This window comes from Sphingomonas silueang (genome assembly GCF_040049155.1).
Lineage (GTDB): Bacteria > Pseudomonadota > Alphaproteobacteria > Sphingomonadales > Sphingomonadaceae > Sphingomonas > Sphingomonas silueang.
Genome location: NZ_JBDZDK010000012.1, coordinates 1 through 109928, shown reverse-complemented (window position 1 = coordinate 109928; position 109928 = coordinate 1). Strand labels below are relative to the sequence as shown.

Genomic DNA, 109928 nt, shown 5'->3' with positions numbered 1-109928 from the left:
CCGGCGGAGGCCGGGGTCCAGTCGCGATGCGTTGCCGATCGTTCGCGACCGTTCTCCAACTGGACCCCGGCCCTCGCCGGGGTACGGCTGTACAATAGATCTTGAAAACTACAGTAAAGTCTAACACCGTTCGTGCTGAGTAGGGACTGAGCGTGGCGAAGGCCCGTATCGAAGCACCCTGCACGGTCCTTCGATACGCCATTTCGACAAGCTCAATGGCTACTCAGGACGAACGGGAGGGCGTACGCAGCGTCTCAGCGAACCGGGTTCGGCCCGTCGCTCGTCTGCTCCCCGGTCGCCGCCCACGCCAGCCGGAGCGCCCCGGCCCCCTCGCCCGCCCGCGCCTGCCCGCCGCGGGCGACGATCGCCCCGGCCAGCGCGTCCCGCTGCGCCGCCAGCCCGCCGGTGACGGCCACGACCCGCCCGGTGCGCGCCGACAGCCACGCCACGTCGTCGATCGCCCGCGCGTCGGCGATCCCCGCCACGAACGGGATCGCAGGCGGCGCGTCGCCGGTGGCGGGGGGCACCACCTCGACCCGCCAGCCCGGCGCCGCCGCGCGCGCCCGCGCCTCGATCACGCGGTAGCCCGCAGGGGGCAGTCCCGGCAGTTCGGCGGCGGCGACGCGGACGATCCGCTGCGGTTCGTCCACCGTCACGCTCTCCGGCGCGGCGCCCGTGACCAGTGCGATCTGTCCGACGATCCGGTCGCGCGCGGGCGCGATGCCCGACGATGCCTTGGCGATCTGCGCCGCCTCGGTCGCCTGCGGGTCGATCGAACTGCGGATCTGGTCGACGTGCAGGTCGATCCGCCGGTCGAGCCGCTCGGTCAGCCGCGCCGCGATCGCCGCATCGGCCCCGCTGTCCAGCGTCGGCGTCAGCAGCACCGCGCGCACCCGCACCGCCTGTCGATCATAATCGATCTCGAGCTGGCTCAGCCGCGCATCGTCGGGAAAGCGCGACAGGATGGCGCTGCGCACCTGCCGCTGCGCCACCGCCTCGAACGCGATCTGGCGCAGCGCCGCGACCAGCGGCACCGACAGCGCCAGCATCGCGCCCGCGAACAGCACGATCTGGAAGGTGGTGTTGCCCGGCGTCAGGTGCCGCCCGAAGCCGTAGAGCCGCGCCATGAACGCCGCGGTCAGCGCGATGGTGACGAGGTTGGTAAGGAACAGCAGCAGCGCGCCGCCCGCGACCGTCGCATTGCCGGTGGCGATGCCGAAGCCGACGACGCACAAGGGCGGCATCAGCGCGATGGCGATCGCCACGCCGACCACCGTATTCCCCCGCCCCCGGATCAGCGCATAGGCGCCCGCCAATGCCGAGAAGAACGCGACGAGCAGGTCGAACAGCGTCGGGCGCGTCCGCCCGGCGATCTCCGACGTGATCGTCTGGATCGGCGACAATGCCACCAGCAGCGCCGACAGCCCCACCGCCAGCCCTGCGCCCACGGCCAGCGCGAACAGCGACTTGCGGATATCGGGCACGTCGAGCACCGCGATGCCGAAGCCGAGGCCGATGATCGGCATCATCAGCGGCGACACCAGCATCGCCCCGATCAGCACCGCGACCGACGGCATCAGCAGCCCCAGCAACGACAGCGCCATCGACACCACGATCATGAAGCCGTAGCGCCACGACCAGCCCGCCTCCTCCGCGACCTGCCGCAGCACCGCGTCGTGATCGACGCTGCCGATCACCCGCATCCGCCACCACCGCCCGAACCGCCCGCGCCGCGCCGCCATCAGCGCTTGCGTCCGTTGTGGCGGATGTTGGCCGGGCGACCGCGCCGTTTCAGCGTCCGGGGCGCGCCCTTGTGGCGGATGGTGCGGCTGTCGCCGCCGCCCGCCGATCCCTTGCCGTCGGGCAGCTCGAAGCGCAGCGCGCCCGACACCGGATTCGCCTCCGCGAGGCGCAGTTGCAGCCGCATGCCGGAAGCGAACGTCTCGCCGCTATGGTCGCCGATCAGCGCCTGCGCGCCTTCGTCGAAGCGGAAATATTCCTGCCCCAGGTCGCGCGCGGGGACGAGGCCGTCGCCGCCCACCCCCTCGACCGTCGCGAAGAAGCCGAAGGCGGCGACGCCGGTGATCCGCGCCTCCATCACCTGCCCGACATGTTCCGCCAGATAGGCGGCGACGTACCGGTCCACGGTTTCGCGCTCCGCCTCCATCGCCCGGCGTTCGAGGCCGCTGATCGCCTCGCCCACCCGCTCCATGTTCGCCGCGTCGCTCTCCGCCAGCGCGCCTTCGCCAAGGCCATAGGCCCCGACCAGCGAACGGTGCACGATCAGGTCGGCATAGCGCCGGATCGGCGAGGTGAAATGCGCATAGCTGCCGAGCGACAGGCCGAAATGCCCGTGGTTCTGCGGGCCGTAATAGGCCTGGGTCTGGGTCCGCAGCACCTGTTCCATCACCTGCGGACGGAAATCGGCCTCGCCGATGCGTGCGAGCACTTGGTTGAAGGTGGCGGGGCGGATCACCTGTCCGAGGGCGAAGGGCACGTCGAAGGTCTCGAGATAGTCCTTCAACGCCACCAGCTTTTCGCGCGTCGGCGGTTCGTGGACGCGGTACATGACCGGCGCCTTCTTCGCCTCCAGCGCCTTGGCGGCGGCGACGTTGGCGGCGATCATGTAATCCTCGATCAGCCGCATCGAATCGAGCCGTTCGCGTGGGCTCACCGAGAGGATGCGCCCCTTCTCGTCCAGCACGATCCGCCGTTCGGGCAGGTCGAGGTCGAGTGGCTCGCGCGCGGCCCGCGCCTTCGCCAGCGCCGCCCAGCAGCCCCACAGGGGTTTCAGCGCGCCTTCGACCAGTTCGGGCGGCACCGGCGCATCGGCCACGCCGTCGATCGCCGCTTGCGCATGCTCATAGGCGATGTTCGCCGCGACCCGGATCACCGCGCGGGTGAAGCGCCAGTCGCGGAGCTTGCCGTCCCTGCCGATCGTCAGGTGGCAGACCAGCGCCGCCCGGTCCTGCCCCGCCTTCAGCGAACAGACGTCGGCGGAGAGGATCTCGGGCAGCATCGGCACCACCCGGTCGGGGAAATACACGCTGTTGCCGCGCGACCTTGCGGACTTGTCGAGTTCGGAACCGGGCCGGACGTAGAAGGACACGTCGGCGATCGCGACGATCGCCTTCCAGCCGCCGTCGTTGCCCGGATCGTCGTCCGGCGCGGCCCAGACCGCATCGTCATGGTCGCGCGCATCGATCGGATCGATCGCGACGATGGGGAGATGGCGTAAATCCTCCCTCCCCGATCCTCCCCGGGACGGGGAGGGGGACCGTCCGGAGGACGGTGGAGGGGGGCTTCCACCGGCGGAACGTTCGTGGCCATCCCCCTCCGCCACCGCTTCGCGGCGGTCCCCCTCCCCGCGGAGCGGGAAGGATCGGACAGGATACCCCGCGACCTTGCGCGCCTCGGCCAGCACTTCTTCCGAGAACACGTCCGGAATGCCGTGCTTGTGGATCGCGATCAGCGAGAAGCTGCGCGCCGCGAACGGGTCGCCCAGCCGTTCGACCACCTTGGCGGTGATCCGCGGCGGGCGTCCGGCCATGTGCGCCAGCACGAGATCGCCCGGCCCCGCGCCGCCTGCGTCCGACACCGGCACCTCGCGCCGTTCCTTCTTGTCGACGCCCTGCAGCCACAGCCGGTCGCCGTCCTGCCGCAGCACGCCCAGCACCGCCTCGCTCACCCGGTCGAGCTTCTTCATCGGATAGGCGATCCAGCCGCTACCGGCCTCCTCGGTGCGCGCCAGCACCCGGTCGCCCACCCCCAGCGCGCTGCGCCCGCGTTCGCGCAGCCGCACCTTGGGCGGCGGCGTCTCCGCCTCCCAGCGCTCCGGCACCGCCCAGACATTGCCGCCGTCGTCCACGTCGGCGACGCGCAGCACCGTCACCTTGGGCAGCCCGCCCATCTTGTGGAACGCGCGGCCCGGCGCGCTGTCGATCAGCCCCTCGTCGGCCATGTCCTTCAGCAATGCCTTGAGCGAAATCTTCTGCTGCGCCGAAAGGCCGAAGGCGCGGGCGATCTCGCGCTTGCCCGCGGGCGTGTCGGACTGCTGGATGAAGTCGAGGATCTGCTCGCGGGTGGGCAGGCCGGGCGGCGATTTGGAACGTACCATCGCCCGAGACATAGGGCGACTTGAGCGGAACACCAAGCAAGCGGGAGCCGATCGCCCGCCCGTCCGTTACCCGCCCCGACCGATAACCAGTTGGGAAAGGCTGACCATGGGCATTTTCGAGCGCATCAAGACGCAGATCTTCGGCAAGGACGGCGGGCCGTTCGGCGACAATTACTTCGGCCGGAAGAAGGATGCGCCCGCACCCGCGCCTACCCCGGCCCCCGCGCCGGTGCAGCAGCACGCGCCCGCCGCCCCCGCCGCCCCGGCACAGGCCCCCGCCGCCCCGGCGACCGCGCCCGCGCAGCCGGTCGACGCCCGCGCCGCGATCGCCCGCATCGCCGAGGCGAAGGGCAATCCCCCGCTCAACTGGCAGACCTCGATCGTCGACCTGATGAAGCTGCTCGACCTCGATTCGAGCCTTGAGAACCGCAAGGAACTGGCGACCGAACTCGGCTACAGCGGCCCCAAGGACGGCAGCGCCGAGATGAACACCTGGCTCCACGCCGCGGTGCTGCGCGAACTCGGCAAGGCGGGCGGGCAGGTGCCGGAGAAGCTGAAGGACTGACGCCCCTTGTCGTACCCCCGCGCAGGCGGGGGTCCAGGGCGGCAGGCGATACGTCCGGCATCCCTGGATCCCCGCCTCCACGGGGATACGCCTACAAGTTCAGTACGCCCGCCCGATCAGCACCCGCTCCACCGCCGGTTCGCCGGTGAACACGCACGGCCCCTCGTCGCAGCCGGTCTGCCCCAGCGGGGCGTTGCGGATCGTCAGCTTCAGCGCCTTCAGCCGCTGCACCACCGACTCCAGCGCGTCACCGGTCGGCTTCGACCAGCGGACATCGACCCAGCCGGGGTTCTTCACCCCGTCGGCGAAATGCGCCTCGACGCCTGCCCAGTCGTCCATCGGCACGATCTGCGCCCGCAGCTTCTCGGTCGATTGCGCCAGCAGCACCGCCTGCACGTCCGCCAGCACCTGCCCGACGCCGCCTACGAAATCGTCCTTCGCGACGATCTGCGAATCGAGCTTGCCGCCGTCCTTGTACAGCCGGTCGCGCCGCACCACCGACACATTGCCCCCGGCCATGTCGCGCCCGCCGACCTCGACGATCAGCGGCGCGCCCTTCTTGACCCAGCCCCAGCGCTTGTTCGCCGCCTTGGCGGGCTTCAGGTCGAGCAGCGCGCGCACCGGCTCGCCCAGCGCGGTCTGTTTCGCCAGCGCCGCCTGCAATTCGCGGCAATAGGCGATCAGCGGTTCGTCCTCCGGCGCGTCGCGCAGCATCGGCACGATCACCACCTGCCACGGCGCGATCGCGGGCGGCACGCGCAGCCCGTCGTCGTCGCCGTGGACCATGATGACCCCGCCGATCATCCGCGTCGACACGCCCCAGCTGGTCGTATTCGCCAGCTCGAACTGGCCCTCGCCGTTCTGGAAGCGGATGTTCTGCGCCTGCGCGAAATTGGTGCCGAGGAAGTGCGAGGTGCCCGCCTGGAGCGCCTTGCCGTCCTGCATCATCGCCTCGATCGAATAGGTCGCGACCGCACCGGGGAAGCGTTCGTTCTCGGGCTTCTCCCCCGCGATGACATGCAGGCCGAGGCAGGTCTCGGCGAACTCGCGGTACACCTCGAGCATCCTGAGCGTCTCCTCGCGCGCCTCGTCGGCGGTGGCGTGCGCGGTATGCCCCTCCTGCCACAGGAACTCGGCGGTGCGCAGGAACATGCGGGTGCGCATTTCCCACCGGACCACGTTCGCCCACTGGTTGATGAGCACCGGCAGGTCGCGCCACGACTGGACCCAGCGGGCGAAGGCGGTGCCGATCACCGTCTCGCTGGTCGGCCGCACGACCAGCGGCTCCTCCAGCTTCGCCTCGGGGTCGGGGGTCAGCCCGCCCTTGCCGTCCGACACCAGCCGGTGATGGGTGACGACCGCCATTTCCTTGGCGAAGCCGTCGACATGCTCGGCCTCCTTCTCGAAATAGGAGAGCGGAATGAACAGCGGGAAATAGCAGTTCTCATGCCCCGTCGCCTTGATCCGGTCGTCCAGCAACCGCTGGATGCGTTCCCAGATGCCATATCCCCACGGGCGGATGACCATGCATCCGCGCACCCCGGATTCCTCGGCCAGATCGGCCTCGGTGATGACGGCTTGATACCAGGCGGCGAAATCCTGTTCGCGCGTGACGTTGAGAGCGTGCTTCATGGGGCCGCGCGATAGCCGAAGCGAACAGGGAAAGTATAGCGGGGGCGCGCGTGTTTGCCGCACCGGCCCGATCGAGGCCCAGTTCGCCGAAGCAGGAAAACTGCGCCATTCTTCTTCGTCACTCCCGCGCAGGCGGGAGCCCATATGCGCCGGCGTCGCGAATCCGGTCGAGCCGTCGGCGGCTATGGATTCCCGCCTGCGCGGGAATGACGAAGATTCATGGGTAGGATGCGCGTCTCACGCCGCCCATGCCGCCACATCCGCCTGCGCCCCGATCAGCGCGAGGCCGTGCGCGACCGAGGTCAGTTCCCCGCCCGACGCCAGCCGCCCCGCGCCGAAGCGCGCGGCGAAGGCGCGGCGGATCGCGGGCGTGAGCGAGGTGCCGCCGGTCAGGAACACCCGGTCGATCGCGCCCGCTTCGACGCCCGATCGTGCCAGCGCGGTCTCGACGGTCGCCATGATCCGCGCCACGTCGTCGGCGATCCAGTCCTCGAACTGGGCGCGGGTGACGGGCGCGCGGATCGCGATGCCGCCGCCCTCGAACGCGAACTCGGCCTCCTCGCCCACCGACAGCGCGCGCTTCACCCGCCCGACCGCATCGTAGAGCGGATAGCCCTGCTCCTCCTCGATCACCGCGATCATCCGCGCGATCGCCTGCCCGTCGGTCGCGGCACGGCGCAGCGTCTCCAGCTCGGCCAGCGTCTTGCGGTTGCGCATCAGCGCAAGCCGCGACCAGTCGGAAAAATCGCTGAAATGCCCCGCCGGTATCTCCAGCACCTTGCCGAACGAGCGATAGGTGCCGCCCTTGCCGAGCAGCGGCAGCACCAGCCGGTCGAGGATGCGCCGGTCGAACTGGTCGCCCGCGATGCCGATGCCCGCCGATCCCAGCGGCGTCGCGCGGCGCTCCGCCCCCGGCGCCTCCAGCCGCACGACCGAGAAGTCGCTGGTGCCGCCCCCGAAATCGGCGACGAGGATCGTCGCGGCGGCATCCAGCGTCGCGGCATGGCTGAACGCCGCGCCCAGCGGTTCATGGACATAGACGATCTCCGCCCCCAGCCCGGCGAACATCGCGTCGTACCGGCTGCGCGCCAGCGCCTCGTCGGGGCGATATCCGGCGAAGGTGACGGGGCGTCCGACGACGATCCGCTTCGGCGCCGTCAGCGCGCCCCGCGCCCGCGCCGCCAGCCGGTCGAGGAACGCGCGCCCCAGATCCTCGAAGCGATAGCGTCTCGTGAAGATCGGCGCGCTGTCGAAGCTGGAACTGGCGGCGACCGACTTGAACGATTGCAGGAAGCGGCAGCCTTCGGGAAATTGCAGATATTCGTCGATCGCCCATGGCCCTGCCTCGTACGCGATGCCGCCGGGCACGTCGTCCTGCCAGAAGCACAGCGCCGAGCGGAACACCGCGTCCGCGCCCTCGGGTCCGTCGAGCGGCACCAGCGCCGCGCCGTCCGCGCCCGCACGGGCGAGCACCGAATTGGTGGTGCCGAAATCGAGGCCGAGGACGGGGGACATGCGGGTTGCTCCGACAGGGGGGCGGGACGCCGTACAGCGGATCGGCGTCACCGTCATCCCCGGCATCCGGCATCCTGCCGCACCCGGCCCCCGCCGGGGTAGGAATACGACATATCCGACAACATGCGCGCCCCTTCCCCATTGACGAATCGGCCCTCCCCGGCCACAGAATCCGCGCATCACAGGCTTCCAGCCGACGCCAAGCGCGGGAGAGTGCGGACCAGGTCCGCCGCCGAAGGAGCAACCGCCCCGGAATCTCTCAGGCAACAGGGACCGCGCGATGGCATCAAGATACTCTGGAAAGCGTCACGGCGTACAAGCGCCGGACCACCGAAGGGGTAAGCATCGGGTTTCCGGTGCGAAAGCTCTCAGGTTCCGTGACAGAGGGGGCGATGGCTGTCGGCACCACCATGCCGCCCGTCGTCGTTTGACCCATCACGAAGGACGTGGCCATGAGTGACCTGCCCCCCGAACCCGCCCATGAACTGCGCGCCGACGGCACCGATCCGGTCGAGGACCTGCCGCCGCAGCTGCTGCCGCTCGACGGCTGGCACCGGGCGAAGGGCGGGCGGATGGTGCCCTTCGCGGGCTATCTGATGCCGGTGCAGTATGACGGCATCATGGCCGAGCATCTGTGGACGCGGGACAGCGCCGGGCTGTTCGATGTCAGCCACATGGGTCAGCTGCTGATCCACGGGCAAGGCGCGACCGAGGCACTGGAGGCGCTGCTGCCGGGCGATCTGCGCATCCTGAAGCCCGCGAAGATGCGCTATTCGCTGCTGCTCGCCGACAACGGCGGCATCCTCGACGACCTGATGGTCACCCGGCTCGGGCCGGAAGTGCCCTTCCCGCTGGACGCGGCGGCGGGCGATGCCTTCTACATGGTCGTCAACGGCGCGACCAAATACGACGACATCGCCCATCTTCGGGAACACCTGCCTGACGACATCACCCTCAACCACCTCGACGACCGCGCGCTGCTGGCGGTGCAGGGGCCGAAGGCGGTCGATGCGCTCGCCCGCCTCGTCCCCGGCGTCGCCGACCTGACCTTCATGACCGCGGGCAGCTTCGACTGGCAGGGCCATGCGCTGTGGGTCAGCCGCTCGGGCTATACCGGCGAGGACGGCTATGAGGTGTCGCTGCCCGAGGACGTCGCGACCGCCTTCGCCGATGCGATAACCGCGCAGCCGGAAGTGAAGCCGATCGGCCTCGGCGCGCGCGATTCGCTGCGTCTCGAGGCAGGACTGCCGCTCTACGGCCACGACCTCGATCCCCAGACGACGCCGATCGCCGCCGATCTGGGCTTTGCCCTGTCGAAGCGCCGTCGCGAGGAAGGCGGCTTCCCCGGTGCCGAGCGCATCCTCGCCGAGCGGGCCGCGAGTCCGGCGCTCAAGCGCATCGGGCTGATGATCGACGGTCGCCAGCCGGTGCGCGAGGGTGCCGAGGTGATCGACACGCAAGGCAACGTCGTCGGCCGCGTCACCTCGGGCGGCTTCGCGCCCAGCGTCCAGGCGCCGATCGCCATGGCCTATTGTCCGCCCGCGCTGGCGGCAAGCGGGGTCGTCACCCTGCGCCAGCGCGGCAAGCAGCATCCGGCGCGCGTCGTGCCGATGCCGTTCGTCCCCCACCGTTACGTCCGCTGAAGGGAAATCCCATGAGCCGCTATTTCACCCAGGAACATGAATGGATCGAGGTCGACGGTGAAGTCGCGACCGTCGGCATCACCGAATATGCCGCCGGGCAGCTGGGCGACATCGTGTTCGTCGACGTGCCCGAGGAAGGCCGTCAGCTGACCAAGGGCGACGACGCCGCCGTGGTCGAATCGGTCAAGGCCGCGTCCGACGTCTACACCCCCGCATCGGGCACGGTGATCGAGGCGAACGCGCAGCTCGCCGACAATCCGGCGCTGGTGAACGAGGATCCCGAGGGCGAAGGCTGGTTCTTCAAGCTGACGCTGCGCGACGACAGCGAACTGGGCGAGCTGATGGACGAGGACAAATACGCCGCCTACGTCGCGCGGCTGTAAATCTCGGGTACCGCGCCACCGGCCTTCGTCATCCCGGCGAAGGCCGGGATCCATGGACACGGGACGGCGCGCTTCCATCGATGACGCCCGTATCCGTGGATTCCGGCCTGCGCCGGAATGACGAACGAGGCCGCTGTTTCGCAGCGGACCAACAAGGACCAACATGCGCTATCTCCCCCTCACCCCCGCCGATCGCAGCGCGATGCTGGCCACGATCGGTGCCGACGGCATCGACGACCTGTTCGTCGACGTACCCGAATCCGCCCGGCTCGACGGCCCCGTCCCCGGCCTGCCCGACCATGCCAGCGAACTCGCGGTCGAACGGCACCTGTCGAAACTCGCGGCGAAGAACGTCGCGGCGGGGTCGGTGCCGTTCTTCCTCGGCTGCGGCGCGTATCGCCACCATGTGCCCGCCAGCGTCGATCACCTGATCCAGCGCGGCGAGTATCTGACCGCCTACACCCCCTATCAGCCGGAAATCGCGCAGGGCACGCTCCAGATGCTCTTCGAGTTCCAGAGCCAGGTGGCGCGCCTGCTGGGCTGCGACGTGGCCAATGCGTCGATGTACGACGGCTCGACCGCCTGCTGGGAAGCAGTGACGATGGCGCGGCGGGTGACGCGGCGGGCGAAGGCGGTGTTCTCGGGCGGGGTGCATCCGCATTACGTCTCGGTCGCGAAGACGATGGCGAAGTTCACCGGCGACGTGCTCGACACGACCCGTCCGTGGCTGGTCGCCGGAACCGACGACGATCGCCTGATCGAGAAGATCGACGGCGACACCTCGTGCGTCGTCGTACAATATCCCGACATCCTCGGCCGCATTCCCGACCTCAAGCGCATCGCCGATGCGGCGCATGCGGTAAAGGCGCTGCTGATCGCGGTCGTCACCGAACCGGTGGCGCTGGGTGCGATCGAGGCGCCGGGCAACCTCGGCGCGGACATCGTGGTCGGCGAAGGCCAGAGCCTCGGCGTCGGCCTCCAGTTCGGCGGGCCGTATGTCGGCCTGTTCGCCTGCTCGGAAAAGCTGGTGCGCCAGATGCCGGGCCGGCTGTGCGGCGAGACGGTGGACGCGGAGGGCAAGCGCGGCTTCGTGCTGACGCTGTCCACCCGCGAACAGCATATCCGCCGCGAAAAGGCGACGTCGAACATCTGCACCAACTCGGGGCTGTGCGCGCTCGCCTTCTCGATCCACCTGACGCTGCTCGGCGAAAAGGGGCTGCGGCAGCTCGCCGCCGTGAACCATGCCAAGGCCTGCGCCGCCGCCGACCGGCTGGCACGGGTGCCGGGCGTCGAGCTGGTCAACGACAGCTTCTTCAACGAATTCACGCTGAAGCTGTCGAAGGAAGCGCGCCCGATCGTGCGCGACCTCGCGGACCGCGGCGTGCTGGCGGGCGTGTCGCTCGGGCGGCTCTACCCGACCGACGAGGGCCTTGCGAACGGGCTGGTCGTCGCCGTCACCGAAACCGTGACCGACGAGGATATCGAGGCGCTGGCAACGGCGCTTGAGGAGGCATTGGCATGAGCGTGAACCAGAGCGGCTGGCGCCCCGAGATGGGCGAGGCTTCGGCGCAGACGCAGGCGACCTTCACCGGCAACCGCGCGCTGATGCTGGAAGAGGCGCTGATCTTCGAGATCGGGTCGAGCGACACCACCGGCGTCGATATCGACGAAGCGCCCGAAGCGCCCTCGCGCCTCGGCAACCATGCCCGCAAGAGCGCGATCGGCCTGCCCGGCCTGTCCGAGCCGGAGGCGGTGCGCCACTACACCCGCCTCAGCCGTCAGAACTACGCCATCGACCTCGGCCTGTTCCCGCTGGGGTCGTGCACGATGAAGCACAATCCGCGCCTGAACGAGCGGATGGCGCGCCTCCCCGGCTTCGCCGATCTCCACCCGCTGGGGCCGATCGACACGGTGCAGGGCGCGCTGGAGCTGATCCATCAGCTGGCGCACTGGCTGGTGACGCTGACCAACATGGATTCGGTCGCGATGTCGCCCAAGGCGGGCGCGCACGGCGAGCTGTGCGGCATCCTCGCGATCAAGGCGGCGCTGGAGAAGCGCGGCGAGGGCCATCGCAAGATCATCCTCGTGCCCGAGAGCGCGCACGGCACCAATCCCGCCACCGCCGCCTTCGCCGGGTTTACCGTGAAGGACATTCCCGCCACCGCCGACGGCCGCGTCGATACCCAGGCGCTGAAGGACCGGCTCGGCCCCGACGTGGCGGGGGTGATGATCACCAACCCCAACACCTGCGGCCTGTTCGAGCGGGATCTCAAGGAAATCTCCGACGCGGTGCATGCGGCGGGCGGATACGTCTATTGCGACGGCGCGAACTTCAACGCGATCGTCGGGCGGGTGCGCCCCGGCGACCTCGGCGTCGATGCGATGCACATCAACCTGCACAAGACCTTCTCGACCCCGCACGGCGGCGGCGGGCCGGGGTCGGGGCCGGTGGTGTTCTCCAAGGCGCTGACCCCTTTCGCCCCCCTACCCTTCGTCGAACGCCAAGGCGACCGCTTCGTCCTCGTGGAGGAGGAAACGGCGGGCGAGCATCACGCCGACAGCTTCGGCCGCATGGTCGCCTTCCACGGGCAGATGGGCATGTTCACCCGCGCCTTGAGCTACATCCTCAGCCACGGCGCGGACGGGCTGAAGCAGGTGTCCGAGGATGCCGTGCTCAACGCCAACTACATCCTGCGCAGCCTCGACGACACGCTCGACGCGCCGTTCGGTGCCAGCGGGCCGTGCATGCACGAGGCGCTGTTCAGCGACGCGAACCTCGCGGACGGCTTCTCGACGCTGGACGTGGCCAAGGGGCTGATCGACGAGGGCTATCACCCGATGACGGTGTATTTCCCGCTGGTCGTCCACGGTGCGATGCTGGTCGAGCCGACCGAGACCGAATCGAAGGCGGCGCTCGACCAGTTCATCGGCGCGCTGAAGTCGGTCGGCGAACGGGCCAAGGCGGGCGACAAGGCGCTGAAGTCCGCGCCGCACTTCGCCCCCCGCCGCCGCCTCGACGAGACGCTGGCCGCGCGCAAGCCGGTGCTGGCGTACAAGGACGTTGCGCCGACCGCGCAAGCTGCGGAATAATCCGCCCGAGGCTCCGCCCGATCGCCGGGCGGGGCCAGGGGGATCGAATCGATGCACGGGCAAGAGGGCTATACGCCGACGCTGATTTCGTTCGGCGTCATCGCCGGGATCGTCGCGCTGCGCTCGTGGCGCGGGCAGAAGCTCAGGCGGCTGCGGCTCCAGACGCTGTGGATCATGCCGGTCCTCTTCACCGGCGTCGCGGCGATGCTCTACGCCTCGCTCCCGCCTGCGGGCTGGGGCTGGGCGCTGTGCCTCGTCGCGGGCGCGGTCGGGCTGGCGCTCGGCTGGCAGCGCGGGCGGCTGATGCGGATCGAGGTCGATCCCATCACCCATGCGCTCAACCACCGCCCCTCGCCCGCCGCGCTGTTCTTCATCGTCGGCCTCGTCGTGGTGCGCGCGCTGCTCAAGCAGGCGATGGCGCACGGCGGGGCGACGATGCTGCACCTGAACGCCGCGACGGTGACGGACGCCTTCGTGGCGCTGGGCTGGGGCGTGATCGTCGCGCAGCGGGCGGAGATGTTCCTGCGGGCGCGGCGGCTGCTGCGCGCGGCGCGGGCGGTGTGATCCGTCACTCCCCTCCCTGACAAGGGAGGGGAGCGCGATCACTTCGGCTCGGTCATCGCGGGCGGATCGCTCGCCGGAAAGCTGTCCTCCAAGGCCGCGTCCAGCGCGTCGCCCTCGTCGTCGCGGTTGCGCGCCACGCTCGCCTGCATCCGCGCAATCTGTTCGGGCGACGCGGGCTGCTGGTGCTCCGCCTTCCACTGCGCATAGGGCATGCCGTACACCGCCTCGCGCCCCTCGTCCTTGGCCACGCCCGCCGCCTCTGCCAGCCAGTCGCCCAGGCAGTTGCGGCAGAACCCGGCCAGCCCCATCAGATCGACGTTCTGCGCATCGCTGCGATGCCGGAGATGCCGCACCAGCCGCCGGAACGCCGCCGCCTGCGCTTTTTCGCCGATTGAATCGATTGTTGCCATGACTCGGCCCTCCAAGGTTGATCGCGCCGCAATAACCCTTAGAGGCTGGCACGCAAACGCCCGGAGAGTGATATGACCAAGGCCTTCAGCCCCCGTTCGCGCAAGGTGCGCATCCTCGCTACGCTCGGCCCCGCCAGCAATACGCCCGAGATGATCGCCACCCTGTTCGAGGCAGGCGCGGACGCCTTTCGCGTGAACATGAGCCATGGCGACCAGCAATCGAAGGTCGCCGTGATCCGCGCGATCCGCGATCTCGAGCGGCAATATCATCGCCCGACCACCATCCTCGCCGATCTTCAGGGACCGAAGCTGCGCGTCGGCCGCTTCGCCGAAGGGCGGGTGATGCTGGAGGCCGGGCAGCGCTTCGTGCTCGACCGGTCGAGCGAACCGGGCGACGCCACCCGCGTCGAACTGCCCCACCGCGAGATTTTCGCCGCGATCGCGCGCGACGCGCGGCTGCTGCTCGACGACGGCAAGCTGGTGCTGCGCGTGCTCGAGCATGACGACGACCGGATCGTGACCGAGGTGGTCGTCGGCGGCGCGCTGTCGAACTCCAAGGGGCTGAACGTGCCCGACGTCGTGCTGCCGATGGCGGCGCTGACGCCCAAGGACATCTCCGACCTCCACTTCGCGGTCGAGCAGGGCGTCGACTGGATCGCGCTGTCGTTCGTGCAGCGCCCGGAAGACCTTGCCGAGGCGCGCAAGCTGATCGGCGGCAAGGCGGCGCTGCTCGCCAAGATCGAGAAGCCCTCGGCGGTCGCGCGGCTGGAGGAGATCGTCGAACAGTGCGACGGCGTGATGGTCGCGCGCGGCGACCTCGGCGTCGAGCTGCCGCCGCAGTCGGTGCCGCCGCTCCAGAAGCGCATCGTCGAGACCGCGCGACGGCTGGGCCGCCCGGTGGTGGTCGCGACGCAGATGCTCGAATCGATGATCACCTCGCCCTCGCCGACCCGGGCCGAAGTGTCCGACGTGGCGACCGCGGTCTATGACGGCGCGGACGCGATCATGCTGTCGGCGGAGAGTGCCGCGGGCAGCTGGCCGGTCGAATCGGTCACGATGATGAACGACATCGCCCATGCGGTGGAGCGCGACCCCGCGCACGGCGACCGGGTGCACTTCACCGTGCTCCAGCCCGATCCCACCACCGCCGACGCGCTGGCCGAAGCCGCCAAGAACATCGCCGCCACGGTCGATGCTAAGGCGATCCTGTGCTTCACCAAGTCCGGATCGACCGCACGCCGCATCGCGCGCGAACGCCCGGCGGTGCCGATCATGGTGCTCACCCCGCAGATCGAGACGGCGCGGCGTTCGGGCCTGATGTGGGGCGTCCACGCCGTCCACACCCGCGACGTCGAATCGTTCGAGGAAATGGTCGCCAAGGCCAAGCGCATGGTGCTGCGCCACAAGCTGGCGGCAGCGGGCGACCGGGTGGTGGTCTGTGCAGGCGTGCCGTTCGGGACGCCGGGGTCGACCAACGTGCTGCACGTGGTGCAGCTGACCGGCGACGAGCTGAAGAACTATACGGCGTACGAGGGGTAAAAGCTCCTCCCCGGCACGGGGAGGGGGACCAGCGGCAGGCTGGTGGAGGGGGTTGTCGGCAGACGCAACCGCTGCGTACGTGGCGGCCCCCTCCACCACCGCTTCGCGGCGGTCCCCCTCCCCGTACCGGGGAGGATCGGGAGCGGCCTACGCCTCCCCGCTACCCTCCATCCGCACGTCCACGTCGAGCGCCTCGTCGCCCGCCCCCATCCGCACGCCCGCGATCGGCGCGGCCCCGGCGGCGTCCAGCGCCACCGCGACGCGGACATGGTCCAGCCCCGATCGTCCGCCGACCGCCGGGTCGAACGCATACCATCCGCCCGCGACATAGGCCTCGGCCCAGGCATGCGGCGCGGCGGTGCGGCGCTCGTCGTCGCCAGACAGGCTGTAGCCCGAGACATAGCGCGCGGGCAGCCCCCGCGCCCGCGCCGCCGCGACGAAGATCTGCGCCATGTCGCGCGGCGACAGGCGGTCGTCCGCCGCCGCGTCGATCGCGGACCGGATCGCGGGCGTGGGCCGCCGGTCGAGCGGCCAGCGTGCATGGATCGTCCCCGCCAACGCGGTCATCGCCGCCAGATCGTCGCCGTCCGCCAGTCCGGCGATCGTCTCGTCGGCGCGGGTCAGCGGCGTGACGCGACGGAACAGCGCTTGCGGGAAGGGCTCGCTCGCCCCCTCGATCGGGCCGTCGTCCTCGCTCAGCAGCACCTCGCCCGTAATCGTCAGGAGCAAGCCGTCGACCGGCCCCTCGGCATAGAGCATCCGGGTGTGGTTGCCGTAACCGTCGACGCCCTCGCGCAGCCGCGCGTCGCAATCGACGTCGATCCGCCAGTGGATCACCGTCTGGTGCGTCGTGTCGCCGGGGAACAGCCGCAGCAGCTGGACGATGCGCGCCTGCGGTTCGCTGAAGCGGTACCGCGTCTCGTGATGGACCGACAGCCGCATCAGATGAACCGGAACTGGCGGGCGATCGCCGCGTCGAGCATCGCATTCTCCCGGATGAAGGCGGTCAGATATTCGTGCAGCCCGCTCACGATCACCTCATGCGCCCGCGTCTTCTGCATCCGCGCCAGCCGCGCCCGCGCCATGCGGTCGGCCTCGCCCTGGAATCCGGTGCGCTTGCCCAGCAGGTTCAGCATCTCGACCGTCTCGTCGACGCACGCCGACAGGCTGCGCGGCACCTCGCCCCGGCACAGCAGCAGCTCGATGACATGGGCGGGTTTCAGCCCCTCGCTGTAGAGCCAGCGATAGGCGGTGACGGCGGAGACGGTCTGGAGGATCGTGGTCCACTGATCGCGGTCGATCGCGCCGCCGACGCGCTCGCCCTCGGGCAGCAGCAGGTGGTATTTCACGTCGATCAGCCGCGCGGTATTGTCCGCCCGCTCGATCGCGGCGCCGAGCTGGATGAACCACGTCGCCTCGTTCTTCATCATCCGCTGCACCGCGCCCTCGAACCCGCGCGCCTCGGCCTTGATCGCCTCGACCAGGTTCAGGATGTCGGCGTCGCCGTCGTCTGCGGGTCCGTTGAAGACGATCCACGCGCGGTTGATCGCGGTCCATGCGTCGCGGGTCAGCGCGGTGCGCACCGCCTTGGCATTGTTGCGCGCGGCGTCGAGGCACCACAGGATCGAGCCCGTATGGCTGCGGTCGCAGGTCAGGAAGCGCGCGACCGATTCCTGCCCGACGCGGTGCCCGGTGGCGGCGAAGCTGTCCTCGGTATAGCTGACCGCCAGCGCGCTGGCCCATGCCGCGTCGCCCGCCGGGCGCGACGACAGCGCGTCGAGCCGCACCGTCGCCTCGACCAGCCGCGCGAGGAAATCGGCCCGCTCGACATAGCGGCCCAGCCAGTAGAGCGACGCCGCGGTGCGTGACAGCATCGCCATCAGCGGCCTCCCTGCGTCTGGGTCATGCCGCCCATCGTCTGGGACTGGCCGGGGCCGTCCTCCAGCAGCACGAAACTGTCCTTGGTCCCGCCGCCCTGGCTGGAATTGACGACCAGCGATCCCTCCTTGAGCGCGACGCGGGTCAGCCCGCCGGGCACCACCTGCACCTCCTTCGCGCCGGTCAGCACGAACGGGCGGAAATCGACGTGGCGCGGGGCGAGGCCCGCCTCGGTCAGCGTCGGCACCGTGGACAACGCCAGCGTCGGCTGCGCGATATAGCGCTGCGGCTCGGCGATCAGCGCGCGGCGGAAATCCTCGATCTCGGCCCTGGACGCGGTCGGCCCGACCAGCATGCCGTATCCGCCCGACCCGTCGACCAGCTTCACCACCACCTCGTCCAGATGGTCGAGCACATATTTGAGCGCCTCGGGCTCGCGGCAGCGCCATGTCTCGACATTGGGGAGCAGCGGCTCGCTCTCCGCATAGAAGCGCACGATCTCGGGCATGTAGCTGTAGATCGCCTTGTCGTCGGCGATGCCGTTGCCCGGCGCGTTGACCAGCGCGACATTGCCCGCGCGGTACGCGGCGATCAGGCCGGGCACGCCCAGCATCGAATCGGGGCGGAACACGACGGGATCGATGAAGTCGTCGTCGATCCGGCGATAGATCACGTCGACCCGCACCCGCCCGGCGATCGTCTGCATATAGACGGTATCGTCATCGACCAGCAGGTCGGCAGGCTCGACCAGTTCGACGCCCATCGAATCGGCGAGGAAGCTGTGTTCGTAATAGGCCGAATTGAAATGCCCCGGCGTCAGCACGACGCAATTGGGCTGCGCCCCCGCGCCCGCGGGGGCGACCGAGCGCATCGTCTCCAGCAACTTGTCGGGATAGCTGTCCACCGCCGCCACGCGGAAATTGCGGAACAGTTCGGGGCACAGCCGAATCATCGCCTCGCGATTCTCCAGCATGTACGACACACCCGACGGCGTGCGGGCATTGTCCTCCAGCACGAAGAACTGGTCCGGCCCGGTGCGCACCAGATCGATGCCGCAGATATGCGCCCATACGCCGTGCGGCGGGCGTATCCCGGCGATCTCCGGGCGGAACTGCGCGTTGCCGAAGATCAGGTCGGGCGGCAACACCCCGGCTTTCAGGATGCGGCGCTCGCCATAGATATCGTCGAGGAAGGCGTTGATCGCCTGCGTCCGCTGGACCAACCCCTTGGAAAGCCTCGCCCACTCATCGGCCATGAACACGCGGGGCACGATATCGAACGGGATGATCCGCTCCGCCGCCTCGCTGTCGCCATAGACGGCGAAGGTGATGCCCAGCTGGCGGAAGGTCGCCTCCGCCGCCTGCAACCGGCGCTTCAGCTCGCGCGGGGGAACGCCCCGCATCCACTGCGCCAATGCCGCCAATTCCATGCGCGGTGCATCCGGCCCGCCATGCCCCCAGATTTCGTCGAACGCCTGCCCCATCCGTCCTCCAAGCAACGAACGCCGCTTTGGTTGCATGGTGCAGCGCGGCAGGGGCGGCGGCAAGGACTATTGCGGCACCAGCGCGGTCAGCGTGCCTGGGGTCAGCACCTGCGGCAGCACCTGCGGTTCCTTCGCACCCGGCGCATACCACAGGTACAGCGGCACCCCGGCGCGGTTGTGCGCCTCGATGAACCGCCCGAGCGCCGGGTCGCCGTCGGTCCAGTCGCCGACCAGCGTGGCGACCTTGCCCCGGCCGAAAGCATCGGCGACCGCGCGCGTCTCGATCGCCGCCCTCTCGTTCACCTTGCACGTCAGGCACCAGTCGGCGGTGAAATAGGCGAAGACCGGCCGCCCTTCGGCCCGGAGCGCGGCCAGCCGCGCCTCGCTGAACGCTTCCGTGCCCGCGATCGTCGCGCGCGCCGCCGGTGCCGCGCGCGTGACCAGCGCCGCGCCGCCGCACGCCACGGCCAGCGCGGCCAGCGCGGGCCACCACGCCCGGTCGCGCCCCCGCGCCTGCCGCCGCCCGGTCCACCACAGCCCCAGCGCCGCGAGCAGCAGCGCCGCCAGCCCGATCGCCATCCCGTCGACCCCCGCCTGCCGCCCGAGCAGCCACGCCAGCGCCAGCGCGGTCAGGAACATCGGCACCGACAGGCCCTTGCGGAACGCATCCATCCACGCGCCGGGCTTGGGCAGGCGTCGCCGGAGCGCGGGCACGAACCCCAGCAGCAGGAACGGCAGCGCCAGCCCCAGTCCGAGTCCCGCGAACACCGCCATCGCCGCGAGCGGCGGCAACACCAGCGCCGACCCCAGCGCCGCGCCCATGAACGGCCCGGTGCACGGCGTCGCGACGAACGCCGCCAGCGCGCCGGTGGCGAATGCCCCGCCGCGCCCGCCGCGCGCGCCCAGCTGCGGCGTCGGCAGCTCGAACAGCCCCGCCAGATTGAGCGCGATCGCCCCGGTCAGCAGCAGCAGCAGCAGCACGACGCGCGGATCGGTCAGCTGGAACGCCCAGCCCGCGCTGACCCCCGCCGCCCGGATCGCCAGCAACACGCCGCCCAGCGCCATGCAGGTCGCGACCGCACCCGCGGTATAGGCCACCCCCTCGCCCCGCGCCTTCGCATCGGACTCGCCCGACCGCGCGAGGCTCAGCGCCTTCAGGCTCAGGATCGGGAACACGCACGGCATCACGTTCAGCAGCAACCCGCCGAGCAGCGCGCCGCCGAACGCCAGCAGCGCCAGCCGCCAGTCGAACGCCACCGGCGGCAGCGGCATCGCCACAGCACCCGGCACCGCCCGGATCGCGAAGCCCTGCCCCTCGCCCGTAGCCAGCACCCCCTCGACCGTCGCGGGCTTCCCCGCGCCCTTCGTCGCCACGACGATCGCGTCGCCGTCGCGCACGATCGTCTGCGGTGCGGCATAATCGATCGCGCCCTCGGTCCCGGCGAAGAAATATGCGTCCCCAAGCGGCGCATCGGCGGGAAACGGCACCCGCAGCCGGAACGCCTCGCCGCCCTCGAACACCGCCTGCGCCCCCATCGGTCGCGGCAGTGCCCGCCGCCAGCCGTCGAACGCCGCGCGCCGCCCGGGCGTCACCGCGCCGTCGCCGACGGTCAGCTCGGTCGCCAGCTCGGCGCGCTCGGGCACACAGATTTCACGGGTGCACACCAGATACTGGATCGACAGCCGCACCGGCAGCGCCGTGCCCTTCGCCAGCCCGGCGGGCACGGCCAGCTCGGTCAGCAGCGCCCACGGCCGTTCGTAGACATAGTTCATCAGCCCCGCGACCAGCAGTCGCTCGGGCACCGGATAGCGGATCTCGCCGAGCGTCACGCCCGCGGGCAGGCGCCATGCGAGGCGCGGCTGGGTGCCCACCGCCCCCGGATTGCGCCAATATCCGTGCCACCCGGCATCGGGTTCGGACACGATCGCCAGCGCAACCCGGCTGCCCGGCGCGGGCGTGTCGCTCTCCGCGACCAGCCGCATCGCGACATGCCGCTCGCCCGCAGCCTGCGCGGCGGCGGGCAGCGCCCACAGCAGCAGGAGCATCGGGAGGATTCGTCGCCAGACCATTCTTGCCGCTGTCATGCCGGGGGAGTAGCGGAGTTCGCGAACGGATGCACCGTCCCCGGAGTACAAGATGCGCCTCGTCCCCCTCGCCGCACTGTTGCTGGCGACCGCCGCGCCCGCGCTGGCCCAATCGACCCCCACCCCGACCGCGCCGGTCGCCGCGCCGACGAAGGGCGACGTGCCGCCGACCCCGCCGGTCCCGGTGCCGCCAGGCTATCCCGCCAGCGCACCGAAGCTGATCGTCGCCATCTCGGTCGATCAATTCTCCGCCGACCTGTTCGCCGAATATCGCAGCCGCTTCACCGGCGGCTTCGCCCGGCTGATGCAGGGCGCGGTGTTCCCGGCGGGCTATCAGAGCCATGCCGCGACCGAGACCTGCCCCGGCCATTCGACCATCCTCACCGGATCGCGTCCGGCGCGCACCGGCATCATCGCCAACGACTGGATCGACCAGCGTTCGGGCCGCCCCGACGGCAAGGTCTATTGCGCCGAGGACGAGCGCGTGCCCGGCTCGACCTTCGACGCCTACACCGTGTCCGACGTGCATCTGAAGGTGCCGACGCTCGGCGAGCGGATGAAGGCCGCCGACCCGCGCACCCGCGTCGTCTCGGTCGCTGGCAAGGATCGCGCGGCGGTGATGATGGGCGGGCACCGGGTCGATGAACTCTGGTGGTTCGGCAAGACCGGCTTCGTCAGCTATGCCGGGCGCGCGATGCCGCCGGTAGTCGCGCGCGCCAACGCCGCCGTGGCGAAGCGGATCGCGACGCCGACCCCGGCGATGGACCTGCCCGATTTCTGCCGCCCGCTCGCCCGTGCGGTCCGCATCGGCGACAAGACGGTCGGCACCGGGCGCTTCGCGCGCGCTGCGGGCGATGTCGCCAACTTCCGCCGCTCGCCCGAATATGACGCCGCCGTCCTCGCGCTCGCCGCCGGTTTCATCCAGGACATGAAACTGGGGCAGGGTCCGCAGACCGACATCATCTCGATCGGCGCATCGGCGACCGATTACGTCGGCCACGGCTATGGCACCGAGGGTACCGAGATGTGCCTGCAACTCGCCTCGCTCGACCAGAGCCTCGGCGCCTTCTTCCAGATCCTCGACGCGACCGGCGTGGACTATCAGGTGATGCTCACCGCCGACCACGGCGGCAGCGACGCCAGCGAGCGGCTGGCGGCGCATGCCGTGCCCGACGCGGTGCGGCTGGACGGCGAACTGACCGTCGGCGGCATCGGCAAGGCGATCGGCGCGAAGCTCGGCATCGCCGGGCCGGTGCTGTTCGGCGGAGTCAACGGCGACCTGTGGTACGACGTGAAGCTGACCGCGGCGCAGAAGGCGGCGGTCGAGCGCGAGGCGATCGCGCGGCTTTCCGCCCACCCGCAGACGCAGGCGGTGTTCACCCGCGCGCAGATCCTCGCCACGGCGATGCCGCAGCATACCCCGCCGGAGACATGGAGCCTGCTGGAGCGCGCCCGTGCCTCCTACGACCCCGAGCGTTCCGGCGACCTGCTCGTCGCGATGAAGCCCCGCGTGCTCACCCTGCCGCACCCGGTAGTGGGGTCGTCGGTCGCGACGCACGGCAGCTTCTGGGACTATGACCGCCGCGTGCCGATCCTGTTCTGGCGCAAGGGCATGGGCGGTTTCGAGGAGCCGTTCGGCGTCGAGACGGTCGACATCCTCCCCACCCTCGCCGCGACGATCGGGCTGAAGGTGCCGGCGGGCGAGATCGACGGCCGCTGCCTCGACCTCGACGCGAGCGACGCCTCGACCTGCCGCTGACGATGCGGGGCGGGGTCTACTCCCGCCCCATGTCATGCGCGTGCGGCTTGGCATGGCCGTCGATGCGGAGGTAGCGCCGGTCGATCGCGTCGATGAACGCCTGGTCATGCCCCGCCTGCCGCAGCAGCGCGTCGATCTTCGCCTCCATCCGGTCGTCATTCTCCTTGGACGCGGGCGATCCGGCATAGAGGAAATAGGCGAGGCCGACGACCTGCCACAGCAGTTGCAGGAACTCCGACTGCCAATTCTCGAACGTGTCGCGCCCCATCACGACCAGATAGGCATTCAGCTCGGGCAGCTGCCCCTGCGCACGCGCCTCGTCGGCGAACGCATACCAGCCGAAGATCCAGTGCCCGATGATCGACACCAGAAAGAACGCGACGGTGATCCAGCCATAGGCGTATTTGCGCATGTTCCGACTCCCTCAACCTGTTGAGAGAGAAGAACAAACTACGCCCGTGCGATCAAGCCGCCCCGACCAGCCGGGGATTGGCGACGGCAATCCCGCTGCCCAGCACGATCGCATCCTCGACGAAGCCGGTCGCGGTCTGGCCGTAGCGCCGCATCGCCCACATCCGCAGCCGCCACCCGACATAGGACGAGGCGAGCGCCGCACCGACCGCGACGGCGGCACCCATCGCCCGTTCGCCCTTGGGCGCCAGCGCCGCCCCGGCATAGGCGGCGGTGACGCTGCGTACGGCAAGCCCGGCGGGCACGATCCGGTCGGGCGCGGTCTTCATCTTGTCGCCTGCCATCTCGGCGGCGGCGAAGGCGGCGGTCCCGGCGGCGATCACGGGATGCAGCAGCAGCTTCTGGAACGGCAGGTCCGCCGCCACCTCGCCGCGCCGGGTGGCGGTGGCGATCGCGGCCAGCGGCGTGATCCCGCGCTGGCCCGCGACCAGTCCGATGAGCAGCGAACGAAGCATAAGGTCTTCCTTTCCAACGAAATGCCCTGCCTCAATCCGCCGGCGCCGATTCCGCTCCCCGCCCCTGTCCTACAGCCGGGCGCCCTGCTATGCTCGCACGGCCTACCGGCAACCGCGCGTGCCTGGCCGATAGCGGACCGCGCGAAACGACGCCACGAGTGTAAACTTTGTAAACTTCGGGCCGCGCCGCTACCGCTTCTCGAACCTGCGCAGCCCCGGCCCCAGCCGGTTGGCGCCCACCACCACCCCCTCGCCGCTATAGTCGGCGACGAACGCCGGGCTCTTGTCCATGCCGGGGGCGAGGCGCGCGTCGTTACCCTCGATCCGCAGGCCCGCCGCCGGGAAGGTCCGCTTCTCCGCGCCGACGACGATCAGCCCGGTCCAGTTCTCCTTGCCCCGCCCCTGCACGAAGGTATTGCGCGCGATGACGCCCGTGCCCCCTTCGGCGAGGTCGATCATATAGTTGGTCTTGCTCCCCCGGCTGTCGTCGAAGCTGTTGTCGGTGATCTCGACGCGCGGGCTGCGGATCTTGACGTAATGCCCGCCGGTGCCCCGCTCGAAGCGCGACCGGGTGATGGTGATCGACCCGTTGTTGCCCATATAGACCGAGTGCGAGCAGTCGGCCGTCTCGTCGCACTGGCCCAGCCCCGCGAAGGTCGAACGGTCAATCACGATCCGCTGCTGCCCGTTGGGATCGCCGCCGAGGATGCCTTCCTGACTGTCGAGGAAGCTCGAGTTGGTCACGGTCAGATTGCCCAGTTCGGTGCGGATGCCCGCGCCGTTGCCGTCGGGCACGCGGATGCGGCGGAAGGTGATGCCGTCGACCGTCGACTGCTCTCCACGCAGCACGAACGTCGCCTTGCCCTCGCATGCCGCACCGTCGAAGATCACGCTGCCGGGCGTCCGCGCGCGAAAGGTGATCCTGCCGCCGGTCTGCACGGTGCATTCGCGATAGACGCCCGGCGCGATCAGGATCGTCAGCGGCTCCCCGGTCTGCGCCGCCGTCACCGCCGCATCGAGCGTCGGATAGGCGACGCCGGTCTGCTCTATGACGAACGGCCCGGCATTCTGCGCCGGGAGCGGCGCGGCAGCGGCAAGCAGGGCGATTGGGAGGAAGCGGCGCATGACGGGTGCCTTCGTTACGGGATCGGACGACAGGATGGCGCGCGAACGGGCCATCCAACAAGCCGGTTCCCTGCGACGATCGACATCCGGCAGAAGCTTAGCGGCGTTGCTCCCCTCCCTTCCAGGGAGGGGAGATCGATCCGGCTATTGCATGCGGATCCAACCTACCGCAGCGTCTGGATGATCCCCGAAAAGTCGGTCGCCCCCTGCCCGTCCTCGACGAAGCGTCCGTAGAGTTCCGCCGCGCGCGCGCCCATCGGCGTGTCCGCGCCCGCCCCCGCCGCCGCCTGCATCGCGAGGCGCAGGTCCTTCAGCATCAGCGCGGCGGCGAACCCGCCCTGATAGCCGCGATCGGCGGGCGTCTCCGGTCCCACCCCCGCGACCGGGCAATAGCTCGTCATCGACCAGCACTGCCCCGAACTGACCGAGGAGATGTCGTAGAAGGTCTGCGGGTCCAGCCCCAGCTTCTCGGCCAGCGCGAACGCTTCGCACGTCGCGATCATCGATGCGCCGAGCAGCATGTTGTTGCACATCTTGGCCGCCTGTCCCGCGCCGTTCGCCCCGGCGTGGATCACCGCCTTGCCCATGTCGGACAGGAACGGCTCGGCCCTGGCGAAGGCGGTATCGCTGCCGCCGACCATGAAGGTCAGCGCGCCCGCGTTCGCCGCCGCGATCCCGCCCGATACCGGCGCATCGACCGCATGCAGCCCCTTCGCCCGTGCCGCCTCCGCCACCGCCTTCGCGGTATCGACGTCGATCGTCGAACAGTCGATCAGCACCGCCCCGGTATCCACCGCATCCAGCAGCCCGCCGCGATAGACCTCCGCGACATGGGTTCCGGCGGGCAGCATCGTCACCACCGCCTGCGCGCCCTTCGCCGCGCCATTGGCGTCGGTGCAGGGCAGGCACCCCGCCGCCTTCGCCCGCGCCAGCGCATCCGCCGACAGGTCGAAGGCGCGCACGTCGTGCCCCGCCTTCGCCAGATTGGCGGCCATGCCCCCGCCCATGTTGCCGAGCCCGATAAAGGCGATGCGTGCCATTAGCCTGTCCTGTCCCGTCGTATCCGTCGCTGTCGCAACAACCATCCTGCAAATCCGCCGAGCATCCCCGGCACCGCCGCGACCAGCGCGGCGACGATACCGACCGGTACCGCCGCCTCGCTCATCGCCGCGCCCGCCACGATCAGCGCCAGCGCCCCGACCGGCAGCGCCGCCACCGCGCCCGCCAGCAGCGGATGCAGCCGCGTCCACCGCGCCAGCACCAGCGCGCCCGCGAACGGCAGCACCGGCACCGCAAGGAGGATCGCGTCGCTCACCGCCCGGTCCAGTTCCCCGGCCGCTTCTCGACGAAGGCGGTCATGCCTTCCTTCTGGTCGGCGGTGCCGAACAGCCCGTGGAACAGCCGCCGCTCGAACTGCACGCCTGCGCTGAGCGTCGTGTCGAACGCGGCGTTGACCATTTCCTTGTTGGCCTTGACCGCCAGCGGGGCCATGGCGGCGATGGTCGCGGCGGTCCTGAGCGCGTCCGCCACCAGATCGTCGGCGGGCACGATCCGCGCGACGAGGCCGCAGCGCTCCGCCTCTTCCGCACCGATCATCCGGCCGGTCAGGCACATCTCCATCGCCTTGGCCTTGCCGACCGCGCGGGCCAGCCGCTGCGACCCACCCATGCCCGGCGTCACGCCCAGCCTGATCTCGGGCTGGCCGAACTTCGCGGTATCGGCCGCCAGGATGAAGTCGCACATCATCGCCAGCTCGCACCCGCCGCCCAGCGCGAAACCGGCGACCGCGGCGATGATCGGCTTGCGGGTGCGGGTGAAGGCGTCCCAGCCACTGAAATGGTCGCCGCCGTACATCGCGGCGAAGTCCATTTCCTGCATCTCCTTGATATCGGCCCCGGCGGCGAACGCCTTGGCCGATCCGGTGACGACCGCGCAGCCCTGCGACGGATCGGCGTCATAGGCGCGCATCGCGTCGAGCAGTTCGGCCAGCAGCTGCGCGTTCAGCGCGTTGAGCGCCTGCGGGCGGTTGAGCGTGACCAGCGTCACCGCATCGTGGCGCTCGACGGTGATGGTTTCATAGTCGGACATGCGTGCTCCAGCAGGGTTCGTCATTCCGGCGCAGGCCGGAATCCATGGACGGGGGACGACCGCGATAGAAGCGCAACCGCCCGACACAATGGATTCCGGCCTGCCCGGAATGACGGAGGGGTTTCATCGCGGCTGCCATTCCTCGCCTGCATCCAGCGGGGCGAAGATGCGGTCGATCATATGGTCGCTGACCGCATCCGGCGTCGCCGGGTTCCAGCGCGGGGCATGATCCTTGTCGACGATCACCGCGCGCACCCCCTCGACGATGTCGGGGCGCTGCACGATGCGGGTGGCGACGGCATATTCCTGCCGCATCTCGTCCTCGAAGGTCGGCATGGTCGCCCCGTCGAGCAGCAGTTTCAGCGACACCTTGCACGACAGCGGCGACCGCTGGCGCAGCAGCGCCAGCTGCTCGCCCGCCCAGTCGCCCCCGTCCGCCGCCAGCGCGGCGAGCACCGCCTCGAAATCGTCGCTGGCGAACAGCCGGTCGATATCCTCGCGCCGCGACAGGATCGCCGCTTCACCCGGATCGCCCGCCAGTTCGGCAAGGATCGCGTCCGCCGCCAGCGGATCGGCGACGATGCGCGCCTTGGCCTCCTCCACCCGGTCGCTCGCAACGAAATGGGTGGCCAGGCCCAGCGCGAGCATCTCCGCCCCGTCCAGCCGCGCGCCGGTCAGCGCCAGATACTGGCCGATCCGGCCGGGCAGGCGCGAGAGATACCAGCCGCCGCCGACATCGGGGAACAGCCCGATCGCGGTTTCCGGCATGGCGAACCGGCTGCGTTCGGTCGCGATGCGGATGCGGCACGGCTGCGAAATGCCGACCCCGCCGCCCATGACGATCCCGTCCATCACCGCAATGGTCGGCTTGGCATAGGTGAACAGCCGGTGGTTCAGCCGGTATTCGGTGGCGAAGAAGGCGCGGGCCGCCGCGCCGTCGGCAGCGCTGCTCTGGGCGATCATGCGGATGTCGCCGCCTGCGCAGAACCCGCGGCCCTCGGCATGGTCGATCAGCACCGCATGGACGGACGTATCGTCGCGCCAGTCCTCCAGCGCCGTCAGCATCGCATCGCACATCGCATGGGTCAGCGCATGGATCGCCTGCGGCCGGTTGAGGCGGATGCGGCCGGTGTGGTGATCGACGAACGTTTCGATCACAACCATCCTCCCCGGCACGGGGAGGGGGACCATGCGCAGCATGGTGGAGGGGGGTATCCCCAAACGCAACCGTGGTGGAGCAGGACATCCCCCTCCACCACCGCTTCGCGGCGGTCCCCCTCCCCGTGCCGGGGAGGATCGATCAGCATCCTCACTTCACCAGCTCCCGTCCGACGATCATCCGCATCACCTGGTTCGTCCCCTCGAGGATCGAATGCACGCGCAGGTCGCGCCAGAAGCGTTCGATCGGATAGTCCATCAGATAGCCGTAGCCGCCATGGAGCTGCAGCGCCTGATCGACCACCTTCGATCCGGTGTCGGTGGCGAAGCGTTTCGCCATCGCGGCGAACTGCGTCTTGTCGGGCGCGCCCGCCGTCACCTTGGCGGCGGCGGTGTAGAGCAGCGCGCGCGCCGCCTCCAGTTCGGTCGCCATGTCGGCCAGCGTGAACTGCGTGTTCTGGAAATCGGCGATCGGTCGGCCGAACTGCTGCCGCGCCTTGGTATAGGCCACCGCCTCGTCGAGGCAACGCTGCGCCCCGCCCAGCGAACACGCGCCGATGTTGAGCCGCCCGCCGTCCAGCCCCTGCATCGCGATCCGGAACCCCTCGCCCTCGCTCCCCACGAGGTTGGCGGCAGGCACGCGCACCTGGTCGAGGATCACCGCCCGCGTCGGCTGCGAATGCCAGCCGAGCTTGCGCTCGTTCGCACCGAACGACACGCCGGGCATGTCCCGTTCGATCAACAGGCAGGAAATGCCCTTCGGCCCCTCCGCCCCGGTGCGCGCCATCACCAGATAGACGTCGTTCTCGCCAGCACCGGAGATGAACTGCTTGGTGCCGGTCACGATGTAATCGTCGCCGTCGCGCACCGCCTTCGTCTTCAGCGCCGCCGCGTCGGACCCCGACGACGGTTCGGTCAGGCAATAGCTGGCGAGCTTGTCCATCGTCACCAGGTCGGGGAGGAATCGCCCCTTCAACTCTGCCGATCCGAAGGCGTCGAGCATCCACGCGGCCATGTTGTGGATCGAGATGAACGCGCTGGTCGAGGGACAGCCATAGGCCATCGCCTCCATGATGAGCGCCGATTCCATCCGGCCAAGCCCGATCCCGCCCGACTCTTCGGACACATAGATCGCCGCGAAGCCCAGCTCCGCCGCCTGACGGATCGTGTCGCGCGGGAAGATGTGCCGCTCGTCCCATTCCGCCGCATGCGGGGTGATGGCGTCGGCGGTGAAGCGGCGCGCCAGCTCCTGGATCTCGCGCTGGTCGTCGGTAAGGTCGAACTGGGTCACTCGGTACGCTCCACTATCGCTTCGGCCTCGATCTCCACCCGCCATTCGGGGCGGAGGAGTGCGGCCACCACCAGCATCGTCGCGGCAGGCCGCGCGACGCCCATCACCTGCCCGTGCACCCGCCCGACCCCATCCGCATCGGCGGGATCGGTCAGGTACATGCGGGTGCGGACCACATCGTCGATGCGCCCGCCCAGTTGCTCGATCGCCTGTGCGATGATCGCGAAGCAGCGCGCGGCCTGCGCGCCTGCGTCGCCCGGCGTGCTGCTGCCGTCCGGCTCGACCGGCGCGGTGCCCGACACGAGGATGCGGTCGCCCACCCGCACCGCGCGGGCAAAGCCGATCTGCGCCTCATAGGGCGAGGCGGAGGCCGTTCGCGCCCTCACCGATGCAGCACCTGCGCGTCGAACGCCGCCTGCGCGGCCTTCGCGTCGGCGAAGGCGGGCGCGGTCAGCCCGCCGATCCCGCGTGCCTGCGCGATCTGTCCGGTCAGCGTGCCGGTGGCGTTGGCCGGATCGGGGATCGTCCGCCCGAGCGGATCGGCATAGGCGGCGTCCGCCGTCACGATCGTCCAGCCCCCGGCCTTGAGCGCCTTCACGAAATCCTCGACGAACAGCGCGGCGATATCGGTCTCGTGCATCAGCATCACATGGATCGGCTGCTTCGTGCCGAACACCTTCAGCGCATTGGCATAATGCGCCTCGACGCCCTGCATCATCTGCTCGACATAGAAACGGCGCAGCGCGGCCATGTCGATCCGGTGCCCGGCCTGTTTCGCGGCCACCGTCATCGCCTCCAGCTGCCAGTCGGCCCCGTCCAACGTCACATAGCCGTTGCGCAGTCCCCGCGCCTCGAGGCCCGCACGCACCGCGTCCCGCTTCGCCCTGTCGGTACCGCCCTCGTCGAGGAAGGGATAGCGGAACCACGGGCGGAACCCCTCGCGCCCCTTCAGCCAGCGCTCGGCGCGGTCGATGTCGGCCAGATAGGCGGCGGCGGTCAGCTTCGACAGCGCGGGATGGCTGTAGCTGTGATCGGCCAGCACATGCCCCGCCGCGACGTAACCGGTCAGCCGGTCAATGCCGTCCACCCCGTCCGCATCGTCGGTCAGGCTGCCGGGATTGACGAAGAACGCCGCCTGTTTCACGCCCGCGCGGTGCAGCGCCGCGATCAGCTTCACCGTACGCCGGTCGAGCGTCAGAAACGCTCCGGCCGAACGCGGCGCGTCGTCGAACGTCAGCGCGATCCGCTTCTGCGCGGCGGCGGGCACCACCGCGAGACATGCCAGCAACACCGCCAGCAACCACCGCTGCATCGCCCTACCCCATGGTCGGAATGACGAACGCATCCTGCGTCCGGGCCGCGGCACCATCCTCGGCCTGGCCACCCATGGCCGATCCGTCGGGCCAGCGCTGCGTGATCGTCTTGACCTTCGTCCAGAAACGCACGCCTTCCTCGCCATGCTGGTTCACGTCGCCGAACGCGCTGCGCTTCCACCCGCCGAAGCTGTGATAGGCGACCGGCACCGGGATCGGCACGTTGATGCCGACCATGCCGACATTGACCCGTGCGGCGAACTCGCGCGCGGCATGGCCGTTGCGGGTGAAGATCGCGACGCCGTTGCCGTACTGATGCTCGGAGGGCAGCCGCACCGCGCGCTCGAAATCGGGCGCGCGCACCATTTGCAGGACCGGCCCGAAAATCTCCTCGCGATAGGATTCCATCTGCGGCGTCACCCGGTCGAACAGCGTCGGCCCGATGAAGAAGCCGCGCTCATGCCCCTGGAGCGAGAAGCCGCGCCCGTCGATCACCAGTTCGGCGCCCTCTGCGACGCCCCTGGCGATCCAGCCCTCGACCCGCGCCTTGTGCGCCGCGTTCACCACCGGGCCGTAATGCGCCTCCGCATCGGTCGAGATGCCGACGCGCAGCGCCTCGATCGCCGGGATCAGCTTTTCCCGCAGCGCATCGGCGGTCTTGTCGCCTACCGGCACGACGACCGGCAGCGCCATGCACCGCTCGCCCGCCGAGCCGAACGCCGCGCCCGCCAGATCGGCGACGACCTGGTCGAGATCGGCGTCGGGCATGACGATGCCGTGGTTCTTGGCCCCGCCCATCGCCTGCACCCGCTTGCCCGCCGCGACACCGCGCCGGTAGACGTAATGCGCGATATCGGACGAGCCGACGAAGCTGACCGCGCCGATCGCCGGATGGTCGAGGATCGCGTCGACCACCGTCTTGTCGCCCTGCACGACCTGAAGGATGCCTTCGGGCGCGCCCGCCTCCTGCATCAGTTCGGCCAGCCGCACCGGCACCGACGGGTCACGCTCGCTGGGCTTCAGGATGAAGGCGTTGCCGCAGGCGACGGCGACGCCGAACATCCACATCGGGATCATCGCCGGGAAGTTGAACGGGGTGATCCCAGCACCGATGCCGACCGGCAGCCGCATCGAATAGACGTCGATCCCCGGCCCCGCGCCATGGGTATAGTCGCCCTTCAGCAGGTGCGGCACGCCGCAGGCGAATTCGATCACGTCCAGCCCGCGCTGGATGTCGCCCTTCGCATCGGCGATCACCTTGCCGTGCTCGCTCGACAGCATATGGGCGAGTGCGTCCATGTTCGCCTCGACCAGTTCCTTGAAGCGGAACATCACCCGCGCGCGGCGTTGCGGGTTGGTCGCGGCCCATGCCGGTTGCGCAGCCTGTGCCGCAGCGACCGCCCGGTCGAGATCGGCGGCGGTGCCGAGGCGGACATGCGCCTGCACCTCGCCGCGATTGGGATCGAACACCGCGCCGAACGGCCCGCCGTCGTTCGATCCACCGGTCGAACCGCCCGCGATCACATGATCGATGACCCGCATACACTCTCCTGCAACGGCGGTCCGGACGGTCTGCTGCCGACTCAAGTCCCGCGTAATATTATTGCTTGTGGCATAGCGGGCGGCGGCTGTCAGCCGGGGAAATGACGGAACCCCGTGCCACCGTCGACCGCTGTGCCGCGCGATGCCCGACGACACCCCGGACGACCGCGCACAGGACGTGGTCCAGACCCGCTCCCGGTTCCGCTACCGCCTGTTGTCGTCCGCGATCAACGCGGCGATCCTGTCGTCGCTGATCGGTGCGGTCGGCGCCCTCGTCCGCGTCGGACCGGACGGGTTCTGGAGCGCCTTTGCACAGGGCGCGCCGGTCGGCTTCGCCACCGCGCTGCCCGCGTCGCTGCTGGTCGTGCCGGTGGTGCAGCGGCTGGTCGACCGGCTGTTCGGTATCGACGCCCCGCAATAGCAAACCCCGCCGGACACGGGGTCCGACGGGGCTCGAAATGGTGGGCGCGGCAAGGATTGAACTTGCGACCCCTGCGATGTCAACACAGTGCTCTACCACTGAGCTACGCGCCCGGCGCTGTCCCCCGTTTCCGGGGGGAGCGAAACCGGAGACGCGCTGTTAGCGGCGGCGTTTCCGGCTGGCAATAGGCTAATTGCCCACCGGCAATTTTTCTCCCTCGAACAGGCGATCGACCTCCGCCACCAGTTCGCGCAGATGGAACGGCTTGGACAGGATGCGCGCCTGCGGCACCGTCCGCCCCGCCTTCAGCGTGACCGCGGCAAAGCCGGTGATGAACATCACGCGCAGGTCGGGCGCGATCTCGCCCGCGCGCTGCGCCAGTTCGATGCCGTCCATCTCGGGCATCACGATGTCGGTGAGCAGCAGGTCGAACGGCTGCGTTTCCAGCAGCGGTACCGCCGCCGTGCCGCGGTCCACCGCGACCACGCCATAGCCCGCGCGCTCCAGCGCCCGCGCGAGATATTCGCGCATCACCTGATCGTCCTCGGCAAGCAAAATCCTGAACATGCACATTCCCTGGGCGGTCGGCCGTCGGACATATGCCGGGCGGGGTTAAGATTTTCCAGCATCGGCGCTCGACAGCGCGGCGGACCCATGGTCCTGTACGCCATGGACCCTGCCCCGTTCCTGACCATCGGCCCGGCCGATCCGGTATCGCCGGTGATCGTGTCGGTGCCCCATGCCGGACGATATTATCCGCCCGCGCTGGCGGCGCTCGTGTCGGTCCCGCCGGACCGGCTGGTCGCGCTGGAGGATCGCCATGTCGATGCGGTGGCGCAGGCCGCGGTTCGGGACGAAACGATGCTGGTCGCGACCCATGCCCGTGCATGGATCGACCTCAACCGCTCGCCTGCGGACGACCGCGATCCCGCGATCGACGCGGGCGCCCCGCCCCCGTTCGGCAGCCGGTCGGACAAGGTGCGCAGCGGGATCGGCCTGATCCCCCGGCGTGCAGGCGGCGCGGAGAATATGTGGCGGCGGAAACTCACCGACGCAGAGGTGCGCGACCGGATCGATCAAGTCCATGCGCCCTATCACGCCGCGCTCGCCGCGCTGCTGGCGGCGGCGCATGCCCGGTTCGGGGTGGCGGTGCTGCTCGACCTGCATTCGATGCCGCCGCTGACCGGCTTCGATCCGGCGGCGGTGGTGCTGGGCGATCGCTTCGGGCGAAGCTGCCCCGGTCATCTGACCGCGCGGGCGGCGGCGGCGGTGCAGCGTCATGGCCTGTCGCTCGCGATCGACCGGCCCTATGCGGGCGGACACATCCTCGACGCGCATGCCGCGCCGCGGGCGGGCATCCACGCACTGCAACTGGAGATCGACCGCAGCCTCTATCTCGATCCCGCACTCGATCGTCCGGGCGAAGGATTGGCGCGCACCGCCGCCATGGTGCGCAGCGTCATCGACACGCTCGCCGCCGCGGTGACGCACACGGCGGCGGCGGCCGAATAGCGCATAAAAAAACCACCCCGTGCACGGAGCACGGAGTGGCCAAGGTTCAGGGAGGAGGCGCGTGAAACGCGCCGCACGGCCCGACGAAAGGGGGGACATCGAACCGTGTACCGTCAATCTAGGTAGGGCGTCGGCGGGCTTCAAGAGCGAAATTGTATCCGTTTGTAACGAAACTTCGCTGATTCTGGACGGTACCGGCCCGCTACCGCGCTCGCGGCCATCCACAGCGTATCCATGCCGGGTGCGGAAGCGGGCCGGTGCCGCATCCGCGAACGCGAATCGAACGCTACCGCGCCCCCGGCAGCATCCGCGCCAGCACCCCGTCGCGCAGCATGAAATGGTGCCGCAGCGCGGCGGCGACGTGCAGCGCGACCAGCACCGCCATCGTGATGCCGACGACCTCGTGCACCTCGTGCCCCGCCCCGGCCGCGGCGGGCGGGATCGGCAGATAGGGGACCGGGAACAGCCCGAACCATTCCAGCGGCCGCCGCGTCGCGCCCGATGCCATCGCCCAGCCGCTCATCGGCAGGGCGACCAGCATCAGGTAGAACAGCCGGTGGGTCCAGCGCGCCACCCCCCGCTCCCAGCCCGCGACATGGGCGGGGAGCGGCGGCGGCGGGTTGGCGATGCGCCATGCGATCCGCCCGATCGTCAGCACCAGCACGGTGATGCCGATCGACTTGTGCAGCGACATCGACCCGCCGACGAGGCCGATCCACAGGTTCACGATCACCAGCAACGCGATCGTCCAATGAAAGACGATCGCGCCCAGCGAATAGCGTGATCCCGGGACCGGCAGCCGGGCCATCAGAAGGTCGGCACGCCGACCGGCTGCGCCTGCACCTTGCCCTGCCGCATCTGGCGGGCGAAGATGTCGCGCATCAGCGACAGCGAGAACAGGTGCGCGAACACCAGCGGCAGCATGCCCGACTGCTGCATCTTGCGCAGCTGGTCGCCGCGCAGGTCCATCAGCTTTTCCTCGGACACCATCTGGAAGCCGCGATAGACGAAGGGCTGGTCGTTGCCTTCCTGCTGGATCGACACTTCGCCGTCCATCAGCAGGCCAAGCTCCTTGAGCTCCTTCATGAACATGCCGGTCTTCTGGCCCGCCTGCTCGAACTGTTCGTTGAACGCGAGGATCTGGCGGGTCACTTCGCTCGGCTGGTCGCCGTCGAACAGCGGCTCGCCGTCCTCGAACTTGCCGATCACTTCCGACGTCGGGTCGAAGCACAGCGACAGCTCCTCCGATTCGGGGCGCAGCCGGGCGAGCAGATAGGGGTAGCGGCGGATATAGGCCGGGACATAGGTTTCCGGATCGGTCAGCCGCCCGTCGTCGTCGAGGAAGGTGTTGACCCCTTCGTTCAGCCCCATCAGCGCCAGCGGCACGGGATCGTCGCCGACCGAGAACACGATCGGCATCCGCCGCTGCACCAACGGGAACTCCTCGACCGTCACCGGCACCGCATGCTGGCCGACGAGGAACGGCGCGCGATCGGTGCTGCGGACCTTCCAGTCGGCATGGGTCTGGCTCGAAAGCGGTTCGAGCTGGTTGTAGAAGAGCGGAAGCGACTGGTTCTGCGGCGCGCTGGCCATTTCAGGGTCTCCAAAAACACATATTCGGTCCCGGCGTCGCATGCGCCGGAGTCCGCCCCCCGGCGAACATCCCCGTTCGTCTATGGACTGTCGAACGCCGGCGCAAGCGGCACGAGCTTGCCCGGATTGAACAGGCCGAGCGGGTCCAGCCCTGCCTTCACCCCCCGCAGCATCGCCAGCCGGGCGGGGGTTGCGGTGCGCGCCAGCTCGCCGAGCTTCATCTGGCCGATGCCGTGTTCCGCCGAGATCGATCCCCCCGCCGCCATCACCGCATCATGGACGAAGCGGGTGACGACCGGCGCGTCCTCCGCATACCAGCGCGCCGGATCGGCCCCCGCCGGAGCACGGACGTGGAAATGGACGTTGCCGTCGCCCAGATGGCCGAAGGCGGTGGCGTGGGTGCCGGGAAAGCGTGCCTCGGCGGCGGCAGCGGCCTCCACCATGAAGCGCGGCATCGCCTCCACGGGCACCGAGATGTCGTGCTGCACCGCCGGTCCCGCGGCCTTCTCCGCCGCCGACAGACCGTCCCGCAACGCCCAGAACGCTTCCGCCTGCGCCTCCGACGCCGCGATCGTCGCGTCGGCGATCGTCCCGCACGCCAGTCCGTCGGCCAGCAGCGTTTCGAGCAATGCCGCCGGATCGGCCTCGCCCGGCCCCGCGACCGCCTCGATCAGCAGATGCCATGGATGATGCCCGGCCAGCGGCGGTCGCGCACCCGGCAGATGCGCGACCGCCAGCGCCAGCGAATCGGCCGGGATGATCTCGAAACTCTCGACCGCGTCGGTCGCCGCCTGCATGTGCCGCAGCAGGTCGAGCCCGGCCTGCGGATCGGCGATCCCCGCCCAGCCGACGCAGCGCGCCGCGATCGCCGGGGCCAGCCGCAGCGTGGCGGCGGTGACGATGCCGAGCGTCCCCTCCGCGCCGACCAGCAGCTGCGTCAGGTCATAGCCGCGATTGTCCTTGGGCAGCACCGCCAGCCCGTCATGCACCGACCCGTCGGGCAGCACCGCCTCCACGCCGAGTACCAGCCGCCGCATATTGCCCCAGCGCAGCACCTGCGTGCCGCCCGCGTTGGTCGACACCAGCCCGCCGATGGTGGCGCTGCCCCGCGCGCCGAGCGTCAGGGGAAAGCGCTGCCCGGCGTCCGCCGCCGCATCGTGCAGCTGCTGGAGGATGACGCCGGCCTCCGCGACCGCCCGTCCGGGCCCGATCGCACGGATGCGCGCCAGCCGCCGCAGCGACAAGATCGCGGCGCTGCCGTCGCCGGGCGGCGTCGCGCCGCCGACCATCGACGTATTGCCCCCCTGCGGCACGATCGGCACGCGGTGGCGGCTGGCGGCGCGCACCATCGCCGCCACCTGCGCGGTATCGGCAGGCTCCAGCATCGCGCCCGCATGGCCCCGGAACCGCCCGCGCCAGTCGGTCAGCCACGGCGCGATGCGCGCCGGATCGGTCGTCACCGCGCGCTCGCCCAGTTCGGCGCGGAGATCGGCGGCGAGTGCTGCGACATGGTGCGGGAACGTCATCATCCTTTGCTACCAGCGCCGCCCCCTTGCCGCCAGTTCATCGCAGGTTAAATTGGCGTCGAGGATGTGTATCGCGTGACTGCCCTGCCGTTCCCTGCCGCAGCGATGGCATTGCTGCTGCTCGCCCTGCCCGGCGCGGCGCAGCGGCGCGTGTCGAACCCACAGCAAGCCGCGCCGCAGGGCGCGGTGACGGTCCGCACCGAGGTCCGCATCCAGCGGATGGTCGTCCGTGTGCCGCGCGCCCCGATCTCCCCCGCGTCGTTCAGCGCGCCGCGCCCATTGCCGCCGATCCAGTGGGTCGAGAAACACGCCGACCGCTGCGTGCCGATCCAGGATCTGGCGGCGGTCACGGTCAGTCGCCCCGACAGCGTCGACCTGCTGCTGAACGGCGGCAAGCGGTTGCGCGCGCGGCTGGCCGACGATTGCGCGGCAGTGGACTTCTATGCCGGGCTGTATTTCAAGCCGACCGGCGACGGGCGGATGTGCGCCTCGCGCGACGTGATCCGTTCGCGTTCGGGCGGGCAGTGCCGCATCGCCCAGTTCCGGGCGCTGGTGCCCGCGCGCTGAGGTACCCGCGCGCGGGGCAGGATACTTCGGATTATATTGCCGATCGTTGCCGGGATTGTGTACACTGCGTACCGAGCGATGTTCGCCCGGTATTGCAGGAGCAGGCGATGCGGCACCTTTCCCTGTGGCGCAAGCTGAACGCGACCAGCCATCTGGCGGAGGAGGATGCGGCATGCCTTGCCGGGCTGTGCGCCGACATCACCTCGACCCGGCGTCATGCCGACATCATCGCACAGGGCGACCGGCCGCAGGCGATCCACCTGCTGATCCACGGCTGGGCCGCGCGGTACCGCCTGCTGCCCGACGGCAGTCGGCAGATCACCGCCTTCCTGATCCCCGGCGACTTCTGCGACCTGCATGTCACGGTGCTCGACCGGATGGACCACGGCATCGTCGCGCTGACCGACTGCGACTATGCCTGCATCCCGTCCGACGCGCTCGACGCCTGTGCCGCGGAACGGCCGTCGCTGGCACGCGCCTTCTGGCGGGCGACGCTGGTGGACGAGGCGATCCTGCGCGAATGGGTCGTCAACGTCGGCCGCCGCGACGCGACCCAGGCGGTGGCGCACCTGCTGTGCGAACTGCACCTGCGCGCGCGGATGGCGGGGCTGGCGCACGGTGACGTGTTCGACCTGCCGGTAACGCAGGACGATCTGGCCGACGCGACCGGCATGACCCCGGTGCACATGAACCGCACGCTCCAGAAGCTGCGCGGCGACGGGCTGATCGAACTGGCGCACCGGCAGTTGACCGTGCTCGACCTCGCCGGGCTGCGCGCGCAGGCCGGATTCGATCCCGCCTATCTCCACCTGCGCGACCGTGCCGATGCCGGGACTACAGGGCGTAGGTCGGAAGGTCGTCTTCCGGCGACGGCGGATAGATGATCGGCTTGTCCCCGAAATAGCTGCGGACGATGCGGGTGCGGCGATCGATCGAGCTTTCTTCCAGATCGATCGCGTCGGCACAGACGTAGCGCAGATCGAACCGTCCATCGCGGATCACCAATTCCATATCCGTCCAGCGCGGATCACCCTCCTGCCCCTCCCAGAAATCGAGCAGGGCATCGCCGAGCACGTCCAGATCGGGGTCGCGGTACAGGATATGATTGCCACGATCCTTGAAAATGCTCGGCGACACCAAACCGTGATCCAGCGTTGCGTGCAGGAGGGTCCCTTCGAGAGGATATTCGGTATCCTCCGCCAGTATCGCGATGATATCCTCCAGCGTCGCGAAACCTCTATCATCGACCACCGCGATACCCCTTTCTCTCGTTCGGAAAGCGTTGACTTTTCGGCTGGCCGTCAACCGTCCACCACACATTGATCCTGCTCGGCCGAACCGATGCTTGCGGAAAAACCGGCGCAATCTTTACCGTCACGACCCGACCCGCTCGCTTGTCCCGCGCCCACTCGTCCTCGAGCATCCGATACCCACTACGATTGAAGTTTGCGTTCTGCGCGAAATGGTTGAACGCCTCGGCAGGACCGTTGAACCGGCTCGCGATGTAATGCCCGCCTTCATCGAAGGGGCGCCGATCGCGACCGCCCGCGGCCAGTTGTTCCCGTCGGGACCGCCGCGCTTTCGCCAGCGTCAGCGCGCCCGAGACATGCCGGGTGCGTCCCTGCATGTCGATCCGGTACAGATAGCCGTTGCGCCTGACCTCGCGGAAGGTTTCCGTTGGCCGAGGGGAAGCCGGTGGCAAAGGCTGCTGCCGTGCCGCCCTGCGAGGCGCAATTTCGCCCGGTCCATACCAGACGCCCGTTGCGGTAGCACCGGCACCTCCGCCCATGCCGCCACCCGGACCGGTAAATCCACCACCCTGCCAACGCACCGGCCTCCGCCGGGGACGCTCATCCATTGCTCCTGACACGTCCGACCCGCCGTCGCCATACCGCACCCCCATGCCCGCAAAGGTGAACCGGCCCGTTTCCGGGTCGTGCCACGGGTTGAACTTGACCTCGATCCCGTCCGGCGATCGCGGCGAGGGCACGAAGCCCGTCCGTAGCCAGCGATCGAATGCCCTGCGGTGCTCCGCATCCCTGCCCTGACCCATTGCCACCCCCACGCATATCAACGGAACATAAGAAGAACATGAAATCCGACTTTGCAAGACCCCGCCACGCCGATCCGCCCCAACCTTGACTTTTCCCCCGTTTTCCTCCAGCGCCCGTCCCATTTACCGGAGCGCTCGTCTCAGCGCCCTAAACGCTGGAAACTGCATGAGCTTCGCCGATCTCGGCCTGTCCGACGAACTGCTGCGGTCGGTTACCGACGCAGGCTATAGCGAGCCGACCCCGATCCAGGCGGCGGCGATCCCGTCGGTGCTGATGATGCGCGATCTGGTCGCCGTCGCGCAGACCGGGACCGGCAAGACCGCGTCGTTCGTGCTGCCGATGATCGACATTCTGGCGCAGGGGCGCAGCCGTGCGCGGATGCCGCGTTCGCTGATCCTCGAACCGACGCGCGAACTGGCGGCGCAGGTCGCCGAGAATTTCGAGAAATACGGCGTCCACCACAAGCTGTCGATGGCGCTGCTGATCGGCGGCGTGTCGATGGGCGACCAGCTGGCCGCGCTCGAAAAGGGCGTCGACGTGCTGATCGCGACGCCGGGGCGGCTGATGGACCTGTTCACCCGCGGCAAGATCCTGCTCACCGGCTGTTCGATGCTGGTGATCGACGAGGCGGACCGGATGCTCGACATGGGGTTCATTCCCGATATCGAGGAAATCTGCACCAAGCTGCCGAAGCAGCGCCAGACCCTGTTGTTCTCGGCCACCATGCCGCCGCCGATCAAGAAGCTGGCAGACAAGTTCCTCGACAATCCCAAGACGATCGAGGTCGCCCGCCCCGCCACCACCAACACCAACATCACCCAGGCGCTGGTGCCGGTCAGCGCGGCGAAGAAGCGCGACGTGCTGCGGCGGCTGCTGTCGGGCGCGGACCTGCGCAACGCGATCATCTTCTGCAACCGCAAGACGACCGTGCGCGAACTGAACAAGAGCCTGCAACGCGCAGGGTTCCGCTCGGCGGAGATCCACGGCGACATGGAACAGTCGGCGCGCATCGCCGAGCTGGAGCGGTTCAAGACGGGCGACGTGACCATCCTCGTCGCCTCCGACGTCGCGGCGCGCGGGCTGGACATCAAGGGGGTCAGCCATGTCGTCAACTTCGACGCGCCGTGGCACCCGGACGATTACGTCCATCGCATCGGTCGCACCGGGCGCGGCGGCGCTACCGGCACCGCCTGGACGCTGGTGACGGACGACGACAGCGACAACATCGCCAACATCCAGAAGCTGACCGGGCAGACGATCCCGGTCATGGACATGGGCAGCGCCCCCGCCGCGCCCGAACCGGCGGCCGAGGAAGCCGAAGCGCCGCGTCGCGAACGCCGCACCCGTCCCGCCGCCCGCGACAATGCCGCCAACCCGCGCCGCCGCGAGCGCGAGGCCGAACCCGCTCCGCGTCCGCAGCGCGCGCCCGAACCGGCGCAGCGGCGCGACGAACGCCCGGCCCGCTATGTCCAGCAGGACGCGGTCGAGGACGGCGGCTGGAACGGCCCGGTTCCCGCCTTCCTGAGCGTCCGCCTGACCAACTGAGCCGTGGACGCCGACGATCCGTTCGAGACGGTCGCCCCCCAGGCGATCGAAAGCCCGTGCGTGCTGGTCTGCTCGATCGATACCGCCACCGGCTGGTGCCTCGGCTGCGGGCGCACGCGCGACGAGATTGCGGCATGGACGGCGATCGATGGCGCTGCGCGGCGGGCGGTGATGGCACAACTGCCTGAAAGAATGGCGTTGCTCGACGCCTGATCCGGACCCAGGCGGGCTTCCGCGCGTTCGCAGCCGGGTCTGAAGTCAGCCGGAGTGCGTATCATGTCCGTGACCCTGAAACCCCTGTCCGAACAGACCATCGTCATCACCGGTGCCTCGTCCGGCATCGGGCTTGCCACCGCGCGCCGCGCCGCGCGCGCCGGTGCCCGCGTCGTGCTGGTCGCCCGCAACGAGGAGGCGCTGGCCGAAGCGGTCGAATCGATCCGCGCCTTCGGGGGCCGCGCCACCCATCTCGCGATCGACGTGACCGCCGCCGATGCGCCGGAACGCATCGGAGAAAAGGCGCGCGAGACGTTCGGCGGGTTCGATTCGTGGGTCAACGACGCGGCGGTGGCAGTCTATGCCCCGCTGCTCGACACCGGCATCGACGAACAGCGGCGCGCGTTCGACGTCGGCTATTTCGCGACGGTCGCCGCCTCGCTCTATGCCGCGCGCGAACTGACCGCACGGGGCGGCGGCGCGATCGTCAACGTCGGCTCGATCCTGTCGGACCGTTCGGTGCCGCTGCAGGGCGCGTACAGCGCGATGAAGCATGCGGTACAGGGCTTTACCGAGGCGCTGCGCATGGAACTGGAGGCCGACGGCCGCCCGGTGTCGGTGACGCTGGTCAAGCCCGCCGCGATCGATACCCCCTATCCCGAACATGCCCGCAACCGGATGGACAAGCCCGCGCGGGTGCCGCCGGTGGTCTATGACCCCGAACTGGTCGCCAAGGCGATCTGCTTCGCGGTCGCCCATCCCAAGCGCGACCTGACGGTCGGCGGCACCGGCATGGTGATGACCAGGATGAGCAACCTGCTGCCGCGCAGCGCCGACCGGTTCATGGAGGCGTTCTTCGGCGAGGCGGCGCAGACGATCGACACGCCTGCCGAACCGGGAGCCAAGGATAACCTCTATCGCCCGCGCAAGGACGGGCGCGAGCGGTCGAACCAGGACATCCATGTCCGCAAGCAGAGCCTCGCGCTCGAGGCGCAGATGCGGCCGTGGACGACGCTGGCGATTCTCGGCGGGATCGGCGCGGCGGCGGGTGCGCTGCTGTCGCTGCGCGGGTCGACGCCCCGCCGGGCGGCTGCGCCCAAGCTGCTGCCGCCGCCCGAGAAGCTCGCGCCGCTGCCGGAATCGCGCGGCGTCGCACCGGTGGACGGGAACAGCATCCCCGAACCGTCAGGAGTCGCCAGCACCGTGCCGGGCGAGCGCTTCTCGGAACGCGCGCCCGACATGCCCGCCGCCCCCAGCGCGGCGGAGATCAAGGTCGCGACCGCCTGAACCAGGCCCTCCCCGCCGCGGCGGGGAGGCTTTCAGGGTGCCGGGTTCATCAGCTTGCGGATGAACCCGATCAGCCCCGTCTGCCGCGACCGGCGGAGACGTTCGGCGGCAAGGATCGTCTGCACCTTGCGGAAACACGCCTCGACATCGTCGTTGACGAGGACATAGTCATAGCCGTCCCAGTGGCTGACCTCGGCAGCGGCGCGGGCCATGCGTCCGTCGATCACTTCCTTCGAGTCGGTATTGCGCGCGACCAGTCGCTGGTGCAGCTCGGCCATCGACGGCGGCAGGATGAAGACGCGCACGACGTCCCCGCCCGCGATCTGGAACAGTTGCTGCGCGCCCTGCCAGTCGATGTCGAACAGCACGTCCTTGCCCGCGCTCAGCATCTCCTCGACGGCGGCGCGCGGCGTACCGTAACGGTTGCCGAACACATGCGCCCATTCGAGAAACTCATGGGCGGTCGCCATGCGGCGGAATTCTTCGAGATCGACGAAATGATAGTCCTTGCCGTCCACCTCGCCGGGGCGAGGGAGGCGCGTCGTCGCGGAAACCGACATGGAGAGATCGTCTTCCGCCGCGAGCAGCTTGCGCGCGATCGTCGATTTTCCGGCACCCGAGGGGGACGAGAGGACGAAGAGCACACCCCGCCGTTTGAAGCCGTGGCGGTCGTGGTCTGGCAAATGGGTCATGGGCGCGCCTGATGGCGCGCCCATGGGGGAATCGTCAAGGGGCGACGGCACCGCCGCCCGGCCAGCGGATGTCAGTAACCGCGTCGCAGGCGATCGAGCTTGCGCCGGTCATAGGCCTTCTTCGCCGCATAGCCGCCGCCCAGAATCATGCCCAGCGGTCCCATGCGCCGCATCAGGCTGCCCGCGGCCCAGCCCATCGCGGCACCTTTCACGCCGCCGCGTCCGTCGCGACGATCGATCTCGCGCCCGACCAGCGCGCCGATAACCCGTCCGATCATGCTGCCTTCTCCTCGAACAATTGCGCCTTCAGTTCGCCCGCGCCGCGCAATACCGCCCAGCCGACGGCATAGGTGATCGCGACGGGGATCACGACCTTCAGAACATTGGCGACGACGGCACCCTTGATCGCACCGTCGACGCTCGAATCGTCACCGCCGTCGAGACTGTCGATGAAGCCGCCGACCAGCGCGCCAATAGTTGTCGCACCCATATGTTCACCTTCACGTCGTTATGATAGTATAGCGCCGAAACGGATCAGTAGTTCCCTGCCGTCCGCAGATCGGATACCGATTCGTGCGCGCTCAGCCGACCATGGTTTCCGGCCGCACCAGCCGGTCGAACGTCGCCTCGTCCACCAGCCCGAGCGCCAGTCCCGCCTCGCGCAGCGTCTGTCCTTCGGCATGGGCATGCTTGGCGATCTTCGCGGCATTGTCATAGCCGATCTCGGGAGCCAGCGCCGTCACCAGCATCAGCGAGCGTTCGACCAGTTCGGCGATCCGCGCGCGATTGGGCTCGATCCCGTCGACGCAGCGCTCGGCAAAGCTGGTCATGCCCACCGACAGCAGGTCGATCGAACGCAGCACCCCCGCCCCGATCAGCGGCTTGAACACGTTGAGTTCCAGATGCCCCTGCATGCCCCCGACCGTCACCGCCATGTGGTTGCCGATCACCTGCGCCGCGACCATCGTCAGCATCTCGCACTGGGTCGGGTTGACCTTGCCCGGCATGATCGAGCTGCCGGGTTCGTTGGCGGGCAGGTCGATCTCGCCCAGCCCCGAGCGCGGGCCGGAGCCGAGCAGACGGACGTCGTTGGCGATCTTGGTCAGCGCCACCGCCAGCGTGTTGAGCGTGCCCGACAGCTGCACCAGCGGGTCGTTCGATGCCAGCGCCTCGAACTTGTTCGGTGCGGTGACGAAGGGATGGCCGGTGATCGCCGCGATCTCTGCCGCGATCGCCTCGGCAAAGCCCGGCGCGGCGTTCAGGCCGGTGCCGACCGCCGTACCGCCCTGTGCGAGGCGCAGCAGGTCATCCTCGGCAGCGCGCAATCGGCGATACGAGTCGCGCAGCTGCGCGGCATAGCCGGAAAACTCCTGCCCCAGCGTCAGCGGGGTCGCGTCCTGCAAATGGGTGCGACCGATCTTGACGAGATCGCGCCACGCCTGCGCCTTCGCTTCCAGCGATCCGGCCAGCCGGTCGAGCGCCGGGATCAGGTCGCGGTTCAGCGCCACCACCGCCGCGACATGCAGCGCGGTCGGGAAGCTGTCGTTCGACGACTGGCCCTGGTTGACGTGATCGTTGGGATGCACCGGCGTCTTGCCGCCGCGCGTGCCGGTCAGCGCCTCGTTGGCGCGGCCCGCGATCACTTCGTTGACGTTCATGTTCGACTGCGTGCCGCTGCCGGTCTGCCAGATGACCAGCGGGAACTGGTCGTCCAGCTTCCCCGCGATCACCTCGCCCGCCGCCGACTCGATCGCATCGGCGATCGCCGGAGCAAGGCCGTGCGCGCGGTTCACCCGCGCCGCCGCCTGCTTCACGATCGCCAGCGCATGGACGATGCCGATCGGCATGCGTTCGCTGGCAGCGAACGGGAAGTTCTCGATCGACCGTTCGGTCTGCGCACCCCAATAGGCGCTGGCGGGGACTTCGATCGCGCCGATCGAGTCGGTTTCGGTGCGGGTGTCGTTCATGCCTGCAACAACCGTTCGCGCGGTCAGTCGATCCGCTTGGTCATGAAGAAGCGCGTCTCGCCGACCGGATAGTCGGGAATCTCGCCGAAGGTCACGAAGCCCAGCTTCTCGTAGAAGCCGCGCGCCTGGAAGCTGTAGGTGTCGAGCCAGATGCCGATGCACCCGGCGTCGCGGGCGATCGTCTCCGCCTGTCCCATCAGCTCGCGGCCCAGCCCCTGCCCCTGCCGCTCGGTCGGGACCGAGATATATTGCACGAACAGCCAGTCATAGGCGATCATGCCCCACAGGCCACCGTTGATCGCCCCGTCATCGCCGCGGGTGACGATCGCGACCTGCTGCCGCTTCGTCGGGCCGACCGCGCGGTCGTTGTGCGCGACCAGCGCGGCCATGATCGCCATCCGCTCGGCCTCGCCGGGCGCCTCGACGATCTCGACCGTCATTTCTTGCGCTTGAAATCGACCGCGACGACGTTCGACCCGTCCTCGCTGGTGGTGATCGGCGCGTCGTTCTCGGGCGGATCATGCGGTTCGGGATCGTTGCCGATGTCGTCGCTCGCCTGGAAACGCAGCTCGAAATTGACCGCCGGATCGTGAAAGCCGGTGATCGCCGAATAGGGGATGACGAGCGTCGAGGGGATGCCGCCGAAGCTCAGCCCCACCGAGAATCGCGTCGCATCGACGACCAGATCCCAGAAGCGGTGCTGGATGACGATCGTCATCTCGTCGGGGAAGCGCTCGACCAACCGCCGGGGGATGTCGACGCCGGGGGCCTGCGTCTTGAAGGTGATGTAGAAATGATGCTCGCCGGGCAGCGCGCCGCTGGCGGAGACCTGCCCCAGCACGCGGCCCACCACCGCGCGCAGGGCTTCCTGGACGATCTCGTCATACGGGATCAGGCTGTCGGCGACGCTCTGGCTCATGGGCTCTTGGGTAGCGGGGATTCGTCCCCGGTCAAGATTCGTTACGTTGCATGGAGGCGCACGCGCGCTATGGGGAGCGCCATGCGCACCGCCACCATCGCCCGCACCACCAGCGAGACATCGATCGAGGTCACGCTGAACCTCGACGGCACCGGCAAGTACGACGTGTCGACCGGGGTCGGCTTCTTCGACCACATGCTCGAACAGCTCAGCCGCCATTCGCTGATCGACCTGACCGTGCGGACGAAGGGCGACCTGCATATCGACGCGCATCACACCGTCGAGGATACCGGCATCGCGATCGGCCAGGCGTTCGCGCAGGCATTGGGCGACAAGCGCGGCATCCGCCGCTATGGCGAGGCGCTGTCGCCGATGGACGAGACGCTGACCCGCGTCGCGCTCGACATCTCGGGGCGGCCGTGGACGGTGTGGAAGGTGGCGTTCAGCCAGCCGGTGCTCGGCACGATGGATACCGAGATGTTCGGGCATTTCTGCCACAGCTTCGCGCAGGCGGCAGGCATCACGCTGCATGTCGAGACGCTGTACGGCACCAACAACCACCATATCGCCGAAAGCGTGTTCAAGGGGCTGGCGCGGTCGCTGCGCATGGCGACCGAGATCGACCCGCGCAAGGCCGATGCCGTCCCGTCCACCAAGGGAGTGTTGTAAGATGGTCGCACGTCCGATGCAGCCGATGTGCCTCGCGATGCTCACCTATGTGAAGCCGCTCGACGAGGTGGACCAGTATCGCGGCGCGCATGTCGCGTGGATCGAGGCCGCGATGCTGCGCGGCGACATGGTGCTCGCCGGACGACGCAACCCGCCGACGGGCGGCGTGCTGCTGTTCCGCGGCGAGGCGGCCGAGGTGGAGGCGCTGGCGCAGCTCGACCCGTTCGTCGTGAACGGCGTCGCGACGGTCGAGGTCGTCGCCTTCACCGCCACGCTCGCCACGCAGGCGGTGGCCGCCGCGCTGTGATCGCGCTGATCGATTACGGCGCGGGCAATCTCCATTCGGTCGCCAATGCGCTGAAGGCGGCGGGGGCGCGCGATCTGTCGATCACCGCCGACCCCGAGGTGGTGGCGAGGGCCGACCGCATCGTCCTGCCCGGCGTAGGCGCGTTCGCCGCGTGCATGGGCGGGCTCAGCGCGATCCCCGGCATGGTCGAGGCGATGGAGACGCGCGCGCTGCACGGCGGCGTGCCGTTCCTCGGCGTGTGCGTCGGCATGCAGCTGCTCGCGACCACCGGCGAGGAATTCGGCACCCATGCCGGGCTGGGCTGGATCGACGGCACCGTCGCGCGCATTCCCGCCGCGCCGGGCATCGCCGTGCCGCACATGGGCTGGAACGACGTGGTGCCCGCCGTGCCGCACCCGCTGCTGCTGCCGGGCGAGGCCTATTTCCTGCACAGCTATGCCTTCGCCGGCAGCGGCGTGCTGGCCACCACCGACCATGGCGGGCCGGTGACGGCGGCGATCGGTCGCGACAATCTGCTGGGCGTGCAGTTCCACCCCGAAAAGAGCCAGCGCTACGGATTGGCGCTGCTGGAGAGGTTCCTCGAATGGCGTCCTTGACCATCTTCCCCGCCATCGATCTGAAGGGGGGACAGATCGTCCGCCTCGCCGAAGGGGATATGGACCGCGCCACCGTCTATGGCGACGATCCCGCCCATCAGGCGACGCTGTTCGCCGATGCGGGCGCGGACCACCTCCATGTCGTCGACCTCGACGGCGCGTTCGCGGGGCAGTCGGTCAACGGCGATGCGGTCGCGGGCATCCTGAAGGCGTTTCCGGGCCGGGTGCAGCTGGGCGGCGGCATCCGCAACCGGGCGAATGTCGATCGCTGGCTCGACCTCGGCGTCGCGCGGGTGGTGATCGGCACCGCCGCGCTCGAAGACCCCGACTTCGTGCGCGAGGCGGCGCGCGCCTGCCCCGGTCAGGTGGTGGTGGCGGTCGATGCGTGGGACGGCATGGTCGCGACGCGCGGCTGGGCCGATGTGTCGGACGTGAGCGTGACCGATCTCGCCCGCCGGTTCGAGGATGCGGGGGTCGCCGCGCTGCTGTTCACCGATGTCGGGCGCGACGGGATGCTCAAGGGCTGCAACGTCGCGGCGACGACCGCGCTGGCCGCCGCCGTGTCGATCCCGGTCATCGCCAGCGGCGGGGTGGCCGACATCGGCGATATCCATGCGCTGAAGGACCAGCCGGGGATCGAGGGCGTCATCACCGGGCGCGCGCTCTACGACGGGCGGCTCGACCTTGCCGAAGCCCTTGCGGTGGCGCGGGCGTGAGCGTCCGGGTCCGCGTCATCCCCTGCCTCGACGTCCATGCCGGGCGGGTGGTCAAGGGGGTCAACTTCGTCGAGCTGCGCGATGCAGGCGATCCGGTCGAACAGGCGCGCGCCTATGACGCGGCGGGGGCGGACGAGCTGACCTTCCTCGACATCGGGGCCAGTCACGAGGGGCGCGACACCATCCTCGACGTGGTGCGGCGCACGGCGGAGGTCTGCTTCATGCCGCTGACCGTCGGCGGCGGGGTACGCACGCCCGAGGACGCGCGCGCGCTGCTGCTGGCGGGCGCGGACAAGGTGGCGGTCAATTCCGCCGCCGTCGCCCGCCCCGAACTGGTGGCGGACATCGCCGCGCGCTTCGGCAGCCAGTGCGTCACCGCCTCGGTCGATGCCCGTCGCGTGGGGACACGCTGGGAGGTGTTCACCCACGGCGGCAGGCGCGCGACCGGCATCGATGCGGTCGAACATGCGCTCAGGCTGGCCGAACTCGGCGCGGGCGAGCTGCTCGTCACCTCGATGGACCGCGACGGGACGCGCGACGGCTACGACCTTGCGCTGATCCGCACCATCGCCGACGCGGTGGCGGTGCCGGTGGTGGCCTCGGGCGGGGTCGGCACGCTCGACCATCTGGTCGAGGGGGTGACGCAGGGGCATGCCAGCGCGGTGCTGGCGGCATCGATCTTCCATTTTGGCGAGGCGTCGGTCGCCGATGCCCATGCCGCGCTGGCGCGGGCGGGCGTGCCGGTCCGGGCGCACTGAAATCCTCCCCGCTCGCGGGGAGGGGGACCGCCGCGAAGCGGTGGTGGAGGGGGCGTTCGGCATACGCAGCGGTAGCGTTCGCGGCGATCCCCCTCCACCATGCTGCGCATGGTCCCCCTCCCCGTTCCGGGGAGGATTTGCAGGTGGCGTAAAACTCCCTAATGCCCTCCGCGATGACTCCCGCCGCCCCTGCCCCCCATAACGGCATCGCCCCGCCGCGCGGCGGTTTCGCGCTGTCCGACGTGGCGACCTTCGTCGCGGTGGCGGTCATGGTCGTGCTGGCCCGCCGGGCGATCCGCAACCGCAAGCGCAAGGACTGATCCATGGACGCGCTCGACCATCTCGAATCGGTGATCGCCGCCCGCCTGCACGGCGATCCGGCGACCTCCTATGTCGCGAAGCTCCATGCGCGCGGCACGGCCAAGATCGCGCAGAAGGTCGGCGAGGAAGCGGTCGAATGCGTCATCGCCGCCTGCCGGGACGAGCGCGACGGACTGATCGGCGAGGCGGCGGACCTGTTGTTCCACCTGCTGGTGCTGCTCGGCGATCGCGGCATCACGCTCGACGAGGTGCGCGCGGAACTCGCGCGCCGCGACGGCCTGTCGGGCATCGCCGAGAAAGCCGCCCGCCCCGAGGAGTGAGTGCCATGCCGATCGACGCGACCCTGCCGTATGACGACGACAATATCTTCGCCCGCATCCTGCGCGGCGAGATTCCCGCGCGGCGGGTGTACGAGGACGACTTCGCCCTCGCCTTCCACGACATCGCCCCGCAGGCGCCGGTCCATATCCTGGTAATCCCGAAGGGCCGTTATGTCTCGTGGGACGATTTCTCGGCGCGCGCCGGCGACGCGGAAATCGCCGGATTCGTCCGCGCGGTCGGCCAGGTCGCGCGCGAACACGGCCTGGTCGAACCGGGCTATCGCCTGCTCGCCAACATCGGTCGCAACGGGGGGCAGGAGGTCGCGCATCTCCACGTCCACCTCTTCGGCGGCAGGCAACTCGGCATCATGCTGGCGCAATAGGACAGCTTTGTTGCACGAAAGGAATTGCACGTCCCGTTTTTGCGGGTAGCATCCGCCCCATTCAATCAAGAGCGCGCCGCCGCGTAGCATGGCGGCGCATCGGGGGATCGCTTCATGATATTCGGGCGCGTCAAACCACTCGACGCCATTCTGGCCACGGCGGAGCGCAAGTCGCTCACCCGCACGCTGGGCGCGTGGCAACTCACCCTGCTGGGCGTCGGCGCCATCATCGGCACCGGCATCTTCGTGCTGACCTCCGAAGCCGCGCAGAAGGCGGGGCCGGGGATGATGATCTCGTTCATCATCGCCGCCGTCGTCTGCGGCGTGGCGGCACTATGCTATTCCGAGTTCGCGTCGATGGTGCCGGTGTCGGGATCGGCCTATACCTATACCTATGCCGTCATGGGCGAACTGCTCGCGTGGATGGTGGGCTGGGCGCTGGTCCTCGAATATGCCGTCGCGGCGTCGGCGGTGTCGGTCGGCTGGTCGGGCTATTTCGTCGGGCAGTTGCAGGGATGGTTCGGCATCACGCTGCCCACCGCACTGATTTCCGGTCCGTACGTGCCCGGTGGCCTCGTCAACCTGCCCGCCGTTGTCATCGCGCTGGTTATTACCGGACTGCTGATGCTGGGCACCAGCGAGAGCGCGAAGGTCAACGCCGTGCTCGTCGCGATCAAGGTGACGGCGCTGGTCGCGTTCATCGTACTGGCGCTGCCGGTCATGAAGATGGAGAATTTCGAGCCGTTCGCCCCGAACGGCTGGTTCGGCGAAGGCGGCGCGGGCGTCGTCGGTGCGGCTGCCTCGATCTTCTTCGCCTATGTCGGGTTCGACGCGGTATCGACCGCTGCCGAGGAGACGAAGAACCCGCAGCGCAACGTGCCGCTGGGCCTGATCGGCAGTCTTGCGATCTGCACCATCTTCTACATGCTGGTCGCCGCCGGTGCGATCGGTTCGCCGCTCGGGTCGCAGCCGGTGACGAGCGCGATGGGCGAATGGCTCGCCCCCGGTTCGGCGGCGCTGGGTGCACGCTGCACCGAACTGGCGACGGCGGGCACCGAACCGCTGGCCTGTTCCAAGGAAGCGCTGGCGCACGTGCTGCGTGAGATCGGCTATCTCAACATCGGCAACCTGATCGGGCTGGCGGCCTTCCTCGCGCTGCCGTCGGTCATCCTCGTCATGCTGTTCGGCCAGACGCGAATCTTCTTCACCATGTCGCGCGACGGGCTGCTGCCCGAGAAGCTGTCGGCGATCCATCCGAAGTGGAAGACGCCGCACGTCATCACCGCGATCACCGGCATCGGCGTGACCTTCGCCGCCGCGTTCCTGCCGGTCGGCAAGCTGGCCGACATCGCCAATGCGGGCACGCTGTTCGCCTTCTTCATGGTCGCGGTCGGCGTACTGATGCTGCGGCGGCGCGATCCGGAGCGGCACCGCCCGTTCCGTACCCCCGCCGTGTGGCTGGTGGCACCGGCGACGATGATCGGCTGTGTCGGTCTGTATGTGGCACTGCCGCCCGACGCCATGCTGGTGCTGCCGGTGTGGGGCGCGGTCGGCCTCGTGATCTATTTCCTCTACGGCTATCGCCACAGCCACCTGGGACGCGGCATCGTCGAGGTGCCGGAAGCGGCGGACCACCGCGACGTGCCCGGCGCGCACTAGGCGCCCGCGACGGACAAAAAAGGGGGGCGGCCAGCGATGGCCGCCCCCTTTCCTTTTGCCGAACCCGGTTCAGCCGAGCTTGGCGGCGATCAGCTTCCTGAGATCGACCTCGGGCCGCGCGCCATAGTGCGAGATGATCTCGGCGGCGCACAGCGCGCCCATGCGGAGCGAGCGCTCGACGTCATGGCCCTGGGCCTGCCCGTGCAGGAAGCCTGCGGCGAACAGGTCGCCCGCGCCGGTCGTGTCGACCAGCCGCTCGATCGGCTCCGCCGCCACGCTGGTGCGCACCCCGTCCTGCACCGCGATCGCGCCGTGTTCGCCGCGGGTCACGACCAGCGTCGGCACCTGTACCGCGATCCGCTCGACCGCGGCGTCGAAGTCCTCGACCTGCGCCAGCGCCAGCAGTTCGTTCTCGTTGGCGAAGAGGATGTCGACCTGCCCGTCGGCGATCAGTGCGCGGAAGTCGTCGCCGTGGCGCGAGATGCAGAAGGTGTCGGACAGGGTGAAGGCGACCTTGCGGCCCGCCTCGCGTGCGATGCGGATGCCCGCGCGCATCGCCGCGCGCGGCTCCTCGGGATCCCACAGATAGCCTTCGAGATACAGGATCGCGCCGCTGGCGATGAGGTCGGCGTCGAGCGCGGCTTCGGGCAGGAACTGCGACGCGCCGAGGAAGGTGTTCATCGTCCGCTGCCCGTCGGGTGTCACGAAGATCAGGCAGCGCGCGGTGGTCGGCTCGCCCGCGCGGACGGCGGTGTCGAAGCGTACGCCGGTCGCGCGGATGTCATGCGCGAACACCGCGCCCAGCTGGTCGTCGGCGACCTGGCCGATGAAGCCGCAGCGCCCGCCGAGCGCCGCGATGGCGGCGACGGTGTTCGCCGCCGAACCGCCGGACACCTCGCGCCCCGGCCCCATCTTCGCATAGAGCGCATCGGCATCGGCGGGCGAGAAGACGAGCTGCATCGACCCCTTGGTCATGCCCTCGGCGGCGAGGAAGGCGTCGTCGGACTGGGCGAGGATGTCGACGATGGCATTGCCGATCGCGACGACATCCAGCGTGGCTTGGGTCAAGGAAACTCTCCGAATGGGCGGGGCTGCCGCATCGCGCGGCGGCATGTCGCCGGGCGTTAGCCAGCGGCGGGGATGCAGGCAAGGATTTCGCCATCGTTGACGCGGCCCGCCCCGCCCCGCATCGTCGCGCGCGATGGTCGAATCCTTCTTTCTTTCGGTGGCGCAACTGGGCGACCGGGCGTTCCTGCGCGTGCTCGCCAAGTCGCTGGCGGTGACGCTGGCGCTGCTCGTCGCGCTGGGCGTGGCGCTGGCATGGGGGGCGAACCGCATCGCGCGCGACGGCTTTGCGCTGGGCGAAGGTGCCGGCACGCTGGCGGCGGCGGCGGCGACGCTGGCGGCGGTCGCGCTGGCATGGCTGTTGTTCCGCATGGTCGCGATCGCCGTCGTCGGGCTGTTCGCCGACGAGGTGGTCGCGGCGGTCGAGGCGAAGCATTATCCGGCGGCGCTGGCCGGCGGACGCGACGTACCCTTCGCCCGGTCGGCGGCGATGGGGCTGCGGTCGGCGGGGCGCACGCTGGCGGTGAACCTGCTCGCCGCGCCGCTGTACCTGCTGCTGCTGCCGACCGGGGTGGGTACGCCGGTCGCGGTGCTGATCGTCAACGGCTGGCTGCTGGGGCGCGACCTGTTCGACATGGTCGCGGCGCGCCACCTGCCGCGTACCGCGATGCGATCGGCGCGCAGGGCGGTGCGCGCTCGGCGGTTTCTGCTCGGGGTGGCGGGAACCGGACTGCTGATGATACCGTTTGTCAATTTCGTTGCGCCCCTGATCGGCGCGGCGATGGCGACGCACGACTTTCACCGTCGGCGACGCGAGGGGGAATAGGATGCGCATCGTTTTCGGCATGGCCGCGGGCCTGCTGCTGTCCGCCTGCGCGACCGGTCCGGTCGTGCGGCAGAACGCGCTGTCGGGACCGCCCGCGCCGACCTATGGCACGCTCGGGCTGGAGCGGGTGATGGGGCAGAACGCCAACGCCCTGTCGCAGCTGTTCGGCCAGCCGCTGCTCGACCTGACCGAGGGGCCGGGGCGCAAGCTGCAATATGGCTCGGACATCTGCGTGCTCGACGCCTATCTCTATCCCCCGGCGACGGGCGGCGTGCCGGTGGTGCGCCATGTCGATGCCCGGCAGCGCAGCGGCGCGCCGATCGACCGCGCCAGTTGCGTCGCGGCACTGACCCGCGCGAGGGGCGGGCGCTGACGCCACAGAGAGTTCACACGACCGGCATAGGGGTGTCCCCGGTGCCGAACCCAAGACGGAGCATATCGATGAAGCAACTGGTCGCCTTCGACCTCGACGGAACGCTCGCAGAGAGCAAGCAGCCGCTGGGCGCGCCGATGGCGGAGGCGCTGGCCGATCTGCTGACGGTCGCCGACGTCGCGGTGATCTCGGGCGGGGACTGGCCGCAGTTCGACAAGCAGGTCGCCAGCCGCCTGCCCGAACGCGCCGACCGCAGCCGGTTGTGGCTGATGCCGACCACCGGCACCAAGCTCTATACGTGGCAGGACGGGGCATGGAAGGCGGTGTTCGCCGACCTGTTCGACGATGCGACCAAGGCGAAGATCCTCGAGGCGTTCGATGCGTCGCTGGAGGCGACCGGCTTCGTGCCCGAGCAGACCTGGGGCGAGCGGATCGAGGATCGCGGCAGCCAGATCACCTTCTCGGCACTCGGCCAGCAGGCCCCGATCGATGCCAAGGAACATTGGGACCCCAAGTTCGAGAAGCGCAAGATCATCCAGGCCGACCTGAAGCAGCGGCTGCCGGGGCTGTCGATCAACATGGGCGGTGCCACCTCGATCGACATCACCCGCGAGGGCGTGGACAAGGCGCAGGCGATGCGGCGGCTGAGCGCGGAGAGCGGGATCGCGGGCGAGGCGATGCTGTTCATCGGCGACGCGATCTTCCCCGGCGGCAACGATTATGCGCCCAAGGAGGCCGGGTTCGATACGGTCAAGATCCGCGATCCGGAGGAAACGCTGTCGGTGATCGCGGCGATCGTCGCCTGCCAGAAGTAAGATCCCCCTGCCCGCCCCGCGCCGCTGCGGGGCGGGCGGAAGTTGGCGAAGGTTGCGCAGCACGGCCTTCGCCATATCAGTTGTATTGTGCTACTGATACGGCCGTTCGTGTCGAGCACCGTCGAGACACCATGCGCTGCGCTCGAACCCCGTCCCTCGACTTCGCTCGGGACGAACGGGAGGGGTTGGATCGATCCTGCCCGCCTCAGCTTCGCGCCGCGGCATATTCGCTGTCGACCCGGCCGATCAGCGCGCGGTCGTCGTGGTTCCAGGGATGGAAACCGGGCAGGAAGAAGCCCGCCCACAGCCCCAGCACCTTGCGCGCCATGCCGGGGCGCACGAACGCATAGGCGAACAGCCGCGCCTTTACCCGCCAGCCGGTCAGCCCGTCCTGCGCCAGCAGGTCGAGCATCCCCGCCGTACGTCCGCGCAGGAAGGTGGCGGTGGTCAGCAGCATCACCAGCGCCTTGATCCGCCAGCGTTTGAAGCGGCTCCAGTCGCGCGTCGCGTGGAGCCAGGTGTCATAGGCGACGCCCTTGTGCTCGATCTCCTCGATCGCGTGCCAGCGCCACAGGTCGGCGACCTCGGGGTCGCCCCCGGCGAGATGGCGCGGGTTCGCGACCAGTTCGTGGGCGAGGATCGCGGTGAAATGTTCGAGCGCCATCGTCGCCGCCAGCTGCGCGATCGGCGGGCGCCCGTCGGTCAGCGAAAGTTCGCGGTCGACCCGCGCATCGAGGCGCGACGTGTCATAGCCATGGTCGGTAACGTGACGATTGAACGCCCGATGTTCGCGCGTGTGGATCGCCTCCTGCCGGACGAAGGCGTCGATCTCGGCCTGCAGGCGCGGCGGCGCATCGTCGCGAAAGGCGCGCACGCCGTCGATGAAGAACGCCTCGCCCTTCGGAAACGTCACCGACAGCGCGTTGTAGAAGGCGGTAGCATAGGGATCGCCGTTCAGCCACCAGCGCGCCACCCGCCCGTCGCGCGCGAAGCGCCGGTCGCGCGGGGTGATCGTCAGATCGCCGGGAGTCTTTGCTTTCGCCATGACTATGCTCCATCTGATGCCATGGAACGTGTGAACTGCTTACAGCCATGTCAATAGCGCGTCGCCGCCTGTCGCCCGAGGCGTCGCGCGACGCCGCGCTGGATGCCGCGCGCGACCTGTTGATCGAAGCGGGGCCGCAGGCGGTGACCCTCAAGGCGGTCGCGTCGCGCATCGGGCGGACGCATGCCAATCTGCTCCACCATTTCGGGTCGGCGTCCGAATTGCAGAAGGCGCTGGCCGAGCGGATGGCGACGACCATTACCGCGACGATCGGCGCGGCGGTGCTGCGCGCGCACGCCGCCGACTATGACCCGCACGAGATCGTCGACCTGACCTTCGACGCATTCGACCGCGAAGGCGCGGGCGCGCTGGCGAGCTGGATGATCCTGTCGGGCAACGACGACGCGCTCGACCCGATCCTCGATGCGATCCAGACGCTGGTCGAGCGGCTGCGCGGGGAACAGGCGCTGCGTGCGCTGCCGCTGGCCGAGGAGACGCTGCAACTGGTGCTGATGGCGCTGGGCGACGCGCTGCTGGGACAGGCGATGGCCAAGGCGCTGGGCCTGCCGCGGACCAAGGCGCGCGATCTGGCCAAGCGCGCGCTGCTGCACACCCGCGAGGATTCGGCGTGCTGATCCGCCCGGCGACCCGCGCCGACGACGGTGCGATCGCGCCGATCCTGCTGCCGGTCGTGCGCGCGGGCGAAACCTATGCGCTGGAGCGCGACCTGTCGGAACGCGATGCCCTCGCCTTCTGGCACGCCCCCGGCCACAGCGTGTTCGTCGCGGAGGTCGCGGGCGAAGTGCTGGGCAGCTATTTCCTGCGCGCCAACAAGCGCGGCGGGGGCAGCCATGTCGCCAACTGCGGCTATATCGTCGCGGGGCAAGCGACCGGGCGCGGGATCGCGCGGGCGATGGCGCAGCATTCGTTCGACCGGGCGCGCGCCGCCGGATTCCGGGCAATGCAGTTCAACTTCGTGATCGCGACCAACCGCCGTGCGGTGGCGCTGTGGCTGGGGCTGGGGTTCGAGCAGGTCGGGCGGCTGCCGGGGGCGTTCGACCATCCGGCGCTGTGCGAGGTCGATGCGCTGGTGCTGTACCGGCGGTTGTAGCAGGCTGCGCCCGATCGACATTCGGTTCGCTGAAGCAGGCAAACTGCGCCATTTTCCTGTCGTCACTCCCGCGCAGGCGGGAGCCCATATGCGCCAGCGTCGCGAATCCGGTCGAAACGTCAGAGGTTATGGATTCCCGCCTGCGCGGGAATGACGAACATCCCTGCGTATCGCTGAAGGTCGATCGGTCCTGACATGACACCAAGCCGTTCGTGCCGAGTAGGGGCTGAGCTTGTCGAAGCCCCGTATCGAAGCACCTGCGACGCATGGTCCTTCGATACGCCATTTCGACGGGCTCAATGGCTACTCGGGACGAACGGATGGGCTTCGTTGCCGCATGATTCCCGTCCGATCCGACACAGGCAAACAAGACGATGGCGGAACACCCTTTCCCCCTCGCGCGAGTCCGACTAAGCGCAGACCCATGCATTTTCTCGACCAAGCCAAGATCTTCGTCCGTTCGGGCGGGGGCGGCCCCGGCGCCGTCAGTTTCCGCCGTGAAAAGTTCATGGAATATGGCGGCCCCGACGGCGGCAACGGCGGCAAGGGCGGCGACATCATCTTTGAAGCCGTCGCCGGGCTGAACACGCTGATCGACTTTCGCTACACCCAACATTTCCGCGCCCCCCGCGGTTCGGGCGGCGCGGGTTCCAACCGGACCGGGCCGGGCGGCAACGACCTGGTGATCCGGGTGCCGGTGGGTACGCAGGTGCTGTCGGAGGACAAGGAGACGGTGCTCGCCGACTTCACCCGCGCGGGCCAGCGCGAGGTGTTCCTGCGCGGCGGCGACGGCGGGCGCGGTAACGCCAGCTACAAGACGTCCACCAACCGCGCGCCGCGCCAGCACGGCACCGGCTGGCCGGGGGACGAGGCGTGGGTATGGCTGCGCCTCAAGCTGCTGGCCGATGCCGGGCTGGTGGGCCTGCCCAATGCGGGCAAGTCGACCTTCATCAACGCCGTGACCAATGCCAATGCCAAGGTCGGCGCCTATGCCTTCACCACCACCCGCCCGCAGCTGGGCGTCGTCAGCCACCGCGACCGCGAGTTCGTGGTGGCGGACATCCCCGGACTGATCGAGGGTGCGGCGGAGGGGGCCGGGATCGGCGACCGGTTCCTCGGGCATATCGAACGGTGCCGCGTGCTGCTGCACCTGATCGACAGCCATGCCGACGATCCGGTCGAGGCGTACCGCATCGTCCGGCAGGAGCTGGAGAACTATGGCGCGGACCTGATCGACAAACCCGAGGTGATCGCGCTGAACAAGGCCGATCTGCTCGACGAGGAGCTGACGGCGGCGCTCATCGCCGAGCTGGAGGCGGCGAGCGGGGCGCAGGTGCTGCCGCTGTCCGGCGCGACCGGACAGGGGCTGGAGGCGGTGCTCGACCGGCTGCTCGAGGTAATCGGGCCGGGCGCGATGCATGCGGCGCAGGATGACGGAGAGGAACCGGGCGAATGGTCGCCGGTGTAAACGATCCTTGCGGCCAGGGGGAGGCGCTGTTCGGGCCGCGTCTGGTCGTGAAGGTCGGCTCGTCGCTGCTCGTCGCGCCCGACGGGACGGTGCGGCGGCCGTGGCTGACGGGCCTCGTCGCCGACATCGCCGAGCGGGTGCGCAGCGGGCAGCAGGTCGTCGTCGTATCCTCGGGCGCGATCGCGCTGGGGGCGCGGCGGCTGGGGCTCGGCAAGGGGGGCCGGGCGAGCCTCGAGGATGCGCAGGCCGCCGCCGCGACGGGGCAGATCGCGCTGTCGAGCGTATGGGCCGAACTGCTCGGCAACCATGGGCTGACCGCCGCGCAGCTGCTGGTGACGCTCGACGATATGGAGGATCGCCGCCGCTATCTGAACGTCGCGGCGACGCTGGGGCGGTTGCTCAAGCTCGGCGTCGTGCCGGTCGTCAACGAGAACGACAGCGTGGCGACGGAGGAAATCCGCTTCGGCGACAACGACCGGCTGGCGGCGCGGGTCGGCGCGGCGGCGCGGGCGAACGGCGTGGTGCTGCTGTCCGACATCGACGGGCTGTATGATTCGAACCCGCATAGCAATCCGGACGCGAAGCTGATCGCGCGGGTCGAGACGATCGACGCCGCCGTCCTGGCCATGGCCGATGCGAAGTCGTCGTCGGGGATGGGATCGGGGGGCATGGTGTCGAAGGTGGAGGCGGCACGAATCGCCACCGCCGCCGGGGCGACGCTGGCGATCGCCAGCGGGCGGATCGACCACCCCCTCGCCCGCTTCGCCGCGACCGGGCACGGCACGGTCTTCGCCGCCGCGCGCGGAGCACCGGCGCGCAAGGCGTGGCTGTCGGGTGGGCTGACCGATCGCGGGGCGATCCGGGTGGATGCGGGCGCGGTCGCCGCGCTGGCGGCGGGGCGCAGCCTGCTGCCCGCGGGGGCCACGGCGGTAGAGGGCGATTTCGCGCGCGGCGATCTGGTGCGGGTGGTCGATGCGACCGGGCGGACCGTCGCGCGCGGCCTTGCCGAATATGACGCCGCCGATGCGGCGCGGATCGTCGGGCGGCGCAGCGAGGAACTGGGTGAACTGCTCGGCTATGCGCCACGGTCCGCGCTGGTGCATCGCAACCATATGGCGGTGCTGTGAAGACGATCGCGCTGACCGGGGGCACCGGCTTCGTCGGGCGGCGGGTGATCGCACTGGGGGCGAGCGGCGGGCTGCACATCCGCGCGCTGACCCGGCGGGCGCAACCGGCCGAGCCGAACGTCAGCTGGGTGCGCGGCGCGCTCGACAAGCCGGACAGCCTGGCCGAGCTGGTCGCCGGCGCCGATGCGGTGCTGCATGTCGCGGGCGTGGTGAACGCGGCCGATGCGGCGGGCTTCACCGCCGGGAACGTGACCGGCACGCAGGCGATGGTCGATGCGGCGCGCGAAGGCGGGGTGCGGCGGTTCGTCCATGTCTCGTCGCTGTCGGCGCGCGAGCCGCAGCTGTCCCGCTATGGCGCGTCGAAGTGCGGCGGCGAGGCGGTGATCGAGGCGAGCGGACTGGACTGGACGATCGTGCGGCCGGGCGGCGTCTATGGGCCGGGCGACACCGAGTTGCGCGACATGTTCCGCATGGCGGCACGCGGCCTCGCGCTGCTGCCGCCGCCGGGGCGGGTCGGGCTGGTCGCGGTGGACGATCTGGCGCGGCTGCTGCTGGCGCTGCTCGATCAGCCGGGCGCAGGCGACATGTATGAGGTGGACGACGGCCATCCGCTGACCCATGCCGAACTGGCCGCGTTGATCGGACAGGCGGTGGGGCAGCGGGTGCTGCCGCTGCATCTGCCCGCCGCGCTGCTGCGGCTGGGCGCGCGGATCGACCGGCGGTTGCGGGGGGACAAGGCCAAGCTGACGCCCGACCGGGCGAGCTATCTGGCGCATCCCGACTGGACCGCCGATCCGGCGCGCCGCCCGCCGCCCGAGCTGTGGGAACCGCGCGTCGCGACGGCGCGGGGCCTTGCCGACACGGCGGCATGGTATCGCGCGCACGGTCTGCTATAGGCGCGACCAAGCAACCTTATCGGAAAGACCCGCATGAGCGACCGTGCCGCCACCCTCGCCACCATCACCGGCCTGATCGAGCCGTTCAACAAGAAGGGCGTCGCACTGACCGAGGCGACGACCTTTGCGGGCGACCTCGAATGGGACAGCCTGACCGTGATGGATTTCGTGGCGGCGGTGGAGGACGAGTTCGACATCGTCATCACCATGAACATGCAGGCCGAGATCGAGACCGTCGGCCAGCTGGCCGATGCCGTCGAAAAGCTGAAGACCAACTAAGCACCCCCCGTTCGGTTCGAGCCTGTCGAGAACGGTTCTCGAGACACGCTCTCGACAAGCGCGATCGTTCCTCGAACCGAACGGACCTTCCCTGGAAGCAACCATGACCGAAGCCGCCGCCACCTCGCACGCCCTGCCCGCCGATCCGGCGGACATCGCCCCCGAACGCGACCTGTTCAGCAAGTTCGACCCCCTGATCGCCGAGCGCGAGGCGCTGCTGGCGACGGGCGTGCGCGATCCGTTCGCGATCGTGATGGACAAGGTGACGTCGCCGACGCAGGCGGTGATCCGGGGCAAGGACACGATCCTGCTCGGCACCTACAACTACATGGGCATGACCTTCGACCCCGACGTGATCGCGGCGGGCAAGCAGGCGTTCGACGATTTCGGATCGGGCACCACCGGCAGCCGGGTGCTGAACGGCACCTATGACCCGCACAAGGATTGCGAGGCGGCGCTGCGCGAATTCTACGGCACCGAGCATGCCATGGTATTCTCGACCGGCTATCAGGCGAATCTCGGCATCATCTCGACGCTGGCGGGCAAGGGCGAATATATCATCCTCGACGCCGACAGCCATGCATCGATCTACGACGGCTGTTCGCTGGGCAACGCGGAGATCGTGCGCTTCCGCCACAATTCGGTCGAGGACCTCGACCGGCGGCTGGGCCGACTCCCGAAGGAGCCGGGCAAGCTGGTGGTGCTGGAGGGCGTCTATTCGATGCTCGGCGACATCGCGCCGCTCCCTGAGATGGTGGCGGTGGCCAAGAAGCACGGCGCGATGGTGCTGGTCGACGAGGCGCACGGCATGGGCTTCTTCGGCCCCAACGGGCGCGGGGTGTACGAGGAGCAGGGCGTCGAGAAGGACGTCGATTTCGTCGTCGGCACCTTCTCCAAGTCGGTCGGGACGGTCGGCGGCTTCTGCGTGTCCAACCACCCGAAGTTCGACGTGCTGCGGCTGGTGTGCCGCCCCTATGTGTTCACCGCGTCGCTGCCGCCGTCGGTGGTGGCGACCGCGGCGACCTCGATCCGGAAACTGATGCATGCCGCCGACAAGCGCGCGCATCTGTGGAAGAACAGCCGGCGGCTGCACGGCGGCTTGAAGGAACTGGGCTTCACGCTCGGCACCGATACGCCGCAGTCGGCGATCATCGCGGTGATCCTGAAGGACCAGACGCAGGCGGTCGCGATGTGGCAGGCGCTGCTGGAGGGCGGGCTGTACGTCAACATGGCGCGCCCGCCCGCGACTCCGGCGGGCACGTTCCTGCTGCGCTGTTCGCTGTGCGCGGAACATAGCGACGAACAGGTCGAGACGATCCTCGGCATGTTCGCGGCGGCGGGGAAGGCCGTGGGAGTCCTTTCGTAAGATCCTCCCCGGCACGGGGAGGGGGACCGCCGCGAAGCGGTGGTGGAGGGGGGTCGCCCCAGGCGCAATGGCAGCGTTCGCGGATACCCCCCTCCACCATGCTGCGCATGGTCCCCCTCCCCGTGAACGGGGAGGATCGTGAGGGCTAGCTTCGGGCGTAACCTTCGGTATAGCCGTGCCCCATGCCATCGATCGATCGCTACATGGCCCGGCTGATCGCGGTGCCGCTGTTCTCCACGCTGTTGATCTCGGCGATGCTGCTCGTCCTCGACCGGATGCTGCGGCTGTTCGATTTCGTGGCGGCGGAGGGCGGGCCGGTCAGCGTGGTGTGGCGGATGCTCGCCAACCTGCTGCCCGAGTATCTGGGGCTGGGCATCCCGATCGGGCTGATGCTCGGCATCCTGCTCGCGTTCCGCAAGCTCGCCACCTCGTCGGAGCTGGACGTGATGCTGGGCGTCGGCATGAGCTACTGGCGGCTGCTGCGCGTGCCCTTCTATTACGCCATCGTGCTGGCGGCGGCGAACCTTGCCATCGTCGGCTTCGTCCAGCCGCTGGCGCGCTATAATTACGAGGCGCTGCGCTTCGAGCTGCGCACCGGCGCACTGGGTGCCTCGATCAAGGTCGGCGAGTTCACCAGGCTGGGCGAGCGGATGACGCTGCGCATCGAGGAGAGCCGCAATTCGGGGGCCGAGTTGCGCGGCATCTTTGTGCAGGCGAGCCAGAAGGACGGCCAGTGGCTGGGCGTGACCGCCGAAAGCGGGCAGTTCCTGCGCACCGACGATCCCAATGTCATCATCTTCCGCCTGACCAACGGCACGCTGATCCATAATTCCCCCGATTTCCGGGTGCCGCGCACGCTGACCTTCACCGCGCACGACCTGCCGATCGACCTGCCCAAGTTCGGCAACTTCCGCCCGCGCGGCGGACGCGACCTCGAACAGACGCTGCCGCAGCTGGCGATCACCGGCCATGATCCGACGGTGAGCGAGGAGGATCGCGACGGCGCGCGCGCCAATTTCCACTTCCGCCTGGCCGAGGTGGCGACGATGTTCCTGCTGCCGATGCTGGCGCTGGCGCTGGGCGTACCCGCCAAGCGATCGTCATCGGCGCTGGGGGTGTTCCTGTCGATCGTGCTGATCGTCACCTATCACAAGATCAACGAATATGGCGAAGCGGTCGGCAGCCTCGGCCGGATCGACCCGATCATCGCGCTATGGGGGCCGTTCCTGCTGTTCGCCGCGCTGGTGTTCCGGCTCTACTACGTCATCGCCCATGTCCCGGGCGGCCAGCCGATCGGCGGGCTGGAGCGCGGCGCGGCCAAGCTCGGCAAGCTGATCGGGCGGTACCTGCCGGGCAGGCGCCGGAAGGCGGCGGCGTGATGCGCAGCTTCTTTCCCTCCACGACCATCGCCGTATACATGGCACGGCTGTTCCTCGTGCGCACCTTCGCGATCCTGTTCGCGCTGGTGCTGGTGTTGCAGGCGCTCGACCTGCTCAGCGAAAGCGGCAAGATCCTCGCCCAGCCGGGCAACGGGCAGGCGCAGATCCTGCAGTATATCTCGCTGCGCGCGCCGCAGATCGTGGCGCGGTTCCTGCCGTTCTCGGTGCTGCTCGGCACGATCCTGACGCTGACCCAGCTCAACCAGAACAGCGAGATCATCAGCCTGAAGGCGGCGGGCCTGTCCGCGCATCAGGTGCTCGCCCCGCTGATCCTCGCCAGCTTCGGCGTCGCCGCGGTATCGTTCGCGTTCAACGAACGGGTGGTGGCGCGCGCCACCGCGACGCTGAGCGCATGGGACGATGTCGATTACGGCGCGATGCCGGTCGATCGCGGCGACCGCACCAACGTGTGGGTGCGCGACGGCGACAATCTGATCCAGGTGGCGCAGGTATCGGGCCGGGGCGAGGCGACGCGGCTGCGCGGCATCACCGTCTACACCCGGCAGGGCAGCTCGCTCGTCGCGCTCGTCACCGCCAGCGGGGGACGCCGCGAGAACGGCGCATGGCGGATCGAGGGGGCGGAGCGCTTCACCGTGGCTACGGGCAAGCGCGAGCGGCTGGGCACGCTACGCATCGCGGGCGGGGTGCGGCCCGATCAGTTCACGCTCCAGAACGTCGATCCCGACGGGCTGTCGTTCGGCCAGCTGTCGACCGCGATCGACGACCTGACCGAGGCGGGCCGCCCGACCAAGGCGCTGGAGGGCGCATTGTGGCACAAGCTGTCGGGGCCGCTGTCGGCGGTGCTGATGCCGCTGCTGGCGGCGGTGGCGGCGTTCGGCGTGGCGCGATCGGGCAAATTGTTCGTGCGCGCGGTCATTGGCATGGCGCTCGGCTTCACCTATTTCGTGGCGGACAATTTCGCGCTGGCGATGGGGAACCTGGGCGCATATCCGCCGTTTCTGGCGGCCTGGGCCCCGTTCCTGCTATTCTTCCTGATCGGTGAGGCGGTGCTGATCCGGACCGAGGAATAGACGCGATTGCGTCCTACTTTGGCCGCAAAGCGCCGCCAGAGGGACAGGATGGGCCACGTCGCCCGCAAGAGGATTCGAGTAGGGAATTGTGCCGATGACCGCGATCACCGAGAAGCAGGGCTTCTGGAAGAAGTCGCACCATCTCGACAAGATGACCTTCAAGGAACTGGTCGTCGCCTATTTCCAGTATCCGGCGATCATCGCGTATATCGCGTTGTCGGTCGTCGCGATCGGGTTGTTCGCCTGGTCGCCCGCGCCGCTGGTGCCGACGCTGGCGTCGATCGGCGTCGCGATCGTCGCCTATCCGCTGGTGTGGTATGTGCTGCACCGCTGGGTGCTGCATTCCAACTGGATGTTCAAGTTCGCGCCGCTGGCCGCGACGTGGAAGCGCATCCATTACGACCATCACCAGGATCCCAACCATCTGGAGGTGCTGTTCGGCGCGCTGCACACCACCCTGCCCGCGATCGCGATCGCGACCGCGCCGATCGGTTATGCCATCGGCGGGTTCGGCGGGGCGATGGCGGCGCTGGCGACGGGGCTGCTGACCACCTGCTTCTACGAATTCTGCCACTGCATCCAGCATCTGGCCTACAAGCCAAAGAACAAGCTGCTGGTCGCATGGAAGCGCAAGCACATGGCGCATCACTTCCATGACGAGCACGGCAATTTCGGCATCACCAACTTCTTCTGGGACAAGGTGTTCGGCACCCATTACGAACGTTCGGAACGCCCGGAAAAGAGCCCGACCGTGTTCAACCTCGGCTATACCGACGAGGTGGCCAAGAAGTATCCGAAGGTCGCCGAACTGTCGGGCGGCGTGGCGAAGGGGCACCCGCGGTACCGCGGATGACCGATTTGTCATTTGAAGTTTGGGACGGGGCGGCGCATTGCCGCCCCGTCGTCGTTTCGGGGGTATGCCATGTCGATCACTGTCCGTCCGGTCCTGACCGCTGCCGATCGCAAGGCGTTCATCGCCCTGCCCTATCGCCTGTATGCGAACGATCCGCACTGGGTGCCGCCGCTGAAGTCCGAAGTGGCGGGCGCGATCGATCCGAAGAAGAACGGCTGGTTCAGCCATGCCGAGGGGCGGCTGTTCCTCGCCGAGCGCGCGGGCAAGGTCGTCGGGCGGATCTCGGCGCACATCGATACGCTGGCGCTGACGATGCCTGCCGACAAGGGCTTCGGCCCCGGCGTCGGCTTCTGGGGCATGTACGAGGTCGAGGACCGGGAAGCTGGTGACGCGCTGATCGCTCAGGCCGAGGACTGGCTGCGTGCCAAGGGGATGACGCGGGCGATCGGGCCGTGCAGCCTGTCGGTCTGGGAAGAGCCGGGGCTGCTGATCCAAGGCCATGACCACAGCCCGACGGTGCTGATGGGCCACCACCTGCCGCAGTACAAAGGCTGGATCGAGGGCGCCGGCTACCAGCCGGTCAAGCAGCTCATCACCTATGAGCTGGACATCACCAAGGATTTTCCGCCGATCGTGCAGCGCATCGTCGCGGCGGGCGAGAAGAACCCGCGCATCCATATCCGCCGGGTCGACAAGTCGAAGTTCGCCGACGAGGCGGCGATCATCCTGCGCATCCTGAACGATGCATGGTCGGACAACTGGGGCTTCGTGCCGCTGACCCAGCCCGAGGTGGACGATGTGGGCAAGAAGCTGAAGCCGCTGGTGTTCGGCGACCTGATCCGCATCGCCGAACTGGACGGCGAGCCCGTCGCGTTCATGATCACCCTGCCCGACATGAACGAGCCGCTGAAACCCATGAAGGGCAATCTGCTGCCGTTCAACTGGGCCAGGCTGCTGCTGTGGCTTCGCGCGCCCAAGGCGCGGACGATGCGCGTGCCGCTGATGGGGGTGGTCAAGAAGCTGCAGGCATCGCGGATGGCGAGCCAGCTTGCCTTCATGATGATCGAATATATCCGCCGCGATGCGGTGGCCAAGTTCGGCGCGTCGCGCGGCGAGATCGGCTGGGTGCTCGACGACAATCAGGGCATGAACGCGATCGCCACGACCATCGATAGCAAGGTCAACCGCGTGTATCAGATGTACGAGCGGTGGCTGTAGCGTCGTCCTGAACCGGGCGGGCCCTGCCCGGTCGGGACGGCGGGGGTCAGCGTGCGCCCTTGGTCGCCAGCGGATCGGTGCCGTCGCGCAGCCACTGCGCATAGCTGCGGCAGGTCTTGGCGGCGATGAACGAACCGGCGCGCTCGGTCCGGACGCACACCCTGGTGTCGGCGCGGACCGGCGTGCCGCGGAAGGTCCGTTCGGTGGGGGCGGTCGTCGTCGTCGTCGCGGCGACCGCGACTCCGGCGGGAACGGTGGTCGCCTGGGGCGCGGCGGACAGCATCGCCGCGAGCAGCATCGTGTAAGGCATTGCGATTACTCCTGGTGGGTTGCTTCGGGGGGGGTGGATCAGCGGCGGGTGTTGGCGATCATCGCGTCGATATCGACGCCCATCGCGATCCAGGTGCCGCGGGTGTTGCAGTCCATGCGGGTGAGGCGCGAGCCGGTCATCGCTTCCGAACGGACGCAGTAGCGGGTCTTGCGCGGCTTGGCGGCGGGGGTAGCGGCGGTGGCGGTCGTGGTGGCGACGGTCGTCGCGACGGTCGCGGGAACGGCGGCGACTTCGGGTTCGGCGGCGAAGGCCGAGGTGGCGGCGATCAGGCCGAGGACGGTCGAAGCGGCGAAGCGAATGGCGGTCATGGTGCAATCTCCCTGTGCAGTCCGGCGTGTCACCGGGCTTGCCCACTACATTGCATCCACCGTGCCAGTTTTATTTTAGCTTGCTTTTCAATAGCTTAGATTTTGACTACAGCTGTAGATGTGGGAAATGCCACCAAAGCGTCGCGAATTTCACCATCGGTTGGGAAATGCATATCGGCGAATTGTCACAATCGCCCGACAGCGATCAGAAGCGGCGCGAAATACCGCTGTAGAAGCGGAACGGCGCCGTCGCGTCGTTCAGCCCGACCACCGTGCCGCAATCGACGAACAGGTCGTCGTCGAGCTTCCATGCCAGCGACAGGGCGGCACTGGCCGTATCGACGCCGGGATCGTGCAGCCACTGCACCTCGGCGGTCGTCTCGACGCTGTCGGTCAGTTCGACATCGATCCCGAGCACGGCCGAGGGTTCGAGGTGCCGCGCGCCGCCGTCCACCGCGGCGATCCAGCGGAGCTGCGGCGAGAATTGCAGGTTCAGCCCGTCGCGCAGGTCGTAGGTGACGGGGGCGATCACGCCGAGGCTCCACGCGCGGTCGCCGATCGGGCTGCGCCCCACCGGCACCACCAGCGCGGGTTGCAGGCCGTAGGACAGCCCCGTGCCGTCGGGGTTGTGCAGGTTGATGCGCCCGCCGATGCTGATGTCGCCGGTGCGCGCGGTGCGGCTGCCGTCGCTGCGGTCGCGGGCGATGCCGAGCGGGGTCCAGCCGAGTTGCACCTCGGCACGGTCGGTCACGCCGATGCGCAACAGGCTGTCGCCGAACAGCACCGTATCGCTGTCGTCCTCGCGCTCCCAGTCGGCGAGCGCGGTCTCGATCGCGACACGGCCGGGATCAAGCACGCAGGCCGACTGGCCGAGGCTGGGGCGGGTCGGGCAATAGTCACGCGCCTGCGCGGTCGCCGCGACGCAAAGGCAGGCGGCGAGCGCGCCCAGGCGGACGATCATCGCAGCCGGGCCCAGGTCGGCGCGTGGTCGCTCGCCTTCTCGCGACCGCGATAGTCCTTGTCGACGCCCGCATCGACCAGCCGGTCGGCAGCGACAGGGCTGAGCAGCAGGTGATCGATGCGGAACCCCGCGTCGCGCGGCCACGACCCCGCCTGATAGTCCCAGAAGGTCCACACCCCGCCCCGCGGGTGGCGGGTGCGCAGCGCGTCGGTCCACCCCTGCGCCAGCAGCGCGCGGTATCCGGCGCGCGATCCGGGCTGCATCAGCGCGTCGCTCGCCATCGCCCGGACCGAAAATACGTCGTCGTCGTTGGGGATGACGTTGTAATCGCCCGCCAGCACGACCGCGCGCTCCTCGGCCAGCAGCGTCAGCGCGCGGGCGCGCAGCCGGTCGATCCAGCGCAGCTTGTAGTCGAACTTGGGGCCGGGCTGCGGATTGCCGTTGGGGAGATAGATCGAGGCGACGATCAGGCCGTCCACCTCCGCCTCGAGATAGCGGCTGTGCGCGTCGTCGTCCTCGCCGGCGAGGCCGCGCTGCCGTTCGACCGGATCGGTCCCGCGCGCCAGCACCGCGACGCCGTTGAACCCCTTCTGCCCGTGCCACAATGCGCCATAGCCCGCCGCGCGGACCTCGGCTTCGGGAAAGGTCTCGTCGCTCGATTTCAGTTCCTGGAGGCAGACGATGTCGGGCGCCTGTTCTTCGAGATACTCCAGCAGCCGGGGCAGGCGCGCCTTGATGCCGTTGACGTTGTAGGTGACGATCTTCACGTCCGCGTCAGACGGCGAAGCTGGTGCCGCAGCCGCAGCCCGATGCCGCCTGCGGATTGGTCACGCGGAACGCCGCGCCACCGAGCGATTCGACGAAATCGACCTCGGCACCGCGCACGAGATCGATGCTGACGGGATCGACCACCAGCCGCACACCGTCCGTCTCGGCGACCAGATCGTCGCCTTCGGGCGCATCGGCCAGACCGAAGCGATACTGGAAGCCGGAACAGCCGCCCCCCTCGACCGAAAGGCGCAGGATGGCGGGCTTCGCCTGTTTGGCGGCGATCGCCGCGACACGCGCGGCGGCGGCGGGCGACAGGGTGACTTCGGGGGCGTCCATGCCCCTCAGATAAGCGCCGGGACGATGCTCGGCAACCGTCCGGTAGGCGCCGCGATCAGTTCGCCGGGCCGCCCATCGCGAGCCGCTGGCGCTGCGCACGGTCGGCGGCCATCGCCAGCTCGCCCGCCTGGAGATAGGGGGCGGGATTGACCGCCGACCCGTCGATGCGGACTTCATAGTGCAGGTGGCTGCCGGTCGAGCGCCCGGTCGAGCCCATCAGCCCGATCAACTGGCCGCGCTTCACCCGCGCATGTTCCGACACGAGGATCTTCGAGAGATGGCCGTAGCGGGTGGCGATGCCCTTGCCGTGGTTGACCTCGATCAGATTGCCATAGCCGCCCGCACGCTCCGCACGGGAGATGATGCCGTCGGCGGTGGCATAGACCGGGGTGCCGATCGGGCCGGGGATGTCGACCCCGGCGTGCATCGCGGCGGTGCCGCGGAACGGGTCCGAACGGACGCCGAAGTTGCTGGTGAAGGCCATATGCGCCACCGGCTGGAACGAGGGGATCGAGATCGCCGCCTGTTCGATGGTGTCGAGCTTCTTCCAGCTGAGGAACAGCGCGCGGAACTGCGCATCGGCGGCGGCATCGGCATTGGCGGCATTGGCCGTCGCCGCGGCGGCGGTGGCGGCATCGACCGGTTCGTACGGGCCGCCCATCGCGGGCATCACCCGGCGCGGGTTGAGGCCGAGGCGCTTGAGCGTCCGCGCGGTATCGGCATAGCGCGCATCGGCCATCGCCTTCGCCTGCGCCGCCATCATCGCCTGTTGCCGCGCGACGCGATCGAACGGACGGGTCACGATCGAGGCATGGTCCACCGCAGGCTGGTCGAGTGCCGCCAGAACGAGGCCGTCGGCCTTGTCCGAACCGGTGAGGACGGCGGCGAGCGCCTGTTGCCGCCCCTCGATCCGCGCGGCATGCGCGCGGGCGTCGGCGCGCAGGCGGGCGACGTCGTGGCGCATGCCCTGCACCTGCTGCTGCATCTGCGCGACGCGGGCCTCTGCGGTCGGGCCTTCGACCAGCCCGGCGGCGGTCGCGGTGTCGAGCGCGGCATGTCCCATGCCATAGGCGGAGAAGGCGACCGTCACCGCCGCCAGCCCGGCGGCCACCGCCTGGGTCCGGGCGGCGATCGACACGCGACGCAGGCGCTTGCCGTCATGGATCAGGAATTCACGGTCGCGGAAGAAAGTGCGGAACCGGCCGGCAGTCGCGGTGTTGGTGCTCAATACAGGCGTAATCGACATCGGTTCCCGCGATCCAGCGTTGCGTCCGCATCGGTTGCCCGACGCGGACGGTTGAATGTGCGTGTTGAGACTGCGGCCCCCCGCGCCTCGACTGGCCAACGACTTGCCGGATCATGGCGGTGTTGCGCAACCGCACCCCCCATCCCCGCGCGGCCAACCGCCGCCGCGGTGCGGCGAATCGTTTGCAGCCGCGTCGGCGCGCCGTCGTGCGCGGTGACAGCGGTAGCAACATGCCGCCGAATCAGTTCGCCACGCCGATCGCCGCCAGCACCGCTGCGGCATGGCCCGGCACCTTCACCTTGCGCCAGACCTGTGCCAGCCGCCCGCCCGCATCGAAGGCGAAGGTCGCCCGTTCGATCCCCATGTAGCTGCGCCCGTACATCTGCTTTTCGACCCAGGTGCCGAACGCTTCGCAGGCCGAACCGTCCACGTCGCCGGCGAGGCGGACGGCGAGCGCATGTTTCGCGGCGAAGCGGGCGAGCTGTGCGGGCGTGTCGCGCGATACGGCGATCACCGCGACGCCCGCCGCCGCGAAGGCCGGGGCCAGCGCGGTGAAATCCTGTGCCTCGCGGGTGCAGCCGGTCGTGTCGGCCTTGGGATAGAAATACACGACCAGCCCGTTCGGACCGGCGGCGTCGGGCAGCGCGAACGCCGTGCCGTCGCTGTCGGTCAGGGTCACTGCCGGGATTGCGTCACCGATCTCCATCGTCCGTCTCCTCCGCCGCCACGCGGTGCCATACCGCGCCCACCGCCTGCCGCGTCGCGGCGAGGGTGGCAAGCACCGTGTCCCAGTCGGCCAGCCCTAGCGCGGCGGCGAGGATCGGGCGGGTCGCGGGCGCGGGCAGTTGCGCATCGGGCGCGACCAGCCGCATCGCGACGATCAGCCGGGTCAGGAAATCATGCGCGTCGCGCATCGTCGGCGGCAGCAGGCCCTGCCCGACCAGCGCATCGATCGCCTGTCCCAGCGCCGGGGTCAGCGCGGTGCGGTGGCGCAGTTGCAGGACATGCACCGCGAATTCGAGGTCGACCAGCCCGCCCTCGCCCAGCTTGGCGTCGAGCGGCCCGGCAGCGGGCTTGTGCCGCGCCATTTCCGCGCGCATCGCCACCGCATCGGCGGTCACGTCGCGCGCCGGACGGTCGCCGCCGAGCACGCGCAGGGTGATCGCGCCCGCCTGTTCGCGCGCCGCGTCCGACCCGACGATCGCGCGGGCGCGGGTGAGCGCCATATGCTCCCATGTCCACGCATCCTCGCGCTGGTAGCGATCGAACCCGGCGAGCGAGACCACCAGCGGCCCCTGCGCGCCGGAGGGACGCAGGCGGGTATCGACCTCGTACAGCGGCCCCGATGCGGTCTGGACGGACAGCGCCGCCGTCAGCCGCTGCGCGAGGCGATTGTAGTAGAGGACGGCGCCGAGCGGCTTCGCCCCGTTCGATTCGGCGGCGAAATCGCCGGTGAAGCAATAGATCAGGTCGAGATCGGAGGCGTGGGTCAGCGCGCCGCCGCCCAGCCGCCCGAGGGCGAGTACCACCAGTTCGCTGCCCGGCACCCGCCCATGCGCCTGCGCGAAGCTGTCGACGGTCGCCTGCGCCAGCACCGCCACCGCCGCTTCGGCGACCCGGGCATAGCCCGCCGCCACGTCGAGCGGATCGCCGGTGCCCGCGACCACCTGTACCCCCAGCATGAACCGCTTCTCGTTCACCACGTCGCGGACGTGATCGAGCAGGCGTTCATAGCCCTCGGGCGCACGCGCGCGCATCTCGGCCGTCAGCTCGGCGACGCTGCCGACCGGGGCGTGCGCCCGCGCGTCGATCAGCGCGTCGAGCAGGCTCGCCCGCCGTGCCAGCGCATCGGCCAGCGTCGGCGCGTGGCACAGGATAGTCCCAAGCAACCGGGCGAGCGCGGGCTGCGCCTGGAGCAGGCGGAACAGGTTGATCGCGCTCGGCAGTCGCGCCAGCATCGCATCGAGCCGCAGCAGCGCCGCCTGCGGATCGGCGGCGGTGGCGAGCGCCGCGACCAGATCGGGAAGGCCATCCTCCAGCGCGGCGCGCGCTGCCGGACTGCGGAGCGCCGGATAGGCCCCGCCGCGCCAGTCGGCGATGCGCCGGGCCGCCGCCTCCACATCGGCAAAGCCTGCCTCGGCCAGCCGGGCATGGAGCGAGGCAGCATCGGCGGGCAGCTTGGGCGTCGCGGCACCGTCGAGCCGGTCATAGACCGCGGCAACCGCGCGGACGTGCGGCCGGAGCAGGTCGAGCAGCGCCGCGCCGTCCGGAAGGCCGTGGAGTCGCGCCACCCGGTCGAGCGCCTCTGGCGCGGCGGGCAGGCTATGGGTCTGGCGATCGTCGACCATCTGGAGCCGGTGCTCGATCGTGCGGAACAGCGTATAGCCGTCCGCCATCACCGCCGCCTCGTCCGCGCCGATCCGGCCGTGGCGGGCCAGCGCCGCCAGCGCATCGCGCGTCGCGGGCACCCGCAGCGCCGGTTCGCGCCCGCCGTGGACGAGCTGGTGGACCTGCGCGAAGAATTCCGCCTCGCGGATGCCGCCGCGCCCGCGCTTGAGGTCATAGCCGGGGCCGAACGCCTGCCCCTGCGCATAGTGATCGCGGATGCGGCGGGTGATGTCGCGGATCTCGCCGATCGCGCCGTAATCCAGCGCGCGCCGCCACACGAACGGGCGGATCGCGTCGAGGAACCCCTGCCCCAGCGCCACGTCGCCCGCCGCCGATCGCGCGCGGATGAAGGCGGCCCGCTCCCACGGCAGCGCGGCGGATTCGTAATAGGATACCGCGGCCCCCACCGGCAGCGCGATCGGCGTCGCTTCCGGGGAAGGCCGCAGGCGCAGGTCGACGCGCAGGACATAGCCGTCGCCGTCGCGCGCCTGGAGCAGTTCGCTGACCCGCCGCCCGATCCGCACCGCCGCCTCCGCCGGATCGTCCTTCGCCCGGCGCGGCAGGCGATCGGGGTCGTAGAGCAGGATGGGGTCGATGTCGGAGGAATAGTTGAGTTCGTGGCTCCCCTGTTTCCCCAGCGCGATCGCGACGAAGCCCTCGGCCTGCGCGCCCGGCGTCCGCTCCTCGATCGCGGCGGCGATGGCGCGAGTGAGCGCATGGTCGGCGAAGTCGCTCAGCGCGCGGGTGACGGCGGTGAGGTCATAGGCACCCGCCAGATCGCCGAGCGCCACCAGCAGCGCCAGCCGCCGCCGCTCGATCCGCAGGCGACGCGCCAGCGGCACGTCCGGGTCGGCCAGCGCCACCGCCGCCACCGGATCGACGGCGAAGCCCGGCAGCGACGCGACGAAATCGCCCTCGCGGTCGAGCAGCACCGACAGGAAGGGCGATCCGTCGCGCACCCGTTCGATTAGTTCCGTCACCAGTTGCATCGTCCGTCCCGTCCGTTCCGCATCGTGCGCGGGGCGTCGCTTGTATCGGCTGGGCGCTTGAAACGAAATCGGATGGCGCACGTTGGAAACGCATGACCCGGACCGATACCCATAGCCATGACGACGCCCCGTCCGGGCAGGTCGTGCGCGTGCCCGCGCGCAGCGACGGCGTGGGCCATGCCCTGCGCCGCTCCTTCGGCCATGGCGACGCGCTGCCCGCCGAATGGCAGGAGTGCCTGCGCCAGCTGAACCGCATCTCGCGGCACTGACCGGTTCCGCTACGGAATCGCCGAATTGGCTGTTCGATCGGCGGTGATGTAGGCTGACAGGACACCGCCTGTCGCAAAGCGCTTGCGCAATCGCGTCCGGCCTCCCATGTGAACGATCGATCACAGTTTGCCCGCATGGCCGGGCCGAAGGAGCCTTTCGTCTTGACCGAACCCGTCCGCCTGCCCGATCTCGACCGTGCGATCGGGTTCACCCTGCCCGATCATCATGCGCGCGGTCGCGTCGTCCGGCTGGGGCCGGTGGTGCAGTCGATCCTCGCCGCCCATGCCTATCCCGCGCCGATCGAGCGGCTGCTGGCGGAATCGCTGGCGCTGACCGCCTTGCTCGGCTCGACGCTGAAGGAAGCGGAGGGGCAGCTGACGCTCCAGGCGCAGACCCAGGGCGGGATCGTCCGGCTGATGGTGTGCGACTACAAGAACGGCGAACTGCGCGGCTATGTCGATTTCGACGGCGAGCGGCTGACCGAACTCGGCGAGTCGCCGTCGCTGTTCGCGCTGTTCGGGCAGGGTTATCTGGCGATCACCTTCGACCAGGTGACGTCGGGCGAGCGGTACCAGGGCATCGTGCCGCTGGACGGCGAATCGATCGCGCAGGCGGCGGAGAGCTATTTCCTGCAATCCGAACAGATCCCGTCGCTGGTCCGCCTCGGCATCGGCGTGGACGACAACGGCGCGCGGATCGCAGGCGGCATCTTCCTCCAACACCTGCCCGAGGGCGAGGAGGGGCGCGAGCGGCTGCACACCCGGCTCGACCATCCCGAATGGCATCATGTCGAGGCGCTGGGCGCGACCATGGGCGCCGACGAGCTGGCCGATCCGATGGTCCCGCTCGAGACGATCGTGTGGCGGCTGTTCAACGAGGAGCGCGAGGTGCGCGTGCTGGCCAGCACGCCGCTGGTGCGCGGCTGCCGCTGCGACCGCGACTATATCGCGGGGGTGATCGCCAAGTTCCCGGTCGAGGAACGCGCGGCGATGGCCGACGAGAACGGCATCATCACCGTCGATTGTGCCTTTTGCGCGACGAAGTTTCCGCTGGCGCTGGCGGATGTGACGGCCTGATCCGGGCCGAAGGGGGACGACATGGGGGGAAGGCCGGGCCGCGCCGTCGCGGCGCTGCTCATCACGATCGCGGGCGCGGCGGGGGCGCAGCCCGCCCGCGCGCCGGTGTTGCAGGCGATGGCCCATGTCCGACCGGGGCTGTGGGAACTGCATCCGGCGGGCAGCATCGTGCCGCCGCGCGCCAGCTGCGTCGCCGATCCGGCGGTGCTGCTGCGGCTGCGGCAGCGCGCCGACCAGTGCACCCGCTTCGTGATCGACGATTCGCCCGGGGGGGCGACGGTCCATTACACCTGCCCCGGCGCGGGCCATGTCCGCACCCAGCTGCGCGTCGACACCCCGCGCGCGCTGTTCATCCGGAGCGAGGGGATCGTCAACGGCACGCCCTTTTCCGATGCGATCGAGGCACGGCGGGTCGGCGACTGCCGCTGAGGCGCGTTAAGGGCGAGTTCACCATGGATGTGGCAAGACCGGCCGGTATCCTGATATACGGATGCGCATGTTTCCCTAAGACATGGAAACTTCCGGGCCGCTCGCGAGCGGCCCGTTCTTTGGTTGCGACCGTTCCTGCCCGGCGGTTGCCTGTCGCCGCATCTGGGCCTAGCGAGCGGCCATGACCGATTCTCCTCTCAGCGTCGTATTGATATCCGGCGGGCTCGATTCGATGGTGTCGGCGGCCCTCGCGCGCGAGGCCGGGCACCGGCTGCTCGCGCTGTCGATCGACTATAACCAGCGGCACCATGTCGAACTCGCCGCCGCGCGCCGCATCGCCCGCATGCTGGGGGCCGAGCGCCATGTCGTGCTGCCGCTCGACCTGACCGCGTTCGGCGGGTCGGCGCTGACCGATGATGCGCTGGCGGTGCCCAAGGACGGCAGCGACGATCCCGCCGCCATTCCGATCACCTATGTTCCCGCGCGCAACACCATCTTCCTCAGCCTCGCGCTCGGCTGGGCCGAGGCGGCGGGGGCGCGCGACCTGTGGATCGGGGTCAATGCGCTCGACTATTCGGGCTATCCCGACTGCCGCCCCGAATTCATCGCCGGGTTCGAGCATCTGGCCGAACTGGCCACCCGCGCGGGCGTGGAGGGTGAGCGGTTCCGCATCCATGCCCCGCTGCAACACATGACCAAGGCCGACATCGCGCGCGAGGCGGCGCGCCTCGGCATCGATGCGGGGATGAGCTGGTCGTGCTACGATCCGGCGGGCGCGCTGCATTGCGGACGCTGCGAGAGCTGCCGGTTGCGCGCGCGCGGCTTTGCCGAGGCCGGGCTGCCCGACCCGACCCAGTATGCGGAAGCGCCCGACACCGGCCGATGAGCTACGCGGTCAAGGAAATGTTCCTCACCCTCCAGGGTGAGGGCGTGCATGCCGGTCGGCGCGCGGTGTTCGTGCGCTTCGCCGGGTGCAACCTGTGGAGCGGGCGCGAGGCGGATCGCGCGACGGCGGTCTGCCGCTTCTGCGACACCGATTTCGTCGGCGTGGACGGTGCGGGCGGCGGGCGCTTCGCCGATGCCGCGGCGCTGGCGGCGGCGGTGGCGGAGCATTGGGACGGGCCGCTCGACCGGCGCTTCGTGGTGCTGACCGGCGGCGAGCCGATGCTCCAGATCGACGATGCGCTGGTCGATGCGCTGCATGGCGCGGGCTTCACCATCGCGATCGAGAGCAACGGCACGATCGCCACCCATCCCGGCATCGACTGGGTCTGCATCAGCCCCAAGGCGGGGAGCGAGGTGGTCCAGCGGCACGGCGACGAGCTGAAGCTGGTGTGGCCACAGGCGGGGATCGATCCCGCCGCGCTGGAGCATTGGGATTTCGCGCATCTGCTGGTGCAGCCGATGGACGCCGCGGGGATGGAAGCGGCGAACCGCGACGCCGCGATCGCGCTGGCGATGGCGCGGCCCCGGTGGCGGCTGTCGCTCCAGACGCACAAGCTGCTGGGGTTGCGGTAGGGTTCGATCCTCCCCGTTCGTCCCGAGCGCAGTCGAGGGACGTGCGGCACAGGCTGCGCAGCGTGTCTCGACCGCGCTCGACACGAACAGTGGAAAAGCGGGACAGAACGGGGCGACGCGGGACGACGCCCCCTACCCTGCCTTGGCCGCGATCACGATCTCATAGGCGCCGGTCAGCGGATCATGGTGCAGCGGCGCGCGCAGCTGGCGCGAGAGGCCGAGGATGATGCGGCCGTAGCGCTGCTTGACCAGCGTATCGAGCTGGTCGCTCTCGACCAGCGCGGGGGATACCGCGCGCAGCGTCGCGGTGTCGCTGTCGGCGATCGGGCGGACCGAAATGCCGATCTGCGCCTGCGGATTGACCGAGGCGGCCAGTTCGATCAGCTCGGTCAGCAGGAACGACACCGCGACCGCCACGTCCTGCGTCACCAGCACCGGTTCGACGTGCAGCGTGATGCCCAACCGCGCCGCGCCGTCGGCCGCGGTCGCGCGGATGTTCGACGCGAGTTCGCCGATCACCGCCTTCAGCTCCAGCCCGCGATTCTCCTCCATCTCGGCATAATGGTGGCGATGCACCACCGCGAGTGCGTCCACCCGGCGCTGGATCGTCGCATAGGCATCGGACGCCGCCGCGCCGTGCGCGCTGCGGGCATGGAAGTTGATGAGGCTGGCGATGACCTGAAGGTTGTTCTTGACCCGGTGATGCACCTCGCGGGTCAGCTTGGTCTGGCGCACCAGCCCGTCGGCCATCGACTGTTCGTGCCGTTCGACCGTATGGGTCAGCGCGACGAAGGTTTCGCCGAGGTCGGCGATCTCCTGCGCGGGAATCGCGCCGAGATCGACCGCCTTGAGCGGCTCGCCGGGGCGATAGCGGTCGATGTCGTCGCGGAAGCGGCGCAGGGGGCGGATGAGCATCCGGTCGACCACGAACCAGCCGATGCCGGTCGCCGCGATCCACATCACCAGCGGCAGCAGCATCGCGACGATCGCGGGCGAGGTGATCGGCGCCTTGCGGATCGCCATCTCGAAATGCAGCCCGTCGATGCCGAGCGGGATTTCGACGCGCTCCAGCCGCTGGAACCCCGATCCGGCGGGCAGTTCCTCCAGCATCAGTTCGCTGCCGTCGTCCTGCTGCAACTCGGCACCGAAGGCGGCGGCATAGCCGCTGGGCTGCGCCAGATCGCGCAGCATCGCCTGGGGAAAGAAGGCTGCCGCGCGCGAGGCACCGCGCGGTCCCTGCAGATCGACCACCAGCCCGCCCGGCACCAGTTGCGCGCGCAGGCCGTTGGCATCGGGGGTGCCCCGGTTCGGCACGGGAATGGCGCTGCCGCAGATCAGCCGCCCACCGGTGTCATGGATCGCGAAACGCGCGCCCCCGGCGCTCTGCTGGGCGAACACGCCCTCGGCCCGCGCGCAGCCCGGCGTGTTGGCGGGATCGAGCGCCAGCGCGTTGAGCGCCACGCGGAGCGCGGTCATGTCGCCCGCCAGTTCGATCGCGATCGCCCGCGACGCTTCGGTCGCCGCCACGCGCAGCCGGGCGCGGGTGTCGAGATCGGCGGTGCGCGCGGTCTGGAGCGTCGCGAACAGCGCGATCAGCGCCAGCGGCAGCAGCGCGGCGCTGAGGATCAGGACCAGCTTGGCGCCGGTGGCCATGCGCCGCAGCGCGACTGCCGGACTGGAGGGACGTCGGCGAACGGATGGGGAAGTCGTCACGCGGACGACGGCTATTTCAACTTGTTGAGCAGGTCGAGCATTTCGTCGGGAACCGACTCGCCGACGGCATCCTGATACACGGCGCGCAACGCATTACCCAATACGGACGAATCCTTCTTGTCGGCCTTGTCGGTCGGAGCGCCTGCCGCCGGCGTCGCGCCGGGCTGCTTCGCCGCCTGTTCACCATCCTTCACGAATGCACGCCTTCCCCCGAGTGACCGGACCATCGCCCGCACGAAATCCCTGCCCGATCGGCGACGGACGGCACGTGCGTCACACCGGTCGAGCGGACAGGAAACAAAAGACGCGCTCGTTGGTTCCATGGTTCGACGCGATTCGGGGGAAGCGTCCAGCGCCCCCGTCGTATCGAACCGTGATGCACGCCCATGGCCGTCCCGACGGGACGGATGCGGGTACGAAGGAGACCTAACTGACCATGTCGCTCGGACAGCAGCTTGCGCCGCACCTCCCCTTCCTGCGGCGCTATGGCCGTGCCCTTACCGGCAGCCAGAGCGAGGGCGACCAGTATGTCCGCGCCACGCTGGAAGCGATCGTCGCCGCGCCCGAGGAGTTTCCGCGCGACGTCGATCCGCGGCTCGGCCTCTATCGCACCTTCCAGGCGATCTGGACCTCGTCGCAGCCCGAGGCGTTCGGCAGCGGCAGCGACGCCACGTCGGACAACGAAGCCATCGCACAGGCGCGCCTCGCCCGCATCGCGCCGCTGTCGCGCCAGGCGCTGCTGCTGACCGCGATGGAGGGCTTCACCAACGAGGACACCGCCTATCTGATCGACGCCAGCCCCGAGGAAGTCGAGGATCTGGTCGCCGAGGCGCTGCGCGAGATCGAGCAGCAGACCCGCGCGCGGGTGATGATCATCGAGGACGAGCCGCTGATCGCGATGGACCTCGAGCAGATCGTCCGCGACCTCGGCCATGAAGTGACCGGCGTCGCCGTGACCCGCGACGAGGCGGTCGCGCTGGCGATGCAGGACCGCCCCGGCCTCGTCCTCGCCGACATCCAGCTGGCCGACGACAGCTCGGGCATCGATGCGGTCAAGGACATCCTGTCGGAATTCAACGTGCCGGTGATCTTCATCACCGCCTTCCCCGAACGGCTGCTGACCGGCGAGCGTCCCGAACCGACGTTCCTCATCACCAAGCCGTTCCAGCGATCGACGGTCAAGGCCGCGATCAGCCAGGCGCTGTTCTTCGACGAGGCGACGGTACCCGCCGTCGCATAACGATACGGACCCAAAACGAAACTCGGGGGTTGGAGCAGACATGGCACACGACGACGACCGCATCCATGTCAACAAGACGCAGGCACGCGCCGGCTCCACCCCCGGCGTGACGCGCTACATCCTTGCGGTGTCGCTGACGGCGGTGATCGTCGTCATGGCGTATATCCTGCTGTCCTGAGCGGACCGACGTTTCGCCCGCCGCTGGCAATCGGCGCCGGGCGACCCTATGTTCGCATCAGGCCGCATGCCTGCCGCGTATCGAACGGATAAGAATGACCGATCCCGATAGTACCGAGAACGCGGAAGCCGAGGTGCAGGAGCATGTCGCCCTCTCCGATCCGGAGTTCAAGAAACAGCTGGCGCAGGTCATCCCGCACCTGCGCGCCTTTGGTCGTTCGTTGTCGGGCAGCCGCGATCTGGCCGACGATCTGGTGCAGGAAACGCTGCTGAAGGCGTGGGCCGCACGGCAACGGTTCCAGGCGGGCACCAACATGCGCGCATGGACCTTCATCATCCTGCGCAACCTCTATCTCTCGCAGATGCGCCGTGCGCGCTTCAAGGGCGAGTGGGACGATCTGGTCGCCGACCGCATCCTCGCCGCGCCTGCCAGCCAGGATCGCCATGTCGAACTGGCCGACATGCAGCGCGCGCTGCTCCACCTGCCGCAGCCGCAGCGTGAGGCGCTGATCCTCGTCGGTGCGGGCGGGTTCGCCTATGAAGAGGCCGCCGAGATCTGCAACGTCGCGGTCGGCACGATCAAGAGCCGGGTGGCGCGCGGGCGCGTCGCGCTGGAGGCGTTGATGAGCGAGGGGCAGCTGCCGTCGCGCGCGTCGCAGCCGGACAACGGCGGGCAGACCGTGCTCGACACGATCATGGGCGAGGTCGACGACCTGAGCAAGGATCGCTGAACCGGCGTTGCGCCCGGCCCGGTCCATCGCTTAACGTCGTGGCAAGCCGATCCGGGCTAGGCGGCACGGGCAATGATCGACAATTTCTCGCTGGGCCTGACCCATCTGCTGCTGCTGGTCGCGGCATGGCGGCTGTTGTCGCGCGACGATCTGGACCACGAGGGTCCGCGCCGGATGCTGCGCCGCAAGCCGAAGGACCCGCCGGGTGCGTGACCTTGCGTTCATCGCCTTTCTCGCGGCGATCTTCGGCATGGGGTTTCGCCGGCCGTTCGTGTTCGTGCTCGCCTATGTCTATATCGACATCGTCGCGCCGCAGCGGCTGACCTATCTGCTGCTCAACGCGATCCCGATCTCGCTGGTCGCCGCCGCGCTGGCGGTGGGGGCCTGGGCGATGGCCGACGACAAGCGCCATGTCCGCGCCGCGCCGCGCCAGCTGCTGATCCTCGCGCTGCTGTTCTACTGCATGTGGACGACGCATCGTGCCGATTTCCCGGTCGAGGCGCAGTTCAAATGGGAATGGGTGTGGAAGGCGATGGCCTTCGCCGTCTTCCTGCCGCTGACGCTGCGCACGAGGCTGCGCATCGAAGCGCTGCTGCTGTTCATGGTGCTGTCGGCGGCGTCGATCATCATCGTCGGGGGGATCAAGACGCTGGGATCGGGCGGCGGCTATGGCGAACTGAACCTGATGGTCGCGAACAACGCCGGGCTGTACGAAGGGTCGACCATCTCCACCGTGGCGATCGCGATCATTCCGCTGATCCTGTGGTTCACCCGCTTCGGCACGATCTTTCCGCCCGACTGGCGGGTGCGGACGTTCGGCTATGCGCTGATCTTCTCGTGCCTGCTGATCCCGGTCGGCACCTCGACCCGCACGGGCCTGTTGTGCATCGTGCTTCTCGGCGTGCTCATGCTGCGTGACGTCAAGCGGCGCGCGACCTATCTGGCGGCGGCGGCGGCGGCGGCGTTGCTGGCGGTGCCGTTCCTGCCCAGCGCCTTTACCCAGCGGATGGAGACGATCGGCACCTACCAGTCCGACGCATCGGCATCGACCCGGATCGCGGTGTGGCAATGGACGCTCGACTATGTCGGGACCAACCCGTTCGGCGGCGGGTTCGATGCGTTCCGCCAGAACCGCATCCGCTATGACAAGGTGACGGTCATCGGTTCGGGCAACAACCAGACGGTGCAGCACGTCCCCGAGGTCGACAAGGCGCGCGCATACCACTCCGCCTATTTCGAGATGCTGGGCGAACAGGGCTGGCCGGGGCTGTTCCTGTGGCTGGCGATCAACCTGGGCGGCATCTTCCGCATGGAGGTGCTGCGCCGCCGCTATGCCAAACCGGACGAGGACGAGACATGGGTCGCGCCGCTCGCGGGCGCGTTGCAGAGCGCGCACATCGTCTATCTGTTCGGCGCGAGCTTCATCGCGATCGCGTTCCAGCCGTTCGTGTTCATGCTGGTCGGCGCGCAGATCGGGCTCGACACCTATCTGGCGCGCACCCGCACCGAACATGGCTGGCAGCCGATGCGGCGGCGGGCCGAACCCAGCGCGGCATGAGCGAACTGAAGGCGTTGACCGGCGCGCGCGGGATCGCGGCGTGGTGCGTGGTTGCGTTTCACCTGCGCCAGTCGCTCGCCGGGGTGCCCGCACCGGTGCTGGGGGGAATCGCCAAGGGCTATCTCGCGGTCGATTTCTTCTTTCTGCTTTCGGGCTTCGTCATCTGGCTGGCGTGGATCGGCCGCTTCCGGAGCGAGCGCACGTGCGCGATCCTGCCCTTCCTGCGCAAGCGGGTGGCGCGGGTATGGCCGTTGCACCTGTTCGTGCTCGCGGGGCTGGTGGTGCTCGTGGTGCTGCTCCAGGCGAGCGGGAGCGACACGTCCGTGCGTTTTCCGTGGCACGCGCTGCAGGAGCATGTGTTGCTGGTGCAGAGCTGGCGCCGGGCGCATACGCTGGCGTGGAACGATCCGGCCTGGTCGATCTCGGCGGAGTTCGCGGCCTATCTGCTGTTCCCGCTGCTGGCGATCGCAGTGGACTGGCGACGCTGGCCGAGCGCCCTGCTGCTGGCGATGACCGGCGGCGTGCTGGCGCTGCTGGCGCTGGTGCTGGCCGCGGCGGGGGAGACGGGGCTCGGCGGCGAGGTCGGGCGGTTCGGGGTGCTGCGCTGCCTGTGCGAGTTCGCAAGCGGGAGCATGATCGCGGCGCTGTGGCTCCGCTGGCGCGGAAGCATGGGGATCACCGGTCTGGCGTTCGGCGGGGCGGCGGTGATGCTGGCGGCGCTGCTGTGCGGTTTCCTATGGGAAAGCATCGGCGTGCCCGCGATGTTCGCCGCGCTGCTGCTGGGGATAGCGCTGACGGCGGGGTGGCGCGGCAACCCGCTCGAATGGCGTTGGCTCCACTGGCTGGGCGAGGTCAGCTATGCGACCTATCTCGTCCATCATCCGCTATGGTTCACCTGCAAGCTGCTGTTCGTCGCCGACGAGCGTGCCGCGCCATGGGGCGTGGTCGCGGCCTATGTCGCAGCGGTGGTCGTGCTGTCGGCGCTGCTCTATCGCTTCGTCGAGCGACCGGCGCAGGCTTGGGTCAACGCGTTCGGCAGCGCTCAGCCGCGCGGCGGGCTGCGCAACAACCGATAGACCCCGCGCGGATCGGGAATGCGGAACAGCCGGTCGGCCTTGCCCGCGGCGGTCAGCCACCAGTCGAACCCGTTGGCCTGCGCGAACAGGCCGCGATCGATGCCGAGGTCGATCGTACCCGTGCCGTCGCGATGCTCGGTCATCTCCAGCCGGGGGAGACGCCCGATATCCAGCGCGGTGAATTTCGCCCCCTGGAGGAACAGCACCCGCTGATCGGTCACGGCATAGCGCCGTCCCTTGCGCAGCCAAGCATCATGGAAGAAGCGCCCGACGATCAGGTACAGCCCGATCGCGAGGAACGGCAGGCCCCATAGCCGGAAGAAGATGTTCGGCTCCTGCTGCCCCGCGAACGGACCGAACCACACCATCGCGTTCCAGAAGATCGCGAACCCGCCCCACATCAGGCTGAACGGCACGAGCAACGTGTCGCCCGGGCCGAACACCAGCCCCTGTTTCGGGCGTCCGCTCCACCGGATGCGTTCGCCCGGCAGCAGATAGGGCTGAAACGATCGCGCGATGTCCGAACTGTCCATGGCCTGCGAGCATAACCGGCGCAGGCCGTGGCAACAAGCGAGGGCGGCGTGGGGAGGCGCCGCCCTGCGCGCCATCACGCCTCGGCGAGTTCGCTTTCCAGCGCGGCGATAATCGCCTTCGAGAAGGCGGGGATGTCGTCGGGCTTGCGGCTGGTGATGAGATTGTCGTCAATCACGACTTCCTCGTCGACCACGTCCGCCCCGGCATTTTCCAGGTCGGTGCGCACCGACGGCCAACTCGTCACGCGGCGACCGTCGACCACATCGGCCTCCACCAGCAGCCACGGCGCGTGGCAGATGGCGGCGACGATCTTGTCGTCGTCCATGAATTCGCTGACGATCTCGACCGCGCGCTCCTGCGTCCGCAGCTTGTCGGGATTGCCGACGCCGCCGGGCAGCAGCAGCATGTCATATTGTTCGGTATCCACGTCGTCGAGCGTCAGGTCGGGGGTGATCGTCCGCGCCTTTTCGCTGTCGTTCACCACGCCCTGGATCGGATCGGTGCCGATCGAGGCCAGGGTGACGTCGGCACCGGCGTCCAGCAGCGCCTGACGGGGATCGAACAGTTCGGATTCCTCGAACCCGTCGGTGGCAAGGATCAGCACGCGGGCGTTGGCGAGGTCGGCCATGGAAACTCTCCTTGGGGGGCAGGTCCGCTCCTCAACCGGTTGCCCGCCGGGGGGTTCCGGAACGAAGCGACGAGCCGAACATTGATCGCGGCAACCTACGGATATTCCGAATGAACCCCTGCGACGACCCGATCGACTGCCCGGCAGGCTGCGTGTTTTCCGATTGCGAGGCACCCGGCATCACCCGGCGCAGGCTGAAGGACGGCTGGGGCTATTACGATCCCGACGGCAACCGGATCACCGACAAGGACACGGTAGCGCGGCTGAACGCCATCGGCCTGCCCCCCGCCTATCGCGACGCATGGTATTGCCCCGATCCCGCCGGGCATATCCAGGCGATCGGCTGGGACGAGAAGGGCCGCAAGCAATATCGCTACCACGCCGATTTCCGCGCGGCGCAGGAGAGCGCCAAATATGATCGCTGCGCCGCGTTCGGCCATGCCCTGCCCGCACTGCGCAGGAAGGTGGCGGCGGATTTGCGCGCGCGATCGCTGACCCGGGACCGGGCGGTGGCGGCGGTGGTGCGGCTGCTCGATCTGGGGCGGCTGCGCGTCGGGAACGAGGGCTATGCGAAGGCGAACAAGAGCTTCGGCGCGACCACGTTGCGCAAGCGCCATGCGCAGCTTTCGGGCACGCGGCTCAAGCTGCAATATCGCGCCAAGTCGGGCAAGATGCGGGTGCTGACGATTACCGACCGCTCGCTCGCCAGCTTCGTGCGCAAGTGCCAGGATCTGCCGGGGCAAAACCTGTTCCGCTGGATCGACGACGCGGGCGAGGCGCATCCCGTGACCTCCGGCGACGTGAATGCCTATATCCGCGAGGCTACCGGCGAGGATTTCACCGCCAAGCATTTCCGCACCTGGGGGGCGAGCGTCCTCGCCTTCCGTGCGCTGGCGGAGGCCGACGAGGACATCAGCCTCAAGGCGATGCTGGCGCCGGTGGTCGAGGCGCTGGGCAACACCCCCGCGATCGCGCGCAAATCCTATGTCCATCCGCTGCTGGTCGATCTGGCGAAGGATGGGCAGGCGGCGTTTCGTGCCGGGCTGAAGCTGCCGCGCACTACCGCGCATCTCAGCGCCCATGAACGCGGCCTCATCGCGCTGCTCGAAGCACAGGTTCCGGCCAAGGCCGCCTGACGGGACATCCATGACCACTAATACCGCCTCCCCCGCCGCCGCCGTCAAACGTGGCTTCTCCGCCGATCGCGCGTCGGCGCAGGCGCAACTGTGGCTGCAGGACACCGCGCGCTGGATCGCCGAGCACTGGTTGCAGGTGCTGGTCGCGTTCGGCATCGGTGCGCTGATCGTCGTCGTGCTCCACCTGCTGCGGCGCTGGGGGATGCGGCTGTGCCGCGAGGACCGCGCCGGATGGGGTGCGATCATGGGCAAGGCGATCGCGCGGACCAACGGCTTCTTCATGGTGATGCTCGCCGCCAAGCTGGTCGACGGCTATGCCAGCACCCCCGCCAGCGTGACCGCGACGATCGAGTTCCTGTTCACCGTGGCGGCGGTGTTCCAGGCGGCGATCTGGGCGCGCGAGGTGATCCTGGGCGTGGTCGAGCGGCGCACCGCCAGCGAGAATTACCACGGCGAGGCACTGGCGTCGGCGATGGGGCTGATCCGGCTGCTCGTCACCTTCGCGCTGTTCGCGATCGCGCTGATCGTGGTGCTCGACAATCTTGGGGTGAACGTCACCGGCCTCGTCGCGGGGCTGGGTGTCGGCGGCATCGCCATCGGTCTCGCGGCGCAGGGCATCTTCGCCGACCTGTTCGCCGCACTGTCGATCATCTTCGACCGGCCGTTCCGGCGCGGCGACAACGTCAGCTATGACAAGACCGACGGCGCGATCCAGGAGATCGGGCTGAAATCGACCCGCATCCGGTCGATCACCGGCGAGGAGCGGATCATCTCGAACAAGAACCTGCTCGACAAGGAAATCATCAACAATAGCCGGCGCAACCACCGCCGCGCGGTGTTCGCGATCGGCGTGACCTATCAGACCGACGCCGATACCTGCGCGCGGATCCCGGCGATGCTGCGCGAGGTGGTGGAGGCGAACGACCGGGTGTTCGTGCGCTGCGGCTTCACCGGCTTCGGCGCGTCGAGCCTCGACTTCGAGTTGATCTTCGATTCGCCCGGTGCCGATTATGCGGGCTTCTACGACGGGCGGACGGCGGTGGGCATCGCCATCATGCGCCGCTTCGCCGCCGAGGGGATCGAGATCGCCTATCCGACGCAGGTCAATCTGACGGCGGGCGCGGACGGGCGGGTGATCGATCCGGCGTGACGTTCCGTCAAGAAACTGTTGACAACCGACCGTCAATGTATAATTGACGCCATGTCAACGATTCATTGACGGAGCGATCATGCATATCCGGGAAGAACAGCATCTGCGCAGCCGTACCGCCGCGGTCGTGCTCGATTGGGCCGCCGAGCGCGAGCCGCCGTTCACGGGCGACGACAAGGCGGGCTATGCCGACGCGATCGTCGCCGCGCATGTCGTCGCCGACGAGGCGCGGCTGACGCTGCACCGCTGGATCGACGCCGCGCGCCGCGCCGACCTGAGCTGGAGCGAGATCGGCGAGGCGCTGGGGATCAGCAAGCAGGCGGCGCAGCAGCGGTTCCGCGCGCTGACCGGGGCGAACGACGTGCCGGATACCGACGGCGGGACGATCGTGCGCAGCGGGGCCACCGCATTCAACGAGATGCGGATGCTGGCGGAGGAAGGCCGCCAGGGGCATGAACTCGTCGCGGTCGGCGTCCTGACGCTGACCTTCCGCCAGAGCGACCGGAATTGGGAATATTGCCGCCGCATCGGCAGCGGGAGCGACTCCGCGCGGCTGGAGGCGGCGGGGTGGCACCATGTCGCCAGCTACCCGCCGTTCCATTACTACAAACGGCCGATCGACTGAGGATCGACGGTCGCGGTTCAGCCGATCCGCTGCATCCAGCCGTGCGGATCGTTGCTGCGCCCGCGCTGGATGTCGGTCAGCTGCTTGAGCAGCGCCTGCGTCCGCTCGCCCGGCTGGCCGTCGCCGATCTGGAACGCAAAGTCGGCCGACGACACCTTGCCGATCGGGGTGACGACGGCGGCGGTGCCGCAGGCGAACGCCTCGACCAGCCGCCCGCTCTGCGCATCGGCCTGCCATTCCTCGATCGAATAGCGTTCCTCGCGCACGGTGATCCCCTGGTCGCGGGCCAGCGTCAGGATCGAATCGCGGGTGACGCCGGGCAGGATCGTGCCGGTCAGCGGCGGCGTCAGCATCGTGCCGTCGTCGAACACGAAGAAGATGTTCATGCCGCCCAGTTCCTCGACCCAACGGCGCTCGGCGGCGTCGAGGAACACGACCTGGTCGCAGCCCTGCTTGATCGCCTCCGACTGGGCGAGCAGGCTGGCGGCATAGTTGCCGCCGCACTTGGCGTCGCCGGTGCCGCCGGGGGCGGCGCGGGTAAACTCCTTCGACACCCACAGCGAGATGCTCTTGGCCCCGCCCGGCCAGTAGTTGCCCACCGCCGAGGCGATGACGCAGTAGAGATATTCGGCGGAGGGCTTGACGCCGAGGAACGTCTCGGACGCGATCATGAACGGGCGCAGGTACAGCGCGCTCCCCTCGCCGCCCGGAATCCAGTCGCGCTCGGCCAGCACCAGTTCGCGGCACGAGGCGACGAACAGCTCCTCGGGCAGCTCGGCCATCGCCAGCCGCTTGGCCGAGCGGCGGAAGCGGGCGGCATTCTGTTCGGCGCGGAACAGCGCGATGCCGCCGTCGGGCAGGGTATAGGCCTTCAGCCCCTCGAAAATCTCCTGCGCATAGTGGAGCACGGCCGCCGCCGGGTCCATGACGATCGGCGCGCGCGCGGTGATCTGCGCATCGTGCCAGCCCTTGTCCTCCGACCAGCGCATCGTCGCCATGTGATCGGTGAACACCCGCCCGAAGCCCGGATTCACGATCCGCGCCGCCCGCTCGCTCGCCTCGACCGGGGTGGCGTGGGGGGTGAAGGCGAAGGTCGGTTCGGACATGATGGGCCTCTGTATCGGTGCTTGCGGGGGCGTAATGCGGATGGCACAACAGGTCAACATGACTGCCCCAAATCCCCCCGCCCAGCCGATGGCCGCCTCCGCGCTGTTCCTGCGCGAGGCGGAGGTGCGGCGCGGCATCGAGCTGCTGTATTTCGGCTACAGCCACCTGACCCGCACGATCGACGAGGAACTGGCGGCGCAGAAGCTGGGCCGGGCGCACCACCGCGCGCTGTATTTCATCGCGCGGCGGCCCGACCTGTCGGTCAGCGAGCTGCTGCGGCTGCTGGCGATCACCAAACAGTCCTTGGGCCGCGTGCTGAACGACCTGTCCGATCGCGGCTTCGTCGAGAGCCGGGCGGGCGAGCGCGACGCGCGGCAGCGGCTGCTGCGGCTGACGGCGGACGGGCGGGCGCTGGAGGCGCGGCTGTACGAGATGCTGAACGCCAGGCTGTCGCGCGCCTATTCGGGCGCGGGACAGGATGCGGTGAGCGGCTTCTGGGCGGTGCTGGAGGGGCTGATCCCGCCGGGCGAGCGCGCGGCGGTGGCGGCGCTGGGGCGGTAGGCAATCCCGTCATTCCCGCGAAGGCGGGAATCCATATGCGCCAACGTTCCGAATGGAGTCGCCATGGCAGCGTATATGGGCTCCCGCCTTCGCGGGAGTGACGGTTGGTCGAGCGATGTCGGTCCGCCATATCCATGGACCTTGCGCACGATTGCGCTACCGTCCCGGGAATGAACACAAATCTCACCGCCGAGCGGCCCACCTTCGTCACCCATCTCGAATGTTCGATGACCGGGGAGCGGTACGAGGCCGATACGCTCCACAATCTGTCGCGCGTCGGGCGGCCGCTGCTGGTGCGCTATGATCTCGCCGGCGTAGGTGCGGCCTTGTCGCGCGATGCGCTGGCGGGGCGGGAGACCGACCTGTGGCGCTGGCGCGAGCTGCTGCCGGTGCGGTCGACCGACAATATCGTCAGCCTGGGCGAGATCGAGACACCGCTGATCCCGATCCCGAAGTCGGGCGGACCGAACGTGCTGGTCAAGGACGAAGGCCGCCTGCCGACCGGCAGCTTCAAGGCGCGCGGGCTGGTGATGGCGGTGGCGATGGCGAAGGAACTGGGGGTGCGGCGGATCGCGATGCCGACCAACGGCAACGCCGGGGCCGCGCTCGCCGCCTATGCGGGCCGGGTCGGGATCGAGACGATCGTGTTCTGCCCCGAGGACACGCCCGAGGTGAACGTGCGCGAGATCGCTGCACAGGGCGCGCGGGTGTGGCGGGTCAACGGGCTGATCGACGATTGCGGCGCGATCGTCGCCAGGGGTGCGGCGGAGGGGCGCTGGTTCGATTTCTCGACGCTGAAGGAACCGTACCGGATCGAGGGCAAGAAGACGATGGGCCTCGAACTGGCGGCGCAGTGGGGCTGGAAGGTGCCCGACGCGATCCTCTACCCCACCGGCGGCGGCACCGGGCTGATCGGCATGTGGAAGGCGTTCGCCGAGCTGGAGGCATTGGGCTGGATCGGGCCGGAGCGCCCGCGCATGTATGCGGTGCAGGCGTCGGGCTGCGCGCCGATCGTGCGCGCGTTCGAGGGCGGCGAGGACCATGCCGAGCGCTGGGAGGATGCCCATACCGTTGCGGCGGGCATCCGCGTGCCGCGCGCGGTCGGCGACTTCCTGATCCTGCGCGCGGTGCGGGAAAGCGGCGGCAAGGCACTGGCGGTCGGCGATCCCGCGATCCTGCGCGCGGTGGACGAGTGCGCCCGGCGCGACGGGCTGCTGCTGTGTCCGGAGGGGGGCGCGACGCTGGCGGCGTACACGCAGGCGCTGCGCGACGGCGAGGTGGACGAGGACGAGCGGGTCGTGCTGTTCAACTGCGCCACGGGGCTGAAATACCCCCTGCCCCCCGCCGATGCACGGCTGGACCGGCACGGACCGATCGACTTCGATGCGCTCTGACCGTCGCAAACGTGTGCAAAGTTGATTTCCGTTAGTCGCGGGATGGGGTAGACGCTGGCGCAATGGACTATGCCGACATCCGCGAACCCGCGCACGGGGCCGATTGCCGGTCGCCGGTGGACGCAGCGGATCTGCCCCCGTTCCTGCGCGGCGGGGGCGATTGCGGCGCGCTGATCGCGGCACATGACTGGGCGGCGACGCCGCTCGGCCCCATCGCGGGGTGGCCGCAGGCGCTGCGCACCACCCTCGCCGTCCTGCTCCGCTCGCCGGTGCCGATGCTGCTGATGTGGGGCAAGGCCGGCGTCATGCTGTACAACGACGGCTATGCCGGGTTCGTCGGGCAGCGGCATCCCGACCTGCTGGGCGCAGAGGTGCGCCGGGGCTGGCCCGATTTCGCCGCGTTCAACGACGAGGTGCTCGCCACCTGCTTCGCAGGGAAATCGCTGTGCTATCGCGACCGGGCAGTGACGCTCGACCGGCACGGACGGCCGGAGACGGTGTGGCTCGACCTCGACTATTCGCCGGTGCCGGACGACGCCATGGCCGTCGGCGGCGTGCTGTGCGTGGTGTCGGGCATGACCGAGCGGGTGGCGGCGGAACGGCGCACCGACTTCCTGCTCAACCTGTCCGACGAACTGCGCGCGCTGGACGATCCGGCGGAGATCGTCGAGGTCGCGTCGCGCCGCGTCGGCGACCTGCTGGGCGCGAGCCGCGTATTCTATGCCGAGATCACGTCCGAGGGTTGGATGACGGTCGAACGCGACTATGCGCGCGGCGTGGGATCGATCGTCGGCACCCATTCGCTGGTCAGCTTCGGGTCGGACCTGCTCGCCGCCTATCGCGGCGGCGCGCCGGTGGTGGTGCGCCATGTCGCCGCCGACGAACGGCTGAGCGAGGGCGCCCGCGCCGGGCTGACCGCGCGGCAGGTGGGCGCGTTCGTCGACGTCGTGCTGTTCGAGGAGGAGAAGTGGGTCGGGCTGCTGGCGGTGCAGAGCGCCAGCCCGCGGGTATGGACCCCGGCCGAGGAAGGGCTGGTGCAGGAGGTCGGCGAGCGGTTGAAGGTCGCGGTCGAGCGGGCGCGGGCGGAGGCGCGGCTGCGCGAGATGAAGGCGACGCTGGAACAGCAGGTGATCGAGCGTACCGCCGAACTGCGCCGCTATCACGATATCGTCGAGGCGACCGACGCGCCGATCTGCGCGTTCGACACCGACTATCGCCTGATCGCGTTCAACCGGGCGCACAATACCGAATTCCGCCGGGTGCAGGGGTTCGAGACGCGGATCGGCGACGTCCTCCCCGACCTGTTCGTGCCCGAGCAGGCGGAACGGCTGCGCGCGCTGATGGCGCGGGCGCTGGCGGGGGAGAGCTTCACCGTCACCGATCGCTTCGGCCATCCGGGCATCGCCACGCCGGTCTGGGAAATCCGCTATACGCCGCTGCGCGACGGCGACGGACGGGTGATCGGCGCCTTCCATCTGGCGGAGGACATTTCCGCCCGGTTGCAGGCCGAGGCGGAGCTGGACGCGGCGCAGGCGGCGTTGCGCCAGAGCCAGAAGATGGAGGCGATGGGCAGCCTTACCGGCGGCGTCGCGCATGATTTCAACAATCTGCTGACGCCGATCATCGGATCGCTCGACATGCTGCTGCGCAAGGGGATCGGCGGGGCGCGCGAGCGGCGGCTGATCGACGGCGCGCTGCAATCGGCCGAGCGCGCCCGGACGCTGGTGCAGCGGCTGCTCGCGTTCGCGCGGCGGCAACCGTTGCAGCCGACCGCGGTCGATCTGGCGCGGCTGGTGGAGAACATGGCCGAGCTGATCGGATCGACCACCGGCCCCACGATCCGGGTCGAGGTGGCGGTCGCCCCCGACCTGCCGCCCGCGCGCGCCGACGCGAACCAGCTCGAAATGGCGCTGCTGAACCTCGCGGTGAACGCGCGCGATGCGATGCCCGACGGCGGCGTGCTGCGCGTCGCCGCCGCGACGACCGAGGTGGGCTCGGAGGGGCCGGACGGAATCGCGCCCGGCACCTATGCCTGCCTGAGCGTCACCGACACCGGCACCGGCATGGACGCCGTGACCCGCGAACGCGCGATCGAGCCGTTCTTCTCGACCAAGGGCGTGGGCAAGGGCACCGGGCTGGGGCTGTCGATGGTGCACGGGCTTGCCGCGCAGCTGGGCGGCGGGCTGACGATCGACAGCGCGCCCGGCCGCGGCACCTGCATCATCCTGTGGCTGCCGGTCAGCGTCGAGGATGCCGCCCCGGTCGACGTGGTGCTGGTGGAGGCACCGGCGACGCCCGTGCCGCGCGGCACCGCGCTGCTGGTGGAGGACGAGGAACTGGTGCGGATCAGCACCGCCGACATGCTGACCGATCTCGGCTATGCCGTGGCCGAGGCGGCGTCGGGCGAGGAGGCACTGGCGCTGGTGCGCGGCGGATTCCGCCCCGACCTGCTCGTCACCGACCATCTGATGCCGGGGATGAGCGGCGCGCAACTGGTGCAGGCCATCGCCGCCGAACTGCCGGGGCTGCCGATGCTGATCGTGTCGGGCTATGCCGAGGTCGAGGGGATCGACGCGAACACCCCGCGCCTGACCAAGCCGTTCCGCAACGACGAACTGGCGACGAGCATCGCCGCGCTCGCCCCGCGGGGGCACGAGGGGTAGCAAAAGCCCGTCGGCACCGGCGCAATGGCCGGGCGGCAGAAATTTACCGACCGGTACAAAAAGCCGTTGACGGACACCCACCCGCTTAATATACCACACGGTATAGAAGATGGCACCGCGGTGCCGCCCCCGTCACACAAGGTGCCGCCATGATCGTATCTGTCACCTTGCGGTGATCGCCCGGTAATTCGGCGGCACCGCCTTCGCTTGACCATCATCGGCAATCGCTTCCCCCCGGCGCATGCGGCCGGGGGGGGATCGGGGGATTGCATCCGCACGTCGGGACCATCGCGGGTCGCCGCGACCGCCGGGTCGCACCCGGCCGATCCATATCGCTGCACAAGGGAGGATTTCCATGGCCTATGTTGATTTCTCGGGCGATCCGCTGCTGGCGCCGCACCTTGCCCCCGCGCTGCTCGACGCCGCGCCGCCCGCTCCTGCCCGCACCGGGCTGAGCGCACTGGAATGGTCGGTGGTGGCGCTGGCGCGGCAGGACCGGATCGCGTCGCTGCGCCATCCGGGGCGGGTGTCGATCGCGCTGGGCCGGGTGTTCGGCACGCGACGGGGCAGCCCCAACCTCGCCGATCCGCAGCTGGAGGCGCTGCGGCGGATCGCGGTATGGGCATGGCATCGCGGCTATGCCGTGCCGGAGGGAGAACTGGCGGGCTTCCTTGCCGCCGGGTTCAGCATCGACCAGTATGAGACGATGCAGGCCAGCATCGGCGCGGCGCGCGGCGAACGGGGCATGCGCCGCGCCGCCTGATCCCCGCAGCAACATTTCGTCTCAATTCCGTACGGACCCGTCCCGCCGCATGCGAGTTGGCATCGCAAAGGGGACGAGATGATCGACGTGTTCGGCAGCTATTGCGGGACCGCACCCACCGCCGCGACGTGGTTCGGGCGGTGGAACGGCGACCCGCCGCTCTTGATCGCGTTGCTGCTGGGCGGCGGTGCGATGCTGGCCCTGCCGGCGCGACGGCGTGTCGCCGGGCTGACCGCGACGGCGGTGCTGGCGCTGGCGTTCGTGTCGCCGCTGTGCGCGCTGTCGGTCGCCCTGTTCTCGGCGCGGACGCTGCACCATCTGTTGCTGATCGGCGTCGCCGCCCCGCTGCTCGCGGTCGCATGGCCGTCGCGCATGCCGCTGTCGCCGCCTGCCGCGCTGGCGGTCGCGACGGTCGTGCTGTGGGCGTGGCACGTTCCAGCCGCCTATGACGCGGCGCTGGCGAACAGGCTGGTCTACTGGATCATGCAGGCGAGCCTGCTCGGCAGCGCCTGGGCCTATTGGGATGCCGTGCGCCGCGCCGAGCCGCCCCCGGCACTCGCCGCCGTCGCCGCCGGGGCCGCGCAGATGGGGCTGCTCGGCGCGATCCTCACCTTCGTCGCGCGGCCGCTCTATGCCACGCACCTGTCGTCCACCGCGGCATTCGGCATCGGGCCGCTCGCCGACCAGCAGATCGCGGGGCTGGCGATGTGGGTGGCGGGGCTGATCCCCTATGCCGTGGTCGGCGCGATGATCGCGCGGGCGACATGGCGGCGGATGGCGACGGCAGGATGCTGAGCCTCGTCAAGGCACTCCATATCGCCGCGCTGATCCTGTGGTGCGCCGGGCTGGTGGCGCTGCCGCTGGTGCTCGCCAAGCATCGCCGCGACGAGGCGCAGACGACCTATGCCCGGCTGCGGCTGCTGACGCACGGCGGCTATACGATGATCGTCACCCCCGCCGCCGTGACCGCGATCGCGGCGGGCACCGCGCTGATCTACCTGCGCGGCGTGTTCCAGCCGTGGATGTTCGCGAAGCTGGTCGCGGTCGGGCTGCTGGTGTGCCTGCACGCGCTGGTCGGCCATACGGTGGTGCTGATGAGCGAGCGGCGCGGCGACTATGCGCCGCCCTCGCCCGTCCCGCTGGTCGTCGGCAGCATCGCGACGATGGTGGTCGTACTGCTGCTGGTCCTCGCCAAGCCGGTCGTGCCCGATATCGCCCCGGCGTGGCTCCAGACCCCGCAGAACCGTCAGCTTCCGGTCGAAGAGACGCCGATTTGATACTCGAACACCAGCTTGCCGCCGTGCCACCCGGTGAAGCCCGTGAAGCCGACCGCGAACAGCGAGAGGAGCAGGCCGTAGGGCAGCACCGCCTGTTCGTAGCCGGTCAGCCGGTATCCCCAACTGGCGCCGAGGATCGACAGCAGCATCACCGCGATGACGAAATGCGTCCAGCTGGCCGAACGGGCGCGGATGCCGGGGACGAGCAGCAGTTCGACGGTACCCGCGATGCCCGCCAGCACGCCGAACAGGAACCCCGCGCCCGAGGCCCACAGCGCGGCGCGCGCCCAGAAATTGTCGCCCGTCCACCAGTAGAGCAGGTCCGCGCCCAGCGTACAGGTCGTCAGCGCGATCGGGAACGCCACCAGCATCGCATGGATCGGATGGCCCGCCACCGCGATCCTCGATTCGGTGCGGTGGAAGGCAGGCTTTTCCCGCACCGGATCGACCAGACGGGTTTCGGCGACGTCGCTCGGGGTCGTTTCGCTCGGCATGGGCGTGGGCTTCTCCGGGCCGGGGCGGGCCGCGCCGGCATGTGCGCGACAACGCTCGTGCTGCTCGGCGGTTGCAGCGGCGAACTCTCGACGATCGATCCGGCGGGGCCGCATGCGCGGTCGGTCGCGACGATGTGGTGGGTGATGCTGGGCGGCGCGACGATCCTTGCGGGGCTGGTCTTCGTGCTGCTGGCGCTGGCGTTTCGCCGCCGCGACGACGCGCGCCGTGCCGCATCGGCGCGGGTGTGGATCGGGGCGCTGGGGCTGGCGATGCCGCTCGCGGTGCTGCTGGCACTGGTCGGCTATGCGCTGGCGGTCGGGATCGGCACGCTGCCGACCGCCGATGCCCGCGCGGTGGAGATCGGCGTGACCGCGCGACAATATGCGTGGGACATGGCGCATCCCGGCGGCGTGCGCACCCGGAACGTGCTGCACATCCCCGCCGGACAGCCCGCCGATCTCGTCATCACCTCCGCCGACGTGATCCACAGCGTGTGGATCCCGCGGCTGGCCGGAAAGATGGATGCGATCCCCGGCCATACCAACCGGCTGCGCGTGGTGGCCGACGCGCCCGGCACCTATCGCGGCGAATGCGCCGAATATTGCGGCATCGGCCACAGGGATCATGGCTTCACCGTCGTCGCGCACGATGCGGCGGGCTGGGCGGCGTTCACGGGGGGAGCGGAATGAGCGCGCTGAAACTGCACCGCGAACTGACCGCGATCTGGCGTACCGAGCCGGGCTGGCGCGGGCGGTTGCGCTCGGTCAACCACAGCGACATCGGCAAGCGGTTCATCGTCGCGGCGTTCGTGTTCTTCGCGATCGGCGGCGTGCTCGCCATGCTGATCCGCGCGCAGCTGGCCACGCCGCGCAGCGCGTTCGTGGGGCCGGAGGTCTACAACCAGCTCTTCACGATGCACGGCAGCATCATGATGTTCCTGTTCGCCATCCCGATGTTCGAGGGGCTGACGATGTACCTGCTGCCCAAGATGCTGGGCAGCCGCGACCTCGCTTTCCCCCGCCTCTCGGCGCTTGGCTGGTGGTGCTATCTGTTCGGCGGCACGATCATCATCGTCGCGATGCTGGCGGGGGTGGCGCCGGATGCGGGCTGGTTCCTCTATCCGCCGCTGTCGGGCAAGACCTATACGCCGGGCATCAATTCCGACGTCTGGCTGCTCGGCATCACCTTCGTCGAGATTTCGGCGATGTGCGCCGCGATCGAGATCATGGTGTCGATCCTCAAGCTGCGCGCCGCGGGCATGCGGCTGGACCGGATGCCGATCTTCGCATGGTATCTGCTGGCGACGGCGGGCATGATGGTGTTCGGCTTTCCCCCGCTGATCCTGGGATCGATCCTGCTGGAGGTGGAGCGGGCGTTCGGCTGGCCGTTCTACGCGCCCGAACACGGCGGATCGCCGCTGTTGTGGCAGCACCTGTTCTGGCTGTTCGGCCATCCCGAGGTGTACATCATCTTCCTGCCCGCCGCGGGCGCGGTGTCGACGATCCTGCCGGTGATGGCGCGTACCCGGCTGCTGGGCTACGGCGCGATCGTCGCCGGGGTGCTGGCGCTGGCCTTCCTCAGTTTCGGGCTGTGGGTGCACCACATGTTCACCACCGGCATCCCGCACATGGCGCTGGGCTTCTTCTCCGCCGCTTCCGCGCTGGTCGCGGTGCCGACGGCGGTGCAGGTGTTCGCGTGGCTCGGCACGCTGTGGCAGGGGCGGCCCGAGCTGAAGCTGCCGATGCTGTACCTGATCGGCTTCTTCATCGTGTTCGTCATCGGCGGGCTGACCGGCGTGATGCTGGCGATGGTGCCGTTCGATGCGCAGGCGCACGACACCGCATTCGTCACCGCGCATCTCCACTATGTCCTGGTCGGCGGGTTCGTGTTCCCGATGCTCGCCGCCGCCTATTACTGGCTGCCGCACGTCACCGGGCGCGAGCGGGTGATGCGGATCGGCGAGGCGGCGTTCTGGCTGATCTTCATCGGGTTCAACCTGACCTTCTTCCTGATGCACCTGACCGGGCTGCTCGGCATGCCGCGCCGCATCGACACCTATCCCGAGGGCATGGGGTGGACGTGGCTCAACCTGCTGTCCTCGGTCGGCGGGTTCCTCCAGGCGTTCGGCTTCGCGCTGGTCGTGATCGACGTGACGTTGCAGATCCGGGTGGGACGGACGCACCGCCGCAATCCATGGGGCGCGACCACGCTGGAATGGGCGATGCCGATCCCGGCCCCGGCCTATAATTTCGCCAGCCTGCCGACCGTGGCCACGCGCGACCCGCTGGACGACGCGCCCGATCTGGGCGTGGCGCTGGCGCGGGGCGACGGGCTGCTGGCGGGCAGCCGCCACGGCTGGCGCGAGACGATGGCGGTCGACATGACGACCGGCGCGCCGGAGCATGTCGCGATCCTGCCCGGCAACAGCTGGTGGCCGATCGCCACCGCGGCGATGCTCGGCGGCTTCTTCCTGACGATGCTGGCGGGATTCTATGCGGTCGCGCCGGTCTTCCTGCTCGGGGTCGTCGTGCTCGGCTGGCGCTGGGCATGGACCAACGGCATCACCCGCGACGTCGGGTTGCTGCCGGTCGGCAACGGCCTGCTGCTGCCGACCAGCTTCGAGGCGGCGCGGACCACCGGCTGGTGGGGCAGCGTGTTCGCCCTGTGCGCCAGCGCGACGCTGTTCGCCTCGCTGCTGTTCGGCTACGCCTTCCTGTGGACGATCGCGCCGAACTGGCCGCCGCCCGTGCTGATCGCGCCGTCGCTGGTCGTGCCGCTGCTGGCGGTCGGCGGCGCCGCGGCGGCAGCGGTCGCCGGTCGCGGCGGCCGGTTCGCGCTCGGGCTTGCCGGGCAGACGGCGATCGTCGCGGCGCTGGCATGGGCGCTGGTCGGCGCGCCCGCCCCCGCCACCCACGCCTATGCCGCGACCAGCGCGATGCTGGCCGCCTATGCGATCTTCCATGCCGCGCTGGCGGCGATCCTGTTCGCCTTCCTGATCGCGCGGGCGCGGGCCGGTTTCCATTCGCCCGCGCGCGGCGGCGAGGCGCGGATCGTGCGGCTGTGGAGCGACCATGCCGCAGGGGCAGGCGCGTTCGTTGCGCTGCTGCTGACCTTGCCGGGATGGACGGCATGATCGCGCTGCTGCGCCTGTCGGCCGGGCCGGTCGGCTGGGCGGCGGCCTTCTGCCTCGTCTATGCGCTCCACGGGCTCGGCTGCGCGCGCCGGTGGGATGCGGTCATGGCGGGGGGCGGCAGCCTGCACCGCTGGGTGCTGCTGGGGGCATGGGCGCTGTCGATCGGCGCGACGCTGGCGATCGCGCTGTACCTGACGGGCCGCCGCGACGCCCCGCTCGGCCATGCCGCGGCAGCGCTGGGGTGGGTGGGGTTCGCCGCGACGCTCATCACGTTCCTGCCGGTCGCTGTCGTCCCGGCCTGTACGTGATCCGCGCGGCGGGCCGATCGGTCGTGGCCGACAGCGGGCGGTGATGGCGGGGCCGGGAAGCGCGTTCGACGACCGGCATGTCGCGGCGGTCGTGGCGGAGAGGGAGGGATCTCGAATCCTCAAATAACGAATTGAAATCAAATAATATTTCTGGGATTTCAGCAAATCACCCCACTTTTTTCCCCACATTCGATGTGAGAATATTTTTAGAGGCGGGAGGTGGGTCATCTGTTTCGCGCCCTTCCCCCTAAGGGCGTTTGGTCGCGAGAATTTTCGAAGAAATGAACCTCGCGACCGGATTGAAAGGGCCCAATTGCCGACATTCGGAGTTATGCTCCAAGCTCCCGACGGCGGACGTCTATTCAGCCGAAGCAACCCGATTGGGCACGGGTTTCTTGGGCTAGTGGCTTTTCACTTAGTTAATGTTCTCGGCGTTGTGCGCCTGTCGCGCTCAGGTATTACTCCTTTTCCCACTTCCACGTATCTTGATCAGTTTCCCTAGCTCGCCGCCCATCTTCCGTCTGGTCTCGTGGAGGTCCACCTGCGCCTGCAGCTTGAGCCACATCTCGGCTGACGTATCGAGAACCTGCTCAAGCCTCAGTGCCATCTCGGGCGTGACGGCCCGGCGGCTGTTCAGCAGCTGATTCACGCTGTGGCGGGACACGCCTAGGGCCTCGGCGAGCTGGTCCTGCGTGATCTGCATGTCACCCACCACGCGTTTGCGCAGCACGTCGCCAGGCTTGGGCGGCATGTGGTCATCAGTGTCGGCCATAGGCCTCCCTCACTCCAGACGGATGTTGATCGCTCCAAGTCCTTCCGCAAACTCGAAGCGGAGGACGCGGGCTGCGTCCACCGGGACTTGCCACGTGTCGCCGTTGATGTGGCAGAGCTCGGGGAACATGAAGTCGAGATCGCGCGCCTCGACGCATGGGCGAAGCAGATCGATGACGAGGGCAAGCACCGGGTCTGGCGCGAGCAGTTTGAGGTCGGCGAAACGGGAAACCATCTAATCCTCCTGACTGAACCACTGCAGATGCAGGCGCGCGGGTGCGCGCCGCGGCAGCGGCAGGAGGGGGACAACCGGTCATGATGTCATGGGCTAGTATCGCCTCCCTGACCGCACAGGGTCTGAAGACGGTGCGCCGGTAGCGGACGCGGTGGCGGACGAGGACGCTGGAGCGCAGTTCGCGCTCGAACATCCTGACGATCGCCACGGCATCGACTTCATTCCAGCGGTCGGCGGTTAATAGGTCCAAGCCGACGCAATCAATGAGCCGTTCGAAGAGCTGCTCGCGCTTGCGGCTGGAAATGGCCAGTTCGATGGCGACCCTGCGGTGCTGTCCGTCGAACACAGCGTGACCCATGTCCGTCGCGACAGAGAAGCGGTCGACGTCGATCCGGGTTCCGTTCAGGATGGTGGGTGCGACGGTGCGATCGTCAAGGTTCGCACTGAAAGACTTCAGATATTCGGCGACGAACGAGTGTTTTGCGAAGCGCTCTTGCTTGGCCAGCAGGCTGGCCCAGACATTCGCGTCAACTACGACCTTCGGTGCCGGCTCTCCCGATGACTCGGTAGAGGCGAAGTCTAGCAAGTGCGATCGCAGCCGCTGCAGGAGCCGGGCCGATTTGGCCGCCAACTCCGACGAGAGCTGCTCGCTCACCATGGCGAAAGCGACGGCGCTGCCGCTGTCGGCCCAAGATGGGACCCGCGGCATGTCACCGGTCGGCCAGTGGAAGGAGACTGATGTGCCCCGAACCATTTCACACTTCGCGAATCGGTGGCCGTCCGCCGAGGACGCACTCACGCGGTCTTGGCGTTTGTGAAGCGCATGCTCCGTCGAGCGTGCCCGTGCCCAGGCGATGCTGTTCCAGGCTGGCCGCGAGGGGATTTTCGCGCCGCTTCCATCTGCCGCCGCTGGGTGCGCGAAGCCAGCAATCCATCCGGCGCGCTCGCATGTGCCTACCGGCTCGCAGGTTGAAAGACTGACCATGTGTTGGGATGTAGGTAGCAAGCCAACACGTTCAAGGGCGCAATATGGACGCCAGGTTGAGGGAAGCGCTGTCTGGCACTGGGTTGACCTTACGCTTCACCCACGGCTCGTCCGTCGGCGTCATTTCAATGAGTACGTCGGCGACGCAGTACTGCTCGAGCAGCGCTGCGACGGCCGCGCGCTCACCACATGTACGATTTGGCGTCAGGGTGTAGCGGAACGGCGCGCCCCGTTGGCGAGATCGAAGAGATGTCCTGTGGTTCGCAGCCAAACGAGACCGCGTTGCCGAACGGTCAACTTTCGCCAGATGAGGCTGCACCCCCGCCGCGGACGAGCGATGCCTCGGCGGCCTGCGCCGCCCCGTAAGCATTGGCGTCAAGGAGTCGCTCGTAAATGTCCATGGCTCGCGCGCGCACCGGCCCGTCGTCGCGTTGCAGGGCGATGGCGATCCGCACCATGTCGTCTCCCATGCCAAAGCTTCGGGCGCCGATCCGGGCGGGAGCGCCATCGCGAAGCTCGACCGCGGCGGTCAGTGTTTCACCCGCCGTTTCCTCGAACCCTGGATGGACCAATAGCCCGCTGATGGCATCCAAGAGCCAGTGTTGGAGTGCCGCCTCCAGCGCGACCGGGTTCGCGGCGACCGCCGCTAGGAGGTCGCGCGTGTGGTCATCGGGCGGCAGCGGGCGGAACCTTGAGAACGCGGTGGCAATGGCAACGGCCAAGTCGCTGTCGGGCTCTTGCGCGAGTGAAACGACGAGGTCGTGGGCGCTCAGGCGAAGGGTCGGATCACCTTCGGACCATGCCGCCACCGCGCTGAATGCAACGCCGGTCCTGGCGGCTGAGGGCCCGCCTGCCAGGATGGGCGTTGCGCGCCACGACTGCGGGTCTTCGTCACGGCTAACCACCGCCAAGCCGCCGACGAACTCGCCCGCCACCTGTCGCTGCTCGTCGGACCCGGCGAGCCAGCGGTCGAGAATCTGATCTAGAACGTCCTCCGGCAGCCGGCGCCGCAGCTGCCAGAACGTGCGGACCAACAGCGGGTCGTCGAATGCATCTGGCGCACCCGCCAGCATGGCGCGGAGCAGGGCGTGTGCCTCCTCTTCGGGCGTCGACCAGAGCACCTGGCCATATGACAGCAGCGTGTGCGACCAAACGGCCGGGTCCTCGGCGCAAGAAGTGTGCCGGAGCAGCGTGTGCACGAAGGCACCAACGTCGGGCTCTGGCCTCAGCAGCAGCCCCTGCCCGATGGCGTCCAGGAACGTGAAGTTGGCTTGCGGCACCATCACGTGCCCGCCGCTTGGGCCGAAAAGGGCGGGTCTCGGTTCCCGACGCTCCGGCCGGGCGTTCCGCCGTTTGTTCTCGGCAGCGGCCTCAGCTCGGCGTTTGACGCGCGAAACGACCGCGTCCGGATCGTCCTCCAGCCAAGTTTCCAGCAGGGCGACATCCTCGTCCGGCAACCCGCCCCGGCGCCGCGCGAGCGTATTGAAGGCCCAACCGGCATCGTTCCGCCACGAGCGGCTCGCGAAGCCCTTGTCGACAAGGGAGCGCACGAGCACGACGATCCGCTCCGGCTCCAGCGCCTCACATCCGGCCAGCTCGCGCAGGCCGTTCCCTGCCACGGCCTCGTGCCGGCCGGGAAGGAGTTTGTCGCCGACGATTCTCATCGCCCGTTCGGGGTGAACCTTCGCGAATTCACCGAAGGCCTGCGCGAGCTGCCGCGCGCCGCCGGTATGCGGGCGCCGGCGGTCGAACCGTTCTTCAGCGGCGTCGTGCCGCGCCTCGACCATCGCGACGATCTGGTCGTCGGTGGCGAGCGCCATCGACTCGGCGGACATTGGCGAGCCGACAAGGCTGGCCATGCGCATCGAATTTATCCGGCCCTTAAAGCGCGGTTGAACTGCGCGCCACTCCTCCACCTGCCGACGTCGCCGCGCGTCGAGCGCACTTGGCGGGAGCTGGGCTAGAAGCGCGAGGCGCGCCTCCTCAGCCCAGCCGATCATCAACCGACGCACCTCCACGCCGGAGTCTCCGGCGGCCGGATTGGGATAGCGGGTCCAAGCCTCGATGGCGTCGCGCAGTCTCGCAAGGTCGTCGCCAGCCAAGTGTCCTGAGACCACCCGCACCAGTTCGCGCGATGACCAGCCATGTACGGTCCTGATCACGCCGTCTGAACCGTCGCCGACAGCGTCGCCCACGTCAAAGCGCCGGACGTCGGATAGCAGAAAGTCGAGGCCGTGTCTCGCCAGCGCCGCGCCGCCGCAGGCCAGCGCGTCGGCGATTACGGTCTGGACCGCCTCTACTTCAACGTCGACGAACGGCAGCAAAAGGTTCATCAGTTCCTCGGGCCTGCTGGCCGCGACCTGGCACAACGCGGTGCGGAGGGCCTGGAAGGGGCTTCCGTCCTCCGGTCGGTCCCACCGCCAGCCCAGGTCGGGGCTCGCCGCGAATTGCTTCATCCTCGATTGAGGCTCGTCCGCGTCGCGGGACGCAAGCGCCACGAAGGCGGGCAGCAGCCGGTTGGCGAAGACGAGCGGCTCCGCCTCGACCATCTTTTCGAGATCGTGGACGTCAAGCTCCCACCCGCCGCCACTTGCGGCTGCCACAAGGTAGGTCGTCGCCATGTCGGCTGCGTCTGCCGACCTTCCAGCCTTCAGCAGCTCGACGCCGAAGTGCGCAACGAAGTGTGGTGCTATCGGCGATCTACCCATCGCCTCGACGAGGCGCTTCGCGGCCCAATCGTTCCAGAGGCGGGCCCGCTCCAAGGTGAACAGCACCACGTCATCGCGGTCCGCCCCGGCCCAGTGACGATCGATCAGTGCAGCCGCCGAGGCGGCGTCGACCGCCATCTCGGCGGCGACCAGCGCCTCGCTTACGCCGCGCATGCTGTCATCCTGCATGACCAGCGGCAGCCAATCCATCGCCAGCGGGCGCCAAGCCGCCCAGCGGCTCGCTATGAGCGGCAGCGCCCGCCGGGCGAGGGCGGGGTCGGTGCGGAGCAGGCGTCCGACCCAGCCGACCTCGCGGGGCCGCGGCTCGCCTTGGCCCGCCACCAAGTCGACGACAAGGTGGCGCAGATGGCGCCTGGTAGCGTCGCCTCCCAGCAGGAGGTCGAGCGCCCCCTCGTAGGCCGGTGCGTCGTACGACCTGAGGCGCTGAAGCGCCCGGAGCACGGACGCCCGCGTGAAGAGGCCGTCCTGCCCCCGCCAGGCGAACTCGGCGAGGGCTTTCGCGTCTGAGAGGCCGCGCGCCTGAAAGTCGTCCAGCCAAGCTTGGTGGCTGAAGCCCACGCGGCCGCCATCGACGACGAGCAGGCCCGCGGCAACCGCTCTGCGAAACGCCTCGGGCCGCTCGAACTCGTGGACGTCAGCAGGCCGCCAAAGGGTCTCTGTTTGCACCATCTCCTCTGCGAGGAGGACGAGGAGGCGACCGACCTCCTCGCGCGTAGTGCCGTCGCCGAGATCGGCGCTGTCCAGCCAGCGGGCGAGCAGCATCGATGGAAGCAGGTCGTCGAGGCGCCCGCCGCGTTTCGCGATCCCGACGAACAGCTTGAGCGCGAACGGCCGGCGAATTGTCTCCCGAAGCGGTCGGGGAACAAGAGACGGATTAACACCGACCTCGAGAAGCGCGGCGTCGACGCGGTCGAGTGTCGGGAGCGCCAGCATCGTGCGCTGATATTCAAAGCGTGAGAAGCGGGCGTCGTGGTCGGCCTCGAACGGGCGCGATGACACCACAACGTGGACCGGCGGTCGCTCCGCGTGCCTGCCGCCCGGATGAACCTCCTCGACCAGACGCAGCAGCAGCCGCATCCGGTCGGACGTCCTATCCATCACCTCGCTCACTGCGTCGAGCTGGTCGACGAGCAGCACGCACGGCCCCTCCTCGGCGAGCGTCTTGACGCAGGAGACTACGTCGCCGCGCATGCCGAGCGCTTGCGAGACGTCCGCCAGCGTGCGCACATCCGCGGGCAGGCGGTCCGCCTTGACGCCGAGAACGGGCACTCCGTCCGCCTCCAGCTGCGCAACAATCGCAGCAAGCAGCGCCGACTTCCCCGATCCCGCCTCTCCGACCAGCAGTGTCTCTCCGGACGGCTCCGCGCGAATTCGGCCGAGCAGATCGTCGAACTCAGGCCGCTTCATCTGCGCGCCCCAGACGTCGCGCGGCCACTCGCGGAGCTCGGCGGAGCCCGCGACCGCGTCGGCGCGGGCGTCCTCGGCCTTGATCGGCCCGGCCCGCTCAAAGGCGCGCCGCTGGTGGCGGACGAGCTCGACCACGTTGGCGTTGATCGCCTCCGTGACCTGCCGATGCGCGACGTCGCGCCACGCCTCCGAAGCGGCGAGACCGCGGCGCAGAGCCTCGGCGAACGAGACTAGGGCCGCCTCTAAATCCACGCGACGCTCGGAGAGCGCCCGCCGGAGGTCCGGCCCCTCATGCACTGGACGGCCTTCCGCGGCGGTCAAGGACGCTAGAAGCGTCAAGGCCACCGCCTCGGAGTCGGGAAGGCTGGAGGGATCCTCGACTAGCACGAGTACCGTCGGGGTGACGAAGTCGCGTACGAACAACTCTTCCCGCAGGCCGGATGCGAGCGTCGAGTCCCGGGCCGCTGCCGCGTCGATCGCCGAAGAGACGATGGCCGCAAGCTCCCGGCGAGCCGCGTGCCCCTTCAGGCGTCTGAGCGCCGCGCCGACCAACCCGCCGGCCGATTTATCGAGGACTAGGCCGAGGGCTGCGTCGACAAGCGCGGCGGTCGTGAGAATAACCATGCAGCGGTTCTAGCGCAGCAATTTATTCCGCGCGACCACGCTCCGTTGATGAACAACTGCCAAGCCCGCTCACCACGAGCATTCGTCGTTTCTCCTCGCCAGATGAAGGTTTCGTTTGGATTTGAGACCATCTCACCCGCGATACGCACCCGAACTTAGCATGACCGCCGAGCTTCAAAAGACTGGCAGTCTCTCCTAGATATCGCCAGGGAGGCCGCTCGAACTTGGCAATATTCGAGATTACGGAAAACGATATCGCGGCCCTGACGGACGCCGACCTGCGGACGCTAGAGGCTGTTATGAACCTGCGGCGAGCGCGGCGGCCTGCTTGATCAATTTGGCTAACTAGAGCCCGTTCGGCTGCGCCTCAAGGTTGGTCACCACTTTGCCGTCTTCGCCAGTATTGACGGATTTCGATCCAACGATCCTGGCTGCCATCCATTCCGGCACATGCCAGCTAGCGGGAAGTGAACGGGCAATCGCACCGGGCAATATCGACCAGAGCAATAGTGTCGCCATCGCCGTTGCTGCGCAGCTCCGGCGGAGCAGGCGAGACTGGCCTTCCACCGATTGGCCGCGCTCAACGATGCCATCGACCCTCCCGATCGATCGTGCGATGGTATCGCGTGCTTCGTCGAGCTTGCGGGCATCTTCGGCCCTGGCGTTCGCGGCCGCCTGCACGATTTCCTTGGTGAGTGCGATGGGCGTCAGCGCGACGGCCGGACTGCGCTCGATCCGCTGCAACGCCTCCTGCGTCGCTTTCAGCTGCGCCATCATCGATCCGAGTGTCGGCGTATAGTCCGGCATTCGTTCGCGAGCAGCGGTGAGGCCTTCCACGGCGCGGCGCAGCAGACTGATCTCGGCGCAGAGATCTTCAAAGGCAATCGCGGTCTCGCCGGTGGGTTGGTCGGTGGGCTGGGTCATGACCGCAGCCTACCGCCCCAGCCCGCGGCCCCGCGAGAGGCCGAGCCAGTTCTGGAGATCATGGGACAATGAGCCGCCGCCCGAGGAGCGGATTCCGAGTTCCTTGACGCGGTCTCGTAGCAGCGACTCGAGCTGGGGGTCGCGTTCCAAGCTCTTGGCCATGCCGGTCATCGCATCACGCACCTCATCGGCGCGCCAGCGCTCGCCGTTCCGATCGAATGCCGCCGCGCGTTTTGCGTGTCTGGTCCAGTCCTCGACGAACCGGTCTGCGCGTACGGCGCGGTCGCTGCGCATCTTTTCTTCCAGCGCCAATGCGCGAGCGGCGCGCTCGTCGCGCATCTCTGCTTCCATCATCATCGCCCGGACGACCTGCGTCGTCCTCCCCTTGGCAGCCTCCTCGATGAGCCCATGGTCGGCGTTGAAGACAGCGCGGATGTCGCGAACACCGTCGGGACGAACGGCCTTCAGCGCCGAGACCGCCGCATCGAGAGCGGCCTGCTGGTGGGGGAGCGGCTCGAAGCCCTGACGACGGCTTTGCATGATGTCGGCAACCGCTCGGCCCACCTTCTCGACCGCCTGGTCGAGCGGAGATCGCTCGACCTCGTTGCGTACGACCCGGGTGAGCCTGAGACCGGCGAACGGGTCGCGGGGCTTTGACACCGCAACCTCGGCCGATTTGTCTGCAGCCGGGTAATCGGACGCCATATCCTTGCCCCGCTCGCGCGATAGCGTCGAGGCCAGCCGATCATGATCTGCAAAGTCATCCCGGCCATAGTGGAGATCAACACCGTCACGATGCCGCGACAGGGCGACATAGGCGGCATGGCGATCAAGCCCCGGCGTGGCAAGCACATGCACCCGGTCAACGGTCATGCCCTGCGCCTTATGGATGGTGGCGGCATAGCCGTGATCGACCGCGGCATAATCCTTGAGGTCGAACGATACGGCCGTGCCATTGTCGAGCATTACCGCCATGCGGGTCGCGGTGACGCTTTCGATCCGACCGAGCGAGCCATTCTTGACGCCAAGGCTGCGCTCGTTGCGCCCGAACATCACCCGGTCGCCGGTAGCGAAATGCCGCTCGCCCTTCTCGACCTGCAGGGTGACATCATTACCAAGCTCGTCCCGCGCACGCAGTCGGCCGCGCGCCGCCTGGTTGAGCAGGGCCACCTCGTCATTGGTGTGGGTGAGGATGATGCGGCTGGCATCGGGCGCGGCCTGGCGCTGCCGGTCCCAGCGGTCGATCAGATCGACCCGCGCAGCCTCACGCGTCTCGGCGACATGGACCGCATCATGCTGCTGGTATGCCGACAGCGCTTCGCTGGTTCGCTCGGTGGCAAGCTGGCGCGTCGCCGCGCGTTGCCAATCCTCGCGCTGGCGACGGATGTCAGTGATCTCGATACTGCCATGGCGCTCGGCGACGCTGCGGAAGGCAGCTCCCGCTTCGATCGCCTGGAGCTGTTCGGGGTCGCCGACCAGCACGACCTTGGCGCCGCGCTTCTCAGCTTCGGCGATTACCCGCTCGAGCTGGCGCGTGCCGATCATGCCCGCCTCGTCGATGACAAGGATCGACTTGTCGTTCAGCAAATCGCGCCCCTGCCCCCATTGATGTTCGAGGCTGGCAATGGTGCGCGACGCGATGCCCGAGCCACTTTCAAGGTTCTCGGCGGCAATGCCCGACAACGCCAGACCCTGGACCTGATAGCCGGCGCTCCCCCAAGCTTCACGTGCGACACCCAGCATCGCCGACTTGCCGGTTCCGGCATAGCCGACGACGACACCAAGCCCCCGACCGCTGGTGACGTGATCAAAGGCGCTGCGCTGTTCCGGCGACAGGGTCAGCCCGCGCATCTCGGCACGGACCAGCGCCAGCTTGCGATGCTGGTCGCTCAGCCCGTGGCGACGGCTGGCTTCGAGCTTGACCGTGGCGCGCTGCAGCCGCGCTTCGGTGTCGATCATGTCGCCGCTGGTGAAGCGCTCCTGCCCCCGTCCATCCTTGCCGAGTTTGACCAGTTCGGGGGAGGCTCGGACCGCGGCCATCACCTGGTCGAACTGGTCCTTTCCCTCGCTGTGGCGATGGACGAACATCGCCAGGTCGCGGGTAGTGAAGGTTGCCTGGGTGCGGGTGATCGCATCCAGGGCGATGGCCGGGTTGGCGAGGATCTTGTCGCCATTGGCGCGGGCAATGGCGTGGTGTGTCAATCGGCGTCCAAAAAGGACCCCCTATCGGCGTGCAAAAGGGACCCCCTTCGTCAAGCAGCGTGACGGGTATGACGGGCGCACCGTTCGCGCTGGTTGCGGCGTAGGGCGGGCGTAGC

Annotated in this window: 114 protein-coding genes, 1 tRNA gene, 1 pseudogene and 2 riboswitches; of the genes and pseudogenes, 62 read left to right on the top strand and 54 right to left on the bottom strand. The window is 69.1% G+C overall.

The window, feature by feature from the left end:
* Positions 1-254: 254 nt before the first annotated feature.
* Positions 255-1742 carry a DUF389 domain-containing protein gene (locus tag ABLE43_RS13125; protein ID WP_348978888.1) on the bottom strand — a complete coding sequence of 496 codons (1488 nt, stop codon included), beginning with the start codon at positions 1740-1742 and terminating at the stop codon, positions 255-257.
* Positions 1742-4117 (bottom strand): ribonuclease R family protein, encoded by a 2376-nt coding sequence (locus ABLE43_RS13120; RefSeq protein WP_348978887.1) that lies wholly within the window; start codon positions 4115-4117, stop codon positions 1742-1744. The genes ABLE43_RS13125 and ABLE43_RS13120 overlap by 1 nt, the downstream gene beginning before the upstream one ends.
* A 106-nt stretch (positions 4118-4223) precedes the next feature.
* Between ABLE43_RS13120 and ABLE43_RS13115 the strand changes: the two genes are divergently transcribed.
* On the top strand, positions 4224-4682 hold the full coding sequence (locus tag ABLE43_RS13115) for a DUF3597 domain-containing protein (protein ID WP_348978886.1): 459 nt from the start codon (positions 4224-4226) through the stop codon (positions 4680-4682).
* 99 nt (positions 4683-4781) lie between these two features.
* Here the strand turns inward: ABLE43_RS13115 and ABLE43_RS13110 are convergent, their stop codons facing one another.
* Positions 4782-6314: an aminoacyl--tRNA ligase-related protein gene (locus tag ABLE43_RS13110; RefSeq protein ID WP_348978885.1), complete on the bottom strand. Its 1533-nt coding sequence runs from the start codon at positions 6312-6314 to the stop codon at positions 4782-4784.
* 237 nt (positions 6315-6551) lie between these two features.
* Positions 6552-7829 carry an Hsp70 family protein gene (locus ABLE43_RS13105; protein WP_348978884.1) on the bottom strand — a complete coding sequence of 426 codons (1278 nt, stop codon included), beginning with the start codon at positions 7827-7829 and terminating at the stop codon, positions 6552-6554.
* 196 nt (positions 7830-8025) lie between these two features.
* Positions 8026-8115, top strand: a riboswitch (glycine riboswitch).
* Positions 8116-8223: riboswitch (glycine riboswitch) on the top strand.
* 58 nt (positions 8224-8281) lie between these two features.
* Here ABLE43_RS13105 and gcvT point away from each other — a divergent pair.
* The 5 genes from gcvT (at position 8282) to ABLE43_RS13080 (ending at position 13509) form a co-directional block, all read left to right on the top strand.
* Positions 8282-9472: a glycine cleavage system aminomethyltransferase GcvT gene (gene gcvT, locus ABLE43_RS13100; RefSeq protein ID WP_348978883.1), complete on the top strand. Its 1191-nt coding sequence runs from the start codon at positions 8282-8284 to the stop codon at positions 9470-9472.
* An 11-nt stretch (positions 9473-9483) separates the two neighbouring features.
* Positions 9484-9855 (top strand): glycine cleavage system protein GcvH, encoded by a 372-nt coding sequence (gene gcvH, locus ABLE43_RS13095; RefSeq protein ID WP_348978882.1) that lies wholly within the window; start codon positions 9484-9486, stop codon positions 9853-9855.
* Positions 9856-10018: 163 nt separating this feature from the next.
* The gene (gene gcvPA, locus ABLE43_RS13090; RefSeq protein ID WP_348978881.1) at positions 10019-11377 is read left to right on the top strand and encodes an aminomethyl-transferring glycine dehydrogenase subunit GcvPA; all 1359 of its coding nucleotides are present in this window, start codon (positions 10019-10021) and stop codon (positions 11375-11377) included.
* Positions 11374-12945, top strand: coding sequence for an aminomethyl-transferring glycine dehydrogenase subunit GcvPB (gcvPB, locus tag ABLE43_RS13085; RefSeq protein ID WP_348978880.1), 1572 nt, complete (start codon positions 11374-11376; stop codon positions 12943-12945). Before gcvPA ends, gcvPB begins: the two co-directional genes overlap by 4 nt.
* A gap of 51 nt (positions 12946-12996) precedes the next feature.
* Positions 12997-13509, top strand: coding sequence for a CcdC protein domain-containing protein (locus ABLE43_RS13080; RefSeq protein WP_348978879.1), 513 nt, complete (start codon positions 12997-12999; stop codon positions 13507-13509).
* 38 nt (positions 13510-13547) lie between these two features.
* On the opposite strand, the gene ABLE43_RS13075 is transcribed toward ABLE43_RS13080, so the two are convergent.
* Positions 13548-13919, bottom strand: a complete 372-nt coding sequence (locus tag ABLE43_RS13075; protein WP_348978878.1) for a DUF1244 domain-containing protein — start codon at positions 13917-13919, stop codon at positions 13548-13550.
* Between the two features lie 72 nt (positions 13920-13991).
* Between ABLE43_RS13075 and pyk the strand changes: the two genes are divergently transcribed.
* Complete coding sequence (gene pyk, locus ABLE43_RS13070) at positions 13992-15458, top strand: pyruvate kinase (protein ID WP_348978877.1); 1467 nt, start codon at positions 13992-13994, stop codon at positions 15456-15458.
* A gap of 147 nt (positions 15459-15605) precedes the next feature.
* Here pyk and ABLE43_RS13065 read toward each other — a convergent pair whose 3' ends face one another.
* The 4 genes from ABLE43_RS13065 to ABLE43_RS13050 form a co-directional block, all read right to left on the bottom strand.
* A complete protein-coding gene (locus ABLE43_RS13065) occupies positions 15606-16400 on the bottom strand; it encodes a transglutaminase family protein (RefSeq protein WP_348978876.1) in 795 nt (264 codons plus the stop codon).
* The gene (locus ABLE43_RS13060; RefSeq protein WP_348978901.1) at positions 16400-17332 is read right to left on the bottom strand and encodes an alpha-E domain-containing protein; all 933 of its coding nucleotides are present in this window, start codon (positions 17330-17332) and stop codon (positions 16400-16402) included. The genes ABLE43_RS13065 and ABLE43_RS13060 overlap by 1 nt, the downstream gene beginning before the upstream one ends.
* A gap of 5 nt (positions 17333-17337) precedes the next feature.
* Complete coding sequence (locus tag ABLE43_RS13055) at positions 17338-18819, bottom strand: circularly permuted type 2 ATP-grasp protein (protein ID WP_348978875.1); 1482 nt, start codon at positions 18817-18819, stop codon at positions 17338-17340.
* Between the two features lie 66 nt (positions 18820-18885).
* Positions 18886-20865, bottom strand: a complete 1980-nt coding sequence (locus ABLE43_RS13050) for a protein-disulfide reductase DsbD family protein (RefSeq protein WP_348978874.1) — start codon at positions 20863-20865, stop codon at positions 18886-18888.
* Between the two features lie 91 nt (positions 20866-20956).
* Here ABLE43_RS13050 and ABLE43_RS13045 point away from each other — a divergent pair, with 91 nt between their 5' ends.
* Positions 20957-22663 carry an alkaline phosphatase family protein gene (locus tag ABLE43_RS13045; RefSeq protein WP_348978873.1) on the top strand — a complete coding sequence of 569 codons (1707 nt, stop codon included), beginning with the start codon at positions 20957-20959 and terminating at the stop codon, positions 22661-22663.
* 16 nt (positions 22664-22679) lie between these two features.
* Here ABLE43_RS13045 and ABLE43_RS13040 read toward each other — a convergent pair whose 3' ends face one another.
* From ABLE43_RS13040 to ABLE43_RS12990, 11 genes are all read right to left on the bottom strand, one after another.
* Positions 22680-23075 carry a DUF6766 family protein gene (locus ABLE43_RS13040; protein ID WP_348978872.1) on the bottom strand — a complete coding sequence of 132 codons (396 nt, stop codon included), beginning with the start codon at positions 23073-23075 and terminating at the stop codon, positions 22680-22682.
* 52 nt (positions 23076-23127) lie between these two features.
* A complete protein-coding gene (locus ABLE43_RS13035) occupies positions 23128-23589 on the bottom strand; it encodes a DUF4126 domain-containing protein (RefSeq protein WP_348978871.1) in 462 nt (153 codons plus the stop codon).
* 189 nt (positions 23590-23778) lie between these two features.
* Positions 23779-24714: a right-handed parallel beta-helix repeat-containing protein gene (locus ABLE43_RS13030; protein ID WP_348978900.1), complete on the bottom strand. Its 936-nt coding sequence runs from the start codon at positions 24712-24714 to the stop codon at positions 23779-23781.
* 164 nt (positions 24715-24878) lie between these two features.
* Entirely contained in the window at positions 24879-25754 is an 876-nt protein-coding gene (gene mmsB / locus ABLE43_RS13025; protein WP_348978870.1) for a 3-hydroxyisobutyrate dehydrogenase, read from the bottom strand.
* Complete coding sequence (locus tag ABLE43_RS13020) at positions 25754-26029, bottom strand: hypothetical protein (protein WP_348978869.1); 276 nt, start codon at positions 26027-26029, stop codon at positions 25754-25756. The genes mmsB and ABLE43_RS13020 overlap by 1 nt, the downstream gene beginning before the upstream one ends.
* A complete protein-coding gene (locus ABLE43_RS13015; protein WP_348978868.1) occupies positions 26026-26802 on the bottom strand; it encodes an enoyl-CoA hydratase in 777 nt (258 codons plus the stop codon). The genes ABLE43_RS13020 and ABLE43_RS13015 overlap by 4 nt, the downstream gene beginning before the upstream one ends.
* Before the next feature lie 123 nt (positions 26803-26925).
* A complete protein-coding gene (locus ABLE43_RS13010; protein WP_425475271.1) occupies positions 26926-27960 on the bottom strand; it encodes an enoyl-CoA hydratase/isomerase family protein in 1035 nt (344 codons plus the stop codon).
* A gap of 151 nt (positions 27961-28111) precedes the next feature.
* A complete protein-coding gene (locus ABLE43_RS13005) occupies positions 28112-29251 on the bottom strand; it encodes an acyl-CoA dehydrogenase family protein (RefSeq protein WP_425475270.1) in 1140 nt (379 codons plus the stop codon).
* Positions 29248-29637, bottom strand: a complete 390-nt coding sequence (locus ABLE43_RS13000) for a RidA family protein (RefSeq protein WP_348978865.1) — start codon at positions 29635-29637, stop codon at positions 29248-29250. The genes ABLE43_RS13005 and ABLE43_RS13000 overlap by 4 nt, the downstream gene beginning before the upstream one ends.
* Positions 29634-30563 carry a polysaccharide deacetylase family protein gene (locus ABLE43_RS12995; RefSeq protein WP_348978864.1) on the bottom strand — a complete coding sequence of 310 codons (930 nt, stop codon included), beginning with the start codon at positions 30561-30563 and terminating at the stop codon, positions 29634-29636. The genes ABLE43_RS13000 and ABLE43_RS12995 overlap by 4 nt, the downstream gene beginning before the upstream one ends.
* Before the next feature lie 4 nt (positions 30564-30567).
* Positions 30568-32106, bottom strand: a complete 1539-nt coding sequence (locus tag ABLE43_RS12990; RefSeq protein WP_348978863.1) for a CoA-acylating methylmalonate-semialdehyde dehydrogenase — start codon at positions 32104-32106, stop codon at positions 30568-30570.
* Between the two features lie 142 nt (positions 32107-32248).
* On the opposite strand from ABLE43_RS12990, the gene ABLE43_RS12985 reads away from it, so the two are divergent.
* Entirely contained in the window at positions 32249-32527 is a 279-nt protein-coding gene (locus tag ABLE43_RS12985) for a DUF2798 domain-containing protein (protein WP_348978862.1), read from the top strand.
* A 38-nt stretch (positions 32528-32565) separates the two neighbouring features.
* Here ABLE43_RS12985 and ABLE43_RS12980 read toward each other — a convergent pair.
* Positions 32566-32640: transfer RNA gene (locus ABLE43_RS12980), tRNA-Val, on the bottom strand.
* Between the two features lie 76 nt (positions 32641-32716).
* Positions 32717-33094, bottom strand: coding sequence for a cell cycle two-component system response regulator CpdR (gene cpdR / locus ABLE43_RS12975; protein WP_348978861.1), 378 nt, complete (start codon positions 33092-33094; stop codon positions 32717-32719).
* 87 nt (positions 33095-33181) lie between these two features.
* On the opposite strand from cpdR, the gene ABLE43_RS12970 reads away from it, so the two are divergent.
* Positions 33182-34039 carry an N-formylglutamate amidohydrolase gene (locus ABLE43_RS12970; RefSeq protein ID WP_348978860.1) on the top strand — a complete coding sequence of 286 codons (858 nt, stop codon included), beginning with the start codon at positions 33182-33184 and terminating at the stop codon, positions 34037-34039.
* A 286-nt stretch (positions 34040-34325) separates the two neighbouring features.
* Here ABLE43_RS12970 and ABLE43_RS12965 read toward each other — a convergent pair whose 3' ends face one another.
* The 3 genes from ABLE43_RS12965 to ABLE43_RS12955 all read right to left on the bottom strand — a co-directional run bounded on the left by ABLE43_RS12965 (position 34326) and on the right by ABLE43_RS12955 (position 37158).
* Complete coding sequence (locus ABLE43_RS12965) at positions 34326-34847, bottom strand: cytochrome b (protein WP_348978859.1); 522 nt, start codon at positions 34845-34847, stop codon at positions 34326-34328.
* Positions 34847-35632, bottom strand: a complete 786-nt coding sequence (locus tag ABLE43_RS12960) for a SapC family protein (RefSeq protein ID WP_348978858.1) — start codon at positions 35630-35632, stop codon at positions 34847-34849. The genes ABLE43_RS12965 and ABLE43_RS12960 overlap by 1 nt, the downstream gene beginning before the upstream one ends.
* An 80-nt stretch (positions 35633-35712) precedes the next feature.
* A complete protein-coding gene (locus ABLE43_RS12955; RefSeq protein ID WP_348978899.1) occupies positions 35713-37158 on the bottom strand; it encodes an FAD-binding oxidoreductase in 1446 nt (481 codons plus the stop codon).
* Positions 37159-37233: 75 nt separating this feature from the next.
* Here ABLE43_RS12955 and ABLE43_RS12950 point away from each other — a divergent pair, with 75 nt between their 5' ends.
* Positions 37234-37725, top strand: coding sequence for a hypothetical protein (locus ABLE43_RS12950; protein ID WP_348978857.1), 492 nt, complete (start codon positions 37234-37236; stop codon positions 37723-37725).
* Positions 37726-37832: 107 nt separating this feature from the next.
* Positions 37833-38609 carry a Crp/Fnr family transcriptional regulator gene (locus ABLE43_RS12945; RefSeq protein WP_348978856.1) on the top strand — a complete coding sequence of 259 codons (777 nt, stop codon included), beginning with the start codon at positions 37833-37835 and terminating at the stop codon, positions 38607-38609.
* On the opposite strand, the gene ABLE43_RS12940 is transcribed toward ABLE43_RS12945, so the two are convergent.
* Both ABLE43_RS12940 and ABLE43_RS12935 read right to left on the bottom strand, forming a co-directional pair.
* Positions 38560-38976 (bottom strand): hypothetical protein, encoded by a 417-nt coding sequence (locus ABLE43_RS12940; protein ID WP_348978855.1) that lies wholly within the window; start codon positions 38974-38976, stop codon positions 38560-38562. The two genes, ABLE43_RS12945 and ABLE43_RS12940, sit on opposite strands and share 50 nt — an antisense overlap.
* Positions 38966-39778 carry a DNA/RNA non-specific endonuclease gene (locus ABLE43_RS12935; protein ID WP_348978854.1) on the bottom strand — a complete coding sequence of 271 codons (813 nt, stop codon included), beginning with the start codon at positions 39776-39778 and terminating at the stop codon, positions 38966-38968. Before ABLE43_RS12935 ends, ABLE43_RS12940 begins: the two co-directional genes overlap by 11 nt.
* Before the next feature lie 166 nt (positions 39779-39944).
* On the opposite strand from ABLE43_RS12935, the gene ABLE43_RS12930 reads away from it, so the two are divergent.
* From ABLE43_RS12930 to ABLE43_RS12920, 3 genes are all read left to right on the top strand, one after another.
* Positions 39945-41324, top strand: coding sequence for a DEAD/DEAH box helicase (locus ABLE43_RS12930; protein WP_348978853.1), 1380 nt, complete (start codon positions 39945-39947; stop codon positions 41322-41324).
* Between the two features lie 3 nt (positions 41325-41327).
* Positions 41328-41537, top strand: a complete 210-nt coding sequence (locus ABLE43_RS12925; protein ID WP_348978852.1) for a DUF1289 domain-containing protein — start codon at positions 41328-41330, stop codon at positions 41535-41537.
* Positions 41538-41600: 63 nt separating this feature from the next.
* Complete coding sequence (locus tag ABLE43_RS12920; RefSeq protein ID WP_348978851.1) at positions 41601-42824, top strand: SDR family oxidoreductase; 1224 nt, start codon at positions 41601-41603, stop codon at positions 42822-42824.
* A gap of 32 nt (positions 42825-42856) precedes the next feature.
* Here ABLE43_RS12920 and gmk read toward each other — a convergent pair whose 3' ends face one another.
* From gmk to ABLE43_RS12890, 6 genes are all read right to left on the bottom strand, one after another.
* Positions 42857-43516, bottom strand: coding sequence for a guanylate kinase (gmk, locus tag ABLE43_RS12915; protein WP_348978850.1), 660 nt, complete (start codon positions 43514-43516; stop codon positions 42857-42859).
* A 71-nt stretch (positions 43517-43587) separates the two neighbouring features.
* Positions 43588-43794 (bottom strand): hypothetical protein, encoded by a 207-nt coding sequence (locus tag ABLE43_RS12910; RefSeq protein WP_348978849.1) that lies wholly within the window; start codon positions 43792-43794, stop codon positions 43588-43590.
* Positions 43791-44006 carry a hypothetical protein gene (locus tag ABLE43_RS12905; protein ID WP_348978848.1) on the bottom strand — a complete coding sequence of 72 codons (216 nt, stop codon included), beginning with the start codon at positions 44004-44006 and terminating at the stop codon, positions 43791-43793. Before ABLE43_RS12905 ends, ABLE43_RS12910 begins: the two co-directional genes overlap by 4 nt.
* A gap of 91 nt (positions 44007-44097) precedes the next feature.
* A complete protein-coding gene (fumC, locus tag ABLE43_RS12900; protein ID WP_348978847.1) occupies positions 44098-45483 on the bottom strand; it encodes a class II fumarate hydratase in 1386 nt (461 codons plus the stop codon).
* 23 nt (positions 45484-45506) lie between these two features.
* A complete protein-coding gene (locus ABLE43_RS12895; protein ID WP_348978846.1) occupies positions 45507-45923 on the bottom strand; it encodes a GNAT family N-acetyltransferase in 417 nt (138 codons plus the stop codon).
* Entirely contained in the window at positions 45920-46402 is a 483-nt protein-coding gene (locus ABLE43_RS12890) for an SspB family protein (RefSeq protein WP_348978845.1), read from the bottom strand. Before ABLE43_RS12890 ends, ABLE43_RS12895 begins: the two co-directional genes overlap by 4 nt.
* A gap of 81 nt (positions 46403-46483) precedes the next feature.
* On the opposite strand from ABLE43_RS12890, the gene hisB reads away from it, so the two are divergent.
* The 9 genes from hisB to ABLE43_RS12845 all read left to right on the top strand — a co-directional run bounded on the left by hisB (position 46484) and on the right by ABLE43_RS12845 (position 52131).
* Positions 46484-47071 (top strand): imidazoleglycerol-phosphate dehydratase HisB, encoded by a 588-nt coding sequence (hisB, locus tag ABLE43_RS12885; protein ID WP_348978844.1) that lies wholly within the window; start codon positions 46484-46486, stop codon positions 47069-47071.
* A 1-nt stretch (position 47072) separates the two neighbouring features.
* Positions 47073-47378, top strand: coding sequence for a YciI family protein (locus tag ABLE43_RS12880; protein WP_348978843.1), 306 nt, complete (start codon positions 47073-47075; stop codon positions 47376-47378).
* The gene (gene hisH, locus ABLE43_RS12875; protein ID WP_348978842.1) at positions 47375-47974 is read left to right on the top strand and encodes an imidazole glycerol phosphate synthase subunit HisH; all 600 of its coding nucleotides are present in this window, start codon (positions 47375-47377) and stop codon (positions 47972-47974) included. Before ABLE43_RS12880 ends, hisH begins: the two co-directional genes overlap by 4 nt.
* Positions 47962-48690: a 1-(5-phosphoribosyl)-5-[(5-phosphoribosylamino)methylideneamino]imidazole-4-carboxamide isomerase gene (gene hisA, locus ABLE43_RS12870; protein WP_348978841.1), complete on the top strand. Its 729-nt coding sequence runs from the start codon at positions 47962-47964 to the stop codon at positions 48688-48690. The genes hisH and hisA overlap by 13 nt, the downstream gene beginning before the upstream one ends.
* Positions 48687-49448, top strand: a complete 762-nt coding sequence (gene hisF / locus ABLE43_RS12865) for an imidazole glycerol phosphate synthase subunit HisF (RefSeq protein ID WP_348978840.1) — start codon at positions 48687-48689, stop codon at positions 49446-49448. The genes hisA and hisF overlap by 4 nt, the downstream gene beginning before the upstream one ends.
* A 173-nt stretch (positions 49449-49621) precedes the next feature.
* Positions 49622-49768, top strand: a complete 147-nt coding sequence (locus ABLE43_RS12860) for a hypothetical protein (RefSeq protein WP_348978839.1) — start codon at positions 49622-49624, stop codon at positions 49766-49768.
* Positions 49769-49771: 3 nt separating this feature from the next.
* Positions 49772-50089: a phosphoribosyl-ATP diphosphatase gene (locus ABLE43_RS12855; protein WP_348978838.1), complete on the top strand. Its 318-nt coding sequence runs from the start codon at positions 49772-49774 to the stop codon at positions 50087-50089.
* Positions 50090-50094: 5 nt separating this feature from the next.
* Entirely contained in the window at positions 50095-50472 is a 378-nt protein-coding gene (locus tag ABLE43_RS12850) for a histidine triad nucleotide-binding protein (protein WP_348978837.1), read from the top strand.
* Between the two features lie 114 nt (positions 50473-50586).
* Positions 50587-52131 (top strand): amino acid permease, encoded by a 1545-nt coding sequence (locus ABLE43_RS12845; RefSeq protein WP_348978836.1) that lies wholly within the window; start codon positions 50587-50589, stop codon positions 52129-52131.
* Between the two features lie 69 nt (positions 52132-52200).
* Here the strand turns inward: ABLE43_RS12845 and ABLE43_RS12840 are convergent, their stop codons facing one another.
* Positions 52201-53199: an adenosine kinase gene (locus ABLE43_RS12840; protein ID WP_348978835.1), complete on the bottom strand. Its 999-nt coding sequence runs from the start codon at positions 53197-53199 to the stop codon at positions 52201-52203.
* 133 nt (positions 53200-53332) lie between these two features.
* Here ABLE43_RS12840 and ABLE43_RS12835 point away from each other — a divergent pair, with 133 nt between their 5' ends.
* The 3 genes from ABLE43_RS12835 (at position 53333) to ABLE43_RS12825 (ending at position 55210) form a co-directional block, all read left to right on the top strand.
* Positions 53333-54022 carry an EI24 domain-containing protein gene (locus tag ABLE43_RS12835; protein ID WP_348978834.1) on the top strand — a complete coding sequence of 230 codons (690 nt, stop codon included), beginning with the start codon at positions 53333-53335 and terminating at the stop codon, positions 54020-54022.
* A gap of 1 nt (position 54023) precedes the next feature.
* Complete coding sequence (locus ABLE43_RS12830; protein ID WP_348978833.1) at positions 54024-54395, top strand: hypothetical protein; 372 nt, start codon at positions 54024-54026, stop codon at positions 54393-54395.
* Positions 54396-54463: 68 nt separating this feature from the next.
* A complete protein-coding gene (locus tag ABLE43_RS12825) occupies positions 54464-55210 on the top strand; it encodes an HAD-IIB family hydrolase (protein ID WP_348978832.1) in 747 nt (248 codons plus the stop codon).
* Positions 55211-55415: 205 nt separating this feature from the next.
* Here ABLE43_RS12825 and ABLE43_RS12820 read toward each other — a convergent pair whose 3' ends face one another.
* On the bottom strand, positions 55416-56255 hold the full coding sequence (locus ABLE43_RS12820) for a metal-dependent hydrolase (RefSeq protein ID WP_348978831.1): 840 nt from the start codon (positions 56253-56255) through the stop codon (positions 55416-55418).
* Between the two features lie 47 nt (positions 56256-56302).
* On the opposite strand from ABLE43_RS12820, the gene ABLE43_RS12815 reads away from it, so the two are divergent.
* The 11 genes from ABLE43_RS12815 (at position 56303) to ABLE43_RS12765 (ending at position 67043) form a co-directional block, all read left to right on the top strand.
* Positions 56303-56890, top strand: coding sequence for a TetR/AcrR family transcriptional regulator (locus ABLE43_RS12815; protein ID WP_348978830.1), 588 nt, complete (start codon positions 56303-56305; stop codon positions 56888-56890).
* Positions 56884-57366: a GNAT family N-acetyltransferase gene (locus ABLE43_RS12810; protein ID WP_348978829.1), complete on the top strand. Its 483-nt coding sequence runs from the start codon at positions 56884-56886 to the stop codon at positions 57364-57366. The genes ABLE43_RS12815 and ABLE43_RS12810 overlap by 7 nt, the downstream gene beginning before the upstream one ends.
* A 424-nt stretch (positions 57367-57790) precedes the next feature.
* The gene (obgE, locus tag ABLE43_RS12805; protein WP_348978828.1) at positions 57791-58834 is read left to right on the top strand and encodes a GTPase ObgE; all 1044 of its coding nucleotides are present in this window, start codon (positions 57791-57793) and stop codon (positions 58832-58834) included.
* Positions 58819-59961 carry a glutamate 5-kinase gene (gene proB / locus ABLE43_RS12800; RefSeq protein ID WP_348978827.1) on the top strand — a complete coding sequence of 381 codons (1143 nt, stop codon included), beginning with the start codon at positions 58819-58821 and terminating at the stop codon, positions 59959-59961. Before obgE ends, proB begins: the two co-directional genes overlap by 16 nt.
* Complete coding sequence (locus ABLE43_RS12795; protein WP_348978826.1) at positions 59958-60857, top strand: NAD-dependent epimerase/dehydratase family protein; 900 nt, start codon at positions 59958-59960, stop codon at positions 60855-60857. Before proB ends, ABLE43_RS12795 begins: the two co-directional genes overlap by 4 nt.
* A 33-nt stretch (positions 60858-60890) precedes the next feature.
* Positions 60891-61136 carry an acyl carrier protein gene (locus tag ABLE43_RS12790; RefSeq protein WP_348978825.1) on the top strand — a complete coding sequence of 82 codons (246 nt, stop codon included), beginning with the start codon at positions 60891-60893 and terminating at the stop codon, positions 61134-61136.
* 103 nt (positions 61137-61239) lie between these two features.
* Complete coding sequence (gene spt, locus ABLE43_RS12785) at positions 61240-62502, top strand: serine palmitoyltransferase (protein ID WP_348978824.1); 1263 nt, start codon at positions 61240-61242, stop codon at positions 62500-62502.
* A 182-nt stretch (positions 62503-62684) separates the two neighbouring features.
* The gene (lptF, locus tag ABLE43_RS12780; RefSeq protein WP_348978823.1) at positions 62685-63881 is read left to right on the top strand and encodes an LPS export ABC transporter permease LptF; all 1197 of its coding nucleotides are present in this window, start codon (positions 62685-62687) and stop codon (positions 63879-63881) included.
* Positions 63881-64972: an LPS export ABC transporter permease LptG gene (gene lptG, locus ABLE43_RS12775; RefSeq protein WP_348978822.1), complete on the top strand. Its 1092-nt coding sequence runs from the start codon at positions 63881-63883 to the stop codon at positions 64970-64972. The genes lptF and lptG overlap by 1 nt, the downstream gene beginning before the upstream one ends.
* A 94-nt stretch (positions 64973-65066) precedes the next feature.
* Positions 65067-65825, top strand: coding sequence for a sterol desaturase family protein (locus ABLE43_RS12770; protein ID WP_348978821.1), 759 nt, complete (start codon positions 65067-65069; stop codon positions 65823-65825).
* A gap of 69 nt (positions 65826-65894) precedes the next feature.
* Positions 65895-67043 carry an N-acetyltransferase gene (locus tag ABLE43_RS12765; protein ID WP_348978820.1) on the top strand — a complete coding sequence of 383 codons (1149 nt, stop codon included), beginning with the start codon at positions 65895-65897 and terminating at the stop codon, positions 67041-67043.
* 46 nt (positions 67044-67089) lie between these two features.
* Here ABLE43_RS12765 and ABLE43_RS12760 read toward each other — a convergent pair whose 3' ends face one another.
* The 8 genes from ABLE43_RS12760 to ABLE43_RS12725 all read right to left on the bottom strand — a co-directional run bounded on the left by ABLE43_RS12760 (position 67090) and on the right by ABLE43_RS12725 (position 74373).
* A complete protein-coding gene (locus ABLE43_RS12760; protein WP_348978819.1) occupies positions 67090-67353 on the bottom strand; it encodes a hypothetical protein in 264 nt (87 codons plus the stop codon).
* Positions 67354-67391: 38 nt separating this feature from the next.
* The gene (locus ABLE43_RS12755) at positions 67392-67682 is read right to left on the bottom strand and encodes a hypothetical protein (protein ID WP_348978818.1); all 291 of its coding nucleotides are present in this window, start codon (positions 67680-67682) and stop codon (positions 67392-67394) included.
* A 205-nt stretch (positions 67683-67887) separates the two neighbouring features.
* Entirely contained in the window at positions 67888-68643 is a 756-nt protein-coding gene (locus tag ABLE43_RS12750; RefSeq protein ID WP_348978817.1) for a transporter, read from the bottom strand.
* Complete coding sequence (xth, locus tag ABLE43_RS12745) at positions 68640-69410, bottom strand: exodeoxyribonuclease III (protein WP_348978816.1); 771 nt, start codon at positions 69408-69410, stop codon at positions 68640-68642. The genes ABLE43_RS12750 and xth overlap by 4 nt, the downstream gene beginning before the upstream one ends.
* 7 nt (positions 69411-69417) lie before the next feature.
* Positions 69418-69750: a HesB/IscA family protein gene (locus ABLE43_RS12740; RefSeq protein ID WP_348978815.1), complete on the bottom strand. Its 333-nt coding sequence runs from the start codon at positions 69748-69750 to the stop codon at positions 69418-69420.
* 55 nt (positions 69751-69805) lie between these two features.
* On the bottom strand, positions 69806-70996 hold the full coding sequence (locus ABLE43_RS12735; protein ID WP_348978814.1) for a M23 family metallopeptidase: 1191 nt from the start codon (positions 70994-70996) through the stop codon (positions 69806-69808).
* Positions 70997-71237: 241 nt separating this feature from the next.
* On the bottom strand, positions 71238-71702 hold the full coding sequence (locus tag ABLE43_RS12730; RefSeq protein WP_348978813.1) for a peroxiredoxin: 465 nt from the start codon (positions 71700-71702) through the stop codon (positions 71238-71240).
* Positions 71689-74373: a bifunctional [glutamine synthetase] adenylyltransferase/[glutamine synthetase]-adenylyl-L-tyrosine phosphorylase gene (locus tag ABLE43_RS12725; protein ID WP_348978812.1), complete on the bottom strand. Its 2685-nt coding sequence runs from the start codon at positions 74371-74373 to the stop codon at positions 71689-71691. The genes ABLE43_RS12730 and ABLE43_RS12725 overlap by 14 nt, the downstream gene beginning before the upstream one ends.
* A 92-nt stretch (positions 74374-74465) precedes the next feature.
* Here ABLE43_RS12725 and ABLE43_RS12720 point away from each other — a divergent pair, with 92 nt between their 5' ends.
* The 5 genes from ABLE43_RS12720 to queE all read left to right on the top strand — a co-directional run bounded on the left by ABLE43_RS12720 (position 74466) and on the right by queE (position 77666).
* Positions 74466-74642: a hypothetical protein gene (locus ABLE43_RS12720; protein WP_348978811.1), complete on the top strand. Its 177-nt coding sequence runs from the start codon at positions 74466-74468 to the stop codon at positions 74640-74642.
* Positions 74643-74777: 135 nt separating this feature from the next.
* Positions 74778-75719 (top strand): Hsp33 family molecular chaperone HslO, encoded by a 942-nt coding sequence (gene hslO, locus ABLE43_RS12715; protein ID WP_425475269.1) that lies wholly within the window; start codon positions 74778-74780, stop codon positions 75717-75719.
* 21 nt (positions 75720-75740) lie between these two features.
* Positions 75741-76148, top strand: a complete 408-nt coding sequence (locus ABLE43_RS12710) for a DUF3617 domain-containing protein (protein ID WP_348978809.1) — start codon at positions 75741-75743, stop codon at positions 76146-76148.
* A gap of 181 nt (positions 76149-76329) precedes the next feature.
* Entirely contained in the window at positions 76330-77034 is a 705-nt protein-coding gene (gene queC, locus ABLE43_RS12705) for a 7-cyano-7-deazaguanine synthase QueC (protein ID WP_348978808.1), read from the top strand.
* Positions 77031-77666 (top strand): 7-carboxy-7-deazaguanine synthase, encoded by a 636-nt coding sequence (queE, locus tag ABLE43_RS12700; RefSeq protein WP_348978807.1) that lies wholly within the window; start codon positions 77031-77033, stop codon positions 77664-77666. Before queC ends, queE begins: the two co-directional genes overlap by 4 nt.
* A gap of 132 nt (positions 77667-77798) precedes the next feature.
* Here the strand turns inward: queE and ABLE43_RS12695 are convergent, their stop codons facing one another.
* On the bottom strand, positions 77799-79319 hold the full coding sequence (locus tag ABLE43_RS12695) for a sensor histidine kinase (protein WP_348978806.1): 1521 nt from the start codon (positions 79317-79319) through the stop codon (positions 77799-77801).
* A gap of 71 nt (positions 79320-79390) precedes the next feature.
* The gene (locus ABLE43_RS12690; RefSeq protein WP_348978805.1) at positions 79391-79573 is read right to left on the bottom strand and encodes a NepR family anti-sigma factor; all 183 of its coding nucleotides are present in this window, start codon (positions 79571-79573) and stop codon (positions 79391-79393) included.
* A gap of 242 nt (positions 79574-79815) precedes the next feature.
* Here ABLE43_RS12690 and ABLE43_RS12685 point away from each other — a divergent pair, with 242 nt between their 5' ends.
* The 6 genes from ABLE43_RS12685 to ABLE43_RS12660 all read left to right on the top strand — a co-directional run bounded on the left by ABLE43_RS12685 (position 79816) and on the right by ABLE43_RS12660 (position 84161).
* Entirely contained in the window at positions 79816-80619 is an 804-nt protein-coding gene (locus tag ABLE43_RS12685; protein WP_348978804.1) for a response regulator, read from the top strand.
* A 40-nt stretch (positions 80620-80659) separates the two neighbouring features.
* Positions 80660-80797 carry a hypothetical protein gene (locus ABLE43_RS12680; RefSeq protein ID WP_348978803.1) on the top strand — a complete coding sequence of 46 codons (138 nt, stop codon included), beginning with the start codon at positions 80660-80662 and terminating at the stop codon, positions 80795-80797.
* Between the two features lie 94 nt (positions 80798-80891).
* Positions 80892-81527: a sigma-70 family RNA polymerase sigma factor gene (locus ABLE43_RS12675; protein WP_348978802.1), complete on the top strand. Its 636-nt coding sequence runs from the start codon at positions 80892-80894 to the stop codon at positions 81525-81527.
* 72 nt (positions 81528-81599) lie between these two features.
* Positions 81600-81740, top strand: coding sequence for a hypothetical protein (locus ABLE43_RS12670; RefSeq protein ID WP_348978801.1), 141 nt, complete (start codon positions 81600-81602; stop codon positions 81738-81740).
* On the top strand, positions 81733-83085 hold the full coding sequence (locus ABLE43_RS12665) for a DUF5935 domain-containing protein (protein WP_348978800.1): 1353 nt from the start codon (positions 81733-81735) through the stop codon (positions 83083-83085). The genes ABLE43_RS12670 and ABLE43_RS12665 overlap by 8 nt, the downstream gene beginning before the upstream one ends.
* Positions 83082-84161, top strand: coding sequence for an acyltransferase family protein (locus tag ABLE43_RS12660; RefSeq protein WP_348978799.1), 1080 nt, complete (start codon positions 83082-83084; stop codon positions 84159-84161). Before ABLE43_RS12665 ends, ABLE43_RS12660 begins: the two co-directional genes overlap by 4 nt.
* Here the strand turns inward: ABLE43_RS12660 and ABLE43_RS12655 are convergent.
* Positions 84128-84694 carry a hypothetical protein gene (locus ABLE43_RS12655; protein ID WP_348978798.1) on the bottom strand — a complete coding sequence of 189 codons (567 nt, stop codon included), beginning with the start codon at positions 84692-84694 and terminating at the stop codon, positions 84128-84130. The genes ABLE43_RS12660 and ABLE43_RS12655 overlap by 34 nt on opposite strands.
* 74 nt (positions 84695-84768) lie before the next feature.
* A complete protein-coding gene (locus ABLE43_RS12650; protein ID WP_348978797.1) occupies positions 84769-85323 on the bottom strand; it encodes a type 1 glutamine amidotransferase domain-containing protein in 555 nt (184 codons plus the stop codon).
* 110 nt (positions 85324-85433) lie between these two features.
* On the opposite strand from ABLE43_RS12650, the gene ABLE43_RS12645 reads away from it, so the two are divergent.
* The 3 genes from ABLE43_RS12645 to ABLE43_RS12635 all read left to right on the top strand — a co-directional run bounded on the left by ABLE43_RS12645 (position 85434) and on the right by ABLE43_RS12635 (position 88234).
* Entirely contained in the window at positions 85434-86459 is a 1026-nt protein-coding gene (locus ABLE43_RS12645) for a DNA topoisomerase IB (RefSeq protein ID WP_348978796.1), read from the top strand.
* Positions 86460-86469: 10 nt separating this feature from the next.
* Complete coding sequence (locus ABLE43_RS12640; protein ID WP_348978795.1) at positions 86470-87609, top strand: mechanosensitive ion channel family protein; 1140 nt, start codon at positions 86470-86472, stop codon at positions 87607-87609.
* A 79-nt stretch (positions 87610-87688) separates the two neighbouring features.
* Positions 87689-88234: a hypothetical protein gene (locus ABLE43_RS12635; RefSeq protein WP_348978794.1), complete on the top strand. Its 546-nt coding sequence runs from the start codon at positions 87689-87691 to the stop codon at positions 88232-88234.
* Between the two features lie 17 nt (positions 88235-88251).
* On the opposite strand, the gene ABLE43_RS12630 is transcribed toward ABLE43_RS12635, so the two are convergent.
* The gene (locus ABLE43_RS12630) at positions 88252-89340 is read right to left on the bottom strand and encodes a branched-chain amino acid aminotransferase (RefSeq protein ID WP_348978793.1); all 1089 of its coding nucleotides are present in this window, start codon (positions 89338-89340) and stop codon (positions 88252-88254) included.
* A 58-nt stretch (positions 89341-89398) separates the two neighbouring features.
* On the opposite strand from ABLE43_RS12630, the gene ABLE43_RS12625 reads away from it, so the two are divergent.
* From ABLE43_RS12625 to ABLE43_RS12600, 6 genes are all read left to right on the top strand, one after another.
* Positions 89399-89902, top strand: a complete 504-nt coding sequence (locus ABLE43_RS12625) for a MarR family winged helix-turn-helix transcriptional regulator (RefSeq protein WP_348978792.1) — start codon at positions 89399-89401, stop codon at positions 89900-89902.
* Positions 89903-90072: 170 nt separating this feature from the next.
* Positions 90073-91296, top strand: a complete 1224-nt coding sequence (locus ABLE43_RS12620) for a threonine synthase (protein ID WP_348978791.1) — start codon at positions 90073-90075, stop codon at positions 91294-91296.
* A gap of 62 nt (positions 91297-91358) precedes the next feature.
* The gene (locus tag ABLE43_RS12615; protein ID WP_348978790.1) at positions 91359-93959 is read left to right on the top strand and encodes a PAS domain-containing protein; all 2601 of its coding nucleotides are present in this window, start codon (positions 91359-91361) and stop codon (positions 93957-93959) included.
* A gap of 355 nt (positions 93960-94314) precedes the next feature.
* Positions 94315-94722: a hypothetical protein gene (locus tag ABLE43_RS12610; RefSeq protein WP_348978789.1), complete on the top strand. Its 408-nt coding sequence runs from the start codon at positions 94315-94317 to the stop codon at positions 94720-94722.
* A gap of 78 nt (positions 94723-94800) precedes the next feature.
* Complete coding sequence (locus tag ABLE43_RS12605) at positions 94801-95517, top strand: cytochrome c oxidase assembly protein (RefSeq protein ID WP_348978788.1); 717 nt, start codon at positions 94801-94803, stop codon at positions 95515-95517.
* Positions 95511-95999, top strand: a complete 489-nt coding sequence (locus tag ABLE43_RS12600; protein WP_348978787.1) for a CopD family protein — start codon at positions 95511-95513, stop codon at positions 95997-95999. The genes ABLE43_RS12605 and ABLE43_RS12600 overlap by 7 nt, the downstream gene beginning before the upstream one ends.
* Here ABLE43_RS12600 and ABLE43_RS12595 read toward each other — a convergent pair.
* Entirely contained in the window at positions 95969-96493 is a 525-nt protein-coding gene (locus ABLE43_RS12595) for a DUF2231 domain-containing protein (RefSeq protein ID WP_348978786.1), read from the bottom strand. The genes ABLE43_RS12600 and ABLE43_RS12595 overlap by 31 nt on opposite strands.
* 39 nt (positions 96494-96532) lie before the next feature.
* Here ABLE43_RS12595 and ABLE43_RS12590 point away from each other — a divergent pair, with 39 nt between their 5' ends.
* From ABLE43_RS12590 to ABLE43_RS12580, 3 genes are read left to right on the top strand one after another with little or no spacing between them, the layout of a single operon-like run.
* Positions 96533-97183 carry a cytochrome c oxidase subunit II gene (locus ABLE43_RS12590; RefSeq protein WP_348978785.1) on the top strand — a complete coding sequence of 217 codons (651 nt, stop codon included), beginning with the start codon at positions 96533-96535 and terminating at the stop codon, positions 97181-97183.
* Positions 97180-99627 (top strand): cytochrome c oxidase subunit I, encoded by a 2448-nt coding sequence (gene ctaD / locus ABLE43_RS12585; protein ID WP_348978784.1) that lies wholly within the window; start codon positions 97180-97182, stop codon positions 99625-99627. The genes ABLE43_RS12590 and ctaD overlap by 4 nt, the downstream gene beginning before the upstream one ends.
* Positions 99624-99935 carry a hypothetical protein gene (locus tag ABLE43_RS12580; protein ID WP_348978783.1) on the top strand — a complete coding sequence of 104 codons (312 nt, stop codon included), beginning with the start codon at positions 99624-99626 and terminating at the stop codon, positions 99933-99935. Before ctaD ends, ABLE43_RS12580 begins: the two co-directional genes overlap by 4 nt.
* Positions 99936-100386: 451 nt before the next feature.
* Here the strand turns inward: ABLE43_RS12580 and ABLE43_RS12575 are convergent, their stop codons facing one another.
* Together ABLE43_RS12575 and ABLE43_RS12570 are read right to left on the bottom strand one after the other, a co-directional pair.
* A complete protein-coding gene (locus ABLE43_RS12575; RefSeq protein ID WP_348978782.1) occupies positions 100387-100707 on the bottom strand; it encodes a HigA family addiction module antitoxin in 321 nt (106 codons plus the stop codon).
* A 9-nt stretch (positions 100708-100716) separates the two neighbouring features.
* Complete coding sequence (locus ABLE43_RS12570) at positions 100717-100941, bottom strand: hypothetical protein (RefSeq protein WP_348978781.1); 225 nt, start codon at positions 100939-100941, stop codon at positions 100717-100719.
* Positions 100942-101269: 328 nt separating this feature from the next.
* Between ABLE43_RS12570 and ABLE43_RS12565 the strand changes: the two genes are divergently transcribed.
* The gene (locus ABLE43_RS12565) at positions 101270-101503 is read left to right on the top strand and encodes a hypothetical protein (RefSeq protein WP_348978780.1); all 234 of its coding nucleotides are present in this window, start codon (positions 101270-101272) and stop codon (positions 101501-101503) included.
* A 716-nt stretch (positions 101504-102219) separates the two neighbouring features.
* Here ABLE43_RS12565 and ABLE43_RS12560 read toward each other — a convergent pair.
* The 3 genes and pseudogenes from ABLE43_RS12560 to traA form a co-directional block, all read right to left on the bottom strand.
* A complete protein-coding gene (locus tag ABLE43_RS12560; RefSeq protein ID WP_348978779.1) occupies positions 102220-106686 on the bottom strand; it encodes an AAA family ATPase in 4467 nt (1488 codons plus the stop codon).
* A gap of 345 nt (positions 106687-107031) precedes the next feature.
* Positions 107032-107610 carry a hypothetical protein gene (locus ABLE43_RS12555; protein WP_348978778.1) on the bottom strand — a complete coding sequence of 193 codons (579 nt, stop codon included), beginning with the start codon at positions 107608-107610 and terminating at the stop codon, positions 107032-107034.
* 9 nt (positions 107611-107619) lie between these two features.
* Positions 107620-109812: pseudogene (traA, locus tag ABLE43_RS12550) on the bottom strand (Ti-type conjugative transfer relaxase TraA); the annotation flags it as partial.
* Positions 109813-109928: the final 116 nt, after the last annotated feature.

What these genes read in the sequence shown, in the direction of transcription:
- ABLE43_RS13125 (WP_348978888.1), bottom strand. Translation starts at nt 1,742, where the DNA reads ATGGCGGCGCGGCGCGGGCGGTTCGGGCGGTGGTGGCGGATGCGGGTG.
- ABLE43_RS13120 (WP_348978887.1), bottom strand. Translation starts at nt 4,117, where the DNA reads ATGGTACGTTCCAAATCGCCGCCCGGCCTGCCCACCCGCGAGCAGATC.
- ABLE43_RS13115 (WP_348978886.1), top strand. Translation starts at nt 4,224, where the DNA reads ATGGGCATTTTCGAGCGCATCAAGACGCAGATCTTCGGCAAGGACGGC.
- ABLE43_RS13110 (WP_348978885.1), bottom strand. Translation starts at nt 6,314, where the DNA reads ATGAAGCACGCTCTCAACGTCACGCGCGAACAGGATTTCGCCGCCTGG.
- ABLE43_RS13105 (WP_348978884.1), bottom strand. Translation starts at nt 7,829, where the DNA reads ATGTCCCCCGTCCTCGGCCTCGATTTCGGCACCACCAATTCGGTGCTC.
- gcvT (WP_348978883.1), top strand. Translation starts at nt 8,282, where the DNA reads ATGAGTGACCTGCCCCCCGAACCCGCCCATGAACTGCGCGCCGACGGC.
- gcvH (WP_348978882.1), top strand. Translation starts at nt 9,484, where the DNA reads ATGAGCCGCTATTTCACCCAGGAACATGAATGGATCGAGGTCGACGGT.
- gcvPA (WP_348978881.1), top strand. Translation starts at nt 10,019, where the DNA reads ATGCGCTATCTCCCCCTCACCCCCGCCGATCGCAGCGCGATGCTGGCC.
- gcvPB (WP_348978880.1), top strand. Translation starts at nt 11,374, where the DNA reads ATGAGCGTGAACCAGAGCGGCTGGCGCCCCGAGATGGGCGAGGCTTCG.
- ABLE43_RS13080 (WP_348978879.1), top strand. Translation starts at nt 12,997, where the DNA reads ATGCACGGGCAAGAGGGCTATACGCCGACGCTGATTTCGTTCGGCGTC.
- ABLE43_RS13075 (WP_348978878.1), bottom strand. Translation starts at nt 13,919, where the DNA reads ATGGCAACAATCGATTCAATCGGCGAAAAAGCGCAGGCGGCGGCGTTC.
- pyk (WP_348978877.1), top strand. Translation starts at nt 13,992, where the DNA reads ATGACCAAGGCCTTCAGCCCCCGTTCGCGCAAGGTGCGCATCCTCGCT.
- ABLE43_RS13065 (WP_348978876.1), bottom strand. Translation starts at nt 16,400, where the DNA reads ATGCGGCTGTCGGTCCATCACGAGACGCGGTACCGCTTCAGCGAACCG.
- ABLE43_RS13060 (WP_348978901.1), bottom strand. Translation starts at nt 17,332, where the DNA reads ATGCTGTCACGCACCGCGGCGTCGCTCTACTGGCTGGGCCGCTATGTC.
- ABLE43_RS13055 (WP_348978875.1), bottom strand. Translation starts at nt 18,819, where the DNA reads ATGGGGCAGGCGTTCGACGAAATCTGGGGGCATGGCGGGCCGGATGCA.
- ABLE43_RS13050 (WP_348978874.1), bottom strand. Translation starts at nt 20,865, where the DNA reads ATGCTCCTGCTGCTGTGGGCGCTGCCCGCCGCCGCGCAGGCTGCGGGC.
- ABLE43_RS13045 (WP_348978873.1), top strand. Translation starts at nt 20,957, where the DNA reads ATGCGCCTCGTCCCCCTCGCCGCACTGTTGCTGGCGACCGCCGCGCCC.
- ABLE43_RS13040 (WP_348978872.1), bottom strand. Translation starts at nt 23,075, where the DNA reads ATGCGCAAATACGCCTATGGCTGGATCACCGTCGCGTTCTTTCTGGTG.
- ABLE43_RS13035 (WP_348978871.1), bottom strand. Translation starts at nt 23,589, where the DNA reads ATGCTTCGTTCGCTGCTCATCGGACTGGTCGCGGGCCAGCGCGGGATC.
- ABLE43_RS13030 (WP_348978900.1), bottom strand. Translation starts at nt 24,714, where the DNA reads ATGCGCCGCTTCCTCCCAATCGCCCTGCTTGCCGCTGCCGCGCCGCTC.
- mmsB (WP_348978870.1), bottom strand. Translation starts at nt 25,754, where the DNA reads ATGGCACGCATCGCCTTTATCGGGCTCGGCAACATGGGCGGGGGCATG.
- ABLE43_RS13015 (WP_348978868.1), bottom strand. Translation starts at nt 26,802, where the DNA reads ATGTCCGACTATGAAACCATCACCGTCGAGCGCCACGATGCGGTGACG.
- ABLE43_RS12995 (WP_348978864.1), bottom strand. Translation starts at nt 30,563, where the DNA reads ATGCAGCGGTGGTTGCTGGCGGTGTTGCTGGCATGTCTCGCGGTGGTG.
- ABLE43_RS12990 (WP_348978863.1), bottom strand. Translation starts at nt 32,106, where the DNA reads ATGCGGGTCATCGATCATGTGATCGCGGGCGGTTCGACCGGTGGATCG.
- ABLE43_RS12985 (WP_348978862.1), top strand. Translation starts at nt 32,249, where the DNA reads ATGCCCGACGACACCCCGGACGACCGCGCACAGGACGTGGTCCAGACC.
- cpdR (WP_348978861.1), bottom strand. Translation starts at nt 33,094, where the DNA reads ATGTTCAGGATTTTGCTTGCCGAGGACGATCAGGTGATGCGCGAATAT.
- ABLE43_RS12970 (WP_348978860.1), top strand. Translation starts at nt 33,182, where the DNA reads ATGGTCCTGTACGCCATGGACCCTGCCCCGTTCCTGACCATCGGCCCG.
- ABLE43_RS12965 (WP_348978859.1), bottom strand. Translation starts at nt 34,847, where the DNA reads ATGGCCCGGCTGCCGGTCCCGGGATCACGCTATTCGCTGGGCGCGATC.
- ABLE43_RS12960 (WP_348978858.1), bottom strand. Translation starts at nt 35,632, where the DNA reads ATGGCCAGCGCGCCGCAGAACCAGTCGCTTCCGCTCTTCTACAACCAG.
- ABLE43_RS12955 (WP_348978899.1), bottom strand. Translation starts at nt 37,158, where the DNA reads ATGACGTTCCCGCACCATGTCGCAGCACTCGCCGCCGATCTCCGCGCC.
- ABLE43_RS12945 (WP_348978856.1), top strand. Translation starts at nt 37,833, where the DNA reads ATGCGGCACCTTTCCCTGTGGCGCAAGCTGAACGCGACCAGCCATCTG.
- ABLE43_RS12935 (WP_348978854.1), bottom strand. Translation starts at nt 39,778, where the DNA reads ATGGGTCAGGGCAGGGATGCGGAGCACCGCAGGGCATTCGATCGCTGG.
- ABLE43_RS12930 (WP_348978853.1), top strand. Translation starts at nt 39,945, where the DNA reads ATGAGCTTCGCCGATCTCGGCCTGTCCGACGAACTGCTGCGGTCGGTT.
- ABLE43_RS12920 (WP_348978851.1), top strand. Translation starts at nt 41,601, where the DNA reads ATGTCCGTGACCCTGAAACCCCTGTCCGAACAGACCATCGTCATCACC.
- gmk (WP_348978850.1), bottom strand. Translation starts at nt 43,516, where the DNA reads ATGACCCATTTGCCAGACCACGACCGCCACGGCTTCAAACGGCGGGGT.
- ABLE43_RS12910 (WP_348978849.1), bottom strand. Translation starts at nt 43,794, where the DNA reads ATGATCGGACGGGTTATCGGCGCGCTGGTCGGGCGCGAGATCGATCGT.
- ABLE43_RS12905 (WP_348978848.1), bottom strand. Translation starts at nt 44,006, where the DNA reads ATGGGTGCGACAACTATTGGCGCGCTGGTCGGCGGCTTCATCGACAGT.
- fumC (WP_348978847.1), bottom strand. Translation starts at nt 45,483, where the DNA reads ATGAACGACACCCGCACCGAAACCGACTCGATCGGCGCGATCGAAGTC.
- ABLE43_RS12895 (WP_348978846.1), bottom strand. Translation starts at nt 45,923, where the DNA reads ATGACGGTCGAGATCGTCGAGGCGCCCGGCGAGGCCGAGCGGATGGCG.
- ABLE43_RS12890 (WP_348978845.1), bottom strand. Translation starts at nt 46,402, where the DNA reads ATGAGCCAGAGCGTCGCCGACAGCCTGATCCCGTATGACGAGATCGTC.
- hisB (WP_348978844.1), top strand. Translation starts at nt 46,484, where the DNA reads ATGCGCACCGCCACCATCGCCCGCACCACCAGCGAGACATCGATCGAG.
- ABLE43_RS12880 (WP_348978843.1), top strand. Translation starts at nt 47,073, where the DNA reads ATGGTCGCACGTCCGATGCAGCCGATGTGCCTCGCGATGCTCACCTAT.
- hisA (WP_348978841.1), top strand. Translation starts at nt 47,962, where the DNA reads ATGGCGTCCTTGACCATCTTCCCCGCCATCGATCTGAAGGGGGGACAG.
- ABLE43_RS12860 (WP_348978839.1), top strand. Translation starts at nt 49,622, where the DNA reads ATGACTCCCGCCGCCCCTGCCCCCCATAACGGCATCGCCCCGCCGCGC.
- ABLE43_RS12855 (WP_348978838.1), top strand. Translation starts at nt 49,772, where the DNA reads ATGGACGCGCTCGACCATCTCGAATCGGTGATCGCCGCCCGCCTGCAC.
- ABLE43_RS12850 (WP_348978837.1), top strand. Translation starts at nt 50,095, where the DNA reads ATGCCGATCGACGCGACCCTGCCGTATGACGACGACAATATCTTCGCC.
- ABLE43_RS12845 (WP_348978836.1), top strand. Translation starts at nt 50,587, where the DNA reads ATGATATTCGGGCGCGTCAAACCACTCGACGCCATTCTGGCCACGGCG.
- ABLE43_RS12835 (WP_348978834.1), top strand. Translation starts at nt 53,333, where the DNA reads ATGGTCGAATCCTTCTTTCTTTCGGTGGCGCAACTGGGCGACCGGGCG.
- ABLE43_RS12830 (WP_348978833.1), top strand. Translation starts at nt 54,024, where the DNA reads ATGCGCATCGTTTTCGGCATGGCCGCGGGCCTGCTGCTGTCCGCCTGC.
- ABLE43_RS12825 (WP_348978832.1), top strand. Translation starts at nt 54,464, where the DNA reads ATGAAGCAACTGGTCGCCTTCGACCTCGACGGAACGCTCGCAGAGAGC.
- ABLE43_RS12820 (WP_348978831.1), bottom strand. Translation starts at nt 56,255, where the DNA reads ATGGCGAAAGCAAAGACTCCCGGCGATCTGACGATCACCCCGCGCGAC.
- ABLE43_RS12815 (WP_348978830.1), top strand. Translation starts at nt 56,303, where the DNA reads ATGTCAATAGCGCGTCGCCGCCTGTCGCCCGAGGCGTCGCGCGACGCC.
- obgE (WP_348978828.1), top strand. Translation starts at nt 57,791, where the DNA reads ATGCATTTTCTCGACCAAGCCAAGATCTTCGTCCGTTCGGGCGGGGGC.
- proB (WP_348978827.1), top strand. Translation starts at nt 58,819, where the DNA reads ATGGTCGCCGGTGTAAACGATCCTTGCGGCCAGGGGGAGGCGCTGTTC.
- ABLE43_RS12790 (WP_348978825.1), top strand. Translation starts at nt 60,891, where the DNA reads ATGAGCGACCGTGCCGCCACCCTCGCCACCATCACCGGCCTGATCGAG.
- spt (WP_348978824.1), top strand. Translation starts at nt 61,240, where the DNA reads ATGACCGAAGCCGCCGCCACCTCGCACGCCCTGCCCGCCGATCCGGCG.
- lptF (WP_348978823.1), top strand. Translation starts at nt 62,685, where the DNA reads ATGCCATCGATCGATCGCTACATGGCCCGGCTGATCGCGGTGCCGCTG.
- lptG (WP_348978822.1), top strand. Translation starts at nt 63,881, where the DNA reads ATGCGCAGCTTCTTTCCCTCCACGACCATCGCCGTATACATGGCACGG.
- ABLE43_RS12770 (WP_348978821.1), top strand. Translation starts at nt 65,067, where the DNA reads ATGACCGCGATCACCGAGAAGCAGGGCTTCTGGAAGAAGTCGCACCAT.
- ABLE43_RS12765 (WP_348978820.1), top strand. Translation starts at nt 65,895, where the DNA reads ATGTCGATCACTGTCCGTCCGGTCCTGACCGCTGCCGATCGCAAGGCG.
- ABLE43_RS12760 (WP_348978819.1), bottom strand. Translation starts at nt 67,353, where the DNA reads ATGCCTTACACGATGCTGCTCGCGGCGATGCTGTCCGCCGCGCCCCAG.
- ABLE43_RS12755 (WP_348978818.1), bottom strand. Translation starts at nt 67,682, where the DNA reads ATGACCGCCATTCGCTTCGCCGCTTCGACCGTCCTCGGCCTGATCGCC.
- ABLE43_RS12750 (WP_348978817.1), bottom strand. Translation starts at nt 68,643, where the DNA reads ATGATCGTCCGCCTGGGCGCGCTCGCCGCCTGCCTTTGCGTCGCGGCG.
- ABLE43_RS12740 (WP_348978815.1), bottom strand. Translation starts at nt 69,750, where the DNA reads ATGGACGCCCCCGAAGTCACCCTGTCGCCCGCCGCCGCCGCGCGTGTC.
- ABLE43_RS12735 (WP_348978814.1), bottom strand. Translation starts at nt 70,996, where the DNA reads ATGTCGATTACGCCTGTATTGAGCACCAACACCGCGACTGCCGGCCGG.
- ABLE43_RS12730 (WP_348978813.1), bottom strand. Translation starts at nt 71,702, where the DNA reads ATGGAGATCGGTGACGCAATCCCGGCAGTGACCCTGACCGACAGCGAC.
- ABLE43_RS12725 (WP_348978812.1), bottom strand. Translation starts at nt 74,373, where the DNA reads ATGCAACTGGTGACGGAACTAATCGAACGGGTGCGCGACGGATCGCCC.
- ABLE43_RS12720 (WP_348978811.1), top strand. Translation starts at nt 74,466, where the DNA reads ATGACCCGGACCGATACCCATAGCCATGACGACGCCCCGTCCGGGCAG.
- hslO (WP_425475269.1), top strand. Translation starts at nt 74,778, where the DNA reads ATGGCCGGGCCGAAGGAGCCTTTCGTCTTGACCGAACCCGTCCGCCTG.
- ABLE43_RS12710 (WP_348978809.1), top strand. Translation starts at nt 75,741, where the DNA reads ATGGGGGGAAGGCCGGGCCGCGCCGTCGCGGCGCTGCTCATCACGATC.
- queC (WP_348978808.1), top strand. Translation starts at nt 76,330, where the DNA reads ATGACCGATTCTCCTCTCAGCGTCGTATTGATATCCGGCGGGCTCGAT.
- queE (WP_348978807.1), top strand. Translation starts at nt 77,031, where the DNA reads ATGAGCTACGCGGTCAAGGAAATGTTCCTCACCCTCCAGGGTGAGGGC.
- ABLE43_RS12695 (WP_348978806.1), bottom strand. Translation starts at nt 79,319, where the DNA reads ATGGCCACCGGCGCCAAGCTGGTCCTGATCCTCAGCGCCGCGCTGCTG.
- ABLE43_RS12685 (WP_348978804.1), top strand. Translation starts at nt 79,816, where the DNA reads ATGTCGCTCGGACAGCAGCTTGCGCCGCACCTCCCCTTCCTGCGGCGC.
- ABLE43_RS12680 (WP_348978803.1), top strand. Translation starts at nt 80,660, where the DNA reads ATGGCACACGACGACGACCGCATCCATGTCAACAAGACGCAGGCACGC.
- ABLE43_RS12675 (WP_348978802.1), top strand. Translation starts at nt 80,892, where the DNA reads ATGACCGATCCCGATAGTACCGAGAACGCGGAAGCCGAGGTGCAGGAG.
- ABLE43_RS12670 (WP_348978801.1), top strand. Translation starts at nt 81,600, where the DNA reads ATGATCGACAATTTCTCGCTGGGCCTGACCCATCTGCTGCTGCTGGTC.
- ABLE43_RS12660 (WP_348978799.1), top strand. Translation starts at nt 83,082, where the DNA reads ATGAGCGAACTGAAGGCGTTGACCGGCGCGCGCGGGATCGCGGCGTGG.
- ABLE43_RS12655 (WP_348978798.1), bottom strand. Translation starts at nt 84,694, where the DNA reads ATGGACAGTTCGGACATCGCGCGATCGTTTCAGCCCTATCTGCTGCCG.
- ABLE43_RS12650 (WP_348978797.1), bottom strand. Translation starts at nt 85,323, where the DNA reads ATGGCCGACCTCGCCAACGCCCGCGTGCTGATCCTTGCCACCGACGGG.
- ABLE43_RS12645 (WP_348978796.1), top strand. Translation starts at nt 85,434, where the DNA reads ATGAACCCCTGCGACGACCCGATCGACTGCCCGGCAGGCTGCGTGTTT.
- ABLE43_RS12640 (WP_348978795.1), top strand. Translation starts at nt 86,470, where the DNA reads ATGACCACTAATACCGCCTCCCCCGCCGCCGCCGTCAAACGTGGCTTC.
- ABLE43_RS12635 (WP_348978794.1), top strand. Translation starts at nt 87,689, where the DNA reads ATGCATATCCGGGAAGAACAGCATCTGCGCAGCCGTACCGCCGCGGTC.
- ABLE43_RS12630 (WP_348978793.1), bottom strand. Translation starts at nt 89,340, where the DNA reads ATGTCCGAACCGACCTTCGCCTTCACCCCCCACGCCACCCCGGTCGAG.
- ABLE43_RS12625 (WP_348978792.1), top strand. Translation starts at nt 89,399, where the DNA reads ATGACTGCCCCAAATCCCCCCGCCCAGCCGATGGCCGCCTCCGCGCTG.
- ABLE43_RS12620 (WP_348978791.1), top strand. Translation starts at nt 90,073, where the DNA reads ATGAACACAAATCTCACCGCCGAGCGGCCCACCTTCGTCACCCATCTC.
- ABLE43_RS12615 (WP_348978790.1), top strand. Translation starts at nt 91,359, where the DNA reads ATGGACTATGCCGACATCCGCGAACCCGCGCACGGGGCCGATTGCCGG.
- ABLE43_RS12610 (WP_348978789.1), top strand. Translation starts at nt 94,315, where the DNA reads ATGGCCTATGTTGATTTCTCGGGCGATCCGCTGCTGGCGCCGCACCTT.
- ABLE43_RS12605 (WP_348978788.1), top strand. Translation starts at nt 94,801, where the DNA reads ATGATCGACGTGTTCGGCAGCTATTGCGGGACCGCACCCACCGCCGCG.
- ABLE43_RS12600 (WP_348978787.1), top strand. Translation starts at nt 95,511, where the DNA reads ATGCTGAGCCTCGTCAAGGCACTCCATATCGCCGCGCTGATCCTGTGG.
- ABLE43_RS12595 (WP_348978786.1), bottom strand. Translation starts at nt 96,493, where the DNA reads ATGCCGAGCGAAACGACCCCGAGCGACGTCGCCGAAACCCGTCTGGTC.
- ABLE43_RS12590 (WP_348978785.1), top strand. Translation starts at nt 96,533, where the DNA reads ATGTGCGCGACAACGCTCGTGCTGCTCGGCGGTTGCAGCGGCGAACTC.
- ctaD (WP_348978784.1), top strand. Translation starts at nt 97,180, where the DNA reads ATGAGCGCGCTGAAACTGCACCGCGAACTGACCGCGATCTGGCGTACC.
- ABLE43_RS12580 (WP_348978783.1), top strand. Translation starts at nt 99,624, where the DNA reads ATGATCGCGCTGCTGCGCCTGTCGGCCGGGCCGGTCGGCTGGGCGGCG.
- ABLE43_RS12575 (WP_348978782.1), bottom strand. Translation starts at nt 100,707, where the DNA reads ATGGCCGACACTGATGACCACATGCCGCCCAAGCCTGGCGACGTGCTG.
- ABLE43_RS12570 (WP_348978781.1), bottom strand. Translation starts at nt 100,941, where the DNA reads ATGGTTTCCCGTTTCGCCGACCTCAAACTGCTCGCGCCAGACCCGGTG.
- ABLE43_RS12560 (WP_348978779.1), bottom strand. Translation starts at nt 106,686, where the DNA reads ATGGTTATTCTCACGACCGCCGCGCTTGTCGACGCAGCCCTCGGCCTA.
- ABLE43_RS12555 (WP_348978778.1), bottom strand. Translation starts at nt 107,610, where the DNA reads ATGACCCAGCCCACCGACCAACCCACCGGCGAGACCGCGATTGCCTTT.